Below are 115,343 nucleotides of genomic sequence, written 5' to 3'. Positions count from 1 at the left end.
TTTAAATATCTATGAATTAAGCTTCTACCCATTTCCCATCTTGGTAGACCAAAGACCATTTGGTTTGTTTACCTTCTGGGGTCTCTGAACCAATATATTGCGCTTGGTTTTTACGGCTAAACTTAACCAATGTTGGATTACCATCTGGATCTTGATCAGGTGCTTGCAAGATAAACTGATACTTAGGATCAAGTTGATCTGCAACTGAACGTAACTCCGCAACCTTCGGTGCACGTGTTTCGCGTACTTTAGGGAATTTGCTTGCAGCCAAGAATAACCCCGCTGCTCCATCACGTAGAACAAAGTAATCATCATGTTTGACTGAACGTAAATGTTCCATTTTGATTGGGTCGACACGAGGTGGCGCTGGCTGACCATTTTTCAGAACTTTACGGGTATTGTCACAACTCATACAAGCGAAATATGGACCAAAACGACCTGTTTTTAACTGCATCTCGCCATCACATTTATCACATGGAATGGTTGGACCATCATAACCCTTGATTTTGAACTCGCCTTCTTCCAGCTCGTAACCATCACAATCCGGGTTATTACCACAAATATGTAACTTGCGACCACCATCAATCACATAGCTGTCCATTGCCGTACCACATATTGGACAACGTTTTTTCGACATTAAGTCAGCAGTTTCAGCACTGTCATCATCAGAAAGTATAGCCAACGACTCAACTGGTGTTAAATTCAACGTCCCTTTACAGCGTTCTTTTGGTGGCAAGTTGTAGCCAGAACAACCAAGGAAGACACCCGTTGTACCAGTACGAATCTGCATCGGACGTTCACATTCTTTACAGTGAACAGCTTCAACTTCTACAGGTTGATTACGGCGCATACCGTTTTCACCCTGTGCTGTAGTTAAACGCTTTTTAAAATCACCGTAGAAACTATCTAACAGCTCTTTCCAATTACGTTCACCATCTGCAACTTTATCCAATTGACCTTCCAAATCTGCAGTAAATGCATAATTCATCAGGTTATTAAAATTCTCGTCTAGACGATCGGTAACAATTTCTCCCATCTTCTCTGCAAAAAGACGCCGATTGTCGAGTTTGACATAGCCACGATCTTGAATCGTAGAAATAATCGCAGCATAGGTAGATGGACGACCAATACCACGTTTTTCTAATTCTTTAACTAAAGATGCTTCAGTAAAACGTGCAGGGGGTTTAGTGAAATGTTGAGAAGGATCAAGTTTCTCAAGTTTTAGAATTTCACCCACTTTGACTGCTGGTAATAAAACATCATCATCAGACTTGTTCTGACCACGCACTTTGGTAAAACCATCAAAAACTAAAGTACGACCTTTGGCCTTGAGTTCTACACCATTGGCATCAACCAAAATCGTTGAGGATAAATACTCTGCTGGAGTCATTTGACATGCAACAAATTGACGCCAGATCAAATCATATAAACGTTGTGCATCACGCTCAACACCCGCCAAACTATCGCCTTTTAAGGCAACATTGGAAGGACGAATCGCTTCATGGGCTTCTTGCGCATTGGCTTTATTCCCATAACGATTTGCTTTAGCAGGTAAGTACTTTGCACCAAATTCAGTTTCAATATGATTACGCACCATACTGACAGCATCATCACTCAAGAATGTTGAGTCAGTACGCATATAAGTAATAAAACCAGCTTCATATAAGCGCTGTGCCAGCATCATGGTTTTCTTCACTGAGAAACCTAAGCGAGTACTAGCAGCTTGTTGCAAAGTTGACGTTATATAAGGCGCACTTGGATTGACCTTAGTTGGCTTATCTTCGCGTGTTGCAACTTTATATTCAGCATTTTTTAAAATTTTCAATAAAGCATCAGTTTGCGCTTTATTTTGTAATTTTAATGTTTTGCCAGCTTGCTTGACTGCTTCTAAACGAATTTCATCTTTTGCAGATTGGGTATCTGCAAAAACTTGCCAGTATTCTTCAGGAATAAAGGCACGAATCTCACGTTCACGCTCGACCACCAATTTTACCGCAACCGACTGTACACGCCCTGCAGAGAGGCCACGCGCAATCTTTTCCCACAGTAGTGGTGAAACCATAAAGCCAACCACGCGGTCGAGAAAGCGACGAGCCTGTTGCGCATTCACACGGTTTAAATCTAGGCGTGTAGGTTGCTTAAATGCTTCTTGAATGGCATTTTTGGTAATCTCGTTAAAGACCACACGATGGTAACGGCTATCATCACCACCAATCACTTCTCTTAAATGCCAAGCAATCGCTTCCCCTTCTCTATCCAAATCCGTTGCGAGATAGATTTCATCTGCATCTTTGGCCAGTTTTTTCAGTTCAGCGACGACATGTTCTTTGCCTGGAAGCACTTCATATTTAGCTTTCCAGCCATGCTCAGGATCAACCCCCATACGATTGACTAAAGCGGATTGTGCCTTTTCAGCCTTCTGTTCATCCGTCAATTTGGTACGTGTTGCTGGTTTTTTTTCTGTCGATTTACTTGAACCACCTGTAGGCAAGTCACGAACATGACCTACCGAAGACTTCACAATGTAATTTGAGCCTAAATATTTATTAATCGTTTTCGCTTTTGCAGGCGACTCCACAATCACTAGTGCACGTTTTTTCCCAGCATCAGGAGAATTTGCTGTTGTGCTTTTGGATGTGGACCGAGGAGCGTTCGCCATAATAAACCACTGTTCCTATTATTAAGTTAAATTTCAGCCAATTTAAGTAAATATGCCTTCATATCATCAAGCTGTGTTGCTCTGAGGTCAGATTCTTCATCCCAATAAAGCCCTACACAGTTGGCCTGCATATCAATAGCATAAATCCCTTTTAATGCAATGGGAAAATCTTTAAATTTCTCATCACCGAGGACCACTTGAAGCTTTTGCTCTGCTACACGGGCGCGCATCAAAGCTAAGCGTGCATCTGGAATAAGTACACTATAATAAGCCACCATACTCGCACGAGACTCTGTTGCCATTGGGATTTTCGTCCACTCTGGTGCAGCCACTAAACGTGGGTGTAAGCCCATCTTACGTGCTTTCTCTCGCATTAAACCTAATGCTTTTTCTCTAGGGCTTACGCGTAAGCCAAAAATCGAGCCCAATACAAAAACAATAATAACGAGCGCAACCCAAAGACCAGTGTGTTCCATAGTTCACCTTTTAATTCCTATATTAGAGTTGCATAAGCTGAATATAAAACGCAAGTTTAAAATTAAAATTACCTGCAATTACTCATTTTGAGGACAGTTTAATCTCTTATTTTTCATTCATATTTTTTTCATAAAACTCCATCCAGATTCCCAATGACTGAATAGAGTTTTCCAACGTTTGTCCCAATTCGGTGATTTGATATTCCACTCTAGGTGGTACTTCTGGGTAAATCTGCTTTGTTATAAGTTGGTATCGCTCAAGCAATTTTAAATGTTTCGACAGCTCTTTTTGTGGAATAGGCGCTAAAGCCTTTTGTAATTGGCTAAACCGAACAGGATGTTTTGCTTCAATAAGATGATAGACAATCGGCAACACCCATTTTCCTGAAAATAATGCAACAAATCGCATAATCGAACAATTTTGCTCATATTGCAGTGTCATTATTTTTCACCTTACATAAAGCTACATTTTATAGTATATGAGTTTAGTCTATTTCAAACCAGACAACGACTAAGTCACCAGTTGGTAAGTACTTACTTTCGCAAATAAATTTCCACAATATAAGAGTCTTTAGACAATTTAGTGAACAATATGCGATTAAAGAATAAAACGGTTTTAATTACAGGTGCAACCAGTGGAATCGGTTTTGCAGCCGCACAACGAGCAATAGAAGAAGGTGCTTTTGTTGTATTTACAGGCAGAAATCAAGACCAAATTTTGCAAACACAAAATCAACTCGGTACGCAAAGCTTGGGCATCTCATGTGATCATTCCAATTTAGCATCTCAAGATAATTTCACTCAAAAAATACAAGAATTATCAATTAAATTCGATGTAATTTATATCAATGCTGGTAATGTCACACATGAGGCATTTGGTCAATGGACAACTGAACAATTCGATGTGATTTTCAACACCAATGTAAAAGGCCCATTTTTTCTTATTCAAAATTTGCTTTCAATGATCAATCCCCATGCCTCAGTCATTTTATGTGGTTCGACCAGTATTCATATTGCCTTAGAGAAAAGTAGCGTTTACGCCGCATCTAAAATCGCTTTACGCTCTTTAGCCAAAACATTATCTAGAGAGCTTTTAGCGCATCAAATACGTTTTAACTTACTCTCCCCAGGACCAACTTTAACACCAGCCCTTAACAAAGTCGCCAATACCCCCGCTGAGACCGAACAACTTAAAGTCAGTATTGAAAATCTGGTACCAATTAAAAGATTGGCAGATCCTATAGAAATCGCCAATGCCTTTATTTATCTTGCTTCAGATGAAGCTAAATTTATAGTGGGTAGCGAACTATTAATAGATGGAGGTGTCGCAAATTTATAAGAACGTACAGACTTATCAAAACAGGATCTATAACTCAATAAAAAAGCGTTTAACATTAAATCTAATCGCTTTTTTGTTTTGCTCTGATAACTTCAAGTTTGGTCTAATTTAAGTACATTTCATGACTATAAACAACTTCATGACCATTCCAGTAAATATAGCCTTTTTCAATCAACTCTTTAAGCAATAAACGAATATCTGACTTTGGAAACATTTGTTCCAATAAATCTCGTAACGCATAAATATCTTTAGGTTTATCTGTTTTTAGATCATTCAATTTATGGATGACTTCGATTTGTACAGGATCTATTTTTTCAAAGTTTTTAAATAAAACATTGTGTACCAAACTCACCGAATCTTGCTGATCAACTTCTTGTAAAACTCGATCCGAGTCCGCACATAATTTTTCTAAAAATTGATCAATTTTTTCAATTTTAATATTAGCTTGTGCTACGGATTCTGTCTCAGTTAGGTTTACTAAAACAGGAGATTCAATATCAAGAGCTGTCCATTGCTTCAACACTTTTTTACGGTAAGCAACTTGATCATCAAAGCGTTTGACAATTTTCAAATTGATTAACATTCCAACAAGATGTTGAGCTTTTTCTGGAACAATTTGCAAAATATTAACAATAGAATTTTTCAATTTCTCAATCGTATTTGGTTTGCCAGTCATTTCTCCCAAAGCATCACAATACTTCTTCACCATGATTAAATATGGCTTATTTTTAATCGCTTGTAGACTTGGTATTGAGTATTTGTTGCGTTGACGCTCTAGCGTCGACTGAACTTGAATAAAACTGCAATCAAGATCAGCACTACGCATTAGATCTAACAATAAGCGACAGCTTGGCACTGCAGAAATTACGTCAATCTTAATTTCAGGTTCTAATAATGCCAATAGTTGTCCCACCACAACTGCATATTCATATTCTTTTTCAGATGCATTCGGTACCTCTAAAATCACCACCTGGCCACTGCTCACCCAGCCTGAAAACTCAGTTAAGTCTTCTAGAGAGTACTGAAATTGCCCTGTGCAATTGAAAAGATAGAGTGTCGGGTAATGTTCAATAATCTCCCTCAGGATATTGGCTGTAGGCATATTATTTTCAAGATCGAGAAGAACAGCTTTATTCGGCATGGTCAAAAATTTTGCGACTGAACAGTGCCAAGCATTACAACTAGCTTTCAACAAAAGGTCAAATAAAATTGGAAATTTAATCCTAAACTCCCAATTCCACCTGATTTAAATTTATAAGTTTTAAATTTTAAAGATAAATATCATTGGATTGTTGCAATCACTTGATCTGCATAACAGGTTGCACCTACCTCTTTAAGCAATTGAATTAGACCATCTTGATGAGCCAAAACTTGAACTTCCATTTTCATGGCTTCCATAATTGCCACAACTTGCCCTGCACTCACTTGCTCGCCAGCTTGGACTTTCCAAGAAATGATTGCCCCATTAATGGGTGCTTGTACATCTTCAGGTTTAAGCGCTAACTCTGGTGTTTGCGTCTGTTGTAGATCAGCCTGAACTGCACCTTGAGCAAACATCCCTGCAGGTAACCCTAGACGATGTAATTTTCCATCTATTTCAATATAACTCAAAATCATAGGCTGTTGATGCTGAGGAATCGTACGTCGAGTTGATTTTAAGTCTTGTTTAAAGTCATTTTCAATCCAACGCGTATGTACTTTAAATTCGTCGATAAAATCAGGCTCATTCAGCACGGCTCGATGAAAATCTAAAACTGAAGCCACACCCTCAATTTTAAACTGCTTTAAAGCACGTTTTGCGCGGCGTATTGCGATTTCACGCGTTTCCCCCGTCACAATCAGCTTTGCCATTAAAGAATCGAAATGGCTGGAAACCAGAGAGCCTGTGCGCACGCCAGTATCGACACGCACACCATGACCAAAAGGTGCTTCAAATAAACTTAGTGTACCAAATGCTGGAATAAAACCACGGCTAGGGTCTTCTGCATTGATACGAAACTCAATGGCATGACCTTGTGCTTTAGGGGTTTCTTTGATCGATAACTCTTCGCCCAAAGCCACCTGAATTTGCTCAACCACCAAATCAACGCGCGCTGTTTCCTCCGTCACAGGATGTTCAACTTGCAACCGCGTATTGACTTCTAAAAATGATAGCGTCCCGTTTTGACTCAATAAATACTCGACTGTCCCTGCTCCAACATACTGAGCAGCCTGACAAATATTTTTTGCTGAAGTTAAAATCTCTTGGTAAATCTTGTCACTGATAAATGGTGCTGGAGATTCCTCAACTAATTTTTGATTACGACGCTGTAAAGAACAATCACGTGTGCCTAAAACCACCACATTTCCATGTAAATCAGCAATAACTTGCGCTTCAACATGACGTGGATTATCTAAGTATTGCTCAACAAAACATTCACCTCGACCAAATGCAGCTTGTGCTTCACGTACAGCAGAGTCATAAAGTTCTTTCACTTCTTCAAGTTTCCAAACCACTTTTAAGCCACGTCCACCACCACCAAAGGCTGCTTTAATTGCAATTGGCAATCCATATTGTTTTGCAAAAGCTAAAGCCTCATCTGCATTGTTCAAAGGGTCTTGTGTGCCTTGTACCAATGGAGCACCTACTGAAGCAGCGATTTTACGTGCTTCAATTTTGTCACCCAACTTGGTAATTGCTTCAGGAGATGGACCCACCCACTTCAATCCTGCGTCAATCACGGCTTGTGCAAACTCAGCCCGTTCTGACAAAAAACCATAACCCGGATGCACCATCGTGGCTTTTGATTTTTTAGCAATATCAATAATGGCATCAATATTTAAATAGGTTTCTTTTGCAGTTGCCCCAACCAAACCCCACGCTTCATCTGCAAGTTCGACATGCAAACTGCCAATATCGTCATCTGCATACATCGCCACTGAAGCAATGTCCATATCCCGACAAGCATGGATAATACGCACAGCAATTTCACCACGATTGGCAATCAATAATTTTTCATTTACATATTTTTGCTGGTTCATCTTAGTTCTCGATATCTACAAATTCGGCGATTTTTCTAAATTTGATATGGCAATCCGCAGGTATTTGTGCCACCAAATCCCAATGATGCTTGGCAACCGAAGCAATCACAGGATAACCACCTGTTAATGGGTGATCATTCATAAACAATACAGGTTGACCATTGGGTGGAATCTGCAAAGCACCAATACATGTGCCTTCGCTTTCCAATTCATGGTGAATCTTACGTGTTAAGGGTGCTTTCCCAGATAAACGTAATCCCACTCGATTACTTTCATGAGTCACTAACCATGCTTGATTGCACAGTTTTTCAATACTGCTTTGCTCAAACCAATCCGTTCGAGGTCCCATCACAATATCAAGTTCAATCGTATCGCCAAGGGACGGGAGATTGGATTTTGGCACTTCGTTGATGCTGATATTGGATGGGACAACTTGACCTTGGTAAATGACATCACCCGTTTTTAAAGGGGCTGGACCAAGAATGGCTAAACTGTCAAAAGAACAGCTATTTAAAATGGGTTGAATATCCAAACCACCACGAACCGCAAGGTAATTGCGTAACCCTGCACTCGGCGTTTGAATTTGAAATTCATCTCCCTCATCCAGTGCAATCGCTTGATAACTGTCAAAATCTACTTTTTGACCATCTGCAAATTTCACATGGATATTGGAAATTGCACCTGCCACGCTAATGACAGCTGAATTTTGCATGACTGCTTTTAAACCACCATTGAGTACCTCAATCACAGGCGTATCCGTTGGATTCCCCACGATTCGATTGGCACAATGCATCGAAACCACATCCATCGCACCTGCTGTCCCCACACCGATATTGCTGTGCTGAAAACGGCCTTCATCTTGAATCGAAACTTGCAAGCCAGATGCCGTGATTTTAAATAAGGGGTGTTTTAAAGTTAAATCTTGTCGTGGCGTGATTTGCTTGGGCACATCCACAGATACAGGCCGATGAGTTATATCCTCAAAATGCACCCGCATTCCTGGTCGTAAAAGCGCAGGATTTTGACGCTCCAAATCCCACATTTTTTCTGACGTTGTTCCAATCAATTGCCAACCACCTGGACTATCTTTTGGGTAGATACCCGAGTATTGCCCAGCAAGTCCAAGTGAACCTGATGGAATTTTTTTACGCGGTGTCTTTAGACGAGGCACGTCTGTAAAGGGCAGATCAAGGCTACTCATATAAGCAAAACCTGGAGCAAAGCCAATAAAGGCAACGTCCCAAGTACTTTGATGATGTTTTAATATCAGATCGGCTATAGAGAGGCCTTGCAGTTCCGCCACTTGTACTAAATCTTCGCCATCGTAACGAATCGGAATAATCACTTCCTGCGTATTGCGATCAAAACCTGAATCAAGGTTTAACGTACCAATCAAAACACTCAAGGTTTTAAAGTCAGTCTTGATTTCGTTAAAACAAATTAAAATTGTTTTTGCAGCAGGAATTAAATCTTTGATTCCATTCAAGTGTAAATTTTGCAATTTACTGTATAACGCCAAAGTTTCTTCTAAACTAGAAAGCTCAATCAAGAAACTGTCGGAATTTACCGATAAAAATCGCATTTACTGATCCTTTCTTGTCTTAACGCATCCACGCACGATCAGGTATGTCTGTAATCAACATATGTCCTGGTGCATGGCTAATGGCAAATGGGATTTTCGAGTTCATGATTGCCGCTTGAGGTGTTACACCACATGCCCAAAATACTGGAATTTCACCCTGTTCAATACGTGAGGCATCACCAAAATCTGGCTGATTGATGTCGCGTATTCCTAAACTTTCAGGATGACCAATATGTACGGGAGCACCATGAACACTCGGCATACGCGCCGTAATTTTTACCGCCTCAGCTATTTGATGGGCAGGAATGGGGCGCATAGAAACCACCATATTCCCTGAAATACGTCCAGCAGAAAGGCATTCGATATTACTCAAATACATCGGTACATTGGTCTTGTCATGGATATGACGCACTTCAATCCCTGCGTCTTGTAAAGCTGTTTCAAAGGAGAAACTACAGCCAATTAAAAAGGTCACTAAATCAGGATGCGCGTTATAAAGCTCACTCGCATCAGTGAGCTCATCAACCATTTCACCGTCTTTCCAAACACGATATCGTGGAAAATCAGTGCGAATGTCTGTGTCAGCAGCCAATCGAGAGTGGTATACGCCTTCTTCCAAAACATCTAACACAGGGCAACTTTGTGGGTTACGCTGGGCATACAACAAGAAATCATATGCCCAGTCTTTGGGTACAGAAATCATATTCACTTGTGTCATTCCAGCAGCCATTCCTGCTGTGGGTTGATCAAAACCCGCACGAATTTGTTGTCGCGCATCCAATGCAGCTTTTAGTTGAACTGGATCGACTTTAATCTCTTTAAACATGTGTCTTGTCCTTATTGTTTTATGCACAAAATGAACGAACTTGAATGTCGTTTTTTAACAGCTCAGCTTTAATCGCTGCGGACATTTCTAATGCGCCAGCAGTATCACCATGTAAACAAATCGTATCGGCTTGAATTGGGGTAAAGATGCCATCAATTGACTCAACCCCGCCATTTTTTAACATCGCAACCACACGTTTTGCCACAAACTCTGCATCATGCAAAACAGCACCCTCCAAACGGCGTGAAACCAGTGAACCATCACGGTTATAAGCACGATCAGCAAAGGCTTCTGAAACCACTTTTAGACCTGCCTGACGTGCTTGTGCAACCAAATTTGACCCAGCCAAAGCAACCAGTACCAATGCTGGGTTATACATTTTAATGGCTTCAATCACGGCTTCGGCTTGTACGGGATCTTTGGCTATGGTGTTATACAATGCCCCATGCGGCTTGACATATTGCACTTTGGAGCCAGCAACTTTTGCCAAACCATCAAGTGCCGAAATTTGATAGAGCACATCTGCAATCAGCTCGTCTTGAGACAGATCCATATTACGGCGACCAAAACCAACCAAATCTGGGTAGGAAACATGCGCACCAATCGTGACATCTAATCGCACTGCTTGTTGAAGCGTTTTCAATATTCCTAATGGGTCACCTGCATGGAAGCCACAGGCAATATTAGCACTACTGACAACAGGTAAAATTTGCTCATCATTGCCCATTTTCCATGAGCCAAAACTTTCACCCAAGTCACTATTTAAATCGACATACATTGTGATCATTCCTTTTCAATTGAGTGTTAAGTTGATTAAAGCTTGGTGAGGTAATTAAATACCGTCGTGAATGACATATAACCCATCCACCATGTGAGTAAGCAGGTTAATACACCCAAAACCAGCAACCATTTTGGATAATTATAATTGCCCATCATGTCTTTACGACATGCCGCAACATAGACAAAAATCGTTAAACCAATTGGTAATACCAAACCATTAAAACCACCCACAAAGATCAATAAGCCCGCTGGTGTTGCACCTAGAATCACGTAAAGCAACAGGGCTAAAGAGATAAAGCTAATCGTGAGGTAATTGGTATGTTTGGTGGTTAAGTTCTTTTTAAATGCGGACATAAACGAAACAGAGGTATAAGCTGCACCAATTGTGCTACTGATTCCCGCTGCCCAAAAAATCAAGCCAAACAGTTTAAAACCAAATGTACCCGCAGCATATTGGAATGCTTGCGCAGCTGGATTGGCATCGTGACTTGCTAAATCGATATTTGCGCCGCTGACCACAACCCCTAAGAATGCCAAGAACAATACATAACGCATGATCCCGACCACCACAATACCTTTGGTTGCGGCTCTGGCAACTTCATCAATATTTTCTGGTCCTACAGCACCTTTGTCCAATAAGCGATGCGCGCCTGCGTAGCAAATATAACCACCCACTGTACCGCCAACAATGGTTGTAATGATGGCGAAATCAATTTGATCAGGTGCAAAAGTTTGTTGAACGGCTTGCCCCACAGGTGGCATGACAATAAATGCAACGATCACGATCAAAACAATTTTGAGTAAACCCAAAATAATCATGCTCTTGTCCATCGCCAGTGTGGCTTTTCTGGAGGCAAAAATCAGAATTGCCAAAGCACCGCTCAGCACGCCGCCGACCTTGGTATCCAACCCAAAGAGTGCATTTAAGCCCAGTGCAGCACCTGCAATGTTACCGATACTAAAGAAAAACCCACCTAAAATAACCAGAAATGCGAGTAAGTAACCACTCCCCGGTAAAGCTTTATTGGCAATATCAGAAGCGCGCATTTGCGTTAAGGTAACTACACGCCAAATGTTTTGCTGAACAACGTAATCAATAATGATCGAAACTAGGATTGCAAAGCCAAATGCAGCACCTAATTTCACTGTGAATACAGCGGTTTGGGTTAGAAAACCTGGCCCCATCGCCGATGTTGCCATCATAAATATAGATGCAACAATTGCCCATTGGCGGTCAGATAAAAAAGAAGATTTCAATAAAGACATGTAGGCGTTCCTCATCCATTTGAGCTTAATCAACGCTATTTCAAGTGAAACAAAGAACATCTATTTTTCTAAAATATGAAATTCTTTAATCCTTTAAACTTTTAAGATTTTTTGGTTATGCTGAACCAAATCTGTATTTCAAATAAAAGCATAGGCGAAAGTGAGTCACAATAAGACTTTATCCAAAATTTATTAAACGTAAGATATTGAATTCATATATTTTTATTATTTTTAAAATCATTTAATAATGAATATTTATCACTTTCTATAAGTTCTCATTATCAATATTTCATATTTTTGCAATTTTTAAATCAAAACCAAAGCCGAATAAAATGCCGTTTTATTCTTCACTATCTAATTTTATTATTCAGCTTTTTCATGGCATTTTCCGAAGTTAAAACCGCTAAATCGGTCAACTTTTCTTTTAATGCGGTGTTATTGCCTTGTGTATAGATTGCGGTAAAGTGGAATGTCTTTAATTGGATTGGCGTATCCAAAATTTCCAATCGCCCATCTAAAATTTCTTTGATTGCTGTTAGTTTAGGTACAACTGCAATCCCTAAACCTTGTTCAGCTAAACGTAATAATGTGACCAATGAATAACTTGTAATGGATAGAGGTTCATCTATCTTTTGTTCTTTCATTTTGGCTTTGAGCTCTTTATAAGGATAGGTAATTCTTGGATAGGTTAAAATGGTATGCGACATCAATGCCCGCAATGACATCTGCCCGATTCCACCTTTAAATGAAGGTGATGCCAGAAAGCTTAATTCAAAATCACACAATGAACGTTCTATACATTCAAAAGGCAAAGTTGGCCCCAGTAAAAACGCCATATCCAAATCACCGGTGCGTACACCTTCTTGTAAATCTGGAGTTAAATTCACCACGATTTCAATGGAAACTTTTGGAAACTCTTGCTGGACTTGCTCCATATATTCCACTAGCCAAGTATGGACAATCGTTTCGGAAACCCCTAAACGAATCGTTCCTGTTAAATACTGACTTTCTGTGAGTTCAGCCACTAAGTCTGTTTCCAGTCGCATAAACTTTTCAGCATATTTAAATAAGGTCATGCCCTTATGCGTGGCTTTGATTTGACGAGAACGGCGATCAAGCACTTTAAAACCGAGATCATTCTCAATCGCAGTAATTTTTTGAGAAATTGCAGGCTGAGTCGTTTGAAGCTTTGTTGCGGCTTTATTAAAACTGTTTAAGGTCACCACCCAATAAAATGCTTCGAGGTTTTTTAAGTTCATAATCCATCTTAACCCACAAATTTAGCGCTTGCGTTATGCAAATCCTTTGCCAATACCACTGCTATGTGTGAATTTACTCTTGATTCAGCACACCTCAGCCACTCATATTTCACTTTCGTTAGATCAATAATGCGGAGGACGATTGGTCATTGGGTCAAATGCTGCAATACCTTCTGACAAATCAGCAGATTCTATACGTTGGTAAATTAACTGCATTTGTTTTTTTAAATCAGTGATTTCCAAGCTTTGTTGCGCTACTTGATCATTTAATTGTTCGACTAAATCATCTAAAAATGCAATTCGGACTTGCAAATCTTCTATGGGTGCGGAAAATGACGCCTGATCATCAATATTTTTATGTTTAGTCATTTTTAGTCCTCAGTGTGGGATGTTTAGGAAACCGTATGGCCTATATTACTATAAGGGATGTCCAACTTGCGTTTGGTGGACCTGCCCTGCTCAATGGCGCAAACTTCAATTTAGAACGAGGCGAACGAGTCTGTCTGATTGGTCGTAACGGTGAAGGTAAGTCTACTTTACTCAAACTGATTGAGGGAAGTTTATTGCCTGATCAAGGTGAAATTGCATTACAAAATGGTATTACGATTTCTATGCTTGCTCAGGATGTACCGATGGATTCGGGCAAAGTTGCAGATATTGTTGCCGAAGGTGCAGGAGAAGCCGCGCTCGTCCTAAAAGAATACCACGAAGCCAGCGATGCTTGTGTATTAGGTGATATGGAAGCTTGTGATCGTATGGGCAACCTACAACATAAGCTGGATTTGCTCGATGGTTGGGCATTAGAAACCAAAGTAAATTCTATCTTGAGCAAAATGGGCTTAGATCCTGAAGCGGATTTAGCTGATTTATCAGGGGGGCGTAAACGCCGTGTACTTTTAGCACGTGCATTGTTGACGCAACCTGACGTTTTATTACTTGACGAACCAACCAACCATTTGGATGTAGAAAGTATTGAATGGTTAGAGAAATTCTTACTCGATCAAAACAATCTGACCCTGTTATTTATTTCCCATGACCGTGCTTTTGTTGACAGTATTGCGACACGTATTGTGGAATTGGATCGTGGTATTTTACGTAGTTATGAAGGTAACTACTCACGCTACCTCGACTTAAAAGCACAGCAAATGGAAGCTGAAGAAAAGCAGAATGCGCTGTTTGATAAACGCTTGGCTGAAGAAGAGACTTGGATTCGTCAAGGCATCAAAGCACGTCGTACCCGTAACGAAGGTCGTGTACGTGCATTAAAAGATTTACGTGAACAATCTAAAGCACGTCGCTCACAACAAGGTAAAGTGAGCATGGCGACTCAAGAGGCAAATCGTTCAGGTAAATTGGTGTTCGATATTGAACACTTAAGTGTGGCTTTTGGTGATAATGCACCAATTATTAAAGATTTTTCTGCTTTAGTACTACGTGGTGACCGTATTGGTTTAGTCGGTGATAATGGTGTAGGTAAAACCACCTTGATCAAAGCCATTTTAGGTGAACTTGAACATGGCGGTTCGGTGAAAACAGGTACACAGCTTGAAGTGGCTTATTTTGACCAATTACGTAATGCGCTAGATCTTGAAAAATCAGTAATGGCCAACGTGTCTGAAGGCTCAGACTTTGTCGATGTTAATGGTGGTCGCCGTCATATCTACAGCTATTTACAAGACTTTTTATTCTCGCCTGAGCGCGCACGTACTCCTGTCAAAGCACTTTCAGGTGGTGAGCGTAATCGTATCCTTTTGGCGAAGTTATTGCTTAAACCGTCTAATCTTATCGTAATGGATGAGCCAACCAACGACTTAGACATGGTGACTTTAGAATTACTTGAAGAAATGTTGAGTGATTATAAAGGGACTTTGTTATTGATCTCTCATGACCGTGCATTTATGGACAATGTTGTGACATCAACTTGGGTATTTGATGGTAAAGGCAATATTGATGAATACATTGGTGGCTATCAAGACTATCTAGAACAACGTCCAGATCAGCGTGTTGTCGATCAGAAAAGTGATGTAAAAAAGGCCATTGCTAAAGCGGAAGCTGCTGCGACGCTTGCTGAACCAGCTGTTAAAAAAGTGAAGTTGAGTTATAAAGATCAACGTGCTTTAGAACAGTTACCCGCAGAAATTGAAGCTTTAGAAAAAGAACAAACTGAACTAACTGCAAAACTTGCAGATGGTTCTTGGTTTGTGACTGATGCAGATGCAGCCACCAAAGCGTCGCAACGACTTGGCGAGATTGATGAACTGCTGCTTGAAAAAATGGAGCGTTGGGATGCATTAGAAGAAATGACCAAAGGTTAATTCTTATAAAATCTTTCAATAAAAAACTCCGTAAATATGCGGAGTTTTTTATTGAGCCTGCCGACATTGAAACCAACAACATTGATCAATCATCTTATAGATATACAACACATATTTTCAGCTTTATGTATTAACCAGATTTAAGGACATTGGAACATAACGTAACCCATGATTTTCAATGGTTTCATCTTTCACCACAAAGCCAAATCGTTCATAAACAGGTTGTGCATTACAGCTTGAATTTACCGTAAATACTGAAACACCAGACTTTTTCACCTCCTGCAAAATAAAGTCCCACATTGTTCGGCCAATTCCCTGAGCTTGCTTCTCTTTCGATATAAAGAAATGAACCAAATGGGCCGGATTCTTATACGCAATAACACCGATCATCTGCTGATGATCGCTATAAACAAAATAGTGAATTTCAGGATTCTCAAGCATTTTTTCAATCATACTTGCGGAAAACAGTTGTCGCCCACTGTCATTAATTGCAAACTCATCAATAAAAGGCGCAATCAATTGAGTAATTGCAATTAAGTCCTTAATGGTTGCTCTTCTGATTGTCTTATTCATGTGAGGGGCATTCCAATAGTGGAGTAGCAGTAAAAGATCAAAATGCTCAATTTAAGTCTGTAATCAGAATTTCGTTATCTAAATAATACTTGAAATGATATATAACAAACTCCTTCATTTTTAAAAATAAACGCACTTATTTAAATGGCTTAGTTCAAGTTAAAATGACGGCAATACTTTACTAATTAAAATTAAATAAAACTTAAAAAATCAAAGCACTTACCATTCCCCACTCATCTTACCAATGATCATTTCATTTATACTGAATTTCGCTACAAGCACTTCATGATGTTTCCATACAAATCCACCAAGATATGATTATCGAATCTAGTTCAGATCTCGAATTATTTAGTGAGAATATGATCATGAAAAAAGTTACATCATTACTTGTTGCAGCATTCACCACAGCAATTTTCGCAGGTTCTGCAATGGCAGCAACTCCAGCACAGCATTCGACTCAAGCGGTTAAAACCCATCAAATGCAAAAACAACATAAAGCTGGCCATAGCCAAAAACACCATGCCGCTGCACAAAAATCAGCAACAGCAAAAAAAGTAGAGGGTAAAGCAGCAACCAAATAATCCACTTTAAAACGTTGTTTTAAAACTGTCGCTTTATAAAATTATGATCCTCATGCTTAAAAGCTACACCAACAGTGTAGCTTTTAAATTTTTAGCGAATGCTCTGGATCGCTTCAAATCCATTCAGCTACTTTAAACCAAACTTCTCAGCAGGCTTGATTAACCATAAGGATAATTTTCTTAATAAAACATCAAAAAATTGCTGTTGTAACATCCAGCAAGTCAATACAGATAAACCAATACAAATCCCAATTTCCACAAAAATATGAAAATCCAGTTGCCAATAACGTGCAATCAACATCACCACAAAACCATGTAGCAAATACACCGCCAAAGTGTTTTTCCCAAGTTGCACACAGCCAATATTCAATAATTTTGTCCATGCAAACATCGCGAAAATGCCCAAACTCGACATCAATAGACAGCCTATTCTGATCCACGTACCATCCCACATACTTACCTTAAGCTGCTGATAACTTAAACTGCCATATAACCAAAATGGGTTGATTTGGGTGAAATATACCAAGCTTGCAATGCCCATCACGATAAATCCAGCTAAAACTTGAGTGAATTTAAATTGCTGAATTTTCTCGACAATGGTTTTGCCATAAAGCGCACCCACAATAAAAAATGGAAAGAAGCTAAAAATTCTTCCGATAGAGTATTGGTAATTGTTCCAAGGGCTTAAACCGATACATAAAGCAAGAATCAGTGCAATCGGCAGTGCAAATTTTGTTTTTATCAAAAAATGGGTAAGCGTTGTCCATACCATCATGCCCAACAGATACCATAAGATCCAATAAGCTCGTTCAAAAAAATTCCAACTAAGTTGAAATTTACCTGACCAGATGGCATCAAATGCAGGAAATAGAATTTGAAAGGGCAAATAGAGCGAGACAAAAAATAAAATATTCTTAAACCACTTACTGTCTTTAAACAACATGCCCGAAATAAAGATAAAAGCAGGCATATGTACAAAATAAATCGTACCTAATAAGACATGATCAAGCGGATCTTTCCAACCGATCATGCGTTCTAGAAAATGCCCGAGAACCACAAGAAATATCAGTGTTGCCTTACAACTGTCTAAGTAGGTATTTCTCATCGCAAGGTTGTCTAGAATAATCAGTGAATAACTGTAATTATATACCTAAAACATGTACGTGCTTTTGGTCAATCTCAGCAAGATGCTGGCGATAGATTTTAAAATTTTCCAAATCAAAACACACGAAACTGACTTCCTCTAAATTGGTCGTCTGGGTTAAAAACTTAGTCACGCTGTTTATGGCAATAAATGCTGCCTCTGATTTGGGAAAACGATACATGCCTGTTGAAATATTCGGAAATGCCAGTGTTTTTAGCTGATATTGCTCAGCGAGTCTTAAACTGTTCAGATAGGCTTTTGCAAGAAGTTCATTTTCAGCATGCTGTCCATCTTGCCAAGTGGGGCCCACGGTATGAATCACATAATTACAGGGCAACAACCCCGCTGTGGTAATCACTGCTTCACCAATTGCACACCCCCCCTGTCTGGCCCGAATCTTTTGACAATCCTCCAAAACAGCTACCCCACCTTTACGATGAATCGCACCATCCACACCACCACCGCCAAGTAACGAGCTATTGGCAGCATTCACAATTGCATCCACCTTTTGAACTGTAATATCACCTTGAATTAACCGAATTATTTTCACGTCATGCTTCCTTGCTTATCCTCAATGAGAGTGAATGACATCTTGAATTTTCTTCTTTAAACCGCTTCATGCTACACTCCTTTCAGTTTTAACTGCCCCAAAATTTACAAAACTGCTATGAGTAAAAAGCATCAATACGAGCCTGGAAAATTTTATTGGGCATTTTTACATCCGAAATATTGGGGAATCTGGATTGCGATTGTATTTTTGATGATGCTCGCAATTTTGCCTTGGGCAATTCAGTATCGCTTAGCAACACTGTTGGGCAATATTGCCTTTGACCGACTGAAATCGCGTCGTGAAACAACAACGCGTAATTTAGAAGTCTGCTTTCCAGAATGGTCGCCTGAACAAGTCATCGACAATTCAAGACAAGTCTTTGTTGATCAAATGGTCGGGGTCTTTGAAACCTTAAATGCATGGTACTCACCACAATGGTTTAAAAACCGTGTCAGTATTCAAGGTCTAGAGCATATCCGACAAGCCAAACAAAATGGTCAAGGCATACTGTTACTCGGCACTCATAGCACCATGCTTGATGCTGGTGGTTATTTATGTGCACAATTTTTTGAACCCGATGTCGTGTATCGCCCACAGAATAATCCTTTACTCGATATGCTGATTTATCGTTGTCGTGCAACGATTTATAAAGCGCAGATTGATCATGATGATATGCGTGGATTGATTCGCCATCTGAAAGAAGGTGATGCGATTTGGTATAGTCCAGATCAGGATTTTGGATTAAAACAAGGGGTGATGGCACCCTTTTTTGGTACGCCCGCTGCAACGGTAACGGCACATCGACGTCTATTGAAAATATCAAAAGCTGTCGCGATCCCACTGTATTTCTATCGTGATGGTGATATAAAAGATCCAAAATACCATGTACTTATTGAACCTGCTGTTGATCCATTACCCAGTGAAGATGAAATGGATGATGCGATTCGTGTCAATAAAATCATTGAAAATCAACTACGGATCGCGCCGACACAATATATGTGGTTTCATCGTCGCTTTAAAACACGTCCCAAAGGCTATGAGAAAATTTATTAATTTTGAAAGCTTTCGTTTTTAACAATCAGGAGATATAAAAATATCTCCTTTTTTATTTTGGTCATCTAGCGTTTAAATACCATCGTTCATGGCGAACTGCGTCTAGTTACATATGCCCACTTTCTTGATTAAACAATGCGAATTAAGATTTATCAATAATAAGCTAAATACATTCAAATTTAAGGAAAATAAAACCATGAATATCATCAATAAAGTTCTTTTTTCATGTTTGATCAGTTCCAGTTTGATATTTACTGCATGCTCAGAGCAAAAAGCAGATATCGCCCAAAACAAAACCTCAGAAACTACGTCTAGGGTAACAACTCAAGGCAATTGGAAAAGCAAAGCGACTGAACTGAGTACAGCCAACTCAACAGAGATTACAACAGACTTGGCTCAACTTAATCAGATCATCAATCATGCAAATACTCAAGCACTTCAATTAAGAGCGGAGCTTCAATCAGCTGCTTCCCAACCTGAAAAGCGCCAGCAGATTTTACTCAAAGCCAATGATATACAAGCGAAAACTCAACAACAAATTATGGCATTAAATTTAAAAAGTAGTGAAGTACAAAGTCTACGCACACAGATGATTGATAATTTAATCACCAGCCAGAAAATGTATACGCTTTCAACAGCCTCAGATTTTAATCCAAATGCACCCAGTGATGAATTTAAGCAACTTGGTAAACGTTCAATAGCGCTTCAACAAAAAATTTCTGCTGAAATAGACGCCTTAAATCAACACTATGGAAAATAAAAACAATCTGGATCATAAGCGGGTTAAGTAGAAAGACCTAACCTTTCCATGCTCGAAAACGTGCCATCGCCCAAATCACATAAGGCCAAAAAATCATATTGACTATACTATGGATACTTTCCCAAATACGCCAATAGCCTCTACCAAAAATATCTGCGCGTGCATTAAAGATTTCAATTACAAATGCAAGCACAACTGTGGCGATAATCGCAAAATTTGATTTAAGTTGTCTTTTATGAATTGCAGCAACAATAAAATAAATGATTAAACCTGCATAGATAAATAAAGCATCACTACTTAAACCTGTAAAATGTTTAAGACTTGAAGCGAATTCTTGAACTTTTGCGAAAAACATAGCCACTCTTTTTTATTTTCAATCTTATCTGTTCTAAATTATATACCACAAATAAAGCATAACCCGAGTTCTGCATCCTGCAAAACTCGGGTTCATGAGGTTGTGCTTTCACATCTTATTCTTATTTTCTTGGTTATCCATTCCAACATCAAATCCTTGATGATTACTCCATCGACTTCGTCTTCCTTAGTGAGATTTTCCGTTCTCATTCCCTGTGTCGATAAGTAAAGATTAAAACGAATATGCTTTTCATGCTATCCGCTTAGGGCCTAAATCCATGTAAGTAATTGCTTACAAAAAATAGCCATTTTTTAATTTTTTTGTCAGACAATCAGGTTCCAACTTTATAACTTTGCGCAATTTCATCGGTTACCCGCTTTTCCTCTTTCTCTGCTTTTTCAATTCCTTCTTGAATCGCCTCTTGCGCTTCACGCTCATCCGCGTCTGTTTGCTCCAACTCTTCTTGAGTCTGCTCAAAAATACGCCCTGTTTGTAATACTACATAAATCGGAAAATGATCTGAACCCACATGAGGCAGCCGTTGCATATGCACTAAAGCAAAATCTGTACTATGAAATAAATGATCCAAAGACCATCTCAAAAACTTATAGTCAGCATGGAAAGTGTTGATATATCGACGCCCCACACGTGGGTCAAGCAAACCACTGATACGCTGAAATAAACGCGTTGTGCGTGACCAAGCAACATCGTTTAAATCACCCATAACAATACAGCTCTCATCCAAGTCTTTAATCTGATCCCCCACAATAAGCAATTCAGCATCACGTAAAGTCGAGTCTTTGGCTTCTGTTGGGCTTGGTGGTTTGGGATGTAAACAATACAGTTGCACTGCTTGCCCAGATGGTAAAATCACCGTGGTATGAATAGATGGAATTTCATCACTGAGAATGAATTTAACCTCTGTATCGACCAACATGAGTTTGCTATACAAATGCATCCCATAGAGGTTGTCTAAAGGTATAGCCACACGATAAGGATAGTCTTTTTCAATTCGAGCTAGTTCATTTTGCCAAGTTTGATCAGTTTCAAGCGTCAAAACAATATCAGGCTGGTGCTGTTCAATTTGCTCAAGCAATAAATGATATTGATCATTCGGTGTCAGTACATTCGACACAATCACTGAAATTTGCTGATCAGGATTAAGCTGATCTTTCGTCACCTGTTTAACTTGTTTCTTCCAAACGAAGGTATAAGGCAAAACCATCTTTAATTGAAAAGCTAAGGCAGCAATCAATAAAAATAAAATCACCTCACGGATCAAGTCCCAGGGCGCTGTCCAAAACAACATCAATACCATTGCAATCAGACCAACAAATAATATCTGCAAGCGTGGAAAATCAGCACCTCTAAACCACCATTCATCACGGGGAATCAGTGACCAGAAACTTAGCCAAATCACAATCGACGCAAGTACTTCTATCCAAATCATATTTTGTCACTCTTATATTCTTAATTTTTGCATGATTCATAAATTAATATCAATTTTGCATGTATCATAAACAAGATATATTGCACAATATAGTGGTGTTTTCATTGTGTATGCTATTGCAGTTACACACCCTTTTGATACACTCAAACCCCCTTTTATTTTTTAACGCACCGAGGCAAAGTGGCATGAAAGTAGGTCTGGTCGGTTGGCGCGGGATGGTTGGTTCTGTCCTTATGCAACGTATGGTTGAAGAGAATGATTTTGCTCATTTTGAGCCATTCTATTTCTCTACCAGTAACGCAGGTGGTGAATCTCCTGCTTTTGGTGGTAAAACTGCTCCAGCACTTATGGAAGCGACGGACATTACCAGTCTGAAGCAAATGGATGTCATTATTACCTGTCAAGGTGGCGACTATACATCAGAAGTCTTTCCTCAGCTAAAGGCTGAAGGTTGGAAAGGCTATTGGATTGATGCAGCTTCTACATTACGTATGGATGATGAAGCAATTATTGTACTCGATCCAGTCAACTTAAATGTTATCAAAGACGGTTTGGTCAATGGTATTAAAACATTTGTTGGCGGTAACTGTACGGTTTCGTTAATGTTGATGGGCATGGGTTCACTCTTCCAACACAATTTAGTGGAATGGATGACGGCGATGACTTATCAAGCCGCTTCGGGTGCTGGCGCGCAAAACATGCGTGAGCTGATCACTGGTATGGGGTATTTATATAACAATACTCAAGACTTGTTAGATGATCCACGTTCTGCGATTTTAGATATCGACAGCAGAATTGCCGAATTACAACGTGGCGAAGCTTTCCCGAAAGCAAACTTCGGTGTGCCTTTAGCGGGTTCTTTGATCCCTTATATTGATAAGCAACTTGAAAGTGGTCAATCTAAAGAAGAGTGGAAAGGTCAAGTTGAAACCAACAAGATCTTAGGTAATGCTCAGATTGTTCCAATTGATGGTCACTGTGTACGTATTGGTGCAATGCGTTGTCACTCTCAAGCCTTAACATTGAAATTGAAAAAAGATGTTCCGCTTGATGAAATTGAGGACATGATTCGTCAGTCTAACCAATGGGCAAAAGTGGTTCCAAATACACGCGATGCGTCAATGACGGATCTTACCCCAGTAGCTGTGACTGGTACTCTATCTGTGCCAGTAGGTCGTTTACGTAAATTAAATATGGGTAAAGAGTATTTAGGCGCATTCACTGTTGGTGACCAATTACTTTGGGGTGCCGCTGAGCCTTTACGTCGTATGTTACGTATCTTAATCGACTATAAAAATGCTTAAAGTCACAAAAAACTTATAAACAATGAAAAAGCCGATCTATCTTGATCGGCTTTTTTATGTAACTATGTTTATGTAACTCTAATGTTAATATTTTACATATAGACTACAGCTAAATATTGTATTATGGGGATGCCTTGAACTTTGTCAGAACAATGGATAGAGATGACTGTATATAACAAATTAAAAATTGCCATTTTAGCCATCATGACGTCGCAAGCGGTGAGTGCGATTACAATAGACCCGATCCAAGTTCAATCAGGGTCTGGTGATCTGCTTTATGCTGAAATGAAGTTTAGTAATGCAAATTCAAATGAAAAAATAGAAGTCGGATTAGCCGATGCAGATGATATTCAAAATATTGGTATTTCAACGCAAGCACCTGGACATTTAAATTTTTATACTCGTCGTTCTGGAGATGGCACTGGGGTGATTGTGATTACCTCATCTCGCCCGATTGTTGAATCTGAATTAAATATATTATTAAAAGTCAAAGAAGGGAGTGCGACCCATATTCAGCAAGTCAAAGCCCCATTGACCCGTGGGCGTAGCAACATTCCTGCTCCAATGAGCAATGCTTTAGTCAAAGAAAAGCCTCTGACACCTCAAATCATCGTTAGCGAAAAGGATATTGCATTAAATTTACCAACCAGTACGCAATACCACGTGACAACATCAGAAGTCTTAACTCCACCAGCTATAGCAACCAAAGCAACGATGACAACGGATTCAGCTGGTACTTTGGCGATTAATGTGATTGCACCACCAGCACTCAAAACAGAACAAAAACCAACCACAGTTGCAACAAACACACCGCCTGCGGCTACAACCAATACTCCAAACCTTCGTCAAAGCAATCATCAAAGCAGTGCTCAGAATATGCCACAAACAACGGCGGTAACTGTACAGCAAGCGCCTCAACCTCCAGCCGAAAAAGCACCAGTGCCATCTGCAAAAGCTCAGACCCCACCCGCCAAATTAGACGAGCAAAAAGCAGAATCACAAAAGCCAAAAGATTCCAAAGCTGAGACCAAGCAAGCAAAACCGAATGAATCTCACGTAGAGAAATCGAAAGCAGAGTCACAAAAAGCGCTCAAACAAGAAAAGGCCAATAAAGCATTAGATAAACAACCTAAGCATATTGTTCAGGCCAATGAGTCACTGTGGAAAATTGCATCGCGGATTGCAGCAGAAACCAATCAAAGCGTTCCAGAAGTCATGCGACAAATTAAAGCAAATAATGCCAATGCCTTTATTCAAGGTGATGTAAACCGTATTCGTCGTGGTGCTGCGCTCAATCTTGCAGCAAGCTATCGTCAAATACCACAAAGCAAAAATAAAGTTGCAACGGCTGGACCTGAAATTGCCAAAAAGCAATCGGGTTCTGCCAAATATCGCTTAGATCAAGCAGAAATGAGTTTAGTCGCAGATAATGAACAACCCGCTGTTCAGAGTCAAGGAAAGCAAAATACACAGTTGAATCAGACCACTACTGAATTATCTACAAAAGTTATGACATCTCGTGAAAAAACGGTTAAATTACAGAAGAATGTGAACCAACTTGCAGCAGGTTTACAACAAAAGAATCAGCGAATTCAATTATTAAATGCTCAGCTTGCCCAATTGCAACAGCAATTAAAACAGCAGAATGCAAAGAAACCAAATAGTTAGGATATTCAAAAATATTGATTCATTGTGCTCAATGAAGGGGAAATAAAATGTTGTTGTATGTGATTCCATTTGTTCTACTTTTGGTCGTGGCCATCGTTTTAAAAAAACGAGAAGATGCCAATAAAGAAAATACCAGCACCAATAACAAAAAAAGTAATCATAAAAAGACATCGAAAAAAAATGTAGCGCGTACCGCACGTACCTCACAGAAACAACATACGACTGTTGTTGAAAATGAAGTTGTTGTTAAACAAGCAACAAAACCATTAAGCCCCGAATTAAAAAAGAATATTGAAAGACTAATTGAAGAGAAAAACTATTTCTCTGCTGAAGCAAAGATCAATCAAGTTTTAAACCAAGACAATGCTCAACATGAACTTTATCTTTATCTTTTAGATGTACATCTTGCACAAAAAGATGAATTTGCAGTGAACCAATTGATTAATCATATTCGTTCATTGGGCTTAGACGAAATCGTCATTCAAGCAGAAGAACGACAAAAAGCCAATCAAGCGGATCATCCGATTGAATCCATAGCTTTTGAGCCTTCAAGCCCTGTAGTACCTGAAATCAAAAATACAGCTGCCTTTGATGCCTTGATTGGAAATACAGAAACGATTTCACAACCAACAGTATCTGAAACTCAAAATCTTACCCATGTCGATGCGCTAGAATTTAACCACTCAACTGTCACTGAACAGAAAATTGATACAATTCAAGAACCCGTTGAGCCTTTAGAATTTAATTTAGATCCGGCTTCTCAAAAAGAAACAACACCAACAACTGAGTTTTCTTTCGAAACAGCACCACCTGCCCCAGAAGTCAAAACTGAAGCTGTCAAACCGTTAGAATTCACGTTTACAGCAAATGAACCTACAGCAGTTCCAGTTGAAAAAGCGGCAGAAGTTGAAATCGCACCAGAATTCAAACTTGATTTTGCTGAATCGATTACGCCAGTAGCTACTGAAGAAAGCACACCAGTACGTGATTTTGAATTTAAACTCACGCCTACTGAACCAGAGACACAGCCCACTTTTAATTTTGATCTAGATCCGAAACCTGAAACAGTTGAGCAAGTGCATAGCACAGCAACACTTAGCCTTGAAACGCCTAGTGAAGCTGAAACCAGTATGGCCATAGATGCAAACGACCCATTACTCAATTCATTCCCTGAGCTGGCTCAAGTGAATGAAGTTCAATTAAATTTAGACCTTGCTCAACAATATCTAAATTTGGGTGCATATGCTTCCGTTCGTGAGCTACTCTCACAAAATGAAGCAGCGTATACCGCTGAACAACGCCAACAATCACAAAATTTACTCAATCAAATAGCTTCTTAAATCTATTCGTCTTAAGATAAAGCAGTCATGAATGGCTGCTTTTTTATTATGAACAAAAAAATTGCTTTAATTTACATGGGTGGAACTTTTGGCTGTATTGGGGAGCCTTTAGCACCGATGCCTGATGCTGAGTTTATTCCACAACTCAAAAAGGTCTTAGCACCTCAGTTTAAAATTGAATGCTTCAAGGCACCCAGTATCAAAGACAGTAGTGCATGTACAGCCATTGACTGGCTTATGCTGATTCAACAAATACAAAGCCTACAACTCCAAAATTTCCAACACTTTGTCATTATTCATGGCACAGATACGCTCAGTTATGCTGCGGCGACCTTATCACGCTTTTTAGCTGAGTCCTGTCATGTCGTCCTTACTGGAAGCCAATATCCACTGCTCAATATTCAAGGGGACAATACTCGAGAATTCACCGATGCGCTGGATAATTTAAATACTGCACTGGATGCCGTTACTCGACTTCCTGTAGGCGTGTATTTGGCTTTCTACCATCAAGTTATTCATGCCAGAACCACATTAAAAGCCCATAGCACTGCTTTAGATGCGTTTAAAGGACTCAAAGCAGAACAACAAATAGCGGTAGATCATTCCGTCCTTCAGGTACAACTTTCACATCTCGAAAAAGCCAAATCGCTGAATATCGTCAATTGGATGATGGTGCCGACTGAAATATTACAGTTTGAACGTAATCTGGAAATTTTCTCCAAACATGCTCCGCATTTTCTGATCATTCAAGCTTATGGGGTAGGTAATTTAGCCGTAAATGCGAGCATTATCCAAAAAATTAAAAGCTTGCAGGAAAATGGCTGTCAAATCATTTTATCCACTCAAGTCCCTCTAGGCGGCATGGATCAGCGCTATGCGATTAGCCAATGGATCAAAGATTCAAAAATTTTAGTCAGTGATGCACTGAGCCAAGCAGATCTTTATGCCAAAATTGTTAAAATTTATTTACAATACCCCTCTTCGGAACAATGGCATGACCATTGGTATGATCATCCTGAATAGAGGTATTTATGCAACGTTTTGCAATTGGTATTGAGTTTTGTGGCATGCGATATAAAGGTTGGCAAACTCAACAGCCTGGCGTACGTAGTATTCAGGAAACCATGGAAAAGGTGCTCAGTAAAATTGCCGACGAGCCTATTATTTTACATGGTGCGGGTCGTACTGATGCGGGTGTCCATGCGACCAATATGGTGGCCCACTTCGACACCAATGCGATTCGGCCTATACGTGGTTGGTTAATGGGTTCAAATAGTCAATTGCCCAAAGACATTTCAATCCAATGGATTAAAGAAATGGATAACGATTTCCATGCACGCTTTAAGGCAAAGGCTCGTCGTTATCGTTATGTGGTCTATCAATCGGCAAACCGCCCTGCCTTATTACATAAACAAGTAACACATGCCTATTATCCACTCGATGTGGATAAAATGATTGAAGCGGCGCAAAAATTTCAAGGCACGCATAATTTTGAAAGCTTCCGCGCTGCTGCATGTCAGTCCAATCAGCCTGTACGTCATGTCAAACATTGTCGCTTAATTCGTCATGGCAATTATCTAGTATTGGATATTCAAGCAGATGGCTTCCTACACCATATGGTACGTAACATCATGGGTTGCTTACTTGAAATCGGTCAAGGTCTATATGAAGTGGATCATATTGATGAAATTTTTGCGGCACAAGATCGTAAAGCGGCAGGAATCACCGCACCACCAGATGGGCTTTATTTTATTCATGCAGATTACCCAGAACAATTTGAATTGCCTAAAATGCCTTTAGGGCCACATTGGTTAAATATGCCTGAATAATTTTTTGGGGCTGCATATAAAAAATCCTTCTCAATAGAAGGATTTTTTATATTAAAACTGTTCAGTTCGTTTCCCACAAGCATACGATTTAACGCTGCTTACGCTTTCTATATTCCACAGGCGTTTCATTGGTCCAGCGTTTAAATGCACGGTAAAAAGTACTTGGCTCAGAGAATCCAGTCAAATAAACAATACGCTCAACACTTTCAGTGGTATTGGCCAACAGTTTCTTGGCTAAGCGACAACGATAATCAGAAAGAATTTGCTGAAAACTGGTATTGGCTTCCGAAAGCTGTGTACGTAAACGACGTGGGGTAATGCTGAGTTGGGCAGCAACAGTTTCAAGGGTTGTTTCACCACTTTCCAAGGTTGAACCTATCGCACGGCGTACTTCACCCACCAAATCATAACGTGCAAGCTCTTGCAGTTTTTCAATTGCAAGTTGTTCATGCAATTGCAATAACTCAGGCTCCGCTTGCCACAATGGATATTCTAAAATGGAAGGATCAAAATAAAGACGTGTCTCTTTTTGTCCTAAACTGACAGGACAACCATAAACACGATAATACTCACCATCAGAAGCGCCATTGGCAAAATTAAAATCGATGTAAATCGGTTCAAATCGTCCTTCAGTGATAAATTTAAAGAAGCGTAAAATCCCTGAAATAGCACATTCTGAAAAATGACGATTGACGATGTTCTCACCCCAAGGCTGTTCACCATTGGTTAAATAACAACGCCCGTCATCATCAATGATCAATTTGGCATGAAATGCATCGCTAATTAAACGTTGATAAGCCAAAGCTCGCTTTAAACCTTCGCCAAAGTTTTCACTTGAAATAAACAGGTGTTCGATCACTTGCCCACGATACAGTGGCAAGTGCTCTCCGAGGTGTAAACCAATATCTGGATCATTACTGACTTCCTCCGCAGCGACCCAAAATGCAAATTGTGCATTCAATGGTGTTCGAGCATTTTGGTCGACCTGACCCAATGCTACCCCAGCCTTTGATAATATTTCTTCTGTCGGCAATCCTGCACGACGGATCGCTTGATAGCCTAATCGTAAAACAACCGAAGCATCAGTTAGCTGACTCACGCAGTGCCCTTCCTTGTATGTTATTCATTTATACTTAAAACATTTAATTTAGATTACAGTCGATTGACCAAACTGACAATATTTATCCGCTTTTTTTTGTAGAAATTGTTTAACAATATGTTCGCTTATTTTCAAGTCATCTACCGCCTTGTAATGCCGAATATTCTTGTCTTTCTGTAAAAAATTGCCTATAATTTGCGCCTTTCCAATTTGATCATCAGGTAGGCTATGGCCAATAAAGAGGAACTTATCGAGTTCGAAGGCGTTGTCACCGAAACGCTTCCTAATACTATGTTCCGTGTGCGTTTAGAAAACGGTCACGAAGTGATTGCTCACATTTCTGGTAAAATGCGTAAACACTATATTCGTATTTTAACAGGCGATAATGTAAAAGTTGAAATGACACCATATGACTTAACTAAAGGTCGTATTACATATCGTGCACGCTAAGTTTTAGTGTAAGCAAAAGCCACTTTTAGGTGGCTTTTTCATTATCCACAAAATTTACCCTCCTGCTTACGCTTTTTAGTCGTCTAGCAATTATATATCTGACACATTAAAATCTGTTTCATATACCTATTTATCACTTGTAATCCATTTACTTCAAAGTTGATAGCACTAATTTGTTCTAAATTTTTAATACAACTGATCTTTTCACAGCTTCATCAGTTCTGTCTGTTTGACTCTATTTGGTAAAATTTATACGACTTGGTTTGCCCTGCAACCGATCTACATACATATGCGTGTATATTTATTATACTGAATAGAGATCATTTCTAAATTAAGTTAACTATGGATCAGGTGAAGCTTATGAAAATATATGTATGCATGTTTTTGTTCGCCTCTATTGCACTTGTTGGATGTAACAGCTTAAACACTCGACCTGCAAATTTAGATGAATATTTACAACAATTCATTGGTAAAAGCAGTGCTGAGATTCAAAGCAATTTAAACTTTAAGGCGATGGGTTATCAGGTAAGCGATAAAATCCAAACCACTAATAACGCGTTAAGCTATACCATCCTTAGACCAATCAATATCCCCATGGCAGGAGGCAATGCGACTGTAGGGTCAAATGGGATGGGTATGCCAGTGATTCGTTATGATACTATGGGCACGCCAAGCTATGACATTAATTTCAATTGTAAAGTTACTTTTAAATTAAAAGATGGTGTTGCTGAATCTGTTGAGTATTTAGGTCGAGCCTGTTAGCTATTTTAAAGCGAATCTAATACCTATCGGTATAATGGTGAGAATATGGTTAGACTTTTATCAAAACTTATCAGAAGCTAAAATTTAAAATAAAAAACACAGCTTAAGCTGTGTTTTTTATTAGCAAGTATCTAAAACAAGTGCTTAAGCAATCACTGCAACGACAGCCTCACCCATTTCAGCCGTACCCACTTTACGCATACCATCAGACATAATATCACCAGTACGCAAGCCTTGGTCTAAAACTTGCCCTACAGCATCCTCAATGGCTTTTGCAGCCACTTCTTCACGAAAGGTGTAGCGTAGCATCATTGCCACAGAAAGAATGGTTGCAAGTGGATTGGCAACGTTTTGGCCTGCAATGTCAGGAGCAGAGCCATGACAAGGCTCATACATACCTTTGCCATTCTCATCTAAAGAGGCAGATGGAAGCATACCAATAGAGCCAGTTAGCATTGCTGCTTCATCGGAAAGAATGTCACCGAACAAGTTCCCAGTCACGATCACATCGAATTGTTTTGGCGCACGGACCAATTGCATTGCTGCATTGTCAACATACATATGTGAAAGTTGAATATTTGGATATTGCTGTTCTTTGAGTGCAGTCACTGTCTGCTTCCAAAGCTCAGTTACTTCAAGTACATTGGCTTTATCCACTGAACAGACTTTACCGCCACGTAAATTTGCCATTTCAAAAGCAACTTTTGCGATACGTTTAATTTCAGACTCTGAATAAACGTCAGTGTTATAACCTTGCTTCTCACCATTTTCGAGTTCACGAATACCACGTGGTTGACCAAAGTAGATGCCCCCCGTCAGCTCGCGAACAATAAGGATATCTAATCCAGAAACAATTTCAGGTTTAAGACTAGACGCATCCGCCAATTGCGGATAAAGGATTGCAGGGCGTAAGTTAGCAAATAGATTTAATTCACTACGAATTTTCAATAAACCACGTTCTGGACGAATTGAACGTTCAATGTTATCCCATTTTGGACCGCCTACAGCACCTAGTAAAATTGCATCTGCTTTTTTCGCTTGTTCCGCTGTCACTGCTGGGTAAGGTTCGCCATGTGCATCAATTGCTGCCCCCCCTAACAAACCTTGTTCCCATGTTAAACCTAAATTAAATTTATCATTGACACGTGTCAGTACTTTTTCAGCAGCAGCAACGATCTCAGGACCGATACCATCACCTGCCAAAATCAAAATTTGTTTAGACATTTGTAGTTCCATTTATTTTTCAGTATCTATACTGATGTGAGATTAAATCTTCTGTTCAACAAATTCGCTCACGCCAGTCACCGCATTATGTGGACGACAAAAACGGCGAATTGTCCGTTTTTCTTGAATCATATCGACACATAGTGGCGTCGGTGAAGAAACATTCAGCAAACTTCCTGAACCCTGTGACCTTAAGCGATACATCTTAAATGTGTATTTTTGATTTGCTTTAAAATCATGAATAACATGGAAAATTTCAGCATGCTGTTTAGTGATTGGATAGAATCGAATCACCATCTCATATTGCTGAGGTGGAATCGTTAAATAAACACCATTTTGATCTAAAGGCTCACCCGTTAATTTGAGATAACCCTTTTGAATGGCACTACGATTGGCACGTTGTGCACGTTCATCCATGATAATCACATCATTTAAGCGCGCAAATTCACAATGTTCTGCACCTGAACAATAGACAGAAACTGAATTTTGGCTGACATGTTTATTTTCAGCTTGCTTGATACGCATTAAATCAACCATTTGAGTAGATTGACATGCACTAAGCATAAGGCTTATTAAACCTATTAAAACACTGCAACTCAAAAACTTAGTCATTGCTCAACCCCAACCCTCACTTCACTGAGTTAACATTCATTTTGTTATACTCGCATGTTAGCAAGAGTTAGGCATTCACGCTATGTGTAAAATGTTCGCTGAAAATTAACCTTGAATTTCAGCAAATACCCAAGGGCGTGATTGTTTAGTTTTTTCTTCATAAGCACGAATTTCATCCGCAGCCTGTAAAGTCAAACCAATATCATCCAAGCCATTCAATAAACAGTGTTTACGGAATGGATCGACTTCAAATTTAAAAGCTTCACCACTTGGAGTACGAACTTCTTGAGCTTCTAAATCAATGGTTAATTGATAGCCTTCCTGAGCAGTACATTCTTTAAATAATTGATCAACAACATGTTCAGGCAAAATCACTGGCAACATACCATTTTTAAAACTGTTATTGAAAAAGATATCCGCGTAGCTTGGTGCAATCACTGTACGAAAACCATACTCTTCCAATGCCCAAGGCGCATGTTCACGACTTGAACCGCAACCAAAATTGGCACGAGAAATTAATACAGATGCCGCTTGGTAACGTGGCTTATTCAAAATAAAATCAGGATTCTTCGGACGTTTAGAATTGTCTTGCCCCGGATAACCTTCATCTAAATAACGTAATTCATCAAATAAGTTATCCCCAAAACCAGTGCGTTTAATTGATTTTAAAAACTGTTTTGGAATGATTAAGTCGGTATCTACATTGGCACGGTCTAAAGGTGCAACAATACCCTGTTCAACGGTATAAGCTTTCATATCTTTGCTCCTTAAGCCTGATTAGAATGAACGTACATCAACAAAGTGACCTGCAATTGCTGCCGCAGCTGCCATTGCTGGACTCACAAGGTGAGTACGTCCACCATTGCCTTGGCGGCCTTCGAAGTTACGATTTGAAGTTGAAGCACAATGTTCACCTGGTTGTAACTTGTCAGCATTCATCGCCAAACACATTGAACAACCTGGCTCACGCCACTCAAAACCAGCTTCGATCAAGATTTTATCTAAACCTTCCGCTTCTGCTTGTTGTTTCACTAAACCAGAGCCAGGAACAACCATCGCCTGTTTAATACTTGACGCTACTTTTTTACCTTTCGCCACTTCTGCAGCAGCACGAATATCTTCAATACGTGAGTTGGTACAAGAACCAATGAATACTCGGTCTAATTGAATATCAGCCAACGCCTGACCCGCATTTAAGCCCATATATTGATAAGCACGTGTCCAATCATTACGCTGTACATCATCTTTAGCCTGCTCCAACGTTGGAACAGCTTGAGATACAGGAATCACCATCTCAGGAGAAGTCCCCCAAGACACTTGCGGTTCTATTTCTTCACCATTTAAAACGACGATCGTATCAAAGTATGCATCCTCATCAGAATGTAAAGTATTCCAATAAGCAACTGCTGCATCCCACTGCTGGCCTGTCGGTGCATAAGGACGATCTTTAACGTACTCAATCGTTTTATCATCTACTGCAACCATACCCACACGCGCGCCGCCTTCGATTGCCATATTGCAAACTGTCATACGTCCTTCAATCGACATATCACGGAATACCTGACCTCCAAATTCAATTGCATGCCCTGTACCGCCAGCAGTGCCGATTTTACCAATAATTGCTAAAACCACGTCTTTTGGAGTGACGCCTTGACCTAATGTCCCATCAACACGCACCAACATGTTTTTCATTTTCTTCTGTACTAAACATTGGGTTGCCAATACATGTTCAACTTCTGATGTTCCAATCCCGTGTGCCAAACACCCAAATGCGCCATGTGTCGCTGTATGCGAATCTCCACATACCACCGTCATACCTGGTAAAGTTAAACCCTGTTCTGGCCCAACGACATGTGCAATACCTTGACGAACATCGTTAATATCAAACTGCACCACATTAAAGGTTTTACAATTATCATCTAAAGTCTGAACTTGGATACGAGAAGTATCATCTTCAATTCCAGCAATTCCTTCTGAGCGCTCTTTGGTTGATGTGGGAACATTATGGTCAGGTGTTGCAACGTTAGCACTTAAACGCCAAGGTTTACGCCCAGCAAGTTGTAAGCCTTCGAATGCTTGTGGAGAAGTCACTTCATGCAATAAATGACGGTCGATATAAAGTAATGCTGAGCCATCATCACGTTGTGTTACAAGATGGTCATCCCACAATTTGTCATACAAAGTTTTTACTGATTCTGTTTTTGCTTTTTGGTTTTCGCCTGCCATGTCGAAATGCTCCACTGGACTGGGTAATTCTTTCATTAGCTCAATTATAACCACGTTTTTACATAAATCTAATTTATCATTTTTATTAATTTAAAAACTTTTTGGAATTAATTTTGTCAAAATAAATAACCTGTAATCACATCCATAAATTATTCAACTTCTCTTTTGTTTAATCAATTATATATCTTCAATAATTTTAAAGGAATTCGGTTAGTCAACAATAAAAACCGAGAAATTAGCAAACAAAGTTGAGGTGTAAACTAAACAATAAGCAAGTTCATCATTTAAAAAAATGGATAAATGAGATAGAAACAATCGCTATGCAATACATAAAGAATAGAATATCGTTTTATCCAATCAATATTAATCAAAAAAACCTTTTTACATTACAATTGATAATGATTATTATTTAACTAATCGATAAATCAGTGGTGAAACTCATGGCGGGTATCCAGAATTTCTTACAAAACAATCAACGTGTTTTCAAAAAAACCTTAAGTTATTACATTATGCACATCACCGTAGCAATGTTAGTTGCTTATGCAGTAACAGGTAATTTTTGGATGGCTGTGACATTAAGCTTACTTGAGCCGACCGTACAAGCATTTGCATTCTTTTTCCATGAAAAGGCTTGGAATAAACGAGACCAAAAAGCCGCTCAAAGTACTGAAATCAAAATCTAGATTATATGTTTTGCTGGGGCTGGAGATGCTAATCACCACCGCCTCCTCCGCAGCTGCTACAACTGCTACAAGAAGAAGATGAAGAATCTGAGCCTGTACTATGAGAGTGGCTCGAATCACTTGAGGAACTTGAACAAGAGCTCGAAGAACATGATGATGTTGCAGAAGCCTGCGGAAGATCTGAGGCTGAACTCATCATTTGGCTATACATCGTAATCATAAAAGGTAAACTAAAAATTAAGCCTTGCTGCCAGCGAATATGGGCATCAACCTGAAAAAGTCGCGGTAAAACTTGAGTGCTTTGTGGATTCAAACGATGTAAATAACATGCGCCTTGCCAAGTATTGAGTAGTTGCTGTCTTTGAGCAGCTTGTTGTGATTCAGTTGCTTGTAAAGCATGTGGTTTATGAATCAGTTTATAGCCTAAAAAACGTTGAGTCATCGACTGATAAAACTCATCAAATTCTTCAATTAATATATGCCATAACGCGTCCACTGAATGCGAAGGCATTGCATATGCTCCCTTACGCCACAAATGAATTGCCAAATAGTCTTTAAAACCTTCTTCAATCAAGGGATAGTAAGATTGTCGAATATTCGGATGTCTTTGTTTAAAAGCAAGCCAAATATTATTTGGGATTTTAAAACTCACCAAATCTCTCATTTTTCTTAAGCGATTTAACCGAAGCTTCAACCAAATTATGCTGAGAATAGCGACGATAATGATGGGGAAATAGATATTAAAAAAATATACACAAATTAAACCCAAACCAGAAAATATGAGTATCGTGATAAAAAATTGAAGCCAAGTTTTAGAGAAAGTATATCTAGTATAATGTTGAAAATAGTGAATGGCGGTGTTTGATGATTGATTCAAATAGCTTTCCTTTTGTTGTTTTTATCCGCAGACTATAAATGAGCTTTGCTCAAATTGTATAGCAAAAAGTTGTATTAAAATTTTTCCAACGCGTGAATGGAAGCAATCACTTTGTACAAAATAAAAAAAATTGAAAATTACTTTGATTAATTCTTAAAGTTTCTAAATAATGAATTACGCATAAAAATTCTTTATGGATGAAAATATTATGAATCTCGCTGCTTTTGAAGCTTTTGTCAAAGTTATGGAAACTGGTTCTATTTCTATGGCAGCAGAACATCTGTTTATTACTCAGCCAGCTGTCACCAAACGCATACATAGCTTAGAAGAATATTTCGGCGTCAAACTTTTTGAGTCCGCAGGTCGTGGAGTCCAAGCCACACATGCAGCGCATTCATTATTACCTAAAGTAAAAAACTGGTTAAATGAGTTGGGAGATATTCACCATACCTTAAGTCATGAGCAAGGCGAAGTTAGAGGAAAACTCAAGATTGGCACCAGTCACCATATTGGCTTACACCATTTACCACAACATTTAAAAAAATACGTACAGCACTTTCCTGAAGTTAAACTAGATGTACATTTTGTGGACTCTGAGCAAGCACATGAACAAGTGCTCGCTGGGGATTTAGAACTGGCATTTTTAACCCTTCCGCCACAAGGTGATGAGCGTTTGCGTTATATCACGATTTGGAATGACCCTTTAGTTTTCGTGGTTGCACCCTTCCATCCTTTGGCACAAAAAAAGAATCTTAAGCTTGAAGATCTGATTGAATACCCAAGCTTATTGCCAGCAGCACAGACTTATACCAGCCAAATCACATTGGCAGAATTTGAAAAGAAAGGTTTAAAGCCGAAAATCACCATGAGCAATAATCCACTTGAATCTATTCGTATGTTGGTTTCAATTGGTTTAGGCTGGTCTGTTTTACCTAAAACCTTATTAAATCAAGACTTACAACAACTTGATATTCGTTTCGAAATGAACCGCCAATTGGGTATGGTTTGGCATCCTGGGCGAACACAATCTAGAGCTGTACAGGAATTGATTGAGATGATGAAATAATCCCTGCAATAAAAATCCCTTATCTTGTGACTCAAGATAAGGGATTTACATATTACACAGGAATGATCTTACTAATTATTCCCTTATAAAATCTTCATTGCACAATTTTTTACTTTACTGAGTCCTCATGTAGAGACTCGTTTAACTGATCAACCACTAATGCCCATTCACCATCAGATTTAATTTTTTCAGCAAGAAACTGACGTTGTCCCTCACTCCAATAAGATGCTTCTGTAATTAATGTATCTGCATCCAACTGGTGATTTGCAATAAAACTTTGAATCGCCTCTTCGCTAGAATCCAAACCGAGTTGTTCAAATAAATTGGTCATTCTTGGACGTGTCTGGCTCATTATATAATCTCCGTCAGTTTTAAAAGTGCTCAAATCAACATAGCACTTTTATAATGAAAATGAAGTACAAAATCTTCATTTATAAAAATTTTACAAAACTTAGCATTTTTAACAAAACCATGAACCTATAAAAAAAAGTGATCAACACTACTTTAAATCACAATAATCAATCTATCTCAAATCGACCAATCTTGGATATCCCACCCCTGTTCTTTGGCGAAGTGCTCAAGACGATCATCAGGATTTACTGCAATCGCATGATCAGCATATTCCAATAAAAAACGATCATTAATAGAATCTGAATAAGCCCATGATTCAGTGACAGTACGTCCATCGAGCCATTGATCTAAACGTGCCAATTTACCTTTTTGGTAACATGGGACATTAATCACTTTCCCTGTGTATCTCCCATCTTTTATTTCAGCATTGGTCGCAATAATTTCGCTGATACCAAATTCACGGAAAATAGGTGCTGTAATAAAATCTGAGGTTGCCGTAATACCAACCAACGCATGTCCTAAATCTTTATGTTTTTGAATCGCGGCAAAACCAGCTGGACGCATTTGTGGGCGGATCACTTTTTGCATAAACAACTGATGTAACTCAGTTAAATAAGTATTATCGTGTTGAGTAAGAAACTCAAAGACAAATTCATTATAAGCAATTGGATCAAGCTTGCCTGCTTTATAATCTTCATAAAACTGATCATTCATCACACGATGTCGGACTGGATCGACCAAGCCTTCATTGACTAAGAACTCTCCCCAAGAATGGTCAGAATCTGTATTTAATAAGGTGTGATCTAAGTCAAACAGCGCCAATTCCATGAAAATACTCGTTTAAACTGAAATTTAAGAAAAAAATTGTAAATCTATCACCGCTAGTCGATAGAAATTCGTTAAGATCATAGCAATTTTAAAACATTATTACTTTGACTTTATCGAGTTGGACAAAAGAGTGTATGTCCCCATATATAAAGTCAAATGAAATTAACAAATTTTAGGTAGCCAAATGATCGACTCAGAAGGTTTCCGACCCAACGTCGGGATCATTTTGGCAAACGATATTGGACAAGTTTTATGGGCAAAACGCATTGGACACAATGCTTGGCAATTTCCTCAAGGAGGTATCCAGTTTGGAGAGACTCCTGAGCAAGCTCTATTTAGAGAACTACGAGAAGAAGTTGGGCTCCTACCCGAACATGTCCAAATTATTGCCCAGACAGATGACTGGTTGCATTATCGTTTGCCGCTTCGATACATTCGCTCGGATTCCGATCCGATTTGTATTGGACAAAAGCAAAAATGGTTTTTACTGAAACTCACAGCTTCAACGAAACATATTCAGTTGAATCTCTCTGACCCGCCGGAGTTTGATCAATGGCAATGGGTTAGTTACTGGTATCCGCTTGGACAAGTGGTGAATTTTAAACGAGATGTATATCGTAAAGCGATGATGGAGTTATGTATGCGAATGCCGAAATATACAGCTGAAATTTCTTCAAAATATGAATGATTTTTCAAGGTAGTACTGTTATAAATAATACTGATGAAGTCGCTTTAAAACATAGCTTAAATTAGGAGCATACATCCATGTCGAACATGCAACTGGACACATTAAGACGTATTGTACAAGAGATCAATGCGTCAGTCAGTTTGCATGATTCCTTGGAAATCATGGTCAATCAAGTTTCCGAAGCCATGCATGTTGATGTTTGCTCTATTTACCTTTTAGATGAACGTAACCAGCGTTATGTACTCATGGCAACCAAAGGCTTAAATCAAGAATCTGTAGGGACAGTTTCCTTACAACTTGGCGAGGGTTTGGTTGGTTTAGTGGGACAACGTGAAGAGATTGTCAACTTAGACAATGCGTTTAAACACGAACGGTTTGCCTACTTCCCCGAAACAGGGGAAGAGATCTATAACTCGTTCCTTGGTGTTCCAGTCATGTATCGCCGCAAAGTGATGGGCGTGATGGTGGTTCAGAACACCGAACCTCAAGATTTTAGCGAGGCAGCAGAATCATTTCTGGTGACCTTATGTGCGCAACTCTCTGGGGTAATTGCCCATGCACATGCAGTGGGTAATATTGATGTTTTCCGAAAACCCAGCAATTCATCTAACTACAAGACCTTCCAAGGTTCATCTGGTGCAGGCGGTATTGCACTTGGCCGTGCCATCATCCTTTACCCTCCGGCAGATTTAGCTTCGGTACCAGACCGTGATGCCGATGATATCAGTGAAGAACTTAAGCTTTTAGACCAAGCCATTGCGTCTGTACGCAATGAAATTCAATCGCTTGATGACAAGATGCAAGATTCGCTCATGGCGGAGGAACGTGCTTTATTTAGCGTGTTCTTACGTATGTTGGATGAAAATGCCTTACCTGCTGAAATTAAAGAAATTATTCGAGATGGAAGCTGGGCGCAAGGTGCAGTTAAAAATGTGATTGAACGCCATGTTGCGCTTTTTGCGCAAATGGAAGATGACTATTTACGTGAACGTGTATCTGATTTAAAAGACCTTGGACGCCGAATCCTAGCTGCGTTACAAGAAGGCGATACTAGTCATAAAGAGATCACCTCTGAAAGTATTTTAATTGGGGATGAGATCAGTACGGCTGCTTTGGTTGAGCTCCCTGTAGATAAAATTGCTGCGATTGTGACCTCTGAAGGCGCTGCCAACTCACACATGGTGATTGTCGCGCGCGCGCTTGGTATTCCAACTGTCGTGGGTGTTACTGAACTGCCGGTAAATACGCTTGATGATGTCGAAATGATTGTCGATGCTTATCAAGGTCGGGTTTTTGTCAATCCACCACGTCGTTTACGTACACGTTATAAAGAGATCCAAAAAGAAGAAGAACAAATTGCCAAAGATTTAAAGCAATATGAAACCAAAGATGCCATTACCCCTGATGGTGTTGCAGTAAAGCTGTATGTAAATACCGGTCTCATGATTGATGTGGTACGCGGAGTTCAACGTGGTGCAAAAGGTGTAGGGCTTTATCGTTCTGAAATTCCATTTATGCTGCGTGAACGTTTCCCAGGCGAAGAAGAACAGCGTGCGATCTATCGTCAACAGCTCAGTCACTTTGCCAACAAACCTGTGGTGATGCGTACACTTGATATTGGTGCGGATAAAGACCTACCATATTTCCAAATTGAAGAAGAAAATTCAGCGTTGGGATGGCGTGGCATTCGTTTTACCCTTGATCACCCTGAAATCTTTTCCTCACAAATCCGAGCAATGTTAAAAGCCAGTATCGGCTTAAACAATCTGCATATTTTATTGCCAATGGTTACCAGTGTCAGTGAAGTAGAAGAAGCACTTTACTTACTGGAACGTGACTGGATTGCAGTTCAGGAAGAAGAACAAGTTAAATTTGCCAAACCTAAAATCGGCATTATGGTTGAAGTACCGAGTGTACTTTTACAAATTGGTGAATTTGCTGAATTGGTCGATTTCTTCTCAGTCGGTTCAAATGACTTAATACAATATTTATTGGCAGTTGATCGTAATAATCCACGCGTATCTAGTGTTTATTCACACTTCCACCCTTCTGTACTCCGTGCTTTAACACGGTTGGTTCAAGAATGTCATAAGTATGAAAAACCAATCAGTATTTGTGGAGAAATGGCGGGTGACCCACTCTCAGCCATTTTACTTATGGCAATGGGATTCAATACCTTGTCGATGAGTTCAAGTAATATTTTGCGTGTGCGTAAAGCGATTTGTCATGTATCAATGACAGATGCACAAAAGTTATTAGAAGAAGTAATAGCGATGAATAACCCACTCATGGTCAAGAGCTGGATGGAGTATTACTTTAAGCATCATGGTTTGGCCGATATGGTGAAATCGAATCGTTTGGTCAATATTTAATTATTTATTTTTATTAGATTTTTATAATTATTTAAGCAAAAATTGCAGTCCACAAAAAAGGCCGATAATCATCAGAATATCGACCTTTTTTGTGTTTATCATAACCCCGTTTTGCATTCTTTTTACGATCTACAAACACTTGGCTTTTGTTGACTTCATGCATGTGTTTGGCCACAAAGTTGTGAATCACAACCTCTGGCATTGCTTTTTTCTTTGCCATTTTCTTTACCTATTTTGCTGTATACCACTTGATCAGTGGGAATCTGATATTACGCTTTTTTGTGTAGAATACAAGTATTTGTATTGATCAAGTTTGTGACTATTTTCTATTGCACTCTTTTTAACTATTGCATCAAGGCAAATTTGCAGACTTATCTCAAATTGATTTTAATCATCAAAAGATCATTTTTAATTTAATTAAAATTTTACAAATCAGATTGAAAACTTCATGTAATTCATGAGTATTGTTATCTATAGTATTTAAAGAAATTTGAATATAAATATGCTCAATAAAATATAGGGTGATGAGTTAGAACTGGAGGATCATGTGTTCAATCAAAAGAAATTATCGAGTTTTCTACTATTATTGGTTATTCCTACACTTGGTTTAATCGCATGTAGTAAACCTGAGAAAGCAGAAGTCATAACAACTGAATCAAGTACGAGTTCTGTACCATCTGAAACTGCGAAAACTGAATCTACAGAGAACACTTTTGATCTCTCCAAGATTCCAATTTCAAATATTACACTTGGTCAGTTTCCATATATTTCTTTGCCAAATGGTTATCAGTTTCACGAAGCAACGACCGTAAATTTTGAGAAAATACCATTTTGGACAGGTCAACATATCGAAAATATTGAAGGTCAATTATATAGTGCAGCCATTCAACAAAATGAAAATTATAAAGAAGGAAGTTTTTTAGAATTGCAACGTAATTTGGAAAATGTAATCCAGCAATTGGGTGGCAAAGAAATTACACAGAGTAAAATTCCTCAACAAGAATTAGAAAAGATCCCACAAAAATTCCAAGTCGATTATGTTGCAGGATTGGGAGATATTTTTAATAACCCGACACAGACCTTTGTGATACGTCAAGCCAATAAAAATATTTGGTTCCAATTGACACAGGCAGGGAATGGACATGCTGGCCTATTCGTCGCAGAAACTAAACCTGTTGAAATTACAGCTAAAGTATTAAATTCAGGCCAACTCAAAACAGCTTTGGATAAGGACAATAAAGTCAATATTGAGGTTAACTTTGCCACGGATCAAGCGAATATTTTGCCTGACTCTCAACCCCAAATTGAACAAGTCATTCAACTGCTAAAAAACAACCCTGAACTCAAATTGAGTATTAATGGTCATACAGATAATTCAGGTAATACCAAACATAATCAAACGCTTTCAGAACAACGTGCAAATGCTGTTGTTAAAGCTTTAACCAATAATACTGGAATTCAACAAAGCCGTTTAACAGCCAAAGGCTTGGGAGATACACACCCTATTGCGAATAATTCAACTGAAGACGGTAAAGCTTTAAATCGTAGAGTTGAGCTGATTAAATCTAATTAATTCTGTGAAATGCTGAGTTCAATGAACAAAGAAAACTCATTATAAATAAATGGGTTTTCTTTTAAAAATAGCTCACTCACTACATACACGATGTACTCAGTAAAACTCTATCTAGCAATCGTTTTACATCCACAGCTTGCATATCTAACATTTCAGCAACTCATCCATAAAACATACTATAAGGTGTTTTAATAAAAGCATCCGCTTGTAATCTACTGTTGATTCTTCCGCTCATAAACAAATTTTTATTAAAAGATAAAAACTGCGATAACAACAACTTATTTACTGAAATAAAAACTTAATTACAACAAATTTCAATAAAAAACATAAATATTAAATATTTTCAACAATATAAATTTGCCAAAACCAAAAAATGCATATATATTGTATATACATTTTTTGGATTATCACCTTTGGGGATAAATACGTCATGGCTGAATTACCCAAAAAGACAAAGGTGAATAAAAAAGATGGGCAACTCTTAATTCGCATTAACAGTGATGAGCGTGACCAGTTTTTGCAACTCTGTGAAACGATGGATACCAGTGCAGCGCGTGAGTTAAGAAAATTTATCCGTAGTTTTATCAAAAAACATCAGCCAACGGATACTCAAACTAAGGAGTAACATGATGTCTAAGCAAGTTAAATCTTTAAAACAGAAAATCAAAGCACGTTTGGAAAAAATCTCCAAACACGAAGGTAAATTGAAAAAGCTCAAAAAAAAGCTTAAAAAACAAAAGTAATTTCGATTACACATCCCAAGCTTGAACTTTGATAAAAGTGGCTTAAAAAAAAGCGGCATTATTTACATAATGCCGCTTTTGCGTTTTCGAAGGGATTAAGCTAAAGCTCTATCTAACAAACGTTTTACATCCACAGCTTGTGCATCTAACATTCCGACCACGCGTCCATAAAACGCACTATAACGTGTTGCAATAAAAGCATCCGCAACAAAATCTGGTGCATATTGTTTCAGCAAAATAGCTTGTGCCAAGATAACCAAACGACTGACTAAGCTACGTGCCATAAATTGCAATTCATCTGCTTGTAAGCCATTAAATAATTTAAATAAAGCTTGTAATTCATCTTGTAAAATTGGATCTTGAGATGCAACTTGTGCAAATGATTTAAATAAGACTTCAATTGATTCACGGTCACGTTGAATTGCGCGTAATACATCCAAGCACATCACATTACCAGAGCCTTCCCAAATGGTGTTTACAGGGGCTTCTTTAAAAATACGTGCCATGATTCCTGTATCGACATAACCATTGCCACCGAAGACTTCCATCATCTCACCTGTCAACTCCACGGCACGCTTACACACCCAGAACTTTGCTGCTGGTGTCATGATTCGTCTCCATGCCAGAGATAATTCATCATCACTCTCATAGCAATGCGCAAGATGAAAACTCAATTGCATGGCTGCTTCTGTTTCCAAAGCTAAATCCGCCAATACCGCTTGCATCAACGGTTGTTCCGCCAAATGTTTACCAAAGGCTTTACGCTGACGGGTATAGGCAATACATTGCACCAAAGCCTGACGTAACATCGCACTTGAACCGACTGAACAGGTCAAACGTGTATAGTTTGCCATTTCAATAATCGTGGGAATCCCGCGCCCAGCTTCACCGATCATAATGCCCCAAGCATTTTTAAATTCAACTTCTGAGCTTGAATTACTGCGATTACCCACTTTATCTTTGAGTCGTTGTACTTGAACCGGATTTTTTGTCCCATCTTCTAGCCAACGTGGTACAAAAAAGCAGGCCAATCCATCTTGTTCAGTTTTTGCCACGACTAAATGTGCGTCACACATTGGTGCGGAAAAGAACCATTTATGTCCTGTCAGTAGATATGCTTGCCCACGTCCTGACTCAGCTACAGGAACAGCCCGTGTTTCATTGGCGCGCACATCTGACCCGCCCTGCTTTTCCGTCATCCCCATACCTAACCAAATTGATTTTTTCTGAGAAATCGGAATGTCACGTTCATCGTATTCAGTCGATAAGAGCTTTTCACCAACTTTTGCCCACAACTCAGGTTCATTTTGAATTAAGGGAATACTACCTAGCGTCATAGAATTAGGGCATAGATTGCCACACTCGACTTGTCCACTCAGGAAAAATCGAGCCGCCCAATCGACCCATTTTGAACTTGATTGTGGATGATTAAATGGATGTGCGTGTGTGTCAAATTGTCGATTTAGCCGCATCCATTTATGCCATGCAGGATGAAACTCTAGAAAATCTTTACGGCGACCACGAGCATCAAAACTATGTAATTCAGGAGTATGTCGATTGGCCAAATCGGCATATTCATAATATTCAGTAGAACCCGCAATCTTTGAAAACTCAGTTAGGCATTGCTGATCCTGACTGCCATAACGTTGCAAAATTTCTTGTAAGACTTGATCTGTAGTCAATAAATTATAGTTTTGCAGTTCGTCAAACTGATTGCTGATTTCATGTGTTTGCCAATTCTCTGCTGTGTTCATCCTGAATTCCTGTCTTGTTGTTTTTACCAATTGCATTCAGTATAGAAGAAAATACCTTCAAGGATGTTCGGATTATTTTTATGGCTTTACCTGCAATCAATGTGCGTCGTAAACCCCGCCAATCAAGGGCACGTATCACGCAAGAAGCGTTGATGGAAAGTTTTGTTCGGCTTTTACATGAACATCCTGCCAATAAAATTACCATTCGTGAAATTACTGATCTTGCTGGTGTGGGTTTAGGGACGTTCTATGAGTATTTTTCTAAAAAAGAAGATTTGATTGCTTTAACCATTCACCAACATGTAAAAAGCAATGCAGAAGTCTTGAAAAGTTATGCACAAAGCGTGTATGACTTATCCACAAAATCAGATTTTCAAAGCTATTTACAGCAAATTATTCATTTTCAACTTGAGCAAATTCAAGCACAACAATTTTTATGGGCCCAGTCTTTCTTATTAGAACGACAGGTTTCCAGTATTGAAACGTATCAAAAAAGTTATGCCATGATGGTAGAGATGTGGCAAAACATGCTGAAACCTTTTATTCAGGATGATGAACAACTCAAACAGATAAGTCTAAATGTACAACGAATTTGCTATGGTGTTGTCTCGCAGACATTGTTGATCGAACCTGAGTTTAAGGATTGGAAAGTTTTGGAAGCGGATATGGTTCAAATTATAAATAGCGTTATATGTATTAAAAAACAGATTTTCTAAAATTGAATGCAATCAATTTTCGCTCTGCAAAATATTCTCAAATGGATGAAGACAAGTTGGTTGTATCCAAGTCCATTTTCACCAAAAAACACAAGCTATTGATTTTTATTTTTTTTATATTTTAAACCATCATTATTATTGTAAATAAAAGCTGAATTATTATTTTACCTATCAGTACGCAGAGCTCTGCCCCATTAATCGCCAAAACAAATCAATAATAATATTTTTATCAATTTCACAAATATAAAAAATCACTCTAAAGTAAAGTTATCGCTTTAAAACATTGCTTGCTCTTCCTTGATCAACAATATTTTTAAAGCAGATAAAGACCGGTAAGTTGTTTCTAAAAATAAATGACAAATCATTTATTTTTAGATCAATTAGATTTAACAATTGTGCACTATATTGGTTTTTCAATTACGGTTAATGTCATGTAATAGCGAATATTCTTTATCTATTCCATCTATTCAAAAATGAATACATGATTAATTAAAAATGGAGAAATAGAATGAGCCAAGACTCAAAAAAATGTCCTGTAACCCACCTGACAACGGCTTTTGGTGCACCTGTTGTAGACAACCAAAATAGTTTAACGGCAGGCGCACGTGGTCCTCTACTGGCACAAGATTTATGGTTAAACGAGAAACTGGCCAACTTTGTACGCGAGGTTATTCCTGAGCGCAGAATGCATGCAAAAGGTTCAGGTGCTTTTGGTACATTTACCGTAACTCACGATATTACTCAGTACACACGCGCTAAAATATTCTCACAAATTGGCAAACAAACGGAAATGTTTGCACGCTTCACCACTGTAGCTGGTGAACGTGGTGCAGCAGATGCAGAACGTGATATTCGAGGTTTTGCACTCAAGTTCTATACCGAAGAAGGTAACTGGGATCTCGTTGGAAACAATACTCCTGTCTTTTTCATGCGTGATCCGCGTAAATTCCCAGATTTAAATAAAGCCGTAAAACGCGACCCCAAAACCAATCTACGTAGTGCAACCAACAACTGGGATTTTTGGACGTTATTACCTGAAGCTTTGCATCAGGTGACGATTGTGATGTCTGATCGTGGTATTCCAAAAAGCTTCCGCCATATGCATGGTTTTGGTAGTCATACGTACAGCTTTATCAATGCAAACAATGAACGTTTTTGGGTCAAATTTCATTTCCGCACCCAACAAGGCATTGAAAATTTAACCGATGCTGAAGCGGAAGCGGTTGTTGCTAAAGATCGTGAAAGTAATCAACGTGATTTATTTGATTCGATTGAAAATGGTAACTTCCCAAAGTGGAAGCTTCAAATTCAAGTCATGCCTGAAACAGATGCAGAGAAAGTCCCTTATCATCCATTTGACCTTACCAAAGTTTGGCCTCATGCAGATTATCCACTGATTGATGTGGGTGAGTTTGAGCTGAATAAAAATCCTGAAAACTTCTTCCTTGATGTAGAACAATCAGCTTTTGCACCAAGCAATTTAGTTCCAGGTATTAGTGTTTCACCTGACCGTATGTTGCAAGCGCGATTATTTAACTATGCCGATGCTCAACGCTACCGTTTGGGTGTGAATTATCAACAAATTCCTGTCAATGCTGCACGTTGCCCTGTTCACTCTAATCACCGTGATGGTCAAGGCCGTGTCGATGCAAACTATGGCGGTTTACCACACTATGAACCGAACAGTTTCAGCCAATGGCAAGAACAAGCTCAGTTTAAAGAACCACCATTAAAAATCAGTGGTGATGCAGATTATTGGGATTTCCGCCAAGATGATTCGGATTATTTCAGCCAACCACGCGCTTTATTCAATTTAATGAATGATACGCAAAAACAAGCACTGTTTGATAATACGGCGGGTGCAATGGGTGATGCACTTGATTTTATTAAGTATCGTCATATCCGTAACTGTTATGCATGTGATCCAGCGTATGGTGAAGGCGTGGCAAAAGCCTTGGGCTTAACTGTTGCAGATGCACAAGCTGCACGGGATAGCGATCCTGGTAAAGGTCATCCTGGTTTTCAATAAGTCTAGTTCAATAAAAGTCATTCAATAGAAACCGCCTTCGGGCGGTTTTTTATTTTGTATAAATGCACTATATTGAAGAAACTCCCAATTGCGAGTAAAGCCATGCAACAGAAAATTGAAGCGCTAATTCAACAACATGACATCATTTTATTTGATGAAATCTGTGTGTTATGTAATGGCTGGGCAAAGTTTTTAATCAAATATGATACACAGGCACAATTTAAATTAACTTCGGTGCAATCACCTTTAGGACAAGACATCTTAAGACATTACCAAATGCCCACTGAGCAATTTGATAGCATGTTGGTGATTAAAAATGGGCAAGCCTATAGTGAATCCACTGCGTTTTTAAAAGTGATTGAAAGCTTAGGACCACCCTTTTCATATTTAAAAATGGGGTACGGGATACCTAAATTTATCCGAGATTTTCTATATTGCCGAATCGCTTTAAATCGCTATCGTTTATTTGGTACAACTGCACAGTGTTTACTGCCTTCATCTAAAAATAAAAAACATTTTTTGGAACATAGCATTGATGCAAAATTCTAAAGTACTTCAGAATGCCTTATTGACCATTCATATTTCACTGGCTGTATTATGGTTTTATCAAGGGCTCATCCCTAAAATTATATATAAAGTCATCGAAGAGCAACAATTTTGGCAATTTACAGGGATTCAATTGTTGCCCATTCCTAGACTTATTGAACTCTCAGGATTTGGAGAAATAATATTTGGTGGATTATTTCTTATTTTTAGACAATCAAAGCTTCTGCATTATTTAAATATCATCGCGATGCTGTTGTTTTTACTGGTTGTTGCGATCGTTTATCCACACTATTTTGCGCGGGGTTTTAATCCTTTCATCATGAATACCGCAATGGCCACACTGTCTATTGTCGCAATTCAACTTCTCAATGCTCAAAAAGCCGAATAAACTTACATTCGCATATTTGTACCAAACTGCTCTTTCCATCCTTTGGTTTCAGTCGCAATTTGCTTGGCAAGTTTGCTTTTCACTTCTTGAATTAAGCGCGCCCGTTCCTGTCCATGCACAAATCGACCTTTATAATCACTTTGCATGGTTTGAATATATTCACTCAATGCACGTTGTTGTTGCTTAGTTTTTGGAGCGGTATGCAAAAATTGAAGGTATTCCTCATCTGGGTTTGTGCTAAGCGGATCACCCAAAATATCTTCAACATATAGTACAGCACTGACTAATTCCACTTTACCCTTTGCATCCACAGTATAGGTTTGTTTGCGCACACCATAAGGATAGGTCCAGAGTCCCTGCCGATCACCCGAAGCCCAGTAGCTATAAAAAATAATCTTATTATCTTTAATCTCATAATCACCCAATTCAATCTGGAGAATACTACAGTCACCCGTGGTTGAATAAATTGTATGCGTGAGCAGCTTTTTATTATCTCGATATAATTCAATATCTTTTCGTAATAAATCAACATCATCTTGATTCATCCCTGTTTTCAACTCAAAATTATTTTGATTAATTTGTATATTTTGAGTCTCAGCAAAAGCTGTACTAGATAATGCCAGTAACATCAATAAAGTTTGGATTATTTTCATTATTCATCTCCCTTGATTTTTCAATCAGGAATCAACACTATTTTTTAGTCTGGGTAAATACCCCCTAATCCTGACACAGCTTTTGCAAAACTGGAAGTATTTCACCTGCCTGACTAAAGGGTTGTGTCTGACGATAATGCTCGACCTTTTTAACCAGTTTATAGTTTTTATCATCCTGACTTTTAAACTGCTCAAGTCGTGTAAATGTCCGATCCTTACACAGTACTTGATAATAATTAATCATGTATTGCCTTTTTGGGTTCACACTTTTAACCCAAGCTTGAATAAGTTGATTCCCATCAGATATTGTGGTGATACTTTCAAAAAATTGATTATTTGAATTTTGATGAATTAATTTCCATTCATCACCCGTTTCCAAGTCATATTTTTCATTGAGAGGTTTGATACTCTCTGTATCATCTGCTGCTGGACTATCTTCTTCGGCTGTTGCCATAGTCATCTGATCTCCATCAGCACAAGGCTTATCTGAAACACAATCAGCCCCAGCCGCTTGAGTTAGGTCTATAGATTTTGCAGCAACTGAGCTCATCACCAAGCAAAACAACAAAGTACTCGATAAGATTTTTATCATTTTTAGTGTTCTCAATTTTTTAGCGCTCTCAATTTTTATGGCTCAATAAGACTCACTACACCACCAATTTACGGCCTTCACGAATACAGTAGAATGGATTAATCATTTTTGATGAATTCTTCATAGCCTTTTGTAAATCCTGCTCAGGCTGTTCCCGCGCTTCATCCGTCAATTGGAAAGTACGGTAATGAATTGCCAAAGAACGCTTGGCTTGTAAATCTAAATGCGCCTGAAAAGCATCTTGTGGATTCATGTGCATATATTTCATTAGCGCTCTTGGTTCATACGCACCGATTGGCAATAACGCAATTCGCGGTGAACCTAACCGTTTTTGAATTTCTTTAAAATGCGGTGAATACCCCGTATCGCCAGCAAAGAAGAAATGACCATGTTGCGATACCACAGAAAAACCACCCCACAATGCAATATTCTGATCACGTAAACCACGACCCGAGCCATGCTGTGCTGGGGTATAAATAATTTTTAAGTTTTTAAACAATGCAGATTGCCACCAGTCCATCTCAATCACATGGAACTCTTTAGGCAAGTAACAGGCATTGCCCAAACCTGTATAGATTGGCATGGCAAACTTGTTGTGTAGCCATCTTAAAGAGGCTAAATCCATATGGTCATAGTGATTATGACTGAGTAAAACTGCATGAATCTCTGGCAATTGTTCTAAAGCAATTCCAGCAGGAATCACACGTTTTGGTCCACGCCCATGTTTCGGACTAACATAGTCGGCCCAAACAGGATCAGTTAAAAAGTTATAGGGACCAATTTGAACCAGTACAGTCGCATGACTCACAAACCAGATTTGCCAATCATGTTCATCAGCATCTGGTCGATTCTGAGGTAATACGCGTGTTGCCGCATAGAATTCTGATGATTCTTTTTGGGTATCCACATTCCAAGTATATGATTTTCGGGTACCCAGCCATTTCATCAAATCCCAACGGCTACGCCCTTGTGGTTTACGTACTTCATTAAAGAACCGTTCACCATTGTGCTGATTTGAACCAATCACACTAAATACAGGTTTATACCATGTATGTGACAGACAATTTTCAGTATCAATTCGATAATGCAATTGTTGAACTTGCTGAGATGGAACAGTCTTATTTTGCATTGTGTTGTCTTGTACCGTTGTATCTTCAAGACGGACCATTGGCTCTTGTTTCGACATGATTACTCTAAACGCCCTTTCATTCTTTCAAGCCATACTTGCTGTGTTTGTGGCTTCACGAATAATGCCACGATTTCGGGATGAATACTTTTAATCTTTGCTTCAATTCTGTTCACACAGACTTCGATATCATCTGAAGTTAAACTATCTTTAAACTCTAAGCTTAAAGAAGCAATCACTTGATGTGCGCCCATTTGTTCAGTCAATACGCCATTTGCTGAATGTACGGCAGGATCTTCTTGAGCAATTTTCAATACATTATGACGCAGTTTTGGATCTGCTGTTTCACCCATCAACAACCCTTTGGTTTCCCGTGCCAAAAGCAAGGCTGATATAGCCAAGACAACACCAATCAGTACCGAAGCCACACCATCTAAAACGGGTAAATTAAACTGCTGAGCACAAAATATTCCAAGCAATGCAATGATTAAGCCAATTAGAGCTGCTGAGTCTTCAAATAAAACAGTAAAGGTTGTCGGATCTTTACTGCGACGGAATGCTTCAAAATATCCCATCTGACCTTTGGTCTTTTTAAATGTTTTCAACGCAATAAACCATGAAGCTCCTTCACAAAGCAGCGCAAACCCGAGTACCACATAGTTGACCAATGGGGATTGTATAACTTCTGGATGACGAATATGTTGAATACCCTGATAAATTGAAACTACCGCACCTAAAGCAAAAACCAACAGTGCAACAATAAAGGCCCAAAAGTATAACTCTCTTCCATAACCGAAGGGATGATGATAATTTGCAGGCTGTTGTGATTTTTTTAAACCATACAGCAATAAGATTTCATTTAAAGTATCTACGACAGAATGGACTGCCTCACTGAGCATCGCTGAACTATTTGTAATATAGGCGGCAACAAACTTAACCAGAGCAATGGCTAAATTGCCCAAAAGTGCTGCATATACAACAATTTTGTTGGAATCTGACATTTATTGTCCTGTTTTTTATCATCAAATACATCAATTTGATTTTTATAGCTGTCCTGCTTCATATTAGCGAAACTATCTGTGATTTTTCTTTATTTTTTGTTGTTTTTCACAATTGAGTGAATCTTTTATGGAACCCAATTTAACCAATATTCTAAATACTCCGTCGCAGTCTCATCCACAATTATTGAAAATTTGGGAAGCTTCTGTGCGTGCGACTCATGACTTTTTAAATGAACAACATATTTTACAAATTAAAACACTCATCATTCAGCATCATTATTTTGATCATGTGCAGTTGTTTCATGTGGAACGTGAAGGTCAAATCACTGGGTTTATGGGACTGGCTTATCAAAAGATTGAAATGTTATTTATTGACCCTAATTTTTTTGATCAAGGCATCGGTTCAATGCTCATTCAAAAAGCTTTTGAGTTAGGTGCACATGAAGTAGATGTCAACGAACAAAATATTCGTGCTTTGGAGTTTTATAAGAAACATAACTTCCAACAAATTGCGCGTTCAGAACTTGATGCTGAAGGTAATCCATTTCCAATTTTGCATTTAAAATTAAAGAAGCCATCCGTCTAAACGTTTTGAGATAAAGCGATATCAAAAACATCAGCATGAACGCTCTCATCAACTCTAGAATCTCTAGATACATAAAGCTGACTTTACCCAATCTCAAAGTCAATTTTATGAAATTCTCAGTATAATCATGTCTATAAGACAGATTAAAACAACTTAAACCAGTGCAATCAAACACTTTTCAAGTGTTCGTTCATATAAATTAATGAAAGTCTTGATATCAATTCTTTCATTCCTGCAAGTACGCTTTTGACAAGCAAGAGCCATAGATAAATTGATTCAACTTTGTACAAATGATTGCTTCTAGGCTAGAGCTTAGAGAAATATTTTTTTATTTTTATTAAGATATTTTATAGATTATTCACCATGTTATTTTCTATATTAAAATAACAATGAATTTTAAAAGTTCATTTATTTTCTAAATACTATAATCATCTTCACCTGACAGTTGTTTATAGATTATACTATTATAAAATATTAGTAAGACATTTTTTGGATTATTCTTTGGACGCGTTATATGGAATTACGACATCTGAGATACTTCATTACTGTGGCTGAAGAACTAAACTTTAGCAAAGCAGCACTGAGACTTTATACGGCACAACCCTCACTCAGCCAACAGATCAAAGATCTTGAAGAAGATGTCGGTGTTCGACTGTTAAATCGGACAAAGCGTAAAGTTGAACTTACCGAAGAAGGCGCTGTTTTCCTTGAACAAGCACGCTTAACCTTAGCGCAAGCCGATAAGGCTGTTGCGATGGCCAGACAAGTTTCCAAAGCCAAACAGCAATTGTTAAGGATTGGGTTTGTGCCCGTTGCTGAAATGAAAATTTTCCCTTATGTATTGCCTAATTTAAGGGTACAAAATCCTGATCTCAAAATTGAGTTATTTAACTTAAATAACCTTGAACAAATACGTGCAATGAAAAAGGGTGAGCTAGATATCAGCTTTAGCAGACACAATTTTCATAATGAAGAATTTGAAAGTAAATTTGTGCTGCGTGAGCCGTTAATTGTTCTTTTACCCAAAGACCATCCTTTAGCAAAGCATGAACGTATCCCTGTTAAAGCATTAAATGCTATCGACTTTATTATCCCTGCCGAAGAACAATCCAGCACCTTACATAACACCATTTTAGAATTTGCCAAACACAACAATATTGAATTGAATATCGTCCAAAAAGCTGACAATATTTTACTGAATATCAACTCAGTTGGAGCGGGCTTAGGCTGTACAATTTTGCCGAGTTATATTGCGCCATTGACCACCAGTAACACCGTCATTCGACCTTTAGATATTGAACTGCCCTATCTAGACTTGTATGTGAGTTATCGAAAAAGTGCTGGCTCGGTTGCTATACAAAAGTTCATCGAATTATTAACCAAAGTATTTTACTTGGATATCAATCATTTAGAGCAAGAATAAGAGCACTGCTCCAAAATTGACCACAGCATTGTTTTTTAAATAGGACGGCTTAAACACATAAAACTTATGTCCATTTTTTTACGCAAATACATCTCAATTTTTAACTTAGGCGGTGTCCATCATGATAGGACGTGCATTTCATCAATTTCGATCAGGTATACAGTCTCGCCCATACTTCTTTATTAGTTTTCTACTCACTGCAGTTGTATATATGGGGATGTCTTTTGGTACAGATTGGCAGTGGTCAACCAATTTGTTATTCAGTTGGAATATTGCCATTTTGATTTATCTCATCCTAACGATGAAAATGCTCTGGGCAACCAATCAAGCGCATATTTTAAAGCGTGCTCAACAGCAGGATGCTAGCAAATGGATCATTTTGCTGTTGGTTGTGCTCTCACTCATCATGTGCTTTATTGCCATTATTATTGAACTGGCACATTTGCCCGATGTGACTGGAATTAAAGCAGGACATATCGCTTTAGCGATTTTTACCATTATTTTTGCATGGTTATTTATGCATACCATTTTTGCTATTCATTACGCACATGACTTTTATTTGGCCGTAGAGAATCGACAGGATGGAGGATTGGACTTTCCGAAAACCCCTAAGCCAACCTATCCTGAATTTTTATATTTTAGTTATGTCATTGGTACTTCTGCACAAACTGCAGATGTATCTATCACTTCTCGCTCAATGCGAGTTTTAAATATTCTACATATCCTTTTGGCATATGGATTTAACACGACGATTTTGGCGATCTGTATTAATGTTGCTGCAGGTTTTATTTAACAGAAGTAAAAAATAGTGGGATTAACACCAAAATCCAATCTCCAAAGTTTTTTATAATTTTCTGCGCTTGAATATGACTAAAAACCTCAATACAAACCCAGTATGAGATCATGCTAAGTTTGCATCGTCTTGATGATTTAGTAGCTAAAAAGCACTTGATTATTTCTTAAGTTTTTTCTGCTTTTGATTGAATTAAGATACTTTTCAATTGCAGGATGGCTTTCAATCTCTGCCATCTTCAATTGCCAAAATAGCATGGAGCCAACAAACACATCGGCTACCGTAAATTGCTCACCACATAGATAAGGTTGAGCCTGCTCCAAGCCCTGAATTAAAGCCGTATAGCTGTCCTGAAAGTTTCCATAGCCAATATGCATTTTTTGTTCATCGGTAACCTCAACCTTTAATGCGCGATCCGTTGTGGCTGCATCCCACGGTCCAGCAGCAAAGAATAACCAACGGAAATACAAACCACGTTTTGGATCATCCAGCGCTGGTGCAAGCCCTTGATCAAAAAACTTATCTGCCAAATAGGCGCAAATTGCAGGCATTTCATAAATCACCACATCGCCATCGACTAAGGTGGGTACTTTGCCAAATGGGTTAATGTTTAGATAAGATTCCGACTTCATTTCAGTGTGATAAGCCAACTCAATTTTTTCAAATTCAGCCCCCAGCTCAATCAGTAGCCATTCAATAACAAGACCTCTAGACTGCGCGTTGCTATATAGTTTTAAGCCCATTTTTCCATTCCTTTATAGTGGTGTATTGAATATAAAGGGCGGCTGTGTCAGTTTTTGTCAGGAGCTTTTTAGCATGGATTTTTTTTGCAGCTCTTTTTGCCACCATGCCTGAAAAAGATGGCGCTTAAACTCTGGGTAAATGATTTCAGTCACATTTAATTTTTGTATACGATCTAAACGAAAATTTCGAAAATCTTCACGTAATTCACACCATGCAGCCAACAGCATTTTGTCATTGAAATATCCTAAAACAAAAGGCCAAAGCATACGGGTAGAAATATTTTGTTTTTCATCTAAATAATGCACTTCGATCTTGACCTGATATCGAATAGCTAGACGTACTTGTTCGACAATTTTTTCGTCAACCACAAGCCAATGGTTGATAGACCGAAGCATGGTTTCATCAATCAGCTCTTGTTTATTCTTGGGCAATACTGCATTAAGTTTGGCCAAAACTGAATGTGCAGCATTTTTCAATGCTGGATCTGGCACTGACCTTAACCAATGCAATGCCAAGAACACTGCTTCGACTTCTGTTTCATCCAAACTCATCGGAGGCAGTAAAAAGTTTTCTTTCAGCTGAAATCCTAAGCCCGCACTGCCCTCAATATTAACACCTTGGTCACGTAAACTTTCAATATCCCGATAAACACTTCGGACACTAATCTCCAAATGTTCTGCTAAGCATTGCGCGGTAATGGGATAACGCTGTTCACGTAAAAGTTGTAATAAAGTGAGTAATCGAATAGAGCGGCTCATGGTCAATTTTTTTATTATAACTCGTTGGTTTTATCTAAGTTTACGCTGAGAGCAATCTGCAAACAGCGTAAAAGCAACTAAGCAACTTCAGTTGCCTTAAGCTGTTGAGTTAAAAACTGATGTAAATGATCGACGTTATCCGCGATCGTCAGCGGATTAAAACGCTGTAATACATCAATCGCATGTACTCCATAACTCACCCCAACACGTGGCATAGCAATATTCTGTGCCATTTCTAAGTCATAAGATGTATCACCCACCATAATGGCTTGCTCCGCCTGAATTCCAGTATAATCTAAAATTTCAGCCAACATCAATGGATCGGGTTTGGATTTGGTTTCGCTGGCCGCACGGGTGATCTCAAATAAATTCTGACTCTGGGTCTGAGCCAAAACACGATCTAAACCACGACGGCTTTTTCCTGTTGCGACTGCCAATTTGATATTTTGATTTTTTAAATCATGCAACATTTCAGAAACGCCAGCGAACCACAAATCATCTTTGGAATGCTCAACATAATGATCACCATAGCATTTTAAAATTTCAGTATGTAACTCTGGAACTTGAGGAAATAACACTTGAGCAACTTCAGGCAACCCCAAACCAATAATACTTTTCGCAGCATCAGCTGTTAACGGCTGCTCAAATTCTTTTGCAGCCACCAACAAACTCGCCACAATTTGCCCAACTGAATCAAATAAAGTGCCATCCCAATCAAAAATGATAAGCTTTACAGGTTTTTGCATGAATTATTTCCAATATTTGCTCAGTGTACGCATGACTCATTTTTAAATCTTATACGCTTTACATGACAAGCTAACGCATTTTTAAATACAAAGGGAACTTTTCATATAACAAGTTCCCTTTGTGTAAAAGATAAACTGAGCAGCAAGATAGAATCAATCTTTCTTTTGTGCTCTTAATTGTGCAACCAAGCTTTGCATATCTTCCGGTAAAGGCGCTTCAATCACAGGATAACCTGGAATTTCTAATCGCATCGCATGTAAGCTTAATCTCCGAGCTTTTGGTCCACGATATTCTGTTTCATGACCGTACTTATCGTCACCCACCAAAGGATGACCAATACTTAAGCCATGCACACGAATTTGATGGGTACGACCCGACAATGGAGAAGCATAGACCAATGTTGCGTGCATAAAGCGCTCTGCCACTTTCCATTGTGTCTTAGATTCTTTACCTTCATCTGAAACACGTACACGACGTTCACCATTGGACAATTCATAGCGCAATAAAGGTTGATTAATCAACTGTTGGTCTAAGCTCACTTGACCTTTGACAATTGCAGCATAGGTTTTTTTAATTTTATGCTCACGCAACAAGTCTTGTAGCGTTTTCAAGGTGCTACGTTTTTTACTCACCATCACCAGACCTGAGGTATCACGGTCAATACGATGAATCAATTCCAAATATTTTTTACCTGTCGCCGCACGTAAGCCTTCAATTAAGCCGTATGCCACACCGCTTCCGCCATGTACTGCAATTCCAGAAGGTTTATTGATCACCAATAAACCTTCATCCTCATACACCACACGGCTAAGCAAGCTTTGAGCAACTTTATCGGATACAGGTACATCAGTTTCATCTTTTTGCTCGAAGCGAATAGGTGCAACACGGATTTGATCGCCAATTGCCAGCTTAGTTTCTGCTTTTATACGCTTTTTATTGACCCGTACTTGGCCTTCACGAATTAAACGATAAATACGGCTTTTCGGCACACCTTTCAGGCGAGTAAATAAGAAATTATCGATGCGCTGGCCTTCTTGATGCTCGTCTACTTCAAACCAAGTTACATTTTGCCATTGTTGCGTAGAATTCATACAGTTAGGTGATCCAATAAAAAACTAAAATTTGATTAAAAACTGATCATTTAGACTATGCTTTTCATACAAAATAAGCATATAGCCCATAGGCAGATGATTCAAGGTTTGCTATAGTCAGCGCACGGATACCACCGTAAGTGAAATTTAGTGCCACCCTTTTTTAAAAATGAAAGCGTGACACATACGATAAAATTCACGACAGATGCGGAAAGGTCCCAAAAGAATATGCCGACGCCGAAGGCTTTATTATATCGGCAAAAAGACAAACTGTTGCGTTTAATTGTACTTAAAGTACAGAAATCAGTTTGTTTAAAAATATATGTCGCCAACCCAGACGTTGGTTTTTAAACATAAACTGATGCACATCAGGCAAGTCGCTGTAGAGTGTTATTCAGGACATAAGTGTTTGAGGCATTGGAACTGCACAATTTGTAAAGGTACGATGATAATTCCGTATCAAGACGCTCTCACAAAAGTTGAGATGCTCTTCGAGCAATGTGATAGTGAAAGACGAATCAAATCAGTCATCCAATGCACCACTTAAGTGCCAGTGAAAACCTCAAAACTTTAATCGTGCAAAGATTAAAGAAGTATTGCAGCATCAATACAGGCATCAAACCCAACCTTGCTCAAAACAAGTGGGTAAATTACTCAAATCATATTGGATGTATCCGTGATTTGGGCATTGATCCAATATTTTAGATGTTCGCTTCACTTAAAAAGATAGCGAGTTGTTGGTGTGAATCACTATTAGGTGTTACACCCATGAAACGTATGTTGATTAATGCAACACATGCCGAAGAAGTTCGCGTTGCACTCATCACTGGTCACCGTCTTTACGATTTCGATTTAGAAAACCGTACACGTGAACAAAAGAAAGCCAATATCTATAAAGGCCATGTCACTCGCGTAGAGCCTTCTCTAGAAGCTGTATTTGTAGAGTATGGAGCAGGTCGTCAAGGTTTCTTGTCGATGCGCGAAATTGCCAATACTTATTACAAGGCAGATCCTCGCCAAACTTCAAATATTCGTGAACTCATCACTGAAGGCACAGAACTTCTCGTTCAAGTTGAAAAAGAAGAGCGTGGCAACAAAGGCGCGGCACTTTCAACCTATATATCTCTTGCTGGTCGCTATTTAGTATTGATGCCGAACAATCCGAAAGGTGGTGGTATTAGCCGTCAAATTTCGGGTTCAGTTCGTGAAGAACTTAAAGAAATGTTGGCGTCATTAAATACCCCACGTGGTATGAGCGTGATTGTTCGTACAGCAGGGATTGGGCGTTCACAAGAAGAACTTCAACTTGACCTTCAACATTTGCTAGATCTTTGGGCTCAAATCCAAGGTACTGCAAACTCTGGTCCATCACCAATGCTTGTTCATCAAGAAGCGGGTGTTGTGACACGTGCTATCCGTGACTATTTACGTGATGATGTTGCAGAAATTTTAATTGACTCAGAGCAAGCCTATAACGAAGCCTATAACTTTGTTAAAGCGGTTATGCCAAATCAATTGGATAAGTTAAAAACCTATACTTTAAATGAACCGTTATTTGCGCATTTTGGTATTGAAAGTCAAATTCAAACAGCTTATGAACGTGAAGTTAAACTTCCTTCAGGCGGTTCAATTGTGATCGACCAAACTGAAGCACTTGTTTCAATTGACATCAACTCAGCGAAATCAACACGTGGGCATGATGTAGAAGAAACTGCACTCAGTACCAATTTAGAGGCAGCGGAAGAAATTGCTCGCCAATTACGTTTACGTGATATTGGTGGTTTGGTTGTGATCGACTTTATCGATATGACCAAAGAACGCAACCAACGTATGGTTGAGGCCAAACTTCGTGAAGCGACGCAAAGTGATCGTGCCCGTATCCAGTTCGGTCAATTATCTCGTTTCGGTTTAATGGAAATGAGCCGTCAACGTTTACGCCCATCTCTTGAAGAAGCTACTGGTTATGTATGCCCTCGCTGTCATGGCACAGGCATGGTGCGTGATTTACGCTCACTTTCTCTTTCAATTATGCGTAAAGTTGAAGAGATAGCATTACGTGAACGTCAAGGTGAGGTTCAAGTTGAAGTGCCTGTTGAAATTGCAGCATTCTTGTTGAATGAAAAGCGTCACAGTCTGGTTTACTTAGAACAAACGTCAAATGTTCGTGTGACTGTATTGCCACATCCACATTTAGAAACTCCACATTACGAAATCTCATATAACCCTGAAGGTTTTGCGCCAACAAGCTATGAGCGTACTGAAGCTACACGTTCAAGCGAAAAAGAATTGGGCTATGAGTCATCTGAGTGGCATTTGGAAGAAGAGCAAACGCAACACAATACTGCACCGGCTCAAGCGCAAAACAATAAGCAAAATAGAAAACAACAACCTGCTCAACCACAAAAAGTTCAACAAACGGTTCAAGCACAAGTTGCTCAACCAGCTTCAAGCCCATGTGCTTGGTTAGAAAATCTGTTTGTCCAAAAGCAAGCGGCAACAGTTGACCAATCACGTTCTGCAAACAATGCAGCTGCGGCAATTGAACAAATGATTAATGGCGGTGCTATAAGCCGTGGTCAATTTGGTCAAGTGAATAATAATGTTGCTCCAACAGCGATTGAAGCTCAGGTTATTCCTGAAACCAATGCTTATCTTTCACATGCACCTGTTCAAAAACAAGAACCGCGTGAATATGAAAAACAGGGCGAGAAAGAAGAAAGAGCGCCGCGTAACAACAACAATAAAAACAAAAATCGTAACAAGCATAAAGAGCCACGTGAACAAAATACTGATCAACATCAAGTGATTGAAGAAGTGGTTCAGGTGCCTCGTCAAGAGCAACGCCAAGAACAGCGTCAGGAACAACGTGATCAACGTCGTCAGCAAAAGCAGCCACGTCAACAGCATGATCAAAATGCTGAAGCAACCCCTGCTGAACAAGCGGTTCCACGTCGTGATCGTAACCATCAGCAACGTCCAAACCGCCCAAATCGTCATCGCGATAGCAGCGTGTTTAATGATGAGCAACAACAAGCGCCAAATAACAATGCGCCAGTAGAGCATAATCAAACTCAAGAGCAACAACCTAAAGTTGAACTCATTGACACACCGAAGCATGCAGCTCTTGAAACAGCTTTAGTGGTCAATCTTGATCAAGCTCAAAGTGAAATTGTGGCATTAAACCCGCAACAAGTTGCTGCGCCAGCAAGCAACAAACCGAAGCGCCATGATCGCAATGAAAAAGCTGAAACTGTTGCTAAAGCACCTCGCACTGTAGACGCTCAACCAACTATTGCGCCTGCTGTAGAAAGTCAGACCGTAACTACTGAAGCAAAAACACCTGCAGCAGAGGTTCGAGTAGAACAGCCTGTGCAACGTGCCAGCAATGACCCGCGTCAAAAACGCCGTCAACAACGTGATGCTGCTCAAGCAAAAGCAACAACCCCTAAAATCGCACCATCTCAAGTACCGACATTAAATCAGTACACAGTGGGAACTTTGATTCGTCATGTTTATGGTGATGACTGTGCGGTATTGATTGAACAGTTTGGATTAATTCCAACATTCAATCGTGCATTGGTTAAGTTTACTGAAGAATATTCAGCGACCTTAACTGTGGAAGAAAAGACCGATGTACAAACCAAGCAGCCTGTAACACGTGATGTTGCTATCTCTAAAGCAGCGCCAGAAGCACAACCTGCTGATGTCTTAGACTTAACGCCACCAAAGCCTGAGAATGATCGCCGTGTAGCGAATGATCCTCGTGAACGTCGTCGTTTAGCAAAACAAGCAGCTGTACAAGCAAAGCAAGAGCATCAAGCTGAACTTGAGCAACAACCAGAAGAAGTGGAAACTGAGACTCAAGCAAGCCCAGTTGAAGCAGCACCTGTGGTTACTCAAAAAGAAGAAGTGCAAGCTGAAACACCCGTAGAAACTACAGTTGAAACAGCGCCTGCGGAAGTTGAAGTGGTCAAAGAAGCCCCAGCTAAGCCAGTTGAAAAAGCAATTGTTGCAACTGAAAAGGCGAAAAAGCCACAACAATCACTTGCTTTAGATACGACTGCTGAAGTTGGCATAGATGAAGATGCCCAAAAGGCAGACAATGTGGCAACAGAGGAAAAACCGGCCCGTCCTCGTCGCCCTCGTGGCCGTCCGCCAAAAAAAGCGACACCACCAGCGGATGAGTAATGTGTAAAAATTTGCTTAAAATGTAGCGATTAAAGAGAACCTAGTCATTTCGATGGCTAGGTTTTTTTGCTATTTTGAAGAGATTATCAGGACATTTGTCAGATTAGGTTGATTGCACTAGTCTTATACGATTAAAAAGACAAATGTAATGTGAGTCGATGATACTCTAAAAATTGTATTGGATTACGAAAAATAAATAGGATTGATATGAGTCAAACAACACAGGCCGATCTCATCGGATTTACTGATGTCGCAGAGCGCTTACCACAGCTCATCAATAAGCTTCCCAATATCCTGACTGGACTTAAACAAGCTTATATCAGAACACCCAATACGCCTGCTGGGCTAGGTCTTGCTTTTGAACGTGCTGTAAAACGCAATCCTTATGGTGATGCGTTATTATTTGAAGATCAACGCTATAGTTATAAAGAGCTGAATAACTGGGCCAATCAAATTGCACACTTTTATCTTTCTATTGGCATAAAAAAAGGCGATGCGATCACGGTGATGATCGAAAATCGTCCTGAACTGATTGCGACCGTGATTGCACTGGCAAAAATTGGCGTAACAACAGCTTTAGTCAATACCTCACAAACAGGTAAAGTGTTGACACATAGTATCAACTTGGTCAATCCTGTTGCGGTGATCGTCGGTGAAGAATGCCGTGCTGCGGTAGATGAGATTCGTCAAGACTTAAACATTGCTCTAGACCGTTTACATTGGTTTGCAGATCAAAATACAATGCAAGAACCAGGTACAGCACCTCAAGGCTTTATCAATCTCGCTGAAAAAATTCAACAATTTCCAAAATTCAATCCTTCGACTACACAAAGTGTCAAAGGGAAAGATGGCTTGTTTTATATCTATACCTCTGGCACAACCGGTTTACCTAAAGCTGTGGTATTTACCAACAGTCGTTGGACATTGGCCTACGGAACATATGGTCATGTCTTAAACTTAGGTGAAGATGACGTGATGTACTGCACTTTACCGCTTTACCATGCAACAGGTATGGTAGTGTGCTGGTGTGGTGCAATTGCAGGCGGTTCAGCTTTGGCAATCCGTCGTAAATTCTCTACCTCTGCATTCTGGTCTGATGTCAAAAAGTTTAATGCGTCGGCAATTGGTTATGTCGGTGAACTTTGCCGCTACCTCATGGATGCACCTGCTTCAGAACTTGATCATACGCACCGTGTCACTAAAATGATTGGTAATGGTATGCGTCCAAATATTTGGGGCAAATTTAAAGAACGCTTTGGTATCGAAGAAATTTTAGAACTTTATGCCTCTAGTGAAGGAAATGTAGGCTTCAGTAATGTTTTTAATTTTAACAATACTGTTGGCTTCTCACCTACACCTTATGCCATCGTCCAGTTTGATAAAGAAAAAAATGAAGCCATTCGCGACAGTCATGGTATATGTCAAAAAGTCAAAAAAGGTGAAGTAGGCTTATTGATTGGTAAAATCACCAAGCGTTCCCCTTTTGATGGCTATACAGATCCTGAAAAGAACAAGTCAGTGATCATGAAAGATGTCTTTAAAAAGGGCGATTCTTACTTTATTACTGGTGACTTGGTTCGTGATATTGGTTTCCGACACGCTCAATTTGTCGATCGCCTTGGTGATACTTTCCGCTGGAAAGGTGAAAATGTTTCGACCACTGAAGTTGAAAATATTTGTAGTGAATACCCTAAAATTACAGAAGCTGTAGTTTACGGCGTTGAAATTCCAAATACCAATGGTCGAGCAGGTATGGCTGCCATTACTTTACATGATGGGGAAGAACTGACTGAACAGGATTTAAGCCAGCTTGCGGCCGAGTTTAAAAAGAACTTGCCAGCCTATGCAGTTCCAGTATTTTTACGTATCCAACAAATTGTAGAAACGACGGGTACATTTAAATATCAGAAAAATAAATTAAAGGAACAATCCTTTAATCCTGAAAAAACCTCTGATCGTATATTGGTATTACTGCCAAGTGCCAATGCCTATTGCGATGTCACTCCAGAGGTTTTTGCCAATATTGAAGCTTATAAATACCGTTTCTAAACTAAAAGCCCTGATTTCAGGGCTTTTTTAGTTCATTTTGTGTTATTTATAACCGAACGTTGCAAACTTTCTTAATTTTTACTTGCGCTCTATCAATATCTTGCTAAAATACGCTCCATCAAAACAAAGTGGTGTTTAAAAACTTTTTAGTTTTCTTGCACTACATATTCAAGCCTAGCTTGGATGAAGGTTCAGGGTCGTTAGCTCAGCTGGTAGAGCAGCGGACTTTTAATCCGTTGGTCCCGCGTTCGAATCGCGGACGACCCACCACTTAATTGTTTTGACCTGTAAATGGATAGCGATAGAAAATTTTCAATTTTCACAAATATCGAGTAAAGCACTGCTTTACACGTCCTCACTCAGGGTCGTTAGCTCAGCTGGTAGAGCAGCGGACTTTTAATCCGTTGGTCCCGCGTTCGAATCGCGGACGACCCACCATCTTTATGTTTTAACCTGTAAATAGATACCGATAGAAAATTCTCGATTTTCACTAATGTCGGGTAAAGCATTGCGCTTTACACATCTCGCTCAGGGTCGTTAGCTCAGCTGGTAGAGCAGCGGACTTTTAATCCGTTGGTCCCGCGTTCGAATCGCGGACGACCCACCATTCTTTCTTAGGGCTTCTTTCTGTACGGTTAAAGTACTACAATAGAAACGAAACCTGCAAATATTCCGACCAAAACCAAACATCTGCATTAGATGCTTCGCCACCCTTGAAAATTTTGCTTCATCATTTGTTCTCGTTTAACTATGGCTTAGACACGTTCAGGGTTGTTAGCTCAGTTGGTAGAGCAGTAGACTCTTAATCTATTGGTCGTGGGTTCGAACCCCACACAACCCACCAGATTTTTAACAAACTTATCCTCATTAAAATAAGTCCACTTAAATTTTTTACAACAGCACGATGTCATCAAATTTATTGTTTTATCATTCAATCAATACTAAAAATTAATACTCAAAAATATAAACTTAAATTTGAGTCAACTGATTCAACTATAAATAGCCAAACCTACAATCGTAATCAAATGACACAACCCAACCAGATCGTAAATCAATCACGTATATTAGCGTGACACAGATTTTCAAGAATTGCCTGAATCTTACTATTTTCCATAGATGTTATGGACATAAGGAATCTATCCCATAATTAAAAAAGTTATAACCAATCTGAGAATTGGGTTAAATTTTATATTCAGTATCAGGCCCTAAGTTTTTTTAAATTAGGGCTAAAAGAGACTGAATAGTGTAGTAGTTACTCCATCGCAAAGAAATCAAAATTATTTATGAAATCACCTTAAAATTTCAAATCAAGATCATCTAATATTTTGAAAAAATTAAGGCCAGAATAACCATGAACAAATTAAAGAAAAAGTATCCCAAGCCTGTATTTGTTCAATATTCAATATCGATATATACATCTGCTTGAATATCACTTGAATTGAGTAAAACAATGGGTTAAAAACCAATCAACAATCTGTAGTTGAAAAATGACGTTTAAATAAAAAGAATTTTTACGAAAAGTAAATCAATATGATTAAACCAATAATTTTATCGGTAATACTGACAACAATGGTAACCCATTCTGCTGTGTCCACAGAAATGGAACATGCAGCGGGTCTTAGCTTAAGTGGTTATGCCGCACTCGCAACAGACTACGTTTCCGTGGTCTAACCAATCTAATGATCCTACGCTACAAGGAAGCTTTGTACTGTCACATGACTCGGATTTATACGGTGGAATCTTTACTGCCGATACGGACTTCGGTGATTCAGCATCACTACATTTTGAATTTACCTCATATATTGACTATAACACGGCATTAAATTGATCTAAACAAATTAAACCTCTACTAGATTTGAGCTATAACCCATTTAACTACCTAGGTTGGTCAGATTGAGCATGGCATGAGTTTTCAGCACGTTTAACATTTGATAACGTATTTTGGGGTAAAGATAGTCTCTTAACCCATATTAATTATAGTAATGACTAAATTGAATTTATAGGTCATGCATAGAACTTAACCTTAGGCTATTCAGTACTATTGGCTGAAACAGGTTTTGGTCTGACTTCAAGTATTGGTTATTCTATCATTCTAGATAAAGGCTCATTGTTTGATCTTATTTTTGATTGTTTAGCTTTTCAATTATCAATTATTTAACTACTAATATTTTAATTATCAAATTTCTTTAACACATAGGCTTTTGTTGGTGCGGTATGGTGTTGACTAAAATAGAGCCGATTTTCTTCAGTTCCATTAATAATTTTATCAATATCCATCACCAAATCATTTTGTTCATCCACTTTATAATAGAACTGGATCCCTTCAATTCGGTTAATCACGATTTCATGATTTAGCTCATCATAGATCCAAGTATTTTTTTGATAAGCACGATTCGATTTTATATCATTATTTTCGTATGTTATTTTCCCCATATAAACAAAGGTGCGATGTGCAGTGCCGTCTGGAAGTAAGTTAATAATAAACTCTGCACTGCCTTTATCACATTTGGCGAATGGATCTTCACAGCTCATTTGTACATGATAACGCCCCACAAATGCCTCAGCTTTTGTAGGAAGTTCCCCACTTTGCTGATCTTGACTCTGCATATCTACTACAGCAGGTAGAGTTGCTTGACCCGCAAGGTCTGTTAGTTTTTTTCCTTCGCTTGAATGAGCATGTTGCGGTGTTTCTTGTAACGCAAGCTCACTCGATGAATTTTGTGTGTCAGATGTACCTTGTTGTTTATCATTTGATTTTGAGGAATCACAAGCACTCAGTACTGTACAAATACTGATACCTAGAATTCGAAAAAAATTTACTTTATGAAAAGTTAAATACATAAATCCAAATAACCCAATTGCACAGCACCAGCAACATCAAATATTAACCTACGTATATATTATTGTGTTACACCAGTTCTCGAAATCTTAATGATGTATTTTTTACAAAAGTATAAAAAACGTATTTGTCTCAACCACCCACTACAGAGGTTTGGACACTTTTTACATTATTTTTAATGATTTAAGTGGCCCTGTTACACAGTCTTAACAATTTTAATCGGTGATTCACTTGAAGAATCAAACAGAAACGCCACTATTTAATAATATAAATTCATTTTTAAATTTTTAATCATGAATGATGATGAATTATTTTAAGGAGATTTAAATGGCCAATTCTGGTTTATATCGTTCAAGCCGTCACAATATGATCGCCGGTGTAATGGGCGGTATTGCTGAACGTTTTGGTTGGAATGTAACATTGCTGCGAATTATTTTCGTGATCGTTTCATGTTTGAGCGCAGCTTTTCCAGGTATTCTGGTGTATTTGGTGCTTTGGTTAATTATGCCCAAACAAAAATTGCAGCTAAATGAACCGCAAAGCTATGAGCGCCCTGTACGAACTATTTATGAAGAGAAGACCCATTAATTGAATTTGATTTAAAGGTATTACCCTTTTCAGCTACAACAGTTCCCCCAAACTGCTGTAGCTTTTTTTATATCGCATCTTTTTATAGTATCATTGTGCATTATTTAGTTGTTGCTGCAATGCTGCGATCATATCTGCGCGACTAATGATCCCGACCATTTTTTGATGATCAACTACAGGGATATAATTAAAAGAGCGTTCAACGAAATAAGGCACCAAGTCTTGAATTGGTTGCATCGGCTGTACAGTGACCACTTGTCGATTCATAATTTGTTTGACCAAATTTTCCCAAGGGGCACGAGCATCAGCAGCGCGTTTAAACCATTCTACAATTTCATACAATGCCAATGTACCAACCAACTCCCGATCAGTATTGATCACTGGCAAACTCATCAAATTCACACGTTTAAACTTCTCTAAAGCTTGATGAATATCATCTTGCTCATCTAGGCTCATGACATCTTTGCTCATAATATCTTGGCAAAGGTATTGATGTACTGCCCTTGCATTGGCCTTTTCTTGTGCTTCTAAAATGATTTTTTGTAAGTCATACTCACTAATATCTAAAAGCTGTGTCTGTTGTTCTAACACATCTTGAATATCTTGCGGTTGAATGGTGACTTTCTGTGTCGGCGTTGGATCCTTAGAACGTGTATTGAGCTGTGCAACTTGTGGATATTGCTTTCCCAACATACGATTAAAAATGATCGCAATCACCAGCAGCAAGACTGAATTAAGTAATACTGGGTAAAAGATAAATTGATAACCCAACTGATGAATAGAAGCGCCACCCAACACGGCAGTAATCGCCACCGCACCACTTGGCGGATGCAATGAGTCTGTACTCATCATCAAGAAGATCGACAATGCAACAGCAACACTAAATGCCTCGGTTGGATTGGAAATAAAGATGGTACAAGTCACGCCGACTAAACCTGCGATGGTATTCCCCACCACCATATTCCAGGGTTGTGATAAAGGGCTTGCGGGTACAGCAAAGAGCAATACCGAGGACGCGCCCATCGGTGCGATATACCATGCATTAAATCCACCGAGTACATACCAACTGACCAATGATGACACTGCTAATCCAAGCAGTGCACCAACACCACAGACTAAACGATCTTTTAGCGGTAAAACTTTAAAATTGGGTTTTAAGGTATTTAACCATTCAAGTTGCGTATGAAACACGACAGTCCTGCGCTTTAACACGTTTTAAAGTGTGAATTATACGATGTTGTGATTATAAGATATATTTATTATCTATCTTAAATGGATAAATTTTCCAAGGATATTTCTCATCCACTGATTTTTCACTGAGCATATTCAGTCAATTGATCAAGTCTTTTCCCATATTCTTGCATTGGACAAAACTCATACATGGGTGAACCAATATAGCTTCCAGCATTTTGGCACTCCTGATCAACATAAGCTTTCCATAAGCGTTGTGATTTCATGATATCGTTATAACGTTCTTGCTGATGGTCTATCTGGCTCTGTTTTTTGATCTGATCGAGAACTTTGACAATTTCCTTTTCATAATATGCCCTACTCTGATTACTACACGATTCAACCACAGCATTGTTGATGTTTCCTAAAGCCAGTTTTTCGATAGTTTGTTCAACACATTGGTTATATACATCGGGTGAAGCAACACTCTGTTCTGCATAAGCCGATATTGAACAAATAGTTGTAGATAAAATCATCATGATTATGCATGCTTTTATCATATTTATTCCTTTATTGTTTTGATCATGACTCAATATAGCAATAAATCGATTTTAAAGGCTTTGTTTTTAGCACCCAGTCTGAGCTTAATCCTATTGGTCGCGTTTTTCCTTTTTATGAATCATCAATATGATATACAGTCTCTACTCACAATATTTGGTATTAGCTTAATCGTTTATCTGATTTATTGCGTTATAGTCATTCCAGTTGCTTATGTCATTTCACTTTGGCTTGCACATCAGTATTGGCTTAATTTTTTCAGTATTTTCGTCGGTTCACTATTGATGTGGTTAATTGTCAACATCATTGGCTATCTTGTTTTTACTGGATCATTGCCTACACCACTATGGAAACTATTGAGCGATTGGTTTTTTTATGCAATTTCTGTATTTGCAGGGTGCTGTTATTGGGGTTTATTAAAAGTATTTTCCAGACCATCATTCACGACTCACGATAATGTAGATAGAACTGATTACTAAAAATCTCCTCTGGATCATATTTTTTCTTCAAACTAAAAAAAGCATCCGTTTGCGGATAGGCTAAACGCATCTTGTCGCGACTCACATGTAAGCGATAAGGCAAATAAAATGTGCCTTGATTTTTAAGTGTAATATCAACCAATTGCTGAGTCAGTTGTTGCATATCCTGCTCTTGTTGTGCAGTCTTCTTTTGATTAAACAGAAACACCAATCCAAAAACATCCTCTCGGGCATAATTCATAAATGCATCATGATCATGTTCAACTTCACGAATCGTGATATTGAGTAGATCCACTTTTTTAGTTTTTAAAACGGGCTTGAGATCTTGAATAAACTGAGCCAAGTGCTGCTTTGGAATAAAATATTCATGCAATAGATCGGTTGAATGGATATCTTTATTTTCAATCAAGGCGGCATCTTCACTGAGAATTTCATTACGACTAAATGTCGCATAAGGCGATACTGAATTCAGACTACTTTCTAGATCCCAACGTAGCCGTTTGCCGTATTCACTATCAACAGAACCACGAAACACAATTCGCTTGGTTTCAGCATTTTTACTTTGTTGTTGTGATAATGCCAAAGGTTTTTTATCAATTTTTTCAAAATAGTTTAAGGTTGCCTGCTGTAAAAAATGTTTATCTGAAATACGTAAACGACCATAAGCAAATTGTACATTTGGATTATTACTGACAATCTTTTGGTACGCCTTTACATAGTCTTCAGGTAAAACTGAAATTGATTGAAATGTTAAAGCAACATTATCAACAACTTTTAATTTTACATCGAGAATAATGCCAAATAATCCATAGCCACCAATCACCAATTTAAATAGTTCAGGATGTTTTGTACGACTACATTTTACAATATCTCCCTCTGCATTCATCAAGGTAAATGATTCAACACTGGATGAAATCGGGGGTGAATTCTTTTGCCATCCATGCCCATTGACACTGATCGAACCGCCAATCGAGAAATTACTAAAAGATTGCATTACTGCGATTGATTTGCCATAGCGGTCTAGATACCGAAGGGCCTCTTCCCATGTTGCACCCGAGCCAATCGTGAGAATATTAGTTTTCTCATCAAAGCTCATATGGTTATAGGGCAACATATTCAGTGCTATACCATCAGGGTAAATCGTATGCCCGCCCATACTGTGCTTAGCCCCTGCAATCGAGACTTTTAGATGATGTTCAGCTGCATATTTAAGCAAAGTTTTAAGCTGTCGTTGAATCACTTCGGGTGTACTTTCAACATCCACAATTTTATGCACTTTTGTCAAATTAAGATGACTGGCATCATCCCGATAGCCTGTAGGAATATGCTCAATTCCTTGTTGCTCATTGATTTTTGTTTTAAAAAGGTGAATTGCAGGAATAGAAATAACTGCCAATACAATAAGGAGAAGGCTTAGCCAAAGTTTGTTTTTCTGTACTTTTTGCATAATCAATGATTTAAAAATGTTTTAAATTTATTCAATAATTTATAAGCTATAAATATTAAAAAAGCAAAATACCGATAAAGTTTGTCAGCGATTAAAATCATCATTTATAATGACTTCCAGCATAAAAACAATATCTTAAAATAAGGAAAATATATGGCTTATATTAAGGTGGACATCGAAGCAGATGGTCCAATTCCCGGTGATTACTCAATGATTGCGCTAGGTGCAGTGTTGGTCGAAGATCACTTACATCAACAATTCTACGGTTTACTTAAACCAATTTCCGAGAATTATATTCCTCAAGCTCTCGCAGTTTCAGGCTTTAGTCGTGAAGATACCCTAAGCTTTAACAATCCTGAGCATGTTATGAAAGACTTTGCCAAGTGGGTGAGCAAAGTCAGTAAAGATCGCCCTATTTTTATTAGCGATAATAATGGTTTTGACTGGATGTTTGTCTGTTGGTACTTTCATCATTTTACTGGCAGTAATCCGTTTGGATTTAGTTCACAAAATTTAGGCTGTTTGTATAAAGGACTGGTCAAAGATAGCTTTCAAAGTTTTAAGCATTTACGCAAAACAGCACATACCCATAACCCTGTTGACGATGCCAAAGGCAATGCTGAGGCTTTATTGGCATTGAAAAAGGATTATGGATTGAACATTAAGTTTTAGATATAGCTCAGATTAGTGAGCCATGACTCAAGACTAATCTTTGCTAAAGAAAGTTTTTAATACATTCGCTGCATTAATCGCAAATCTTCAGGTTTTGGAATCTCACCTGTTTGTCCTAAAGCATGATATTTTTTAGTTAAATCTTCACGAACTAACTTCGCTTTTTCAGGATTTTTACCAATGCCTTTGATTCCATTTTCCAAACGATCTAAAAAGTAGATACCTACTAATATATTGTCGTGTTCATAATATTTTTGATACAACTCCATCGCTCTTTTTGGATCTGCCTTGATCAAATTCCCTTGCTCATAATAGAGTGGTAGGTTCAACTGTGCGCGTTCATGCCCTGCTTCAGCTGCTTTTGCCAACCACACCATTGAAAGTTGAGGATTGTAAATTTTCCACTGCTCCTGAGCATATAATTCTGACAAAGTAAAATAAGCAGATTTTGGGTCTTGATCATGCTTTGCGTTTTCAGTTTCTTCAAATAACTCTATTTCATAAGTCAGATCTTCAAACTTTTTATCCGTTTTTAATAATCTTACAATTGCCTGTTGTGCTGGAATGTTATTTTCATCTGCTCGGGTCGCAATTTTGTAATAATTCATAGCTTCACCCAAATGTGCTTTTAAATAAGGCTTTTGTTCTGCCATTTGTCCCATCATAAAACCGACAAAACCACCTGCATCAAATTGTAACGAATAGATACGCCAAGCTTTTTTCCAATATTTTAAAGCCTTTGCTTCATTCACCTCTGTGCCTATACCATACGCATAGGCATAACTTAAATATGCCCATATTGGAGTTGGATAATCATCATTATCCCCCATGTGTTTTTCGATGGTATGAAATATACGAACTGCTGTTTCTTTTCTATCTGGATCAGCACAATGCTGATTAAGTACAGGGTAGAAAATATAGGCTTCTGAATTTCTCTTTCCAACTGCATCAAGCAGCAACTCAAAAGCCTGCTGTTGATCAATAGCAACTTTATCGCCGTAATATAATTTTTGTGCTTTAACCATTAGGTTATAGGCTTCTAATTCTTCAGGCTCTACTTCAGATACATCTTTTTGGGTCGGTTTCATCTGCTTTTTCTGTTCTTCTGAGAGCCCCAATTGACCAAATAAAGTCTCTAAAGTTTGATTAATCATTTTTGCATTTGGATAACCTTCTATGGGTGATTGAACATACAACTCCCACAATACTTTTTGATCAAATCCTTTATTTATTTGATAAAACTCTTTAAAAATAGGCGCTGTTTGTGGGGCGAAACAAGGGGCTTCTTCTATATTTACTGCATAACTTGATGTTGTAGATATAAAACCTAAAGTCGCTATGCACATAAAATAATTGAATTTTTTCATATTAAGATTGCTCATTTTGATATAAAAATTAAATTTATAAATTTTTAAAAAAGTATTTTTCAAATTATATATAAAATAATTCAATTAGTTAATTTTATTTTAAAACAAATTATTCAATATTTTGACAAGAACCGCTAGCATTGAAAAACCCTGCAGTTTGAAAATTAAGTTTTAATTAGCCCTTTCTAATTTTGTTACAGCCCAATAATGATCTTGTGCATTTTATCATCCTCTAAATTCGCCCCTATGATTTCTAAATAATTCATTTACTTAACATTGAATGAAGCATTGTGACATCGTCATGATGAACTTCCGACATTCAGCTTTTGAAGCGCTCTCTACCTTTACAAAGTTCATGAATATAAATTTTTTATGTTAATATCAAATATATAATTTAACTTATTTAATTTTACCAATGAACAAAATAACCCATTTCATCATTTTAACTTCTTCGTTTTTCCTTGCTGCATGTAGTACATCAAATGAACCCGTAATTTTAGAAACAAAGCAAATTACAATGACGGGCGAACCATCAAGCACACTTGAACTTACCCTAATTAAAAAAGATAAAATCTGTATCTTAAAAGCAAAAACCACTTCTAAAAAAACACCCACAATAGAAAAAGATTGGGCTTTTTTTAGGGAAGATCTCATTTTAATATCTGAAAATTCAAGCTCGGAACCCGTAATCAATAGCGATGCTTCAGATGCAAAAATTGAAGAGCACATTGAGGAAATGAAAATAAGAAAAGAGGCCAAAGAAATGAAAAGTTTTATCTCAAAAGAAAATCTGAAAAAATGCACATAAGTTGATCTGCGATAAGAATCAATATTTATAGACTAACCTTTGCCACACCTCCCCAAAATCCTTATACTTAGAACCAATTTTTTCTAATACTTATAGTGGATGCTGCATGAGTCGCGCCATATCGCATATTGATACATTCCAAGGCTTAATTCTTGCCTTACAAAACTACTGGGCTGAACAAGGTTGTGTGGTGTTACAACCTTACGATATGGAAATGGGCGCAGGGACATTCCACACTGCAACATTCTTACGTGCGCTTGGGCCAGAAACATGGAACGCAGCATACGTTCAACCCTCACGTCGTCCTAAAGACGGCCGTTATGGCGAAAACCCAAACCGTTTACAACACTACTATCAATTCCAAGTGGTGCTTAAACCGAATCCTGACAATATCCAACAACTGTATCTAGACTCTTTAGAAGCGATTGGTATTGACACGCTTACACATGACATTCGTTTTGTAGAAGACAACTGGGAATCTCCAACATTGGGCGCTTGGGGCTTAGGTTGGGAAGTGTGGTTAAACGGTATGGAAGTGACTCAGTTTACTTACTTCCAACAAGTTGGTGGGGTTGAATGCTACCCAGTCACAGGTGAAATCACTTACGGCCTTGAACGTCTAGCAATGTACTTACAAGGCGTCGATTCAGTTTATGATTTAGTTTGGACCAAAGGCCAATTTGGTACAGTCACCTACGGTGATGTATTCCATCAAAACGAAGTAGAGCAATCAACTTATAACTTTGAATATGCCAACGTTGAAAAAATGTTTGAGCTCTTCGATTTTTATGAAGCTGAAGCAACCCGTTTAATGGAAGCAGAACTTCCACTTCCAGCATATGAGCAAGTCATCAAAGCATCACACAGCTTTAACTTACTCGATGCACGTGGTGCTATTTCTGTCACTGAACGTCAACGTTATATTTTACGTGTGCGTACTTTGGCACGCTCTATTGCACAAAGCTATGTGGCTGCTCGTGCCAAACTCGGTTTCCCAATGGCTGAACCGCATTTACGTGACGAAGTGCTTGCACAGTTAAAGGCACAAGTTGAAGCAGAAGCAAAAGCTGAGGAGAATAAATAATGTCTAAACATACCGTTTTATTCGAACTTGGCTGTGAAGAATTACCACCTAAAAGCTTAAAGACCTTACGTGATGCATTACAAGCTGAAACGGTTAAAGGTTTAAAAGACGCTGGTTTGGCATTTGATTCAATTGAAGCTTATGCAGCACCACGTCGTTTGGCATTAAAAATTGTCAATGTCGATGGTGCACAAGCAGACACTCAAAAGCGTTTTGATGGTCCTGCCCTACAAGCGGCTTATGATGCAGAAGGCAAACCAACCAAAGCCTTAGAAGGCTTTATGCGTGGTCAAGGCATTACTGCGGATCAAGTATCAACTTTCCAAGCGGGTAAAGTTGAAAAAGTTTGTTATTTAAAAGATGTGAAAGGTCAAAGTCTTGACGCTTTACTTCCACAAATTTTACAAACCGCACTGGATAACTTACCCATCGCAAAACGTATGCGTTCTGCGGCAAGCCGGACTGAATTTGTTCGCCCAGTGAAATGGGTGGTCTTGTTAAAAGACAATGATGTGATTGATGCAACGATTCAGGATCATAAAGCGGGCAATCTGACCTATGGTCACCGTTTCCATGCCCCTGAAGCGATTTCATTAACCAACTCAGATGATTATTTGCCGAAATTAAAAGCAGCACATGTCGTGGCTTCTTTTGAAGAGCGTCAATCGATCATTGACCAACAAGTTAAAGCTTTGGCTGATGAAGTTAATGCGATTGCCATCGTTCCTGCGGACCTGCGTGATGAAGTCACTGCATTGGTTGAATGGCCTGTTGCGTTACGTGCAAGCTTTGAAGAACGTTTCCTTGCCGTACCTCAAGAAGCTTTGATTACCACGATGCAAGACAACCAGAAGTATTTCTGCTTGGTCAATGCAGCGCATAAATTACAGCCTTATTTCATTACTGTTTCCAATATTGAGTCTAAAGATCCGACTCAAATCATTGAGGGTAATGAAAAAGTGGTACGCCCTCGTTTGTCTGATGCAGAGTTTTTCTTCTTACAAGACCAAAAGCAACCACTTGCTTCTCGCAAAGAAAAATTAGCCAATATGGTCTTCCAAGCACAATTGGGCACACTTTGGAACAAGTCTGAACGTATTGCAAAATTGGCTGTGGCGTTATCTGCAATCACGGGTGCAAATCCTACTGATGCTGAAAAAGCTGCACTGCTTGCAAAATGCGACTTAACTTCAGAGTTAGTCGGTGAATTCCCTGAACTTCAAGGAATCGCGGGAACTTATTACGCACGTATTGAAGGCGAAAATGATGAAGTTGCTGAAGCTTTAGGTGAGCAATATTTACCTAAGTTTGCTGGCGATGTTCTACCAAAAACGAAAACAGGTACAACCATTGCCCTTGCTGATCGTTTAGATACCCTCACAGGTATTTTCGGGATTGGTCAAGCACCGACGGGTTCGAAAGATCCATTTGCTTTACGTCGCTCTGCGATTGGTATCTTACGTTTGGTGATTGAAAATAATCTTGATGTTTCGATTGAAGAACTGATCAAGCTTGCTTTGGCTGCTTATGGTGATGTACTGAAAGATCATACGAAGACTTTAGCCGATGCTGTCGCATTCCTTGAAGGTCGTTACCGTGCTAAGTACGAAGACCAAGGTGTTGCTGTTGATGTGATTCAGGCTGTTCAAGCACTCTCGCCAAAATCTCCACTTGATTTTGATAAACGTGTGACGGCGGTAAATCATTTCCGTGACTTGCCAGAAGCTGCTGCTTTGGCTGCTGCCAATAAGCGTGTTGCCAATATCTTGGCAAAAGAAGCTGCACCTACAGGTGAGATTGTTGAAGCTAAATTAGTTGAAGATGCTGAAAAGGCGCTTTATACCGAGATTCAAAATATCAAACCTGCAGTTCAACCACTTTTGGACGCGAAAGACTACACCACTGCGCTTTCTAAGTTGGCTGCGCTTCGTGCACCGATTGATGCATTCTTTGAGAATGTGATGGTGATGGCAGATGATGCAGAACTCAAAGCAAACCGTTTACGTTTACTTGCACAGTTACGTGACTTGTTTACAAGCGTTGCAGATATTTCGGTGTTACAGCACTAAGTAGAAATATAAATTATAACCCGCTTCCGAGCGGGTTTATTTTTAGTTTTCGCTTTCCAAAACGCATAAATAAATGAAAACATAACAATAAAAATTAACAATCTAAAACTAAATATTCCCAATACATTGTATAGACTCAATTGATCAAGTTAAGTTTAAGATCAAAAGCATATGAATTCTAAAATATTATTATCTATACCTTTAATAGTGATCACTCTCACCGCCTGCTCAACCACACCCACCAATCCAAACGCTCCAACTGTTTTAGAACAACATAAAAATATCTCTGCTGAACCAAGCACAAAACATAACCTTGCCAAACTCATCAAACAAACAGACAACTGTGTCATCGAATTTACTGGCAACTTTGAAACGGGTAAAGCCACAGAACATTGGATTTTTAAAGGTGATCAGCTCATCTCTGCATTTTCAAATGTAGATGCTGAAGTCGAAAATAAACAAACTGTTTTTGACCCAAAAGATGCTGAAAAGCAAAAAAACTTCAACTCACTTAAAAATAACTTTAAAATATCAAATCTTGAAAAATGTAATTAATCTCAGTACTTCGCTTTAATACTTCGTTGAAGCTAAAAGGGCTAAATACAAAGTTATTTCGCTCTTTTAGCCACATAATTCACAGGATATATCCAAATGAGAACACCAATCAATCCAATCACAGCAAAAATGAAACTATTTGGAAGGTAATTAGCAAACCAATAATAAATTGGATTTAATCCCAATTTAAACGAATTCATCATTGTGTATAGCATTGCAATTATTAGCACATGGGGCAAAATCAAATGCCCAATAAATAGCTGATATTTCTTAAAATATTTTGCAAAATAAAAGCTTGGAATCAAGTAAATTAAAAATACCGCGCCCATAATGCCCCAACCCATTATTTGATGGCTGGAAGACAGTTCATCGCCACAACCACAGGCAAAACTCGGTTTTAAACTCAATATAAAGGTGAGAAATATCAGGATTATTATATTTTTCATTATGATGATTAAATCAACAATTTAACCCAAAGCTTATGTCGTTTTTGTTTTAATAACAAGCTGGAAATTATTACAGAAAATTCTTTTATCATCATTCTCACATTCTTATAAGCATCAGAATTTAAAAAATAAAAATTGCAAAGACTCCCAAACACGTTTAGTCGTAACATTCATTCACAATTCTTACACTATTGTTAAAACTCTGTAGATAAGCTGTTGCTGTTTTATCTCAAAGACTATTTTTATACATATTTCACATTATTATAGGCAACACTCAAACTTGAACTCATTCAGGTACAGGATAAAACTAATTATGAAAATGCTTAAAACAACAGTGATCGCCACAGCACTTCTTGCCAGCTCTCCTCTTTTTGCCAATACAGATGTAAGTGCAAATGCTTCTGCTGAAGTCGGAACCAATGGAGGCATTCTAAGCAACATTGGTCAAGGTATCCATAACACTGCAGATAAAGTTGGTAATGGAATTGAAAAAGGTGTTGATAAAACCCGTGATGTGTCTAAAGACGCTTGGGATGGCACTAAGAATACTGCTGCTAAAGTAGGTACAGGAATTGAAAAAGGTGTCGATAAGACCCGTGATGTTTCTAAAGAGGCATGGGATGGCACTAAAAATGTTGCTGATAAAGTCGGGACAGGTGTAGAAAAAGGTGTCGATAAGACCCGTGATGTTTCTAAAGATGCATGGGACGGCACTAAACATGCTGCTGATAAAGTTGGAACGGGTGTGGAAACAGGCATAGACAAAGGTAAAGTTGCAACGAAAGGTGCGTGGGAGAATACCAAAAAACTAAGTTCTGAAGCTGGGCATAACACCAAAGAAGCAGCGGTTAAAGTAAAAGACAAAACCAAATCAGCAACAAGTAAAACTTGGCAGAAAACCAAAGATCTAGTTAAACCTAAACCAGCAAATACAGGTGCAAAAGTAAATTCACAAACCCATGTAAAAACACCAGTAGGTAGCGCTAAAGTCGCCGTATCTACAGACGCTAAGGTTGCTACAAAATAATTTAAACTTAATGCCCATTTAGAAAAGCTCACTCAGGTGAGCTTTTCTTATACATCAGCCAGTAATATGCTATGCAATGTATACATATGTTTTCTTGCTGTAGGATTCTTCTTTCAATTTTACTTTTTATCTAAATAAAACAGTATGATAACCCCAACCTACACTGAGCGAATCGCTACAATCATCATAAAGGGATCAAAACATCATGAAGATGATCAAAAGTCTATGTGTGATCACTGCAATACTTGCAACACCATCACTCTATGCGCAAACCAATACTCAAAATCAAACCCAGCCATATGGTGATAATCCAAATATTTTTAAAGTATTGGCACATAAGACCGGTGAAGCTGTACAGAATACCGCTGAAAAAGTAGGTGATGCGACCGAAAAAGGAATTCAAAAAATTAAACCGTCTTTGGATGAAACCATTGAAAATACCAAAAAATATACCACTGAAAAAGCCACCGAGGCTCGTGATAGTACCCGCCAAGGCATCGATACTGCGGTAAAAAAGGTTGAGCAAACCAAAGATCGAGTAATGGGTAAAACCAGTTTAAATGTACCGATTGAACATGGCAGTTTAAGTCAGTCTTCGACCACACCCAATACGACGAATACTGTAACTGCTGCAACTACAGCAAACGTTCAAAATACGCCGATCACCACACAACCTGTTCAACCCGCAGTTCAAAATCAATTACCCAACAATGGGCAAGAAGAACCTGAAATTAAAAAACAGTCATTACCAATCGAGAAGCAAAAGCGTGATGTCAACACTAATACCACAGGTTTAAAAGATACCAAATCAACCAATACGCAAAGTTCAACAGATGATGAGGTTGGTGTACCAAGATAATCAGTTAAACACACTTAATTCTTAGCACGCCACACCTTGCGCTACCTATGCTCAAGGTGATAGCAGTAAAACGAATATCGCTATTTAATAATGTTTTTAACTCTACCTTTTAATCGCACCTTTTTTTAATTGTGCTTTTAAATTAGGGCCTTTATTCATTCACTTGACGAATCACTTTACCCTGCTTAAATGCTTCAACATTTTCAAGCATTTGATTCACAATACGTTGACGTGCATCTACACTGCCCCACGCACTATGCGGTGTGATAATCAGGTTTGGAATATCTTCTGCTAGTAATACATTTCCGTGTGTCGGCGGTTCGACAGAAAGTACATCAGTTGCCGCACCTGCAATTTTGCCTTGTCTTAATGCATCGGCCAAAGCCTGTTCATTAACGATACCACCGCGGGCACAATTGATTAAAAATGCAGATTTTTTCATTTTATCAAATGCTTGGCTATCAATTAAATCACGTGTTTCATCTGTTAGAGGACAATGCAGAGAAAGAAAATCGACTTGCGCAAGCAATTCGGCAAAAGGTATTCGATCCTTATGCGTTGGTCGATTGGGTAATGATGCGACCAAAATTTTCATCCCAAAAGCTTCTGCCAACTTGGCAACCGCTTGACCCAGCTCACCATAACCAATGATGCCAAGAGTTTTCCCAGATAATTCAACAATTGGAAAATCCAGTAAGCAGAAAATTGGCGATTTGTTCCATTCGCCTTGTTTAACTGCATGCTCATATTTGAGTAAAGATGTCGCTAATGCCAACATTAACGTCAGTGTATGCTGTGCAACTGCAGATGTGCCATAGCCCTGACAATTACACACGACAATACCTTTTGATCGTGCAAAATCTAAATCAATATTGTTGGTCCCCGTGGCCGAAATCAAAATTAATTTTAAATTTTTACATTGCTCCATCGCCTCAGCATTCACAATCACTTTGTTGCTGATCACCACGTCTACATGTTGAATGCGTGCTAGAACTTGCTCTGCTGTGGTCGATGGATAAAGTATTAAGTCATCAAAAGCTGCTTTTAGCTGACTAAAATCCAAATCCTGTTTATCTAAAGATTCATAATCTAAAAATACAGCTTTCATTGCTTTTCCTTAATGATAGAGAGCCAGTTTTACGCTTATGAAGCAGATGCTTCTGGAAAACCAAAAGAATTATTCTTTAAAGCCAGTAAGTATGCATTGGTCATACGGTAGGCCTCTTGAATAATGGCTTCAGAAATATAGCTTTCGTTGTAATAACCATGCTTCATACAAGTAAAAACCAATTCCATTAAAATCGTCAATGTATCTGGCTCTTGAGGTACATATTCATCCACTTTAATCATTTCCAGTGCTTTTCGTACGCCATGACTGACTTTTTTTAATTCTATTTGGTATTCCAGATAAGCTTGGCGGGTAAAAGGTCCACTTAAAATCAACAAGCTTGCTGTTTCAGATTCATTAAAATATTTGGCTGTGGTACGAATCATACTTTCTGAGAGTAACTGCCCGTATACTTCTATCGGTGCATTTGGATTTTCCGTCAACACTCGAACAGCCGCCTGTCCGAGTTGTTTAACTAAATCGTTTAAATGCGTCAGTGCAATGTGACGAAAAATATCGTATTTCGTAGGAAAGAATTGATAAATACTGGTCCGTGGAACGCCAGATGCATTGGCAATCTCGGGAATCGAAATCTTTTCAATTCCAATGGATAACAGTAACTCTTGCGTGGTTGCCAGCATCTTATCCATTCTTTTTTGGGAACGTTCTTGTTTTGGTTGACTCACCTTTTTCGTCATTTTTTTTAAAACTGACGTTGACGTTATTTTAATCATCAGATAATCTCTCATAAAAACCAACAAATGTTGGTTTTAAAAACTTCCTTGTAGTACTACAAAAATATAGAGGAAACCGGAGATGAATTTACCCCTTTCCGATGTACAAATGTCCATACAAAGCAAAACTAAACTTTTTGCTGATCCAGAAGATGAACAACGTAGCCACCGAATTCGCAAAGCAATTTTGGAAGCTGGAAATCAATTACGCGAACGTCATCCTTGGCTGGTTCAGCACCAAGACCAAATTGGCCTAGCCATCCTTGCAACAGCTGTAACAGGGATTATTTTCAATATAACACAATACACTCGTGGGAAAATGCCTTGGTACGTGGCAATTCCGCTTTCTGCATTTTGGATGTCGCTCTTACATGAACTAGAGCATGATCTTATTCACCAAATGTATTACCGTAAAAACAAAAAAATCAATGATGCCATGTTGGCAGCCGTTTACGCCTTTCGCCCTAGTACCGTGAACCCGTGGATACGTCGCGAGGTACATTTACATCACCACAAATCATCGGGTACTAAAACAGATTTAGAAGAACGCGGTATTAACAATGGTGATCAATGGGGCTTAAAACGTTTGCTGATGACTGGTGACAATATGTTGGCGATCTATTTACGCCCCATCACCATGATGAAAACCACCAAGCGTTTTATTCATGCGCAAAAGCATTTATCCCAAGCCGCTAAACTCAAATTAAAAGCAAAACTTTCTGCGAGTTATGCACCCTTTGGACATATTCATTATGCCTTATGGCATGGTTTCTTATTGATCAATGCTGCCAAATTGGCAATGAAAGCCGCGGGCATAGCGCAACCTAAAAATAGCGTATGGAGACTTGCAGACAAAACCACAAAGTTTTATGCCGTTAGCATTGCAGCACCAAATTTCTTACGCACCTTAAGTCTGCATTTTACCAGTTCCAATATGCATTATTATGGCGATGTTGAAGATGGCAATATCGTTCAGCAGTGTCAGGTCTGGACAGATTGGCGGATGAAACCTTTACAGGCCTTTTGTTTTAACTTTGCTGGTACACATGCGATTCACCATTTTGTTGTACGTGATCCATTTTATATTCGTCAAGCCATTGCCCAAGACTGCTATCCAGTGATGCAAGCAAATGGGGTCCGTTTTAATGACTTTGGGACGTTTAAACGAGCGAATCGTAGGTTCTAAACTTGATAACTGATATCTTCGTCTTATTCGTTGATAAAAACCTTTGGCATGGATCTTTTATATTTTAAAACACCTGATTACGCCTTATAGTGAATTAAACAATCAAAAAAAAGATCTTACAATGAATTGGACAGCTTATCTGTCACTTATGCTCGCTCTGCTTTGTTTTGGCTTATATTCACCAGTCTATGCAAAAGCATATGTTTTACAGTCGATGAATAATGTGGACGAAGCTGGGTTTAGAAGTTCTGAGGGAAATGAATTTAAACTGATTAAATTAAATCGGGGTTGTCGTATTCAAGCTCGATATTATTTGGAAATGGAAAATCGTGTGTTTAATTATACCTTCCTTCATCAACCATCCATGAAGCAAAAACTGCTCCATGCCACGCAAAAAACCTTCCGTTATCACTATAAAAACGGTGAAGAAGGTTCTCTGGCAGCAGTGACTGATATTTATCAACATTCCAGCGAAGTCTATAAAGTCAGTGACTTAGAGGTTCAAAATGAATTTAAAAAATATAGTGCGTTATTTCCAACCACCTATTTAAGGCAATGTAACTAAAGCTGTATCTGTCTATTAAATTGGCTCAAATGTGAAATCGTTAGACACCAAATGGTGTTCCATCTCAACCGCTGACTTTAAGCAACCTTAAAGTGGCAAAACTCATTTAAGCTTTCATCATCAAAACTCACCAAACCTTGAATATCGCAACTCATATAAAAGTTTTTATAGGTCAACACATAAAAGTCAGTGGTTTTTTTAATCACAATGGGATTCATATCCAAAGACAAAGCTTCATCTTGCTTAAATAATTTGGTCACACGGCGATCATTCATACAAATCAAATAGGTCTGCTTTTTGATTTCTACCTGTGCCAAACCATTGTTTTCAACATGTAATGGAATGATATATTTCCCATTCACATCAATTACTTGTTGATCATAGCTTTCTAGCTTTTGTGTGATCACGTTAAATACTAAAATATTGCCAAAACTGTCTTGTAGCTGAGTTTTATCTTCAAAAGCAAAATTGACTTGAATACCCAGTTTCTGCAAATCTTGCTCATCCACTCGCTTATTGGTCAATAAAATACGCGTAATGGTCTGCTTTAAACTGGCATCAAAGAAAGTACTATCCAGTTGAATATCTGTACCTTTTAGAATTTTACCCAAAGCTTCGTTATGTGTCCCCAATAAGTGAGCAATCACACTTCGATAATAAAATTTGCTGTTTTTCTTTACTTCACGAATCTGCTTATAAAAATAAGTTTGATCGTATTCACGTTCAATAAAATCATGCAGTAACGCAGAGTTGGCTAAAACTGCAATCGCATCATGACCAGTATACGGTAAATGTAACGTATGCAATTGAGGGATCAATGGCTTAATTTTTAAATAATGTTCTTTATCATTTTCAAAATAAGGGTCATAAACAATGATGTATTCACAGTCGGCAACGATATCTTGTGCCTGAATACGCATATCCGCATTTAATTCAGCATCATAGAAATCTGTATAACGCTTGTCCTCAACCTCTAAAGGGTCGATAGAATATTGCGGAACCATGGCAACAACACGATTCATTTTTAAAGCTTTGGCATATTTGATTGCCGCATAGCCACCCATCGAACCGCCATAACCCACGATATTTTTAAATTGTTTTAAAATGGGATCTAGGTGCTCTAACAATGCCACCATGCTTGAAGCAGGAAACCAAGACTTCTGTTTTGGCATAATCCCGACCACAGCATAGTTATATTTCATCAAAGACTTTTCAGCATTGATGGAAAGTCCTTTGGCTCTAGAAATCAAGTCACCAAATGACAGAACTAAAGTGTCAGAATCGCCTTGTAAATAGATTGCTCTAATATGATCATCTTCAAAAATTATTTGCTTATCCATTCGCACACCGAGCATTAGCTCTATCATTGGCTGAAATTAAATAAATAGGCACTTGCCTATTGATTGCATCAAGTGTCATATTTTATAGAGTCTAGTCAGATAAAAAAGCGCAAAATATGACACATTCCTTACATCCTGCTGCTCAAAAAGGCTTCAGTACTGCTGCAGAACTTTATCAACAAGTCAGACCCAATTACCCACAAGATGTGGTCAAATGGTTAAAAGAAGATTTAGCCCTTGGCTCAGATTCAAGTGTTGTTGACTTAGGCGCAGGTACTGGAAAATTTCTCCCTTACCTCAAACAAGCAACGACCAATATTATTGCTGTCGAGCCCGTCACAGAAATGTTGGAACAATTGAAAATAGTACATCCTGATGTGCAAACGCTTCAAGCAAAGAGTGATCAAATTCCGTTAAAATCTGAAAGTATTGATGCTGTTTTGTGCGCGCAGTCATTTCACTGGTTTGCCAATATTGAAACTTTGAATGAAATTCACCATATTTTAAAACAGAATGGTCATCTTGGTTTGGTCTGGAACCAGCGTGATGAGACGATAGACTGGGTTAAAGCATTGGCAGATTTGCTCGCAACAATCGAAGATGACACGCCACGTTACCATAGTGGCCAGTGGAAATTGGTGTTTGAAAATCAATTTTTATTCCAACTTGAAACAGCCAAAGTCTTTTCACAAGTACAAACTGGAACCGTAGAAAATGTAGTGAGCAAGCGATTATTATCCACCAGTTTTATTGCTGCGATGTCTAAACAAGAACAACTCAAGCTAAAACACAAATTCGAACATATTGTCTTGGAATATACGGGTAAACATGCGCAAGATGAAATAGACTTCCCTTACGTTACCTATGTTTATAACTTTAGGAAACTGCGCTAATCGAAACGCTTTAATGAGGAATGTTTATCATGAATTTAATACTTCGCCCTTTACTCCTTTCAGGTTTACTCACATCAGTCGTTTTCATGGCAGCATGTTCTCCTAAAGATAGCCCACAGCAGAATAATTCATCTGAACCCAAAGATGCCTCTCAAGAGATCATGGATCAATTGAAAACCAAACCGATTAAAACCTTTCCAAGTACACCAGACGATGCTCACGATATTGCATTGCTTGAAGAATATGATCAAAAATTTACTGAAAATAATAATGCTTTAGAAGCTGATCTTAAAAAACGTGCTTCTGATGGAAGCCTTACTGAAGAAATAGATCGTCAGCTTAAACGTGATGGTATTGAATCTGCACTGAATATGCTCAAAGAGCTGGATCTAAAAACCGAACAAGGACGCTATATTCAAGGGTTACGCTATCAATATTGGGAAAATCAAGCCAAAGTCTATGATGAGAAAAAGCAATCTGCAGATGGGGAACTGAAAAATCCAAGTGATGCAGTCAAAGGTATGGGAGAAATGTTAAGTGCTGATGAGCAACTTGATCATTGGAAACAATTGACCGATAAAAGATAAAAAAACAAATGCTTTAATCTGCTCTTGTGCGCTAAAAGATCGCACAAAAGCAGAAACGCTGATCAAGATTAAAACTCAATGCTAAGAAACTCGAATGCGACAACGCCATTGTTGATCAGGTTGTTTTGAAGACTCCCATGAACGAATATGCACCAATTCAATATAGTCTTGTCCTGGTTTTTCAGCTTTAAACCGGAAAGTTTTTGTTCCACCTACACCCACTGCCCCCTCTTCACTGTCATTTTGCAAATAGGTTTCTTCTGTTTTAAAAATTTTAAGTGGTTGTAATAACTGCCATTGATAACCTGTGCTAGGATTTTCAGGTGCATTGAAAACAAGTACCTCACCTACTTTCATATCCATCAAAGTTGGGCACTTTTGTTTCAATGTATACTCATGTGTTTTACCTTCCACTGTAGGACTTGAACTTTGACAAGCGACTAAGCCCAAACTGCAAAACAACAAAGTAAAACCCACTAAACCTTTCATTTATCACACTCTTTATGATCAAATTGGCTAAAATTATAGCAAACCTTATCATCTTCTCTGATGTGGCTCAATTTGAATTTAGATATTTTGCTTTTCCAACCACTGAATAGAATTTACACGAATCAGTTTACACGCCCCATCCCCCACACCATTCCAATCTAAAGCAGATTTCCACACCAAATCTTTATCATTCACTTGGACCAAATCGCCTGTTAAGCGAACGAGATCCCCGCGCTTTACCTGTTTGATTTGCTGAGCAATTTTAGGATTAGCCGGGATAATATGCATGTTACTGACCAATTGAGTTGCTAATTGAGCTGGAATGGGTGGTCGAGCCATTTTCCAATTTAAGAAACGGTCATATTGATTGATTGAAATCTGGCGGGCAATTTCAGGTTCAGTAAATAAACCACGAGTTACCGCATAATCAATTGGAGAAAATTTTGCTTGCTCATCATCTTTATATTCTTTTGAACCGAGAATCCGAAACTCCCCATGAAAGGGTTCTAAAACAGAAATTTTCTGATGTTGATCTATTGGCGCCAAACCATTGGCAATATTAAATGCTGGGTTACTTGTTGAAACTTTAGAGGAATCAGTAGATTGAAAAGCATATACCTGAAAAGTACTCAGTGCCATCAACGCTGCACAGATTAACTTTTTACTCATAATATGCTCCTCAAACCACAGTTAAAATTGTACAAAATCTATAATCCTAGTATTAATATAAAAACTTAAAATAAAAATCGAGTTTCGGTAACAAAATACAGAGATTTCGTCCTATTTTTGTCTTATATTCAAAGTATGCTTTGGTTAGAATTTAGCTTATCCCCATCTAATTGCATAAAATTATGATTTATAGATTTTACCAACAACGTATCTTCCCGCATTTACTCAATCAAGTGATGCAAACACCCAGCATGATGGATGGACGTGCAGAATTACTTGGAAAAGTTCGAGGTGAAGTCTTAGAAATCGGTTTTGGCACAGGTTTAAACCTGCCATTTTACCAAGAGGTTGATCAAGTTTATGCACTTGAACCAAACCGCGATGTATACCAACTTGCTCAGAAACGGGTATTTGATGCACCCTTTCATGTACAACATATTCAAGCCAGTGCCGAAAAGTTACCTTTTGCAGATAATTCAGTCGAGAATATCGTCAGTACATGGACTATGTGCAGTATTGCCAATTTAGATAAAGCCATTCAAGAAATTCATCGGGTTTTAAAACCTCAAGGTACACTACATCTAATTGAACATGTTCAATATCATGACAATAGCACCCTAAAAAAATTGCAAGATATTTTAACCCCTATACAAAAGATTATTGCCGATGGTTGCCACTTAAACCGTAATATTGAACTTGAACTTTTAAATGCCAATTTTAAGTTTTCTGAAAAATATTATTTTGATGCTGAAGATCTGCCAAAAATTGGACGGCGTATGTTTATGGCCAGAGCACACAAGCTCTAAGCTTTCGTGGTTTAATAGAATAGATAAATTTAATAGAAAATTTGAGATAGTCAAACCACCTCATTATTCAGATAAGTGATTTTCATCAAGTTATTGATCATCAATGAAGCTTATCTTTTTGTATGAACTTTTAAAGGTTTTTAGCAATGAATAAGTTTTTGTATTTTTGAATCCTAGATAGTTATCCTACCTCCCCTACTGGGACGACAGAGATGTCACCGTTGAGCGGGGTTACAGGACATACACCTCGCCCATTGAACAAAAACAAAGCACGGTTTTTTAGCGCAAGGTTTGGTATCCCTTACGAAAAGTGAGGCATCACCTACGCCAAGATACTTTAACTTTGATTGTAAAGTATGGCATTGCAAGCCTTTTTATAATCAAATAATTTATTTTTTCCATACAATTGCTTTAATCCAAAAGCTGCACACTCAATTACACTTTTATCCTCTAATCTTGAAAATCAATCCGAATCGTTTCAAAGCGTACTCGCCCATCATGAATTGCTTGAGCAATCGCTTGCTGTCCTTTAGTCAAACGTGCCCCACCACTCTTAATATCAATCAACACCACTTCAATATCCTCTGCCAAACCTTCACCATCTCGAAAATCGGTATAACCATCAAACACGACATAATCAATAGGATCACCTAAGAACTTGGCATCACTGGGTAAATAACGAAACTCAGGCATGATTGGTGCAAGTTGTTCCGCCATTTTGCCTTTCAGCACAGCACGACTGGTATTTACACTACGCTTTTGCGCGCTTGCTAAAGCCTGCTGATGCTCTAACTCCAACTCAGCAATATACTGTTCGTACTCTGCTTTTATTTTGCCATTACGCGTACTTGATAACACGATTGTGGTTAAAACGATGCCAATACACGCACCAATTAACATCGCCATCCAGATGGACATGCTTTTTCCTTTAACTCGATATCTTGCACAATGTAAACAACTACTAAAGTTTTGTCATGTATAACCTATATGCTAAAAATTAATGCTAAAGTAAGGTGAAGGTTAGCTTACAGACTTAATTGATCAATCATGAAAACAATACTTGTTGCAAATTTAAAAGGCGGTTGTGGGAAAACAATTACAGCAATAACATTAGCGACAGCGCTTGCACAAAAAGGCTATAAAGTGGCCTTGGCTGATGCAGATGGACAAAAATCTGCACTGCAATGGTTAAAGCAACGCCCTAACACTGCAGCAACAATTCAAAGTCTGGATTGGCGTCATGAAAAATCAATTGGTGATGCACCTAAAAACCTAGATTATTTAGTGATTGATGCACCAGGTGCCTTAACTGGTGAACATGCAGAACAACTGATTAGTGAGTGCCATGCTGTAGTCACTCCGCTACAACCTTCTTTTTTTGATATCGACAGTACTCGACGTTTCCTTAAACACATCCAAGACATTAAAAAAATTCGTAAAGGCAAAGTTTCTGTATATCTGGTTGCCAACCGAATGAAAGCCAACAGCTCTAGCTCGAAAGATATTCAGCAATTCTTTGATAAAATCGAACAAAAACCTGTTGCATGGATATCCGAACGTACTGCCTATAGCCAATTGGCGATGCAAGGTTTAAACGTTTTTGATAAAACCCAAAAGAACTTTTTAACCATTCAAGAACAATGGCAACCCTTACTTGATGCTTTAATAGACGATCCAAGCGATTGGTTCTAAAACCAATTCAATAAAGATCAGATAAAGTAGGGTTAAAATTTGCCACACTTTATTTTTCAGTTAATATTGAGTCAATCACTCACAATTTTTAGAGTAATTCGTGCAAGATTTCACTTCGAACTTACAACGTATCTTATTGTTTGGATTATTGTTTATCCTTATTTTTCTAGGTTACGATATTCTCAAATACTTCATTGTACCTGTGTTATGGGCCTGTATTATTGCCTATATGACTTGGCCAATGTACAAACGCATCTTAAGAATGTTTGGTTCGAATCGACCTACCCTCAGTGCATCACTCATGATTACGCTGGTGGTTTTGGTGGTTGGAATTCCACTGACTTTTGCCATTTTTATTTTACAACATGAAGGACGAAATCTTTATTTCGACCTCCAACGCCAATTATCTTCAGGTCATTTGACTGTTCCAGACTTTATCCGTGAACTCCCCATCATCGGCAAAGAAGTTAGCCGTACTGTACGTGAAATTAATGCTGATCCTACCAGCCTTTCACAAACCATTGGTCTTTGGATTCAAGGCCATATGAACTATGGTAAATTCGTCTTGAACGAAATTACCAAAAATCTGGTTAAGCTAGGTTTTGCAATCATGTCTTTATTCTTCTTCTACCGAGATGGTCAAACCATTTTGGAGCAAGTCAGTAAAGCCTTACAAATGTTAATTGGTCCACGTATTCACCATTATCTTGATACCATTTCTGAGACGACTCGGGCTGTGGTTTATGGTGTTGGTTTAACTGCCGTTGCTCAAGCATTTCTTGCTGGTGTGAGTTATTTTGTTGCAGGTGTACCCAATCCAATGGTCCTTACCATTGTGACGTTCTTGATGGCACTGATTCCATTCGGCCCTCCTGTTGCTTATGGTGCAGTTTCATTATGGCTTTTCTCACAAGGTCAAACCATGGAAGCAATTGGTGTAATGGCTTGGGGTGTTTGTATTGTCAGTACTGCTGATAATGTGATTCGACCTTTGGTTATTTCAGGTGCAACCAAGATTCCGTTCTTGTTGATCATGTTTGGTGTACTTGGTGGATTAGCAAGTTTTGGACTGGTTGGACTGTTTATTGGCCCTGTCATTCTTGCAATTCTCTTGGCAATTTGGCGTGAGTGGTTACATGAAACTACTGAATCAGAGAGCCTCATGCCTGATGCAACAATGGCTTATGACATTGATGAGGATAAACCCACCAAATCCTAAGCTGAATGCCAGCAAGTAAACGTTAAAATGCAATAGTTATAACCACTATATTCGCCAATAAGCATGAGTTGGCGAATATATCTTGTATAGCTATCTTTAATATCGCAGATATACTACATAATGATTTTCTTCATTTATTTTAATCAACATAATCAATACCAATCAAACTCTCTGTTAAATAAATTCATACAATCAGACATTTAATTCACATTGTTTATCCTGTTGGGCTTTGCTTGAATAGTTACTAATCATAATCAAATACTTTGGATGCGTTCAATGACATCTACTTTTTTTAAAACTTCTATACTTTGTACATGTATCACCCTATTTACAGCAGCATGTAGTACAACAACGGTTAACCCTAAGCTTAAAACACCATTACAAACAGTAGATATTCATGCTGTATCTGCACAAGGCATTGGTTCAAAAATTGGTACAGTGAGCTTGCAAGACTCTCCAAATGGTTTAACAATCAACACTCAACTTAGCCACTTACCTTCGGGTTATCATGGTTTTCATATTCATGAAAAAGGTTCATGTGCACCTGCTGAAAAGGATGGAAAAATGGGCGCTGCTTTAGCTGCGGGTGGGCATTTCAATCCTCAAAAAACTGGTCATGGCACCCCGAATGATGGACATATGGGGGATTTACCTGTACTGAATGTAGATTCCAATGGAAATGCAAAAACAACCTTAATTGCGCCACGTTTAAAATTGGCAGATATTCAGGGCTTAGCCATCATGATTCATGCAGGCGGGGATAACTATTCAGATCATCCAAAACCCCTTGGTGGTGGTGGAGATCGTATAGCATGTGGTGTGATTCAATAATTTAATCATAAATTGTGGATAAGTCTGCTCTTATCCACATCTTTTTTATTTCAGATGTGAAAGCGCATAACGACGGCAATGTTCCAAATAACCAGCCTCATGTACACTCATCAATTCAACAATACTCCGCCATAGCCAAAATGGTGCCTCGATGGTTTTTGATTGATTGCGTTTTAACTCTTTTATCCAAGCATTGCGTACTGGATCATCCATCTGTCGAGCATGTGCACGACCAACCACAAAAGCCAAATAGAAAGCCAAGTCTTTGGCTTCAACTTCATTGACCCCTTCTATTTCGAGTTTTAAATCTTGTGGCAATAACTCTCGAATAAAAATCGAAGTATCTAAAAACTTACTTGCTCGCATCCGCTCCCCTAAAAATGGTGATAAGTGTCTTGCACCTTCAACAATTCTTGCTGCATTGTCTTTTGGCATCGGTGTATTTGAATAACGTGGTGCAAGTGCTGTTGTGGCTTCTTTCAGATCCATTAAACATAGGCCTTTCCCATCTCTGACAATATGATTGGATGAATCCATCAGTACGATATAGCGCAATAGGCCTAAAGAACTGCACCCTTTAACCCAATATGCTGAATCGATGACTTTCAATTGAGCGGATTGATCACGCTGGCCAATCATTGTGACCAAGTCCTGAATATCAGGCTGATTAAAAACACTGTGGATTTCGAGATGTTCTTTTTTCAATAGGGGCCAAAATCGTTTCCCCAAGATGATTTCTGGCTTTAAAGCTTCTAAACGCTCTCTTGCTAAATTTTTCCAGGTTCGCTTCAGTGCTTTCTGCATTGCACTATGCACAAGGACAGGTCGCTGTAATTTACCAATCCCCTGACCATTGTGTGCTAAGGCATAAACATAACCCGCGTAAAGCGCTTCAATCATCTGTGCGGTAACGACCCCAGGTAAATCAGAGCTACGTACAGCCGTCGCTAAGGATAGTCCTAAGCGGATAACATCATTGGCTGGATTACCAATCACGGTTTGATCTAAATCACGAATCTCAATATCAATTTTACCCTCTGCATTGGCTACAGGACCCAAATTACCGGTATGGCAGTCCCCACAAATCCAAATCGCTGGTCCTTGTGGTATCGAACTTATTTCCGCTTGCTTTAACCAATCATAATATTTGGCAGTATTGCCTCGTACATAGGCATGGATGGAACCTGCCATTTTTAAATTACGACGTTCTGTTAATTCAGCATTGCGATAACGCGGTTGTTTTATTTCAGTGTTTTGCTTTCTTGGCATTTTTACTATTTTAAGTACTTGATCACTTATTCTGAGTTTTTTTAAGCGTTTAAGTAAGGGCTCAACTGTATATAAAATGTTGAATATTACCGTTTCTTTTTTACATTTCTACATGCAATAAATCATATCGCCTTATCAGAAACGAGTAAAATATTGAAACGTCCAAGCCACTGAATAGACACTGTGAATAGCTATCAGCAAATCTTTCAAAATATAAAATCAAATTCGACTTTGATTTATTGCATACAGATTTTGATTGTTTTAACTGGAACAACGCTTGGCCTGTATTTTCTAGGTTATGATCAACTTATTGTACCGATTACACTTGGCGCAATTGCAACAGCACTCACTGATTTTGATGACCGACTCAGTATTCGGTTAAGAAATCTAGGCTTGGTCTGTGTGCTGTTTTTTACTGTCAGCAGTATTTTAGATTTTTTACATTCCTATAAGCTTTTATTTTTAATTTACTTGTCGCTTTCCAGTGGGGCTTTTATCTTAATGGGTGCCTTAGGGCAACGCTATGCCACCATTTCATTTGGTACTGTGCTCTTGTCAATTTATACCATGTTTGGCTTAGGTGAATATTCTGAGTGGTATCAACAACCCAGTTATTTTGTCATGGGTACATTATGGTATGGCTTGACCTCTATTATTTTCTACTTGCTAAAACCGACACAGGCTGTACAAGACAACCTCTCTAATAGTTTCAATCTTCTTTCCGAGCTTTTGACATCAAAAGCAAAACTATTTGATCCTGATAATGTCGACAATATTGAACAGCTTTTATTTGACCTATCTTTGCAAAACAGCCAGTTGGTGCAAAACTTAAATTTAACCAAAGCCTCATTACTCACCCGATTAAAAGCCTCTCGTGCAAATAAAAACACCATCTACTGGCTCAACTTATATTTTTTGGCCCAAGATATTCATGAGCAAGTTACTTCCAATTATTTGCACTATGAAAAGATCCAACAGAACTTTAGCCGCACAGATTTAATTTATCGCATTCAAAAAAATGTCCGCTTACAAGCGCGCAATTGCCAACAACTTGCTGAGGCAATTTTAAAGCGTCAAATCTTTCAAACGCATCCTGACAATAGTATTGCTTTAGCACATTTAGAAAACTCAATGCTGGAATGGATTCAACAAAATCCACATAATTTAGAAGTAAAAAACTTACTGTTGGTGTTAAAAAATCTCAAAAATGTGCAAGATCAATTTATTAATCTGAGTATTGAACAAAGTAATTATCAGCAAAGTTATAGCCACCATCGAGATAATCTAAATTTATTGGATGATGATATCCATGATCTACCAGACCTTTGGCTCAAGATTAAACAACATTTAACCCCAAATTCTGCATTGTTTCGCCATGCGGTGCGAATCTCATTTGTGTTTGCTGTCGGGTACACAATTTCCTTACTACCCTTCGCAAAAAATGGCTATTGGATTCTACTCACGAGTTTATTTGTCTGCCAGATCAGTTATTTTGCCACCAAAAGTCGTTTAAAACTGCGCACTTTAGGAACTGTATTAGGCGTACTTTTAGGTATTCCCATTTTATATTTTATACCTAGTATAGAAGGACAGTTACTTCTCACTATTATTTTTGGGGTATCCTTTTTCTACTTACGTTCAAAAAAATATGCCATGGCGACTTTAATGGCAACCCTAATGGTTTTGTTGATCTTTAATTTAAAAGGTGCAGGCTATACCATTATTTTACCACGTATTATCGATACTATTTTGGGATGTGTAATCGCATGGTTTGCGGTCAGTTTTATTTGGCCAGACTGGAACTTCCGTGATATTTCCAACAATATTCGTAAAAGCAGCAAAGCAACATTAGACTATTTCGATGCGGTTGTTGAGCAATATCAACAAGGCCGAACCAATAGTATTGATTATCGTAAAGCACGCCGAGCTGCACATAATGCACAGATTGAATTATCCACGATGATTTCCAGTTTAAGTGCTGAACCCAATCCAAATCAGGATTTAATTCACAATGCATTTAGATATTTGGTCTATAGCCATAGCCAGCTCAGTTATGTTTCTGCTTTAGGCAGTCATCGTGAACATGTGCATGATCAGCAGATTTTAGATTTGATGTTGTGGTGTAAAGACACGTTAAATGATGTTTTGCTTAACCAATCCGCTGTAAATGAAGCATTAATTGAAACAAAGCTCACTGAGATTCAGAACATCAATGATCAAGAAAATTTATCAGATAATTTACTTTTGGTGCTTAAACAAATCAGTTTATTATTGGAAACCTTACCTGAGTTGTTAAAACTAAAAACAACTTTACTTCGATTAGAAATTAAATAGCAAGAATCACAAAATATTTTGAGACATCACATGAAATTTAAAATTTTCCTAACGTTTTTATTTTCTGGATTGGCTATCGGTGCTATGCCCAATGCTTTTGCAGATTCTCAATTTAATCAAGACTTACAGCAATTTTTAGAGTGTAAAAAGACACTGAAAAATTATTATGACTTAGGTTTTGACTTTGAGGATGATTTGAAAAAGAATGGCTGGATCAAACAAGGTGAAGAATATAGCTATGTCAGTAAAGTCCCCATTACGGTATTCGGTCAATCTACAGATCAAATTAGCTTAGTTTCTGGTGGGATGCTGGCTGTTTTAAAAAATGCGAACACCCAAGTTCTCGCGAAAAAGTTTCAAATTTCTCAAAACCCTTTCTTTAAAGATATGCCTTATTTCTCAGGAGAGAAAATTGTAAAAACAGATCTTGAGACCAAAGAAATGGAAAAATCTTTGCGTAAACTGACTTTAGCTGAATCTAATCCAGTTGTAGATGAAGGTGAACATAAGACCTATATCGGTTGTGTTTATATCACTGAATTTGAACAGCAACAGCAGGATGCAGCAATCAAAGCATTACAATAATTTATCCTGAATATCGGAGCAAACTTTTGGGTCGGGAGGCTAAAATATTATTCTCCAGAATGATCATCAATTCATTTAAATGAATCAATTTTATTTACTCATTTTTTAAAATAGTTTAGATAATTCGGTTAGACTCAAGCTTCATTCTCATTTGATTAAGTGACCATGAATATCAAATCTTTACGTATTGTTGGTTTTCTCGAAGGCATCTCCTTTCTCCTTCTTCTCTTTATTGCTATGCCTTTAAAATATATTTGGGATACACCAATCTATGTAAAATATATTGGCATGGGGCATGGTGTGCTATTTCTTGCTTTTTTGGCAGTTTTATTGATGGTCTGTGGAAAACAGAAGTGGTCTATTAAGATATTTATTTTAGGTTTGATTGCTTCAATTTTACCTTTTGGACCTTTTGTTTTTGATCATAAATTAAAAGCATTACAACAGCCTTAACCTGTTTTATTTATGAAGCAAAGCTCCCTCTCCTTTTATAGGAGAGGGAAACTCAAGTGAGCTTAAAATTCACCATTTGCTTTACGTTGCAGCATAATTTTTTTCACTATTCTACGTGGAATAGTGAACCACAAAGTAATTAAAGCAAAGCATGACAACGCATAAGCCCAGAGATGGAACTGTTCATACAAAATTCGAATCAGTTCAATTACAAAAAAGAAAGTGAACATCATCAACACTGAAACAGCAGCAGCGACAGTCCCTTTAGAAACTTCGGATGACATTAACGCAAAACGATAAAGCACTGAAAAACTAATTCCTTCACCAAAACTGACTAAGGTCATCCCTAAAATAACGCAATAAAGAAAATATTCGCGCCAAATTATTCCTGCCACAACAATTAAGGTACCTAACAGCATCAAAGGTAAGCCAATCAAAACTGTTTTACCTAGCGGCAAACGATCAATCACTTTAATCAGTGCAATATTGCCAAGAATCAATCCACCCAATACAGGAAATTGTGCCAGTCCATATTGCATACTACTGAGTCCCAGTTCTTCAACCAACATCACAGGAGATAACGCAATCCATAGCATTAAAGGCATCGCCACCATCGGCAAACCGAGGGTCAGGCCCATGAAAGTCTTGTTTTTTAGGACTTGCATATAATCATCCCAAATATAACTCAAAGGCTTTTTGGGAATACTGGTAGTAGGTGATGGCATTTTGGCTTTTAGACCAAACCAACTGAGAAAAGCTAAAAAAGCAATCGCAATAAATCCCCAATGCCATGACACATGATCAATCAGGAAAGCACCAATGACTGGGCCAATCAAAGGGGCAAGCAAAGAAATATTTGCCATCAGTGCCATGACTTTAATGGCATCACGCTCTTCAAAAGTTTCTTGAATCGCAGCATAACCTACCGCTGCGATCACAGATAAACCAAAACCTTGCAAGAATCTTAAAACAAGAAAACTTTCAATATTGTGGGTAAACAGAATTAATAAACAGGTGATAACAAAAAATGCAACACCTGACAATAAAACTTTCTTACGTCCTAAACGGTCAGACAAAGGTCCGAGTATCCCTGCGACGCATGCCCCGCCGAGGAGATAAAATGACATAGATGATGGTGCCCATGCACTACTCACACCAAATTCCTTGGTAATTGCGAGCATCGCAGGTTGGACCAAATCATTACCGATATAAACTGAAAATTCAAATAACACCAACGCCAATGGAAACATAAGCGTAGCGCGACTCAAACTTGCAGTTTGTTGTTTTTGCACTAAATTTTGCATTGTTTTCTACATATCATTATCGGCTTGCATCGCTCACACTACTTTTTTTAAAGATAAGTGTACGCCCAATGACAAGCACTGAAATATAAATATTAAATTGTGGAATTTACGTTGAATAAAGGCAGTTCAACACCGTATTCACAAGGTGTCTAATTCAATAGGTAAAGTAATTGCTGAAACTATATTTGTGAGATTTTTTAACTTGACCCGATCTATAAGAAAGCTCATAGAAGTACACACAGGGTAAAGTTTGGGTAGTCTAACACAGACAAATTTTCAGGGGAAGTTGAACATTTATTATTCTTCAGCTACTCTAAATACTGGTTAAGCTGATATAAATAATTTAAATGAAAAATAAAAATCCTGTATCACTGATCATTATTGGTCTGATTTTATTGTTGATTAGTGGAGGACTTTATTTTATAAGTTCTGCACCAAATATTAGCGCTGAAGATCAGGCTCGATGTGAACAATTGGTTCAAAAGAAATATGCGGAAGATTCGAGCTCAGTGATTGAAAGCTGTAAAACAGATACAGGCTTTGTGGCCTTGATGGATGTTCAGGCCAATGGTACTGGGTCGGCTGAAGATACGGCAAAGGCAATTAGTTCAGCCAACCATAAAGAATTGGGTTTTGGTATATTTGGCAAGTTCTTGATGGGGTTATGCGTAGGTGTCGGAATTGCGATGCTAATCAAAGGCTTGATTGCACTCAAAAACAAACAACAATCGATAAATTAGCTATAAAAGCAAATTATAATTCACATAGTTTGCTTTATTCATCATGTAGCACTTTTGATTTGATAAATGTGCCACGTTTAATATCATCATATGCTTCAAGAATTTCAGCGTAGCTATTCATCACAAAAGGGCCATGACCGTTGATGGGTTCTTGAAGCGGTTTGCCTGTCAGCAGCAGCAATTTACACTGTTGCAATGCCGTAATTTCTAAGTCTTGTTCTAAGCTCGACATGACGGCAAGCCCTTGCTCTTCAAATATCTCATCTTCAGCTTGAAACAATGCCTTGCCGGTTCGTAAATAAACCAGTGTGGTTTCCCCTGCGCCAGCGGGCAATCTCACCTTATGCCCTGCTTGGATTTCAATATCTAAAACATGAAGTGGCGAATGCGTTTTTGCTGGCCCTTGTTGTCCTTGATAATGCCCAGCAATCACCCGTACCGTTCCAGCGCTATTCGGAAGTTCAATCACTGGAATATTTGCTTTTCGTAAACTCTGATAACGTGGTGGGTTCATTTTATCTTTAGCTGGTAAATTCACCCACAGTTGCACCATTTCAAAATAGCCACCCGTTTTTGAAAATACCTCACTAAAGACCTCTTTGTGTTCTACACCGGAAGCTGCGGTCATCCATTGCACATCACCCGTTGAAACAATACCACCACCACCCGATGAATCACGGTGTTCTAATTCACCAGCAAAAATCAGGGTAACCGTTTCAAAACCACGATGAGGATGCTCACTCACCCCTTTGCGTAAATTGGTCGGTTTTAAAACACCAGGTCCTAAATGATCCAGTAACAGAAAGGGAGAAACCGTATTGCCTAATTCATAGTGCGAAAATACAGAAAGTACAGGATAAAAATCTCCTATCGCAAATCGGGTGTCATTACGATGAATAAAGGCAAGGGTTTTCATAGTGTCACTATTCTCTGATTGAGTAAAAGCATTAGCCATAAAAATGTTGTTTTAAATTAAAGCTATATTCGGTGAGATATTGCTTTAATTTTTCAATATCATTAGTAGGTTCAATCGTTCTTAGATTAAGGGCTTCAATTTTATCTTCTAACAGTTTTAAGATCTGTGCTTGTTCAGCGACAGGTAATTGTGCTTTTTCTTTTTGCTGTTTTTTTGATTTCTAAATAATCTTCTGCCCAATGACGTAATGGATCATGGGAGTCGATTTGATCAAACAATTGCGTAATCTGGAGTTCAGGCATAATTTGCTGTGTTGCCAACTCTGCTGACATCAGACCACGAATAGAATAAAACACTTTTTTATAGGTAAAGTTATCTGCAGTTTGCATGACATGCATACCACCTTTAGCCAGCGACAAGTAATGATAATACAGAGCTTTATAGTCTATTCGTTCAAGTAAGCCATCTCTAAAAATTTCCCATTCAGGAAATTGATTGAAATAGACAATATGTGCACGTACCCACTCTAAAACAGTCGGATTACTTTTTGCCAAAAGTCCAAACATTTTATTTAAGTCGAATGAAACGAAATCAAAGTCGCCATCCATGATCTCGATTAAATCACGGTGTTGGCGATAATCGTAATATTGTGCCTTGGAGGGTAGATGAAAACCACGCACATCGTAATCACTGTCTGGACTTGCCATGCCCCATAAACGACTACCGCTTTCGATATAAAACAGTGGATGTTCATCTCGGTTTTGGAATAAGTTTTGAATTTCTTGTTGGATGTTCATTGTGTTCACATTTTGGGTAAATCTATAGGTTTTATAACATCAATTTCAGTGCTTTTTAAATTTTCTTTGAATTCAAGATCGACTCTCCTTTATTTTTAATTTAAAAGTTTTATCAATAATCGCTTTAATTCATCATGATACTTACCAGCATAATTTGCTTTATGTTGGATATATAGCCAAGCCTCCTAATTATTCATACAAGTGATTTACATCAAGCCATTGATCATAAATAAAGCTTATTTTTTGTATGAACTTTTAGAAACTGTTGGTTATCAATTCATTTTTTGTACTTTTAAACCCTAGATGATTGTCCTACCGTGGGGCGACATGGATGTCGCCGTTGGGCGGGGGTAACTGGACGTACCCCTCGCCCAACATGAGCAAAAACAAAGCAGGGCTTTGTTTGCAGCGCAAGGTTTGGTATCACCTACGAAAAGTGAGGCATCGCCTATGCAATGGTATTTAAACTTTGAATATAGGGTGTGGCATTGCAAGCTTTTTTATAATCAAACAATTGATTTTTACATGTGATTGATTTAATTAAAAATATCAATCAAGAGAAGTTATATTCTTGTGTATGAGTTTTTTGACAGATTGACTATCATTCAACTTCTTGTATCAGTCAAAAATGCGAAGGATCAAAACCATTACCTACAATTAAAATATTCATTTATTGTGATTTGCCAAATAAAAAACGTACCAAATCTGATACGTTTTTATCCAGCATTTCTATCTATTTTCAATAAGAAATATAAAATAGCCAAAGATAATTATCCTTTAGCTACAAATTTTGAATTTCTTAATACATTTTCATGACGCTCTAATGCTAATTCTATGAGTTGAGTAATTAATTCAGAATAAGTGATTCCACTTACCTCCCAAAGCTTTGGATACATACTGTTATTAGTAAAGCCAGGTAAAGTATTTACTTCATTTAGTAAAACATCGCCATGCTCAGTCAAGAAAAAATCGACACGTGCAAGTCCCAAACAACCTAAAACTTTAAAAGCTTTAATCGAAATCTCACGAATCTTATTACTTTCCTCTTCTGAAATTGAAGCAGGAATCACCACTTCAGAAGATTGATTATCTATATATTTTGCTTCATAAGAATAAAAACTAGACTTTACAACCACTTCACCACAAACACTGGCTTTTGGATTGTAATTACCCAAAATACCGCATTCAATTTCACGACCTTTAATAAACTTTTCAATCAATACTTTGCTGTCATATTGAAATGCGTTTTCTAAAGCAACAATAAACTCTTGTTCGTTTTCAACTTTACTGACACCCACTGAAGAACCTTGATTCGCAGGTTTCACAAAGACTGGAAGTCCTAAAGTATTTTGAACCTCATGGAAACTCACTGCGTCTGGCTGGTAAGCATGAACAGTTAAAAATGGTGCAACCGCAATCCCAGATCCTTGTAACAAACGCTTGGTGACATCTTTATCCATACAAATTGCAGAACTTAAAACATCTGAACCAACAAAAGGTAGATCTAAAATTTTAAGCATGCCTTGTAATGCACCATCCTCGCCTAAAGTCCCATGAATGATAGGAAAAATAACATCTATGGGTGGTAATCCTTGCGCATTTTCAATTTCAAAGATTTGAGATTGTTTTGACTGCAAATAATCTTCATGTTCACGAGGGGCGAGAGAAATTAATTTAGGATCGTGGCCATATTCTAAATAATGAGTAACATCCAGAATACGCCAAGCACCATCTTGGTCTATTCCAATCAAACTAAGATCAAACTTTTGCAGATCTATTGCATCCACGATATTTTGTGCTGATTGTAGTGACACACGATGTTCTGATGATTTTCCACCAAAAATTATTCCAACTCTAGTTTTTGCCATTTTTGTTTGTACCCTGATTTTAATCTTCCAAATCTTTAAATCCAGATAAATAATTGATCAAGGACATTTTGCCTTCTGGAAGGTCTTAGTGTTCTTACCACGATAACACTGATATTCCTTCTGCATATCTATACGTTTCCACTGACCATCAATATTTTTAAAGCTATATACGCTACGAATAGAACGTACTGAATCATCCATCAAACCCGTTTCAGTCAACTTCACTTCTGCAACAGTAGGTGATTCCACACTATTAAAATATTGGCGCAACTCAACAGTCGCGAGATCCTTACGTAAATCAGGACGTTCATTTAAAACCTGACTTAATGGGGTCTCTGAACCACCCACTTTATTCATTAAATTTTGTGTTGTTGCACAGCCAGATAAAATCACTAAACAAAATACTGAAATTAAACTCAAACGATTCATTCTGATCACCCTAAAACTAAAAGCATAGCCTAATGATGCTATGCTTTTTAAACGTACACTATTTAAAAACTGTGTCTTTATGACTCAGCTGCAATATGGCTAACATCGAGCACTATGATTTGTTGATCATTTTCATCAAACATCAAGGCTTGATTACCTAGATCCAGCATATAAAAATGCCCTACATTGGTTAGAAAATGCCAAGCAACAATCTCTTGCCCATTATACTCATGTGATGGATCACCAATGGTAATACGATCTAGTTCCTGACCTGCTTGCTGGCATAAGGCTTGAATAATTTTAAAATAACGGGGGCTGTTTTCAGCTGCCTGCTGTTTACGTTGTTCTAAATTTAGAATTTTGGCTGTAACTTGCTCGATAATCGCCAAGATTTGATCTTCATCGACAACCTGTAGCTTTGGATGCTGTTTTAACCATCGACTATTGATTTCAATCAAATCTTCACTATCGTTCAATGCATAAAATTGGTCATCAAAAGCATTGAGAATATCTCGCTGCTCATTTTCTCCAAAGTATTCACCCTCTAAGAACTGTTCTAATTGCTCATCCGTAAACTGATCAATTAAATCCGCACTTTGCTCAAAGAGAGCCGAATGCCCAGTCGCATTCATGGCTTTTAATCCTTCACGAACATGTTTCACCATGAACGCATCCCAACCTGTGTTATAAACAAATTGTGAAAAACCGCCATTATTCACTTGAGCAAGATAGTAATCGACAAAATAACTATATAAAGCCTCTGCGGATACTTCATCATATTCAACATAATGTTCAAATAAGCCATTTAAGGTATCAATATTGGACATAATCACATCATAGTGATCATCACTATCTAAACTTTGTTTAGAAATTAAAATCTTATCAATGAGCATAGTTTTCAGTTTCTTATCAATATTTAAGCGCAATCAACATAACAAATTTTCGGCAACAAATGGCGACAAGCATGTAACTTTATTTTATCTTTTGTTTGGCAATAAAAAAGCGCTTCTCTCGAAGCGCTTGTACAAGCGAGCTATTTAAATCATTACAGATCAAATAACTTACCTGGGTTCATGATGCCATTTGGATCAAACACTTTCTTCAAGGCTTTCATATATTCAATTTCTTCAGCAGTCCGCGTGTAATCCAGATAAGGCTTTTTGGTCATGCCTACGCCATGCTCTGCAGAAATTGAACCGTCATATTTCTTCACAGTTTCAAATACATACTTATTTACTACCTGACATTTGGCAAAGAATTCATCTTTAGATAAATTCACAGGTTTTAGAATATTTAAGTGCAGATTTCCATCCCCAATATGGCCGAACCAGCAGATTTCGAAATCAGGATAATTTTCAGCGACAATCGTATCAATTTCCTTAATAAAAGCAGGAACATGTGTAATCAATACTGAAATATCATTTTTATATGGGGTAAATGGTGCAATCGTTTCAGAAATATCTTCACGTAAACGCCATAAGCTTTGAACTTGTTCAAGATTTTGGCTCATCACCCCATCAAGCACCCAACCTTGTTCCATACAATGCTCGAAAATTTCCATCGCAGCATCCATAATCGGCTCATATGGTGCTTCGAATTCAAGTAAAACGTAGAATGGACATTCTGTTTCAAATGGACGTTGCACATGACCACGATCCAAAACTTTTTTCATCGCAAGTTCACCAAAGAACTCAAAAGCAGTTAAATCAATTTTGCTTTGAAATGCGTGCAATACTGGCATGATTGCATCAAAATCAGGAACTCCCAATACCATCACTTGTAGATCATGTGGTTGACGTTCAAGTTTAATTTCAGCTTCGGTCACTAAACCTAAAGTCCCTTCACTACCAATAAATAAATGTTGCATTGCATAACCTGTAGCATTTTTAATCATGCCTTTGTTTAAACGCAATACATCACCTTTACCCGTCACCACAGTCAGACCAAGTATCCAATTACGAGTCATGCCATATTTGATGACTTTAATCCCGCCGGCATTGGTTCCAATGTTACCACCCAATTGTGATGAGCCCGCAGAAGCGAAATCAACGGGATAATACATCCCTTGTTCTTCTGCATAGTTCTGCAACTGTTCCGTCACCACACCCGCCTGAATACGCACCATACGATCAGCTGGATAAAATTCTAAAATTTGGTTCATTTTGTCGAAACTCACGACAATTTCACCATTGGCAGCAACAGCACCTGCCGATAAACCTGTACGTCCACCCGATGGAGTAATCGCAACATTAAATTGATTAGCCAATTGAACAATAGCTTGTACTTGTTCTGTGCTCGATGGAAAAACGATGACCGATGGCTGAGGATCAAAATGCTTAGTATGGTCTTTGCCCCAATTTTCTAAGCTGTCAGCATCGGTTTTAATCCGGTTTTCACCGACGATTTGCGTCAATTGGGTCAATAATTCAGGTGCTATCGTTACTGGAGCATTCATCGTTTTGCGGACCTAGCAAGAAGTAAATAAGTGGTTGTCGTACTATAACATTCGAGATTTTAAATCAGTCTGTGAAAATTTTTCAGCATTTTTTTACAGCTGAAATCGTCAATTTTACTGATTTTAGCAGTATTTTACCTAGATGACTGCTGAGGATAAAGCACAGATTTGATTCACATTATCCACACTTTGTGTATAAAGTGGCTGCAAGCACTATAAAAATCAATGCATTAGCATTTCATTTAATTTTTGAATAATGCTTATCAGAAATCGTAGATAAAATATCCACTGTCCTGTCACAATCAAAATATCTATAGAACAAGGTCTATGGTATCATATTGCGACTAAATTTGGCCTTTGTAGCGGAGCCGTAATGAGCCAACATCTTTCACTACCTAAAGATAAAATTCGTTTCTTGTTGTTAGAAGGCGTTCATCAAAACGCAATCGACACGTTAAATGCTGCCGGATATACCAATATCGATTCCCGTAAAACTGCGCTTGAGGGTGAAGCGTTGCAAGAAGCGGTTAAAGATGCACACTTCATTGGTATTCGTTCCCGTACACAATTAACTGAAGAAGTCTTTGCAGCTGCGAATAAATTGATCGCAGTGGGTTGTTTCTGTATTGGAACAAACCAAGTGAATTTAAATGCAGCCATGATTCGTGGTATTCCTGTATTTAACGCACCATACTCAAACACTCGTTCAGTTGCTGAATTGGTTCTTGCAGAATCTATTCTTTTACTTCGTGGTGTGCCTGCTAAATCTGCTTCAACTCACCGTGGTGGTTGGAACAAGTCTGCTGTAGGTTCATTTGAAACGCGTGGTAAAACTTTAGGTATCGTGGGTTATGGCTCTATTGGCTCTCAACTTTCAGTTTTAGCTGAAAGCATGGGTATGCACGTCATTTATTATGATGCAGTGACTAAGCTTCCTATGGGTAATGCACGTCAAGTCGGTTCTTTAGATGAACTCCTTGCAAATGCAGATGTTGTTACACTGCATGTACCCGATGTTCCTTCAACACGTAACTTCTTTGCAAAAGCTCAATTTGCGAAAATGAAAGAAGGTTCAATCTTCATCAATGCTGCACGTGGTACATGTGTAGTTATTGAAGATTTAGCAGATGCAATTAAATCTGGCCATATTGCTGGTGCGGCTGTTGATGTGTTCCCGAAAGAGCCTAAAGCCAATGGTGAAGAGTTTGTTTCTCCACTTCGTGGTCTAGACAATGTGATTTTAACACCTCACGTTGGTGGTTCAACCATGGAAGCGCAAGCTAACATCGGTCTAGAAGTTGCTGAAAAATTTGTTGCTTATTCAGATAAAGGTATGACTTTATCTGCAGTAAACTTCCCTGAAATCGCACTTCCATTAACTGAAGGTAAACACCGTTTACTGCACATTCATAAAAACGTGCCAGGCGTGTTATCTAAAATTAACAACCTGTTTGCTGAACACGGCATCAACATTTCTGGTCAGTCATTAATGACTAAAGGTGATGTGGGTTACTTGGTGATGGATGTAGACGCAACTGCATCTCAAGAAGCGCTTGATACACTTCAGGAAGTTGAAGGCACAATCCGCGTTCGCGTATTGTTCTAAGACGACGAAAGCTAGAAAACCACAGGTATTTGCCTGTGGTTTTTTTATTGGGCTTATAAATCTGGTTGAGGTCGTTCTCTTTCAAATGACTTCTTTCGTTAGTTAAATGATTTGATCAATAAACTATTTAGCATCTTCTCTCCCTCTACTCTACAAAGACAGTGTACTATCTAGAACTCAATAGGCTTTCAAATTACATTACTTTTTCATATAAATTGTTTTAAATAAGAAGTCTATTGCAGATATTTTCCGCCAAGTCCTGAGTCTAAATTCTAGAAAGAATGCCAAATTTTAAAAATGCACCACACCTTCAAGCTATAGTTTTATTGTTCATTGCCATGATCAGTATGCAAAGTAGTGGTGCATTAGCAAAAACATTATTTGATCAATTTCCAGTAATAACCATTTCCGCTATGCGTTTATTACTCGGCTCATTGATTTTAGCCGTGATTTTTAAAATTTGGCAGGTCAATTTTAAACAGGTGAAATGGTCATCCATCATCAGTTATGGTATTGCCCTTGCAGGAATGAATGCTTTATTTTACTTATCGATTCATCGTATTCCGCTCGGAATCGCCGTAGCGTTTGAATTTATTGGCCCGCTCAGTGTGGCTCTATTTCATGCACGGCAAAAATTCGATTTTATTTGGGTCGGACTTGCGATACTTGGACTAGTTTTACTGTTTCCATTTGATCAGGCAAAGCAAACTCTCGATCCTATTGGCATTGCCTTTGCCTTAGCTGCTGGCGCTTGCTGGGCGCTGTATATTATTGCAGGTCAACGACCTTCAGGAGTTTCTGGAAACCATACCGTATGCTTGGGGATGTTTGTAGGTATGTTGTGTTTAATGCCAATTGCCTTATTTTCAGGGATGCCTTTAAAAGTTTTTGAACCTTCAAATTTAATTTATTTTATTGCGTTGGCGATCTTAGCAAGTGCATTGCCGTTTTCATTGGAAATGATTGCATTAAGAAATTTATCTGCTTTAAGCTTTGGCACGTTAATGAGCCTAGAACCTGCAATTGCAGCATTTTCAGGATTTATTTTCTTAAATGAACAATTATTATGGACACAATGGTTAGCCTTAGCCACTATCATTAGTGCATCGATTGGTTGCACCGTAACCGCACAAAAAGCACGGGATATAGAATAAACCATGCCGAAAATTGAAATAAATGATGGATGAGTGTTAACTCATGATTTGAGCACAAAGACTTGGTTTTCTATTGGCACATTTTGATCTATTTCAACAAGCGTTAATTCACTTCCAAAACAAGCACCTGTATCTAAAAAATAGCAATTATGCTTCTTGGTGACAAAATCAACTACTGTATGCCCTAGAAAAACCTGTTCCACACCAACAACAGTTGAATAACGCATAAAGCGTTTATTTTTAATTCGCCCTCTGCCCCATAAAGCCAACTCTCTACTTTTAGACCGTGTTGCAACTTTAAATGCATCCCAATCATTTACATCAATATCCGCATGCACAAAACCATATTTCTTATTTTGATAAATGACTTCTAACAGTATGGGTAAAGTGTTTAATTGATCTATGACTTGTTGTTGCTGTTCTGAACTTAATGCATAAAACCATTTTCCACCATGATGCGTATGCATATCTTTCATCATTGGATCGATCTGCGACAGTAAGCACATTTCTTCATGATTACCTAAAATGGCTTTAAACCAAGGCTCAGTAATCAGTTGCAGACATTGCAAACTGTCAGGACCTCGATCAACAAGATCCCCCACAGCAATCAATAGATCTTTTTGAAAATCAAATTGAATTCGTTCAAGCTGTTGCATCAACATATCATAACAACCATGTAGGTCTCCCACCACAAACAAGCGCCCTGTGTGATGGGTATAGGTTTCAACATGAGATAGGTTGTGTTGCGATAACTCAGACATAGATTGATCTTTGATTAAAACTCAATTGAAGCTGCTTCAATATGCTGGTTTTTTTTGGCTAAATCCAAATATTTGCTGGCAGTTTTTTTATCTTTACGCACCCCGATCCCATCTTTATAAATTTTAAATAATTCAAAATAAGAGTCGATATCGCCATGATCAGCCGCTTGTTTAAACAAATCTGCACTTTGGCTTAGATCCACCTCGACACACTTGCCTTCCTGATACATTTGCGCCAGCAGAAAGAATGCACGTGGAACTTTTAGTTCTTTGGCTTTATTTAACCAAAGTAGTGCACCATCCGCATTGTTTTGACGTTGTTCAAAAATCGCCATACACAGCATAGCCTGCACATGCCCTTTCTCTGCAGCTGAATTTAATAATGGGAGATGATGTTCATGTTCTAACGGTAATAACATCGACAATTCAAACTGTGCGTCTGGATGGTTTTGCATTGCAGCACGTTCTAACCAAGAAATACCTTGATCAAGATTTTTCTCAGTTCCCATCCCATAACGTAAACACTGCGCTAAAGAGTATTGAGCTGGAACATTGCCTGAAACCGCAGCATGTAATAATAAATCAAAAGCCAGCGTTGCATATTCTTTTTGCTTTTGCTCAGTTTTGGCATTTTCCGAGTTTTTTAACAGCGTCACGGCGGCTAAATAGGCGGATTCAATATGTCCATTTTTTGCCGCTTTAAGTAAATGTTCTTGTACAACTGTGGCATCCACTTTAGCACTTTGCTGTTCGATAAGTGCACAAACATAGCAACCAAATGGATCATTGTTTTCTTGTGCGAAATTGGCATATTTAAAAGCGACATCAGGGTTGTTTTGTTTTAAATAACTAAATGCCAATAAAGCACAGGCAAAATAATCTTTTTCTGCAATTTTCAATAATTCATTTTGAACTTTGATTGGATCAAAGCCTGAAAATTCGACCAAAAACTTCAAACTATTTTGATGCTGATTTTTTAAATAATTATCTAAAAGTAGTTGATAAGCTAACTGTAAATCTTGTGACAATTGCTGTTGGGCATAAACAAAAATCGCTTCTGGGTGATTCAGTTGAACCGCCCGTTGTAAATGAATTAATGCTTGTGCTTTTGTCAGATGATCGGTGGCATTATTCAACCCTAGATAAGCAAGTTCTAAATGGGCAAGTGCATGATTAAGCTTTGCTGCATGTTGAAAAAAAAGAATGGCAGACTGAACACTTTGATTCAGATAACGGCCTAAAACATGCCACTGCCCTAACAAGGTACTTGCAGGTGCAAAATTCTGATTGGATGCATTGACCAACAAATCAACACGTGCTTGGGCATCTTGCTCATTTTGAGCAACCCCTTGTTGTTCTAGTTTAAGTACGTCGATATACCAAGCTTCTGCTTGTGAATGTTCTGTTCCATTTAAGTCTAAATTTTCAGTTTTATTCGTATTTCCTGACATCTTTTATTCCTAACACATGTGCCATTGCAAGTATAATCATCCCCATCTTACAGATGAGTTAGCTGAATCTCAAAGGGAAATGTTGAATCAACATTCATCTATTCTCGAAATACTTAAATAAAACCTAGAAAGTGTTAAAATCTGCGCAATATTTTTCTTCACCTTAGATATGCCAAACTCTCAACTCACTGCTGTGCTTTTCATGGTCTTATCTATGGTGGCTTATCAGATCAGTGCCTCATTTGCAAAACAGTTATTTGAGGTTTTAGATCCGATTACTGTGGTTACCTTAAGATTATGTTTTGCTTCTATTTTAATTATTTTAATGTTCCGTTCTTGGAAAATTATAAAACGTTTACCTTATCTCAGATGGAATGAACTGCTCTACTATAGTGGTTCAGTCTGTTTGATGAATGTGCTGTTCTATGCCTCTTTAGGAAAATTACCTCAAGGCATTGCAGTTGGTTTAGAGTTTTTAGGTCCATTAACTTTGGCACTACTTTCGATTAAGCGAAAAGGTGACTATATTTGGGTGTTTCTTGCCATCATCGGTATTACACTGATGGTGCCTTGGCAAGATGCGACACAACATAATTTTTCCTATCTTGGTGCTGCTTTTGCTTTGGGTGCGGGCATATGCTGGGCGAGTTATATCTATTTCGGGCAAAAAGTTGTACGACAAAATATTGGTATGCATGCGCTTAGTATTGCAATCGTCTTGTCTGCCTTGGTTATGCTGCCAATCAGTGCCGTTCACAACCCAGATGCCTTACTACAAACACAGTACTGGGGCAAAGCCTTGCTGATTGCACTTTTAGCAACCGCCATTCCTTATGCCTTAGATCTGCTTGCTTTAAAACAATTAAGCAAAATGAGCTATGGTACTTTATCGAGTCTATCTCCAGCTCTTGCCGCAATTTCAGGTATGGTATTACTGAATGAACATATTACTGCTTGGCAAACCGTTGCTTTAGTCTGCATTATGATTGCATCGGTAGGAGTAACATTTAGAGCGGCGAAAAGCTCAAATGCTCATTAAAACATTATCAATGCTAACACACTGCCAGTAATACATAATCCCGACCATATTTACGCGGTTTTTAGGAAGAAAAGAAGATCAGCGTAAATAAATGATATAGCCAACCTGTCAATAAACTCAGACACAAGAGCATAATTCTTATTACTTAATATTCCAAATTAAATCAATGATATGTAGAAATAAATTATTTAATTATAAAAATTTGGAATGCCACACTTTTCGTAGGGGATACCAAATCTTGCGCTGCAAACAAAGCCCTGCTTTGTTTTTGCTCATGTTGGGCGAGAGATACATCCTGTACCCCCGTCCCACGGCAACATCCATGTCGCTCCACGGTAGGATAATCATCTATGATTTAAACGTACAAAAATGAATTGATAACCAACAGGTTTAGCCCACCAAGCGGATAAGGTCTTTTGCTTTATACTTTTTATATTCGGATAAATACTTCTTCGCTAAGATTAATTTTTGATTTTCATCTAAAATTTTTACGGCTTTTTGAAAAAAAGAATGTTCTTCTTGTTGAATATGATGCGCGATGATTTCAGATAATCGTTTCGCTAAAACCAACCAACGTGAGTGGCTAAAATCAGTTTGTTCTAGCGACTGTAATATTTCATCCATCTCATGATGTTCAGCAAGTGCCAAACGGGTAATATTTAAACCTGAATCCGTCATCATTAACGGCATATAAAAATAGCGATCTTTCGCAACCGCATGGGCAAATAGTTCATTTTTTAATAAATTAAAAATTTTCCTTCGTTCAGGGCTATCGCCTGAGGTATGCGCTAACTGTTCTGACAAATCCTTCTGAATGATATGGCTTTCTCTCAAAGCCTCAAATATATTCATCTAAATCCCTCTTTTTATGATATTTGCCTTCCATTGCTTCGGTTTGTAATTTTCGATCAAGAAACCAACAATATTAGAAGACTAATCAAAAAAAATCCTGACAAAATTTAAGCTTTTTTGTATCAAAAAAATTAACGAGAGCATCTGCGAAATTACGCAATAAACATTTGATAGGCCAAGCGACAAATCAAAATGCTGACCAAAATCAAAAATAAAATTCGAATAAAACCACTGCCATATTTCAGCGCCATTTTCACACCAACCAATGAACCACATACATTGGCAACAGCCATCAGTAGACCCAATTGAAATAACACATGTCCAGTGGGAATAAAGAAACTCAGTGCGGCAAAGTTAGTCATGAAATTACCAATTTTTGAAAGCGCCGACGCATGTAAAAAGTCAACTTTCAGATAACGAATAAAATAGAAGATGAAAAAACTACCTGTGCCCGGTCCAAATATCCCATCATAAAAGCCAATTAATAAGCCACCCACACCCGCGATTAATAACATTTTATGGGTGATTTCTTGTTGAAAATGGACTTGTCCAAATTGCTTTTTAAAAAATGTATAGATTGCGATCACAATCAGCATAAACAATACAAATGGTCGCAAAATTTCTTGGGGGATAAGTGAGACACAAGCAGCGCCAGCAAATGAGCTAATAAATGCCGTGATTCCAATCACCGCCAACAGTTTCCACTGAATTTTGACTTGTTTTAAATATGAAAAAGCAGCCGATGCTGTTCCACAAATCGAAGCCAGTTTATTGGTTCCAAAAACTGTAGCAGTAGGATAATGCGGTAAAGCCCCCATTAATGCAGGAATTTGAATCAGCCCTCCACCTCCAACGGCAGCATCAATTGCCCCTGCACAAAAGGCAAAGAACACCAAACTGAGGATGATATCAAATTCCATAACATTCACTTATCTTTTAAAGGCGTCTATTAACGCTGGGAGACTTAACCGTACTTTGGCTTAATCAGGCTTAAATTTAAACTGAGTAATTTTCTAACGATGAAACGGAATTAAAGATTTAAAACACGTTTAGGCACTAAACGTTTTGTATCTGTAATTTCTGCCAATCCTAAACATTTATCAGCATCAAAAACCAAGACTTCGGTTGAGGCAACATGTTCAATATTGCTTTCCATACCGCGGCAAAAATATTCCGCACGTCCTTCAGGTACTTGAACTTTAGGGAAATGATCGATTGGTGCATATACAGGTAGCAACAAAGCTTCACGCGCTTGTTCAGTCAGGCTTTCCAGATATTCAATGGTATATTCCGGAATCAAATCAAAATGACCAGTTTGAGTTCGATTTAAATATGTTAAATGACCAAATGTCCCCAGTGCTTTGGCAATGTCTTCGCCCAAAACACGAATATAAGTTCCTTTAGAACAGGTAATATCCAGGGTCAGGCTGTGTGGGGTAAACTCAAGCAACTCAATGGCAAAAATATGAATCGGCCGTGCATCACGTTCAATTTCAATTCCCTGACGAGCCAACTCATATAAAGGACGACCCTGTTTTTTTAAGGCTGAATACATCGGAGGAACTTGTTGAATATCCCCAGTAAATTGAGCCAGAACCTGTTGAATACTTTCTTGGCTTAATTCAGGGACATCTTTTTCAAGTAAAACTTCGCCTTCTACATCACCAGTTGTCGTGCTATGGCCTAACTGAATGGTTGTTTGGTAGCGCTTGGTAGAATCTAACAAATAATGTGAAAATTTAGTCGCTTCACCTAAGCAGATTGGTAACAGTCCTGATGCCAAAGGATCAAGCGCTCCTGTATGCCCTGCCTTTTGAGCTCGATATAACCAACGTACTTTTTGTAACGCGGCATTTGAACTAATGCCCAAAGGCTTATTCAATAAAAAAACACCACTGATATGGCGACGCGGTATTTTCTGAGCTTTTGAAGACATATTGGTCTGAATACGGAGAATAATGCGCTATTTTAGCAAAAACCATTCGTCTATTTTTACAAATTTTCTGTTTGAAATTTAGAATTCTATGGCAAATTTTATTTTCAATAAAAAGACTAAAAATTGTAGGAATATTAGATGGATCTATCTAAAAAAATGATTGGGATAATCATTGGTAGTCTCTTGATCATTCTTTTAGCCGTGATTTTTTGGCTAAAACCAAATACAGAGTCTACTGAAACAACATCAACATCTGAAAAAGCACTTCAGCAGCAGACTGGACCATTGACTTCAACTCAGCTCGCTGCATCTGAAGCACAGAACTTTGCCAGTAAAAGCCAACAAGATACGCAAATCAATTGTCAAATCCGCGCTGATGCTTCCAATCGTTTAATTGTTAATGAGCAGACCAAAGATTGTTTTGAATATTTCATTACAC

The 115,343-nt window shown here is 38.3% G+C and carries 109 protein-coding genes, 4 tRNA genes and 2 pseudogenes (1 of these 115 cut by a window edge); 56 read left to right on the top strand and 59 right to left on the bottom strand.

All coding sequences use genetic code 11. The annotated features are described in order from the left end of the window. Positions 1–16: 16 nt before the first annotated feature. The 3 genes from topA to ACG916_RS02900 all read right to left on the bottom strand — a co-directional run bounded on the left by topA (position 17) and on the right by ACG916_RS02900 (position 3,577). Entirely contained in the window at positions 17–2,659 is a 2,643-nt protein-coding gene (topA, locus tag ACG916_RS02910; RefSeq protein WP_419327063.1) for a type I DNA topoisomerase, read from the bottom strand. Between the two features lie 26 nt (positions 2,660–2,685). Beyond that, positions 2,686–3,135, bottom strand: a complete 450-nt coding sequence (locus ACG916_RS02905; RefSeq protein ID WP_336952172.1) for an ammonium transporter — start codon at positions 3,133–3,135, stop codon at positions 2,686–2,688. 106 nt (positions 3,136–3,241) lie between these two features. After that, entirely contained in the window at positions 3,242–3,577 is a 336-nt protein-coding gene (locus ACG916_RS02900; protein WP_336952173.1) for a winged helix-turn-helix transcriptional regulator, read from the bottom strand. A 150-nt stretch (positions 3,578–3,727) separates the two neighbouring features. Between ACG916_RS02900 and ACG916_RS02895 the strand changes: the two genes are divergently transcribed. Next, entirely contained in the window at positions 3,728–4,474 is a 747-nt protein-coding gene (locus ACG916_RS02895) for an SDR family oxidoreductase (RefSeq protein WP_336952175.1), read from the top strand. 103 nt (positions 4,475–4,577) lie between these two features. Here ACG916_RS02895 and ACG916_RS02890 read toward each other — a convergent pair whose 3' ends face one another. The 8 genes and pseudogenes from ACG916_RS02890 to ACG916_RS02855 all read right to left on the bottom strand — a co-directional run bounded on the left by ACG916_RS02890 (position 4,578) and on the right by ACG916_RS02855 (position 13,577). Next, the gene (locus ACG916_RS02890) at positions 4,578–5,615 is read right to left on the bottom strand and encodes a hypothetical protein (RefSeq protein WP_419327074.1); all 1,038 of its coding nucleotides are present in this window, start codon (positions 5,613–5,615) and stop codon (positions 4,578–4,580) included. A 140-nt stretch (positions 5,616–5,755) separates the two neighbouring features. After that, positions 5,756–7,495: an acetyl/propionyl/methylcrotonyl-CoA carboxylase subunit alpha gene (locus ACG916_RS02885; protein WP_419368147.1), complete on the bottom strand. Its 1,740-nt coding sequence runs from the start codon at positions 7,493–7,495 to the stop codon at positions 5,756–5,758. A gap of 1 nt (position 7,496) precedes the next feature. After that, positions 7,497–9,077, bottom strand: a complete 1,581-nt coding sequence (locus ACG916_RS02880) for a 5-oxoprolinase subunit B/C family protein (protein ID WP_336952177.1) — start codon at positions 9,075–9,077, stop codon at positions 7,497–7,499. Between the two features lie 19 nt (positions 9,078–9,096). Further along, on the bottom strand, positions 9,097–9,903 hold the full coding sequence (locus tag ACG916_RS02875; protein WP_336952178.1) for a putative hydro-lyase: 807 nt from the start codon (positions 9,901–9,903) through the stop codon (positions 9,097–9,099). Between the two features lie 19 nt (positions 9,904–9,922). Further along, entirely contained in the window at positions 9,923–10,681 is a 759-nt protein-coding gene (locus ACG916_RS02870; protein ID WP_419327061.1) for a LamB/YcsF family protein, read from the bottom strand. Between the two features lie 35 nt (positions 10,682–10,716). Continuing rightward, a pseudogene (locus ACG916_RS02865) lies at positions 10,717–11,968 on the bottom strand (NRAMP family divalent metal transporter). 331 nt (positions 11,969–12,299) lie between these two features. Continuing rightward, on the bottom strand, positions 12,300–13,208 hold the full coding sequence (mumR, locus tag ACG916_RS02860; RefSeq protein WP_336952181.1) for a LysR family transcriptional regulator MumR: 909 nt from the start codon (positions 13,206–13,208) through the stop codon (positions 12,300–12,302). Positions 13,209–13,331: 123 nt separating this feature from the next. Then, positions 13,332–13,577: a SlyX family protein gene (locus tag ACG916_RS02855; protein WP_419327060.1), complete on the bottom strand. Its 246-nt coding sequence runs from the start codon at positions 13,575–13,577 to the stop codon at positions 13,332–13,334. A 35-nt stretch (positions 13,578–13,612) separates the two neighbouring features. Between ACG916_RS02855 and ACG916_RS02850 the strand changes: the two genes are divergently transcribed. After that, positions 13,613–15,523: an ATP-binding cassette domain-containing protein gene (locus ACG916_RS02850; protein WP_419327059.1), complete on the top strand. Its 1,911-nt coding sequence runs from the start codon at positions 13,613–13,615 to the stop codon at positions 15,521–15,523. A 123-nt stretch (positions 15,524–15,646) separates the two neighbouring features. On the opposite strand, the gene ACG916_RS02845 is transcribed toward ACG916_RS02850, so the two are convergent. Continuing rightward, positions 15,647–16,096 carry a GNAT family N-acetyltransferase gene (locus tag ACG916_RS02845; protein ID WP_336952184.1) on the bottom strand — a complete coding sequence of 150 codons (450 nt, stop codon included), beginning with the start codon at positions 16,094–16,096 and terminating at the stop codon, positions 15,647–15,649. Between the two features lie 365 nt (positions 16,097–16,461). On the opposite strand from ACG916_RS02845, the gene ACG916_RS02840 reads away from it, so the two are divergent. Further along, positions 16,462–16,677, top strand: a complete 216-nt coding sequence (locus ACG916_RS02840) for a hypothetical protein (RefSeq protein WP_224964682.1) — start codon at positions 16,462–16,464, stop codon at positions 16,675–16,677. Positions 16,678–16,804: 127 nt separating this feature from the next. On the opposite strand, the gene ACG916_RS02835 is transcribed toward ACG916_RS02840, so the two are convergent. Both ACG916_RS02835 and ACG916_RS02830 read right to left on the bottom strand, forming a co-directional pair. Beyond that, positions 16,805–17,782, bottom strand: a complete 978-nt coding sequence (locus tag ACG916_RS02835) for an acyltransferase family protein (RefSeq protein WP_419327058.1) — start codon at positions 17,780–17,782, stop codon at positions 16,805–16,807. A gap of 37 nt (positions 17,783–17,819) precedes the next feature. Further along, positions 17,820–18,371 (bottom strand): O-acetyl-ADP-ribose deacetylase, encoded by a 552-nt coding sequence (locus ACG916_RS02830; protein ID WP_419327057.1) that lies wholly within the window; start codon positions 18,369–18,371, stop codon positions 17,820–17,822. Between the two features lie 117 nt (positions 18,372–18,488). On the opposite strand from ACG916_RS02830, the gene ACG916_RS02825 reads away from it, so the two are divergent. Then, a complete protein-coding gene (locus ACG916_RS02825) occupies positions 18,489–19,424 on the top strand; it encodes an LpxL/LpxP family acyltransferase (RefSeq protein ID WP_336952188.1) in 936 nt (311 codons plus the stop codon). Between the two features lie 196 nt (positions 19,425–19,620). After that, positions 19,621–20,184: a PM1805 family lipoprotein gene (locus tag ACG916_RS02820; protein ID WP_419327056.1), complete on the top strand. Its 564-nt coding sequence runs from the start codon at positions 19,621–19,623 to the stop codon at positions 20,182–20,184. A gap of 37 nt (positions 20,185–20,221) precedes the next feature. Here the strand turns inward: ACG916_RS02820 and ACG916_RS02815 are convergent, their stop codons facing one another. Further along, positions 20,222–20,539, bottom strand: coding sequence for a hypothetical protein (locus ACG916_RS02815; RefSeq protein WP_419327055.1), 318 nt, complete (start codon positions 20,537–20,539; stop codon positions 20,222–20,224). A gap of 331 nt (positions 20,540–20,870) precedes the next feature. Continuing rightward, the gene (locus ACG916_RS02810; protein WP_419327054.1) at positions 20,871–21,989 is read right to left on the bottom strand and encodes an endonuclease/exonuclease/phosphatase family protein; all 1,119 of its coding nucleotides are present in this window, start codon (positions 21,987–21,989) and stop codon (positions 20,871–20,873) included. 185 nt (positions 21,990–22,174) lie between these two features. Between ACG916_RS02810 and asd the strand changes: the two genes are divergently transcribed. The 5 genes from asd to truA all read left to right on the top strand — a co-directional run bounded on the left by asd (position 22,175) and on the right by truA (position 28,130). Continuing rightward, positions 22,175–23,293: an aspartate-semialdehyde dehydrogenase gene (gene asd, locus ACG916_RS02805; RefSeq protein ID WP_056516877.1), complete on the top strand. Its 1,119-nt coding sequence runs from the start codon at positions 22,175–22,177 to the stop codon at positions 23,291–23,293. Between the two features lie 162 nt (positions 23,294–23,455). Next, positions 23,456–24,961, top strand: coding sequence for a FimV/HubP-related protein (locus ACG916_RS02800; RefSeq protein ID WP_419330501.1), 1,506 nt, complete (start codon positions 23,456–23,458; stop codon positions 24,959–24,961). Between the two features lie 47 nt (positions 24,962–25,008). Then, positions 25,009–26,301, top strand: a complete 1,293-nt coding sequence (gene fimV / locus ACG916_RS02795; protein ID WP_419327052.1) for a T4P machinery localization factor FimV — start codon at positions 25,009–25,011, stop codon at positions 26,299–26,301. Between the two features lie 48 nt (positions 26,302–26,349). Further along, positions 26,350–27,324 (top strand): asparaginase domain-containing protein, encoded by a 975-nt coding sequence (locus ACG916_RS02790; RefSeq protein ID WP_419327051.1) that lies wholly within the window; start codon positions 26,350–26,352, stop codon positions 27,322–27,324. 8 nt (positions 27,325–27,332) lie between these two features. Beyond that, entirely contained in the window at positions 27,333–28,130 is a 798-nt protein-coding gene (gene truA / locus ACG916_RS02785; protein WP_105713977.1) for a tRNA pseudouridine(38-40) synthase TruA, read from the top strand. Positions 28,131–28,218: 88 nt separating this feature from the next. On the opposite strand, the gene ACG916_RS02780 is transcribed toward truA, so the two are convergent. After that, positions 28,219–29,229 (bottom strand): AraC family transcriptional regulator, encoded by a 1,011-nt coding sequence (locus ACG916_RS02780; protein WP_004718084.1) that lies wholly within the window; start codon positions 29,227–29,229, stop codon positions 28,219–28,221. A gap of 228 nt (positions 29,230–29,457) precedes the next feature. On the opposite strand from ACG916_RS02780, the gene infA reads away from it, so the two are divergent. Both infA and ACG916_RS02770 read left to right on the top strand, forming a co-directional pair. Beyond that, complete coding sequence (gene infA, locus ACG916_RS02775) at positions 29,458–29,679, top strand: translation initiation factor IF-1 (RefSeq protein WP_004718087.1); 222 nt, start codon at positions 29,458–29,460, stop codon at positions 29,677–29,679. A 360-nt stretch (positions 29,680–30,039) separates the two neighbouring features. Beyond that, positions 30,040–30,441: a hypothetical protein gene (locus ACG916_RS02770; protein WP_419327050.1), complete on the top strand. Its 402-nt coding sequence runs from the start codon at positions 30,040–30,042 to the stop codon at positions 30,439–30,441. Between the two features lie 144 nt (positions 30,442–30,585). Here ACG916_RS02770 and leuB read toward each other — a convergent pair whose 3' ends face one another. The 4 genes from leuB to leuC form a co-directional block, all read right to left on the bottom strand. Next, on the bottom strand, positions 30,586–31,665 hold the full coding sequence (leuB, locus tag ACG916_RS02765) for a 3-isopropylmalate dehydrogenase (protein WP_336952198.1): 1,080 nt from the start codon (positions 31,663–31,665) through the stop codon (positions 30,586–30,588). A gap of 42 nt (positions 31,666–31,707) precedes the next feature. Continuing rightward, entirely contained in the window at positions 31,708–32,277 is a 570-nt protein-coding gene (locus tag ACG916_RS02760; RefSeq protein ID WP_336952200.1) for a hypothetical protein, read from the bottom strand. A gap of 105 nt (positions 32,278–32,382) precedes the next feature. Then, positions 32,383–33,033, bottom strand: coding sequence for a 3-isopropylmalate dehydratase small subunit (leuD, locus tag ACG916_RS02755; protein WP_419327049.1), 651 nt, complete (start codon positions 33,031–33,033; stop codon positions 32,383–32,385). 21 nt (positions 33,034–33,054) lie between these two features. Then, positions 33,055–34,503 (bottom strand): 3-isopropylmalate dehydratase large subunit, encoded by a 1,449-nt coding sequence (leuC, locus tag ACG916_RS02750; protein ID WP_336952583.1) that lies wholly within the window; start codon positions 34,501–34,503, stop codon positions 33,055–33,057. Positions 34,504–34,943: 440 nt separating this feature from the next. On the opposite strand from leuC, the gene ACG916_RS02745 reads away from it, so the two are divergent. Further along, positions 34,944–35,186 carry a DUF2061 domain-containing protein gene (locus ACG916_RS02745; protein ID WP_336952202.1) on the top strand — a complete coding sequence of 81 codons (243 nt, stop codon included), beginning with the start codon at positions 34,944–34,946 and terminating at the stop codon, positions 35,184–35,186. Positions 35,187–35,214: 28 nt separating this feature from the next. Here ACG916_RS02745 and ACG916_RS02740 read toward each other — a convergent pair whose 3' ends face one another. Then, the gene (locus tag ACG916_RS02740) at positions 35,215–35,838 is read right to left on the bottom strand and encodes a UCP032817 domain-containing protein (protein WP_419327048.1); all 624 of its coding nucleotides are present in this window, start codon (positions 35,836–35,838) and stop codon (positions 35,215–35,217) included. A 433-nt stretch (positions 35,839–36,271) separates the two neighbouring features. On the opposite strand from ACG916_RS02740, the gene ACG916_RS02735 reads away from it, so the two are divergent. Next, on the top strand, positions 36,272–37,129 hold the full coding sequence (locus ACG916_RS02735) for a LysR family transcriptional regulator (protein WP_004718104.1): 858 nt from the start codon (positions 36,272–36,274) through the stop codon (positions 37,127–37,129). A 109-nt stretch (positions 37,130–37,238) separates the two neighbouring features. Here the strand turns inward: ACG916_RS02735 and ACG916_RS02730 are convergent, their stop codons facing one another. Both ACG916_RS02730 and ACG916_RS02725 read right to left on the bottom strand, forming a co-directional pair. Beyond that, positions 37,239–37,481 (bottom strand): DUF2789 domain-containing protein, encoded by a 243-nt coding sequence (locus tag ACG916_RS02730; protein WP_336952204.1) that lies wholly within the window; start codon positions 37,479–37,481, stop codon positions 37,239–37,241. A 176-nt stretch (positions 37,482–37,657) separates the two neighbouring features. Beyond that, positions 37,658–38,308 carry an HAD family hydrolase gene (locus ACG916_RS02725; protein ID WP_419327047.1) on the bottom strand — a complete coding sequence of 217 codons (651 nt, stop codon included), beginning with the start codon at positions 38,306–38,308 and terminating at the stop codon, positions 37,658–37,660. A 184-nt stretch (positions 38,309–38,492) separates the two neighbouring features. Between ACG916_RS02725 and ACG916_RS02720 the strand changes: the two genes are divergently transcribed. Then, on the top strand, positions 38,493–38,996 hold the full coding sequence (locus ACG916_RS02720) for an RNA pyrophosphohydrolase (RefSeq protein ID WP_336952205.1): 504 nt from the start codon (positions 38,493–38,495) through the stop codon (positions 38,994–38,996). 77 nt (positions 38,997–39,073) lie between these two features. After that, positions 39,074–41,368, top strand: coding sequence for a phosphoenolpyruvate--protein phosphotransferase (gene ptsP / locus ACG916_RS02715; RefSeq protein ID WP_336952206.1), 2,295 nt, complete (start codon positions 39,074–39,076; stop codon positions 41,366–41,368). Between the two features lie 31 nt (positions 41,369–41,399). Here ptsP and ACG916_RS02710 read toward each other — a convergent pair whose 3' ends face one another. Beyond that, on the bottom strand, positions 41,400–41,588 hold the full coding sequence (locus tag ACG916_RS02710; RefSeq protein WP_004718115.1) for a DUF7230 family protein: 189 nt from the start codon (positions 41,586–41,588) through the stop codon (positions 41,400–41,402). 327 nt (positions 41,589–41,915) lie between these two features. On the opposite strand from ACG916_RS02710, the gene ACG916_RS02705 reads away from it, so the two are divergent. Next, positions 41,916–42,941: an OmpA family protein gene (locus ACG916_RS02705; protein WP_419327046.1), complete on the top strand. Its 1,026-nt coding sequence runs from the start codon at positions 41,916–41,918 to the stop codon at positions 42,939–42,941. A gap of 430 nt (positions 42,942–43,371) precedes the next feature. After that, positions 43,372–43,566, top strand: coding sequence for a hypothetical protein (locus ACG916_RS02700; protein ID WP_419327045.1), 195 nt, complete (start codon positions 43,372–43,374; stop codon positions 43,564–43,566). A 213-nt stretch (positions 43,567–43,779) separates the two neighbouring features. Here the strand turns inward: ACG916_RS02700 and ACG916_RS02695 are convergent, their stop codons facing one another. Next, positions 43,780–45,438, bottom strand: coding sequence for an acyl-CoA dehydrogenase family protein (locus tag ACG916_RS02695; RefSeq protein ID WP_419327044.1), 1,659 nt, complete (start codon positions 45,436–45,438; stop codon positions 43,780–43,782). An 80-nt stretch (positions 45,439–45,518) separates the two neighbouring features. Between ACG916_RS02695 and ACG916_RS02690 the strand changes: the two genes are divergently transcribed. The 4 genes from ACG916_RS02690 (at position 45,519) to ACG916_RS02675 (ending at position 49,117) form a co-directional block, all read left to right on the top strand. Continuing rightward, a complete protein-coding gene (locus tag ACG916_RS02690) occupies positions 45,519–46,154 on the top strand; it encodes a TetR/AcrR family transcriptional regulator (protein WP_419327073.1) in 636 nt (211 codons plus the stop codon). A 508-nt stretch (positions 46,155–46,662) separates the two neighbouring features. Next, complete coding sequence (locus ACG916_RS02685) at positions 46,663–48,183, top strand: catalase (protein WP_004718136.1); 1,521 nt, start codon at positions 46,663–46,665, stop codon at positions 48,181–48,183. Between the two features lie 102 nt (positions 48,184–48,285). After that, complete coding sequence (locus ACG916_RS02680) at positions 48,286–48,732, top strand: thiol-disulfide oxidoreductase DCC family protein (RefSeq protein ID WP_336952213.1); 447 nt, start codon at positions 48,286–48,288, stop codon at positions 48,730–48,732. Further along, positions 48,719–49,117: a DoxX-like family protein gene (locus ACG916_RS02675; RefSeq protein ID WP_336952214.1), complete on the top strand. Its 399-nt coding sequence runs from the start codon at positions 48,719–48,721 to the stop codon at positions 49,115–49,117. The genes ACG916_RS02680 and ACG916_RS02675 overlap by 14 nt, the downstream gene beginning before the upstream one ends. A gap of 2 nt (positions 49,118–49,119) precedes the next feature. Here ACG916_RS02675 and ACG916_RS02670 read toward each other — a convergent pair whose 3' ends face one another. The 4 genes from ACG916_RS02670 to ACG916_RS02655 form a co-directional block, all read right to left on the bottom strand. Beyond that, on the bottom strand, positions 49,120–49,770 hold the full coding sequence (locus ACG916_RS02670; protein ID WP_336952215.1) for a hypothetical protein: 651 nt from the start codon (positions 49,768–49,770) through the stop codon (positions 49,120–49,122). Between the two features lie 64 nt (positions 49,771–49,834). After that, on the bottom strand, positions 49,835–50,362 hold the full coding sequence (locus ACG916_RS02665; protein ID WP_419327043.1) for a hypothetical protein: 528 nt from the start codon (positions 50,360–50,362) through the stop codon (positions 49,835–49,837). A gap of 55 nt (positions 50,363–50,417) precedes the next feature. Further along, positions 50,418–51,548: an MBL fold metallo-hydrolase gene (locus ACG916_RS02660; protein WP_336952217.1), complete on the bottom strand. Its 1,131-nt coding sequence runs from the start codon at positions 51,546–51,548 to the stop codon at positions 50,418–50,420. Between the two features lie 2 nt (positions 51,549–51,550). Beyond that, on the bottom strand, positions 51,551–52,489 hold the full coding sequence (locus ACG916_RS02655) for a cation diffusion facilitator family transporter (RefSeq protein ID WP_336952218.1): 939 nt from the start codon (positions 52,487–52,489) through the stop codon (positions 51,551–51,553). Positions 52,490–52,616: 127 nt separating this feature from the next. Between ACG916_RS02655 and ACG916_RS02650 the strand changes: the two genes are divergently transcribed. From ACG916_RS02650 to ACG916_RS02640, 3 genes are all read left to right on the top strand, one after another. Beyond that, on the top strand, positions 52,617–53,075 hold the full coding sequence (locus ACG916_RS02650; protein WP_419327042.1) for a GNAT family N-acetyltransferase: 459 nt from the start codon (positions 52,617–52,619) through the stop codon (positions 53,073–53,075). 514 nt (positions 53,076–53,589) lie between these two features. Next, positions 53,590–54,498 (top strand): DNA-binding transcriptional regulator HcaR, encoded by a 909-nt coding sequence (hcaR, locus tag ACG916_RS02645; protein ID WP_419327041.1) that lies wholly within the window; start codon positions 53,590–53,592, stop codon positions 54,496–54,498. A gap of 121 nt (positions 54,499–54,619) precedes the next feature. Continuing rightward, on the top strand, positions 54,620–55,291 hold the full coding sequence (locus ACG916_RS02640) for a DUF1345 domain-containing protein (protein ID WP_336952221.1): 672 nt from the start codon (positions 54,620–54,622) through the stop codon (positions 55,289–55,291). 137 nt (positions 55,292–55,428) lie between these two features. Here ACG916_RS02640 and ACG916_RS02635 read toward each other — a convergent pair whose 3' ends face one another. The 4 genes from ACG916_RS02635 to ACG916_RS02620 form a co-directional block, all read right to left on the bottom strand. Continuing rightward, positions 55,429–56,034, bottom strand: coding sequence for a glutathione S-transferase family protein (locus ACG916_RS02635; protein ID WP_419327040.1), 606 nt, complete (start codon positions 56,032–56,034; stop codon positions 55,429–55,431). 57 nt (positions 56,035–56,091) lie between these two features. Beyond that, positions 56,092–56,793 (bottom strand): helix-turn-helix transcriptional regulator, encoded by a 702-nt coding sequence (locus ACG916_RS02630; RefSeq protein ID WP_336952223.1) that lies wholly within the window; start codon positions 56,791–56,793, stop codon positions 56,092–56,094. A 77-nt stretch (positions 56,794–56,870) separates the two neighbouring features. Continuing rightward, on the bottom strand, positions 56,871–57,539 hold the full coding sequence (locus ACG916_RS02625) for an HAD-IA family hydrolase (protein ID WP_419327039.1): 669 nt from the start codon (positions 57,537–57,539) through the stop codon (positions 56,871–56,873). A gap of 153 nt (positions 57,540–57,692) precedes the next feature. Next, a complete protein-coding gene (locus ACG916_RS02620) occupies positions 57,693–58,631 on the bottom strand; it encodes an RluA family pseudouridine synthase (RefSeq protein ID WP_336952225.1) in 939 nt (312 codons plus the stop codon). Between the two features lie 768 nt (positions 58,632–59,399). On the opposite strand from ACG916_RS02620, the gene ACG916_RS02615 reads away from it, so the two are divergent. From ACG916_RS02615 to ACG916_RS02585, 7 genes are all read left to right on the top strand, one after another. Then, positions 59,400–62,819 (top strand): Rne/Rng family ribonuclease, encoded by a 3,420-nt coding sequence (locus ACG916_RS02615; protein ID WP_419327038.1) that lies wholly within the window; start codon positions 59,400–59,402, stop codon positions 62,817–62,819. Between the two features lie 207 nt (positions 62,820–63,026). Further along, positions 63,027–64,868, top strand: a complete 1,842-nt coding sequence (locus ACG916_RS02610; RefSeq protein WP_336952227.1) for a long-chain-acyl-CoA synthetase — start codon at positions 63,027–63,029, stop codon at positions 64,866–64,868. A 194-nt stretch (positions 64,869–65,062) separates the two neighbouring features. Next, a tRNA-Lys gene (locus ACG916_RS02605) sits at positions 65,063–65,138 on the top strand. A gap of 92 nt (positions 65,139–65,230) precedes the next feature. Further along, positions 65,231–65,306 (top strand) — tRNA-Lys (locus ACG916_RS02600). A gap of 93 nt (positions 65,307–65,399) precedes the next feature. Beyond that, positions 65,400–65,475 (top strand) — tRNA-Lys (locus tag ACG916_RS02595). 161 nt (positions 65,476–65,636) lie between these two features. Further along, positions 65,637–65,712, top strand: a tRNA-Lys gene (locus ACG916_RS02590). A gap of 789 nt (positions 65,713–66,501) precedes the next feature. After that, on the top strand, positions 66,502–66,696 hold the full coding sequence (locus ACG916_RS02585) for a TorF family putative porin (RefSeq protein ID WP_336952228.1): 195 nt from the start codon (positions 66,502–66,504) through the stop codon (positions 66,694–66,696). A gap of 341 nt (positions 66,697–67,037) precedes the next feature. On the opposite strand, the gene ACG916_RS02580 is transcribed toward ACG916_RS02585, so the two are convergent. Further along, positions 67,038–67,709 carry a hypothetical protein gene (locus ACG916_RS02580; protein WP_336952229.1) on the bottom strand — a complete coding sequence of 224 codons (672 nt, stop codon included), beginning with the start codon at positions 67,707–67,709 and terminating at the stop codon, positions 67,038–67,040. A gap of 325 nt (positions 67,710–68,034) precedes the next feature. Between ACG916_RS02580 and ACG916_RS02575 the strand changes: the two genes are divergently transcribed. Beyond that, positions 68,035–68,295, top strand: coding sequence for a PspC domain-containing protein (locus tag ACG916_RS02575; RefSeq protein WP_004718168.1), 261 nt, complete (start codon positions 68,035–68,037; stop codon positions 68,293–68,295). Between the two features lie 90 nt (positions 68,296–68,385). On the opposite strand, the gene ACG916_RS02570 is transcribed toward ACG916_RS02575, so the two are convergent. The 3 genes from ACG916_RS02570 to ACG916_RS02560 form a co-directional block, all read right to left on the bottom strand. Beyond that, a complete protein-coding gene (locus ACG916_RS02570) occupies positions 68,386–69,486 on the bottom strand; it encodes an HPP family protein (RefSeq protein WP_419327037.1) in 1,101 nt (366 codons plus the stop codon). Between the two features lie 122 nt (positions 69,487–69,608). Next, positions 69,609–70,025 (bottom strand): lysozyme inhibitor LprI family protein, encoded by a 417-nt coding sequence (locus ACG916_RS02565; protein WP_419327036.1) that lies wholly within the window; start codon positions 70,023–70,025, stop codon positions 69,609–69,611. A gap of 439 nt (positions 70,026–70,464) precedes the next feature. Next, positions 70,465–71,949, bottom strand: a complete 1,485-nt coding sequence (locus ACG916_RS02560) for an FAD-binding oxidoreductase (RefSeq protein ID WP_419327034.1) — start codon at positions 71,947–71,949, stop codon at positions 70,465–70,467. A gap of 153 nt (positions 71,950–72,102) precedes the next feature. On the opposite strand from ACG916_RS02560, the gene ACG916_RS02555 reads away from it, so the two are divergent. Beyond that, positions 72,103–72,621 (top strand): exonuclease, encoded by a 519-nt coding sequence (locus ACG916_RS02555; RefSeq protein ID WP_336952233.1) that lies wholly within the window; start codon positions 72,103–72,105, stop codon positions 72,619–72,621. A gap of 56 nt (positions 72,622–72,677) precedes the next feature. On the opposite strand, the gene ACG916_RS02550 is transcribed toward ACG916_RS02555, so the two are convergent. Further along, positions 72,678–73,988, bottom strand: coding sequence for a tetratricopeptide repeat protein (locus tag ACG916_RS02550; protein WP_419327033.1), 1,311 nt, complete (start codon positions 73,986–73,988; stop codon positions 72,678–72,680). Positions 73,989–74,505: 517 nt separating this feature from the next. Between ACG916_RS02550 and ACG916_RS02545 the strand changes: the two genes are divergently transcribed. The 4 genes from ACG916_RS02545 (at position 74,506) to ACG916_RS02530 (ending at position 78,504) form a co-directional block, all read left to right on the top strand. Beyond that, positions 74,506–74,796 (top strand): hypothetical protein, encoded by a 291-nt coding sequence (locus tag ACG916_RS02545; protein WP_419327032.1) that lies wholly within the window; start codon positions 74,506–74,508, stop codon positions 74,794–74,796. Positions 74,797–74,902: 106 nt separating this feature from the next. Next, complete coding sequence (gene glyQ, locus ACG916_RS02540) at positions 74,903–75,880, top strand: glycine--tRNA ligase subunit alpha (protein ID WP_004718182.1); 978 nt, start codon at positions 74,903–74,905, stop codon at positions 75,878–75,880. After that, a complete protein-coding gene (glyS, locus tag ACG916_RS02535; RefSeq protein WP_336952236.1) occupies positions 75,880–77,949 on the top strand; it encodes a glycine--tRNA ligase subunit beta in 2,070 nt (689 codons plus the stop codon). Before glyQ ends, glyS begins: the two co-directional genes overlap by 1 nt. Positions 77,950–78,120: 171 nt before the next feature. Further along, positions 78,121–78,504, top strand: coding sequence for a hypothetical protein (locus tag ACG916_RS02530; RefSeq protein WP_336952237.1), 384 nt, complete (start codon positions 78,121–78,123; stop codon positions 78,502–78,504). A 53-nt stretch (positions 78,505–78,557) separates the two neighbouring features. On the opposite strand, the gene ACG916_RS02525 is transcribed toward ACG916_RS02530, so the two are convergent. Further along, entirely contained in the window at positions 78,558–78,950 is a 393-nt protein-coding gene (locus tag ACG916_RS02525) for a hypothetical protein (protein ID WP_336952238.1), read from the bottom strand. A 313-nt stretch (positions 78,951–79,263) separates the two neighbouring features. On the opposite strand from ACG916_RS02525, the gene ACG916_RS02520 reads away from it, so the two are divergent. Next, entirely contained in the window at positions 79,264–79,977 is a 714-nt protein-coding gene (locus tag ACG916_RS02520) for a hypothetical protein (protein ID WP_336952239.1), read from the top strand. Positions 79,978–80,182: 205 nt separating this feature from the next. Next, entirely contained in the window at positions 80,183–80,836 is a 654-nt protein-coding gene (locus ACG916_RS02515) for a hypothetical protein (RefSeq protein WP_419327031.1), read from the top strand. Between the two features lie 151 nt (positions 80,837–80,987). On the opposite strand, the gene ACG916_RS02510 is transcribed toward ACG916_RS02515, so the two are convergent. Next, complete coding sequence (locus ACG916_RS02510; protein WP_336952241.1) at positions 80,988–81,944, bottom strand: 2-hydroxyacid dehydrogenase; 957 nt, start codon at positions 81,942–81,944, stop codon at positions 80,988–80,990. A gap of 35 nt (positions 81,945–81,979) precedes the next feature. After that, the gene (locus tag ACG916_RS02505) at positions 81,980–82,678 is read right to left on the bottom strand and encodes a TetR/AcrR family transcriptional regulator (protein WP_056516975.1); all 699 of its coding nucleotides are present in this window, start codon (positions 82,676–82,678) and stop codon (positions 81,980–81,982) included. An 82-nt stretch (positions 82,679–82,760) separates the two neighbouring features. Between ACG916_RS02505 and ACG916_RS02500 the strand changes: the two genes are divergently transcribed. After that, positions 82,761–83,864 carry a fatty acid desaturase gene (locus ACG916_RS02500; RefSeq protein WP_336952242.1) on the top strand — a complete coding sequence of 368 codons (1,104 nt, stop codon included), beginning with the start codon at positions 82,761–82,763 and terminating at the stop codon, positions 83,862–83,864. 121 nt (positions 83,865–83,985) lie between these two features. Further along, complete coding sequence (locus ACG916_RS02495; RefSeq protein WP_336952243.1) at positions 83,986–84,429, top strand: hypothetical protein; 444 nt, start codon at positions 83,986–83,988, stop codon at positions 84,427–84,429. Between the two features lie 77 nt (positions 84,430–84,506). On the opposite strand, the gene ACG916_RS02490 is transcribed toward ACG916_RS02495, so the two are convergent. Then, the gene (locus ACG916_RS02490) at positions 84,507–85,796 is read right to left on the bottom strand and encodes a hypothetical protein (protein WP_336952245.1); all 1,290 of its coding nucleotides are present in this window, start codon (positions 85,794–85,796) and stop codon (positions 84,507–84,509) included. Between the two features lie 89 nt (positions 85,797–85,885). Here ACG916_RS02490 and ACG916_RS02485 point away from each other — a divergent pair, with 89 nt between their 5' ends. Together ACG916_RS02485 and ACG916_RS02480 are read left to right on the top strand one after the other, a co-directional pair. After that, complete coding sequence (locus ACG916_RS02485; protein ID WP_336952246.1) at positions 85,886–86,662, top strand: class I SAM-dependent methyltransferase; 777 nt, start codon at positions 85,886–85,888, stop codon at positions 86,660–86,662. Between the two features lie 29 nt (positions 86,663–86,691). Then, positions 86,692–87,249, top strand: a complete 558-nt coding sequence (locus ACG916_RS02480) for a hypothetical protein (RefSeq protein WP_336952248.1) — start codon at positions 86,692–86,694, stop codon at positions 87,247–87,249. Positions 87,250–87,330: 81 nt separating this feature from the next. Here ACG916_RS02480 and ACG916_RS02475 read toward each other — a convergent pair whose 3' ends face one another. After that, a complete protein-coding gene (locus tag ACG916_RS02475) occupies positions 87,331–87,738 on the bottom strand; it encodes a protease inhibitor I42 family protein (RefSeq protein ID WP_336952249.1) in 408 nt (135 codons plus the stop codon). A gap of 78 nt (positions 87,739–87,816) precedes the next feature. Next, positions 87,817–88,407, bottom strand: a complete 591-nt coding sequence (locus tag ACG916_RS02470) for a hypothetical protein (protein WP_336952250.1) — start codon at positions 88,405–88,407, stop codon at positions 87,817–87,819. A 182-nt stretch (positions 88,408–88,589) separates the two neighbouring features. On the opposite strand from ACG916_RS02470, the gene ACG916_RS02465 reads away from it, so the two are divergent. After that, the gene (locus tag ACG916_RS02465) at positions 88,590–89,213 is read left to right on the top strand and encodes a class I SAM-dependent methyltransferase (protein ID WP_336952251.1); all 624 of its coding nucleotides are present in this window, start codon (positions 88,590–88,592) and stop codon (positions 89,211–89,213) included. A gap of 450 nt (positions 89,214–89,663) precedes the next feature. Here the strand turns inward: ACG916_RS02465 and ACG916_RS02460 are convergent, their stop codons facing one another. Next, positions 89,664–90,131 (bottom strand): Holliday junction resolvase-like protein, encoded by a 468-nt coding sequence (locus ACG916_RS02460; RefSeq protein WP_336952252.1) that lies wholly within the window; start codon positions 90,129–90,131, stop codon positions 89,664–89,666. Between the two features lie 129 nt (positions 90,132–90,260). On the opposite strand from ACG916_RS02460, the gene ACG916_RS02455 reads away from it, so the two are divergent. The 3 genes from ACG916_RS02455 to sodC all read left to right on the top strand — a co-directional run bounded on the left by ACG916_RS02455 (position 90,261) and on the right by sodC (position 92,955). Then, entirely contained in the window at positions 90,261–90,905 is a 645-nt protein-coding gene (locus ACG916_RS02455) for a ParA family protein (RefSeq protein WP_336952253.1), read from the top strand. A gap of 100 nt (positions 90,906–91,005) precedes the next feature. Further along, positions 91,006–92,124: an AI-2E family transporter gene (locus ACG916_RS02450; protein ID WP_336952254.1), complete on the top strand. Its 1,119-nt coding sequence runs from the start codon at positions 91,006–91,008 to the stop codon at positions 92,122–92,124. A gap of 276 nt (positions 92,125–92,400) precedes the next feature. Continuing rightward, positions 92,401–92,955 (top strand): superoxide dismutase [Cu-Zn] SodC, encoded by a 555-nt coding sequence (sodC, locus tag ACG916_RS02445; RefSeq protein ID WP_336952255.1) that lies wholly within the window; start codon positions 92,401–92,403, stop codon positions 92,953–92,955. Positions 92,956–93,000: 45 nt separating this feature from the next. Here the strand turns inward: sodC and ACG916_RS02440 are convergent, their stop codons facing one another. After that, positions 93,001–94,224 carry a DUF2252 family protein gene (locus ACG916_RS02440; protein WP_336952256.1) on the bottom strand — a complete coding sequence of 408 codons (1,224 nt, stop codon included), beginning with the start codon at positions 94,222–94,224 and terminating at the stop codon, positions 93,001–93,003. A 183-nt stretch (positions 94,225–94,407) separates the two neighbouring features. Between ACG916_RS02440 and yccS the strand changes: the two genes are divergently transcribed. The 3 genes from yccS (at position 94,408) to ACG916_RS02425 (ending at position 97,596) form a co-directional block, all read left to right on the top strand. Beyond that, positions 94,408–96,558 (top strand): YccS family putative transporter, encoded by a 2,151-nt coding sequence (gene yccS, locus ACG916_RS02435; protein ID WP_336952257.1) that lies wholly within the window; start codon positions 94,408–94,410, stop codon positions 96,556–96,558. Between the two features lie 30 nt (positions 96,559–96,588). Then, on the top strand, positions 96,589–97,143 hold the full coding sequence (locus ACG916_RS02430) for a hypothetical protein (protein ID WP_336952258.1): 555 nt from the start codon (positions 96,589–96,591) through the stop codon (positions 97,141–97,143). Between the two features lie 165 nt (positions 97,144–97,308). After that, the gene (locus tag ACG916_RS02425; RefSeq protein ID WP_336952259.1) at positions 97,309–97,596 is read left to right on the top strand and encodes a DUF3817 domain-containing protein; all 288 of its coding nucleotides are present in this window, start codon (positions 97,309–97,311) and stop codon (positions 97,594–97,596) included. Between the two features lie 62 nt (positions 97,597–97,658). On the opposite strand, the gene craA is transcribed toward ACG916_RS02425, so the two are convergent. Next, positions 97,659–98,900 (bottom strand): chloramphenicol efflux MFS transporter CraA, encoded by a 1,242-nt coding sequence (gene craA, locus ACG916_RS02420; protein WP_336952261.1) that lies wholly within the window; start codon positions 98,898–98,900, stop codon positions 97,659–97,661. 347 nt (positions 98,901–99,247) lie between these two features. Between craA and ACG916_RS02415 the strand changes: the two genes are divergently transcribed. Continuing rightward, a complete protein-coding gene (locus ACG916_RS02415; RefSeq protein ID WP_336952262.1) occupies positions 99,248–99,640 on the top strand; it encodes a hypothetical protein in 393 nt (130 codons plus the stop codon). Positions 99,641–99,674: 34 nt separating this feature from the next. On the opposite strand, the gene ACG916_RS02410 is transcribed toward ACG916_RS02415, so the two are convergent. The 6 genes and pseudogenes from ACG916_RS02410 to ACG916_RS02385 all read right to left on the bottom strand — a co-directional run bounded on the left by ACG916_RS02410 (position 99,675) and on the right by ACG916_RS02385 (position 106,105). Then, positions 99,675–100,556, bottom strand: coding sequence for a pirin family protein (locus ACG916_RS02410; RefSeq protein WP_336952584.1), 882 nt, complete (start codon positions 100,554–100,556; stop codon positions 99,675–99,677). A 31-nt stretch (positions 100,557–100,587) separates the two neighbouring features. Continuing rightward, a pseudogene (locus tag ACG916_RS02405) lies at positions 100,588–101,353 on the bottom strand (nucleotidyltransferase domain-containing protein). A gap of 770 nt (positions 101,354–102,123) precedes the next feature. Then, positions 102,124–103,221, bottom strand: a complete 1,098-nt coding sequence (ddlA, locus tag ACG916_RS02400) for a D-alanine--D-alanine ligase (protein ID WP_419327028.1) — start codon at positions 103,219–103,221, stop codon at positions 102,124–102,126. Positions 103,222–103,278: 57 nt separating this feature from the next. Then, positions 103,279–103,650 carry a hypothetical protein gene (locus ACG916_RS02395; protein WP_419327027.1) on the bottom strand — a complete coding sequence of 124 codons (372 nt, stop codon included), beginning with the start codon at positions 103,648–103,650 and terminating at the stop codon, positions 103,279–103,281. A gap of 77 nt (positions 103,651–103,727) precedes the next feature. Next, positions 103,728–104,543 (bottom strand): DMP19 family protein, encoded by an 816-nt coding sequence (locus ACG916_RS02390; protein WP_336952265.1) that lies wholly within the window; start codon positions 104,541–104,543, stop codon positions 103,728–103,730. Positions 104,544–104,695: 152 nt separating this feature from the next. Continuing rightward, on the bottom strand, positions 104,696–106,105 hold the full coding sequence (locus ACG916_RS02385; RefSeq protein ID WP_336952266.1) for a D-2-hydroxyglutarate dehydrogenase: 1,410 nt from the start codon (positions 106,103–106,105) through the stop codon (positions 104,696–104,698). A 373-nt stretch (positions 106,106–106,478) separates the two neighbouring features. Between ACG916_RS02385 and serA the strand changes: the two genes are divergently transcribed. Then, positions 106,479–107,711: a phosphoglycerate dehydrogenase gene (gene serA / locus ACG916_RS02380; RefSeq protein ID WP_336952267.1), complete on the top strand. Its 1,233-nt coding sequence runs from the start codon at positions 106,479–106,481 to the stop codon at positions 107,709–107,711. A 281-nt stretch (positions 107,712–107,992) separates the two neighbouring features. Continuing rightward, positions 107,993–108,865 carry an EamA family transporter gene (locus ACG916_RS02375; protein ID WP_336952268.1) on the top strand — a complete coding sequence of 291 codons (873 nt, stop codon included), beginning with the start codon at positions 107,993–107,995 and terminating at the stop codon, positions 108,863–108,865. 41 nt (positions 108,866–108,906) lie between these two features. Here the strand turns inward: ACG916_RS02375 and ACG916_RS02370 are convergent, their stop codons facing one another. Continuing rightward, positions 108,907–109,626 carry a metallophosphoesterase gene (locus ACG916_RS02370; protein ID WP_336952269.1) on the bottom strand — a complete coding sequence of 240 codons (720 nt, stop codon included), beginning with the start codon at positions 109,624–109,626 and terminating at the stop codon, positions 108,907–108,909. A 14-nt stretch (positions 109,627–109,640) separates the two neighbouring features. Then, on the bottom strand, positions 109,641–111,077 hold the full coding sequence (locus ACG916_RS02365; RefSeq protein ID WP_336952270.1) for a tetratricopeptide repeat protein: 1,437 nt from the start codon (positions 111,075–111,077) through the stop codon (positions 109,641–109,643). 169 nt (positions 111,078–111,246) lie between these two features. Between ACG916_RS02365 and ACG916_RS02360 the strand changes: the two genes are divergently transcribed. Next, positions 111,247–112,116 carry an EamA family transporter gene (locus tag ACG916_RS02360; protein ID WP_336952271.1) on the top strand — a complete coding sequence of 290 codons (870 nt, stop codon included), beginning with the start codon at positions 111,247–111,249 and terminating at the stop codon, positions 112,114–112,116. 390 nt (positions 112,117–112,506) lie between these two features. Here the strand turns inward: ACG916_RS02360 and ACG916_RS02355 are convergent, their stop codons facing one another. The 3 genes from ACG916_RS02355 to truB all read right to left on the bottom strand — a co-directional run bounded on the left by ACG916_RS02355 (position 112,507) and on the right by truB (position 114,904). Then, positions 112,507–112,968, bottom strand: coding sequence for a hemerythrin domain-containing protein (locus ACG916_RS02355; RefSeq protein ID WP_336952273.1), 462 nt, complete (start codon positions 112,966–112,968; stop codon positions 112,507–112,509). A 152-nt stretch (positions 112,969–113,120) separates the two neighbouring features. Next, entirely contained in the window at positions 113,121–113,888 is a 768-nt protein-coding gene (locus tag ACG916_RS02350) for a sulfite exporter TauE/SafE family protein (RefSeq protein ID WP_419327026.1), read from the bottom strand. Positions 113,889–113,998: 110 nt separating this feature from the next. Beyond that, positions 113,999–114,904, bottom strand: a complete 906-nt coding sequence (gene truB / locus ACG916_RS02345; protein ID WP_336952276.1) for a tRNA pseudouridine(55) synthase TruB — start codon at positions 114,902–114,904, stop codon at positions 113,999–114,001. 138 nt (positions 114,905–115,042) lie between these two features. On the opposite strand from truB, the gene ACG916_RS02340 reads away from it, so the two are divergent. Further along, a protein-coding gene (locus tag ACG916_RS02340; protein WP_419327025.1) for a lipase secretion chaperone crosses the window boundary here: on the top strand, positions 115,043–115,343 show its 5' end (the start). It continues 734 nt past the right edge of the window; 301 of the gene's 1,035 nt are visible here — the first part of the coding sequence; its start codon is at positions 115,043–115,045; its stop codon lies off the right edge, out of view.

Origin of the sequence: Acinetobacter legionensis (genome assembly GCF_048552295.1) — a bacterium.
Taxonomy (GTDB): Bacteria; Pseudomonadota; Gammaproteobacteria; order Pseudomonadales; family Moraxellaceae; genus Acinetobacter.
The sequence above is the reverse complement of the archived record's forward strand: the minus strand, read 5'-3'. Positions and strand labels throughout refer to the sequence as shown.

Excerpts from the sequence above, each read along its gene's own strand:
- topA (WP_419327063.1), bottom strand. The coding sequence starts at position 2,659 with ATGGCGAACGCTCCTCGGTCCACATCCAAAAGCACAACAGCAAATTCT.
- ACG916_RS02905 (WP_336952172.1), bottom strand. The coding sequence starts at position 3,135 with ATGGAACACACTGGTCTTTGGGTTGCGCTCGTTATTATTGTTTTTGTA.
- ACG916_RS02900 (WP_336952173.1), bottom strand. The coding sequence starts at position 3,577 with ATGACACTGCAATATGAGCAAAATTGTTCGATTATGCGATTTGTTGCA.
- ACG916_RS02895 (WP_336952175.1), top strand. The coding sequence starts at position 3,728 with ATGCGATTAAAGAATAAAACGGTTTTAATTACAGGTGCAACCAGTGGA.
- ACG916_RS02890 (WP_419327074.1), bottom strand. The coding sequence starts at position 5,615 with ATGCCGAATAAAGCTGTTCTTCTCGATCTTGAAAATAATATGCCTACA.
- ACG916_RS02885 (WP_419368147.1), bottom strand. The coding sequence starts at position 7,495 with ATGAACCAGCAAAAATATGTAAATGAAAAATTATTGATTGCCAATCGT.
- ACG916_RS02880 (WP_336952177.1), bottom strand. The coding sequence starts at position 9,077 with ATGCGATTTTTATCGGTAAATTCCGACAGTTTCTTGATTGAGCTTTCT.
- ACG916_RS02875 (WP_336952178.1), bottom strand. The coding sequence starts at position 9,903 with ATGTTTAAAGAGATTAAAGTCGATCCAGTTCAACTAAAAGCTGCATTG.
- ACG916_RS02870 (WP_419327061.1), bottom strand. The coding sequence starts at position 10,681 with ATGTATGTCGATTTAAATAGTGACTTGGGTGAAAGTTTTGGCTCATGG.
- mumR (WP_336952181.1), bottom strand. The coding sequence starts at position 13,208 with ATGAACTTAAAAAACCTCGAAGCATTTTATTGGGTGGTGACCTTAAAC.
- ACG916_RS02855 (WP_419327060.1), bottom strand. The coding sequence starts at position 13,577 with ATGACTAAACATAAAAATATTGATGATCAGGCGTCATTTTCCGCACCC.
- ACG916_RS02850 (WP_419327059.1), top strand. The coding sequence starts at position 13,613 with ATGGCCTATATTACTATAAGGGATGTCCAACTTGCGTTTGGTGGACCT.
- ACG916_RS02845 (WP_336952184.1), bottom strand. The coding sequence starts at position 16,096 with ATGAATAAGACAATCAGAAGAGCAACCATTAAGGACTTAATTGCAATT.
- ACG916_RS02840 (WP_224964682.1), top strand. The coding sequence starts at position 16,462 with ATGAAAAAAGTTACATCATTACTTGTTGCAGCATTCACCACAGCAATT.
- ACG916_RS02835 (WP_419327058.1), bottom strand. The coding sequence starts at position 17,782 with ATGAGAAATACCTACTTAGACAGTTGTAAGGCAACACTGATATTTCTT.
- ACG916_RS02825 (WP_336952188.1), top strand. The coding sequence starts at position 18,489 with ATGAGTAAAAAGCATCAATACGAGCCTGGAAAATTTTATTGGGCATTT.
- ACG916_RS02820 (WP_419327056.1), top strand. The coding sequence starts at position 19,621 with ATGAATATCATCAATAAAGTTCTTTTTTCATGTTTGATCAGTTCCAGT.
- ACG916_RS02815 (WP_419327055.1), bottom strand. The coding sequence starts at position 20,539 with ATGTTTTTCGCAAAAGTTCAAGAATTCGCTTCAAGTCTTAAACATTTT.
- ACG916_RS02810 (WP_419327054.1), bottom strand. The coding sequence starts at position 21,989 with ATGATTTGGATAGAAGTACTTGCGTCGATTGTGATTTGGCTAAGTTTC.
- asd (WP_056516877.1), top strand. The coding sequence starts at position 22,175 with ATGAAAGTAGGTCTGGTCGGTTGGCGCGGGATGGTTGGTTCTGTCCTT.
- ACG916_RS02800 (WP_419330501.1), top strand. The coding sequence starts at position 23,456 with ATGACTGTATATAACAAATTAAAAATTGCCATTTTAGCCATCATGACG.
- fimV (WP_419327052.1), top strand. The coding sequence starts at position 25,009 with ATGTTGTTGTATGTGATTCCATTTGTTCTACTTTTGGTCGTGGCCATC.
- ACG916_RS02790 (WP_419327051.1), top strand. The coding sequence starts at position 26,350 with ATGAACAAAAAAATTGCTTTAATTTACATGGGTGGAACTTTTGGCTGT.
- truA (WP_105713977.1), top strand. The coding sequence starts at position 27,333 with ATGCAACGTTTTGCAATTGGTATTGAGTTTTGTGGCATGCGATATAAA.
- infA (WP_004718087.1), top strand. The coding sequence starts at position 29,458 with ATGGCCAATAAAGAGGAACTTATCGAGTTCGAAGGCGTTGTCACCGAA.
- ACG916_RS02770 (WP_419327050.1), top strand. The coding sequence starts at position 30,040 with ATGAAAATATATGTATGCATGTTTTTGTTCGCCTCTATTGCACTTGTT.
- leuB (WP_336952198.1), bottom strand. The coding sequence starts at position 31,665 with ATGTCTAAACAAATTTTGATTTTGGCAGGTGATGGTATCGGTCCTGAG.
- ACG916_RS02760 (WP_336952200.1), bottom strand. The coding sequence starts at position 32,277 with ATGACTAAGTTTTTGAGTTGCAGTGTTTTAATAGGTTTAATAAGCCTT.
- leuD (WP_419327049.1), bottom strand. The coding sequence starts at position 33,033 with ATGAAAGCTTATACCGTTGAACAGGGTATTGTTGCACCTTTAGACCGT.
- leuC (WP_336952583.1), bottom strand. The coding sequence starts at position 34,503 with ATGGCAGGCGAAAACCAAAAAGCAAAAACAGAATCAGTAAAAACTTTG.
- ACG916_RS02745 (WP_336952202.1), top strand. The coding sequence starts at position 34,944 with ATGGCGGGTATCCAGAATTTCTTACAAAACAATCAACGTGTTTTCAAA.
- ACG916_RS02735 (WP_004718104.1), top strand. The coding sequence starts at position 36,272 with ATGAATCTCGCTGCTTTTGAAGCTTTTGTCAAAGTTATGGAAACTGGT.
- ACG916_RS02730 (WP_336952204.1), bottom strand. The coding sequence starts at position 37,481 with ATGAGCCAGACACGTCCAAGAATGACCAATTTATTTGAACAACTCGGT.
- ACG916_RS02725 (WP_419327047.1), bottom strand. The coding sequence starts at position 38,308 with ATGGAATTGGCGCTGTTTGACTTAGATCACACCTTATTAAATACAGAT.
- ACG916_RS02720 (WP_336952205.1), top strand. The coding sequence starts at position 38,493 with ATGATCGACTCAGAAGGTTTCCGACCCAACGTCGGGATCATTTTGGCA.
- ptsP (WP_336952206.1), top strand. The coding sequence starts at position 39,074 with ATGTCGAACATGCAACTGGACACATTAAGACGTATTGTACAAGAGATC.
- ACG916_RS02710 (WP_004718115.1), bottom strand. The coding sequence starts at position 41,588 with ATGGCAAAGAAAAAAGCAATGCCAGAGGTTGTGATTCACAACTTTGTG.
- ACG916_RS02700 (WP_419327045.1), top strand. The coding sequence starts at position 43,372 with ATGGCTGAATTACCCAAAAAGACAAAGGTGAATAAAAAAGATGGGCAA.
- ACG916_RS02695 (WP_419327044.1), bottom strand. The coding sequence starts at position 45,438 with ATGAACACAGCAGAGAATTGGCAAACACATGAAATCAGCAATCAGTTT.
- ACG916_RS02690 (WP_419327073.1), top strand. The coding sequence starts at position 45,519 with ATGGCTTTACCTGCAATCAATGTGCGTCGTAAACCCCGCCAATCAAGG.
- ACG916_RS02685 (WP_004718136.1), top strand. The coding sequence starts at position 46,663 with ATGAGCCAAGACTCAAAAAAATGTCCTGTAACCCACCTGACAACGGCT.
- ACG916_RS02680 (WP_336952213.1), top strand. The coding sequence starts at position 48,286 with ATGCAACAGAAAATTGAAGCGCTAATTCAACAACATGACATCATTTTA.
- ACG916_RS02675 (WP_336952214.1), top strand. The coding sequence starts at position 48,719 with ATGCAAAATTCTAAAGTACTTCAGAATGCCTTATTGACCATTCATATT.
- ACG916_RS02670 (WP_336952215.1), bottom strand. The coding sequence starts at position 49,770 with ATGAAAATAATCCAAACTTTATTGATGTTACTGGCATTATCTAGTACA.
- ACG916_RS02665 (WP_419327043.1), bottom strand. The coding sequence starts at position 50,362 with ATGATAAAAATCTTATCGAGTACTTTGTTGTTTTGCTTGGTGATGAGC.
- ACG916_RS02660 (WP_336952217.1), bottom strand. The coding sequence starts at position 51,548 with ATGTCGAAACAAGAGCCAATGGTCCGTCTTGAAGATACAACGGTACAA.
- ACG916_RS02655 (WP_336952218.1), bottom strand. The coding sequence starts at position 52,489 with ATGTCAGATTCCAACAAAATTGTTGTATATGCAGCACTTTTGGGCAAT.
- ACG916_RS02650 (WP_419327042.1), top strand. The coding sequence starts at position 52,617 with ATGGAACCCAATTTAACCAATATTCTAAATACTCCGTCGCAGTCTCAT.
- hcaR (WP_419327041.1), top strand. The coding sequence starts at position 53,590 with ATGGAATTACGACATCTGAGATACTTCATTACTGTGGCTGAAGAACTA.
- ACG916_RS02640 (WP_336952221.1), top strand. The coding sequence starts at position 54,620 with ATGATAGGACGTGCATTTCATCAATTTCGATCAGGTATACAGTCTCGC.
- ACG916_RS02635 (WP_419327040.1), bottom strand. The coding sequence starts at position 56,034 with ATGGGCTTAAAACTATATAGCAACGCGCAGTCTAGAGGTCTTGTTATT.
- ACG916_RS02630 (WP_336952223.1), bottom strand. The coding sequence starts at position 56,793 with ATGAGCCGCTCTATTCGATTACTCACTTTATTACAACTTTTACGTGAA.
- ACG916_RS02625 (WP_419327039.1), bottom strand. The coding sequence starts at position 57,539 with ATGCAAAAACCTGTAAAGCTTATCATTTTTGATTGGGATGGCACTTTA.
- ACG916_RS02620 (WP_336952225.1), bottom strand. The coding sequence starts at position 58,631 with ATGAATTCTACGCAACAATGGCAAAATGTAACTTGGTTTGAAGTAGAC.
- ACG916_RS02615 (WP_419327038.1), top strand. The coding sequence starts at position 59,400 with ATGAAACGTATGTTGATTAATGCAACACATGCCGAAGAAGTTCGCGTT.
- ACG916_RS02610 (WP_336952227.1), top strand. The coding sequence starts at position 63,027 with ATGAGTCAAACAACACAGGCCGATCTCATCGGATTTACTGATGTCGCA.
- ACG916_RS02585 (WP_336952228.1), top strand. The coding sequence starts at position 66,502 with ATGCCGCACTCGCAACAGACTACGTTTCCGTGGTCTAACCAATCTAAT.
- ACG916_RS02580 (WP_336952229.1), bottom strand. The coding sequence starts at position 67,709 with ATGTATTTAACTTTTCATAAAGTAAATTTTTTTCGAATTCTAGGTATC.
- ACG916_RS02575 (WP_004718168.1), top strand. The coding sequence starts at position 68,035 with ATGGCCAATTCTGGTTTATATCGTTCAAGCCGTCACAATATGATCGCC.
- ACG916_RS02565 (WP_419327036.1), bottom strand. The coding sequence starts at position 70,025 with ATGATAAAAGCATGCATAATCATGATGATTTTATCTACAACTATTTGT.
- ACG916_RS02560 (WP_419327034.1), bottom strand. The coding sequence starts at position 71,949 with ATGCAAAAAGTACAGAAAAACAAACTTTGGCTAAGCCTTCTCCTTATT.
- ACG916_RS02555 (WP_336952233.1), top strand. The coding sequence starts at position 72,103 with ATGGCTTATATTAAGGTGGACATCGAAGCAGATGGTCCAATTCCCGGT.
- ACG916_RS02550 (WP_419327033.1), bottom strand. The coding sequence starts at position 73,988 with ATGAAAAAATTCAATTATTTTATGTGCATAGCGACTTTAGGTTTTATA.
- ACG916_RS02545 (WP_419327032.1), top strand. The coding sequence starts at position 74,506 with ATGACGGGCGAACCATCAAGCACACTTGAACTTACCCTAATTAAAAAA.
- glyQ (WP_004718182.1), top strand. The coding sequence starts at position 74,903 with ATGAGTCGCGCCATATCGCATATTGATACATTCCAAGGCTTAATTCTT.
- glyS (WP_336952236.1), top strand. The coding sequence starts at position 75,880 with ATGTCTAAACATACCGTTTTATTCGAACTTGGCTGTGAAGAATTACCA.
- ACG916_RS02530 (WP_336952237.1), top strand. The coding sequence starts at position 78,121 with ATGAATTCTAAAATATTATTATCTATACCTTTAATAGTGATCACTCTC.
- ACG916_RS02525 (WP_336952238.1), bottom strand. The coding sequence starts at position 78,950 with ATGAAAAATATAATAATCCTGATATTTCTCACCTTTATATTGAGTTTA.
- ACG916_RS02520 (WP_336952239.1), top strand. The coding sequence starts at position 79,264 with ATGAAAATGCTTAAAACAACAGTGATCGCCACAGCACTTCTTGCCAGC.
- ACG916_RS02515 (WP_419327031.1), top strand. The coding sequence starts at position 80,183 with ATGAAGATGATCAAAAGTCTATGTGTGATCACTGCAATACTTGCAACA.
- ACG916_RS02510 (WP_336952241.1), bottom strand. The coding sequence starts at position 81,944 with ATGAAAGCTGTATTTTTAGATTATGAATCTTTAGATAAACAGGATTTG.
- ACG916_RS02505 (WP_056516975.1), bottom strand. The coding sequence starts at position 82,678 with ATGATTAAAATAACGTCAACGTCAGTTTTAAAAAAAATGACGAAAAAG.
- ACG916_RS02500 (WP_336952242.1), top strand. The coding sequence starts at position 82,761 with ATGAATTTACCCCTTTCCGATGTACAAATGTCCATACAAAGCAAAACT.
- ACG916_RS02495 (WP_336952243.1), top strand. The coding sequence starts at position 83,986 with ATGAATTGGACAGCTTATCTGTCACTTATGCTCGCTCTGCTTTGTTTT.
- ACG916_RS02490 (WP_336952245.1), bottom strand. The coding sequence starts at position 85,796 with ATGATAGAGCTAATGCTCGGTGTGCGAATGGATAAGCAAATAATTTTT.
- ACG916_RS02485 (WP_336952246.1), top strand. The coding sequence starts at position 85,886 with ATGACACATTCCTTACATCCTGCTGCTCAAAAAGGCTTCAGTACTGCT.
- ACG916_RS02480 (WP_336952248.1), top strand. The coding sequence starts at position 86,692 with ATGAATTTAATACTTCGCCCTTTACTCCTTTCAGGTTTACTCACATCA.
- ACG916_RS02475 (WP_336952249.1), bottom strand. The coding sequence starts at position 87,738 with ATGAAAGGTTTAGTGGGTTTTACTTTGTTGTTTTGCAGTTTGGGCTTA.
- ACG916_RS02470 (WP_336952250.1), bottom strand. The coding sequence starts at position 88,407 with ATGAGTAAAAAGTTAATCTGTGCAGCGTTGATGGCACTGAGTACTTTT.
- ACG916_RS02465 (WP_336952251.1), top strand. The coding sequence starts at position 88,590 with ATGATTTATAGATTTTACCAACAACGTATCTTCCCGCATTTACTCAAT.
- ACG916_RS02460 (WP_336952252.1), bottom strand. The coding sequence starts at position 90,131 with ATGTCCATCTGGATGGCGATGTTAATTGGTGCGTGTATTGGCATCGTT.
- ACG916_RS02455 (WP_336952253.1), top strand. The coding sequence starts at position 90,261 with ATGAAAACAATACTTGTTGCAAATTTAAAAGGCGGTTGTGGGAAAACA.
- sodC (WP_336952255.1), top strand. The coding sequence starts at position 92,401 with ATGACATCTACTTTTTTTAAAACTTCTATACTTTGTACATGTATCACC.
- ACG916_RS02440 (WP_336952256.1), bottom strand. The coding sequence starts at position 94,224 with ATGCCAAGAAAGCAAAACACTGAAATAAAACAACCGCGTTATCGCAAT.
- ACG916_RS02430 (WP_336952258.1), top strand. The coding sequence starts at position 96,589 with ATGAAATTTAAAATTTTCCTAACGTTTTTATTTTCTGGATTGGCTATC.
- ACG916_RS02425 (WP_336952259.1), top strand. The coding sequence starts at position 97,309 with ATGAATATCAAATCTTTACGTATTGTTGGTTTTCTCGAAGGCATCTCC.
- craA (WP_336952261.1), bottom strand. The coding sequence starts at position 98,900 with ATGCAAAATTTAGTGCAAAAACAACAAACTGCAAGTTTGAGTCGCGCT.
- ACG916_RS02415 (WP_336952262.1), top strand. The coding sequence starts at position 99,248 with ATGAAAAATAAAAATCCTGTATCACTGATCATTATTGGTCTGATTTTA.
- ACG916_RS02410 (WP_336952584.1), bottom strand. The coding sequence starts at position 100,556 with ATGAAAACCCTTGCCTTTATTCATCGTAATGACACCCGATTTGCGATA.
- ddlA (WP_419327028.1), bottom strand. The coding sequence starts at position 103,221 with ATGGCAAAAACTAGAGTTGGAATAATTTTTGGTGGAAAATCATCAGAA.
- ACG916_RS02395 (WP_419327027.1), bottom strand. The coding sequence starts at position 103,650 with ATGAATCGTTTGAGTTTAATTTCAGTATTTTGTTTAGTGATTTTATCT.
- ACG916_RS02390 (WP_336952265.1), bottom strand. The coding sequence starts at position 104,543 with ATGCTCATTGATAAGATTTTAATTTCTAAACAAAGTTTAGATAGTGAT.
- ACG916_RS02385 (WP_336952266.1), bottom strand. The coding sequence starts at position 106,105 with ATGAATGCTCCAGTAACGATAGCACCTGAATTATTGACCCAATTGACG.
- serA (WP_336952267.1), top strand. The coding sequence starts at position 106,479 with ATGAGCCAACATCTTTCACTACCTAAAGATAAAATTCGTTTCTTGTTG.
- ACG916_RS02375 (WP_336952268.1), top strand. The coding sequence starts at position 107,993 with ATGCCAAATTTTAAAAATGCACCACACCTTCAAGCTATAGTTTTATTG.
- ACG916_RS02370 (WP_336952269.1), bottom strand. The coding sequence starts at position 109,626 with ATGTCTGAGTTATCGCAACACAACCTATCTCATGTTGAAACCTATACC.
- ACG916_RS02365 (WP_336952270.1), bottom strand. The coding sequence starts at position 111,077 with ATGTCAGGAAATACGAATAAAACTGAAAATTTAGACTTAAATGGAACA.
- ACG916_RS02360 (WP_336952271.1), top strand. The coding sequence starts at position 111,247 with ATGCCAAACTCTCAACTCACTGCTGTGCTTTTCATGGTCTTATCTATG.
- ACG916_RS02355 (WP_336952273.1), bottom strand. The coding sequence starts at position 112,968 with ATGAATATATTTGAGGCTTTGAGAGAAAGCCATATCATTCAGAAGGAT.
- ACG916_RS02350 (WP_419327026.1), bottom strand. The coding sequence starts at position 113,888 with ATGGAATTTGATATCATCCTCAGTTTGGTGTTCTTTGCCTTTTGTGCA.
- truB (WP_336952276.1), bottom strand. The coding sequence starts at position 114,904 with ATGTCTTCAAAAGCTCAGAAAATACCGCGTCGCCATATCAGTGGTGTT.